The organism is Pseudomonas sp. Marseille-Q5299 (assembly GCF_943737035.1).
Taxonomy (GTDB): domain Bacteria; phylum Pseudomonadota; class Gammaproteobacteria; order Pseudomonadales; family Pseudomonadaceae; genus Aquipseudomonas; species Aquipseudomonas putida_E.
Genome location: NZ_CALSFR010000009.1, coordinates 1 through 115,343 on the forward strand (window position 1 = coordinate 1; position 115,343 = coordinate 115,343).

The window sequence follows — 115,343 nt, forward strand, 5'->3', positions numbered from 1 at the left end:
CGCTCCGGCCTTGCTCCCGGGAGGACCGCGCTGACGGCCCATCCATGGGCCGCAGCGCTTGACGGGCATCCATGCCCGTCACCTCCCTTCGCAAGACCTGCGCTCGGCCTCCTGAAGTCGCAATCTGTGGTGCCTATACTTGCGCGCTAGAAAAGCAAGAGCAACAGCAAGAGCAACAGCAAGAGCAACAGCAACAGCAAGAGCAAGAGCAGGGTTAATTGGAGAGGGGCGTGGGTGGTGCACGCCAACAGTTGACCACCTGCCACCCCCCGCGTAGCCTTGCCGCTTCGAGGTTCTTCGGCCAGGCCGAAGCTAAGACGGGAACGCGGTACAAGCCGCGGCTGCCCCCGCAACTGTAAGCACCGGTAACGGATCGACACAGCCACTGCGCCCAAGCGCGGGAAGGCGTCATCCCGCCAGCCCCGTGATCGAAAGGGCCGCAACGGTGCAAGCCAGGAGACCTGCCTCGCAACGTTTTCGACTATCAACCGGGCGGGGTGATCCGGTGGCGAACGAGCCCGGCCGACCTGGCCGCGGCTTTCGTCCCGCATGCCCGCGCCATCCTGCCAAGGGCAACGCGACATGAAAACACTGGCCAAACTCCCCGTCACCATCGTCACCGGCTTTCTCGGCTCGGGCAAGACCACTTTGCTCCGGCACATGCTCGACAACGCCCAAGGCCGCCGCATCGCAGTCATCGTCAACGAGTTCGGCGAACTCGGCATCGATGGTGAAATCCTCAAGCAGTGCAGCATCGGCTGCACTGAAGAAGAGGCTAGCGGCCGCGTCTACGAACTGGCCAACGGCTGCCTCTGCTGCACCGTGCAAGAAGAATTCTTCCCGGTCATGCGTGAACTGGTGGCGCGCCGTGGCGACCTCGACCACATCCTCATCGAAACCAGCGGCCTCGCACTGCCAAAACCGCTCGTGCAAGCCTTCCAGTGGCCGGAAATCCGCAACGCCTGCACCGTCGACGCGGTTATCACCGTGGTCGACAGCCCAGCTGTCGCCGCCGGTACCTTCGCCGCCTACCCGGACCAGGTCGACGCCCAACGCAAGCTCGACCCCAACCTGGACCATGAGTCGCCACTGCACGAATTGTTCGCCGATCAACTGGCCAGTGCCGATCTGGTGGTACTGAACAAAGCTGACCTGATCGACGCCGAAGGCCTGGCCAAAGTGCGCGCCGAAGTGGCCGAAGAATTGCCGCCTGCGGTCAAGGTGATCGAGGCCAGCAGCGGCCGCCTGCCGCTGAACGTGCTGCTGGGCGTCGGGGCAGAGTCCGAGGCGCACATTGATGGGCGCCGCACTCACCATGATTCGCATCACGACGGTGAAGGCCACGATGATCACGATCACGATGCCTTCGACTCCATCTCCATCGACCTGCCAGAGGCCGACGAAGCGCTGCTGCTCGATGCCCTGACCCAACTGGTGGTGGAGTTCGGCATCCTCCGCGCCAAGGGCTTCGCGGCCATTCCCGGTAAGCCGATGCGCCTGCTGGTGCAGGGTGTAGGCACCCGTTTCGACAAGCACTTCGACCGCGCCTGGCGTGCCGATGAGCCGCGCATCACCCGCCTGGTGCTGATCGGCCAAGACCTTGATGCCGCGCACCTGCAAGCGCGTCTGCGCCAGGCACTGGGCGCCTGACCCATGCACCTGCTGCGGACCCAGCCCGGCGGCTTCGTGCCGGACGACAGCATCGCCGACCTCGGCCAGACACCCGCCGAGCTGGTGATCCTCTGCAGCGGCGACTCGCATTTGGCGTTGCTCGCCGAAACCGCCGAGCAACTGCCGGACGACTACCCCAGCCTGCGCCTGGCCAACCCCATGCAGGTGCAGAACCATGCCTCCGTCGACCTGTATGTCGACGAGGTGCTGCGCCACGCCAAGGTGATCCTGGTGTCGTTGCACGGTGGCGTCGGCTACTGGCGCTATGGGGTGGAACAACTGGTCGAACTGGCTTCACGCGGCGTGCAATTGATCCTGGTGCCCGGTGACGACCGCCCCGATCCGGAACTGACCGGGCTTGGCACCGTCACTGGAGAGCCAGCCGAGCGCCTTTGGCACTACCTGCGTCAGGGCGGCAAGGCCAACGCCGTCAATCTGTTCAAGTACCTGGCCAGCCAGTGGCTGGGCCGCGATTACAGCTGGGATGCACCGCAACCGTTGCCACGCACCTCGGTGTATCACCCGGGTACTCCCAATGCCACGCTCCAGGACTGGTACGCCCAGTGGCACCCGGAGCACCCGGTAGCGCCGCTACTGTTCTACCGCTCGCACCTGCAGGCAGCCAATACCGCGTTCATCGACGTGTTTTGCCAGCGCCTGCAGGCGGCCGGCCTCAATCCGCTGCCGATCGCCGTTGCCAGCCTCAAGGAAAGCGCCTGCCTGGAACAGGTCGAAAACTGGCTGGACGAAGCGGGCGCCGAGGTCCTGATCAATACCACGGGCTTTGCCATGTCCAGTCCGGAGCGTCCCAGCCTGCGGCCGTTTCGCCGGGACATACCGGTGCTGCAGGCCATCTGTGCGCAAGACAACCAACCCGGTTGGGAAGCCAGCGAGCAAGGCCTGGGCGCTCGCGATCTGGCCATGCACATTGCCTTGCCCGAGCTGGACGGGCGCATCATTACCCGGCCGGTGAGCTTCAAGGACATGGCTTGGCGCAGCGAGCGCAGCCAGTCTGACGTGGTGTGCTATCGCGCCCATCCGGAGCGTATGGATTTTGTCGCCGAGCTGGCCAGGCGCTGGGTGGCGCTGGCGCGCCTGCCCAATGGGCAAAAGCGCATTGCGCTGGTGCTGGCCAACTACCCGACCCGGGACGGGCGCATCGGCAATGGTGTTGGGCTCGATACCCCTGCGGCGGCGCTTAACATTCTCAAGGCGCTGCAGGCTGAAGGCTACCCGCTGGGCGAATTGCCGGACAGCGGCACCCAACTGATTCACCAATTGCTCGGCGGCGTCACCAACGATCTCGATCACCTCGACCAGCGCCCCTGCGCCCAGAGCCTGAGCCTGGCAGATTATCAGGCCGCTTTCGAGCGCCTGCCCGAAGCCAACCGCAAGGCTGTGCTGGAACGCTGGGGGGCGCCCGAGCAGGACCCGATGTACCGCAGCGGCCGCCTGATGGTGGCCGGGCTGCGCTATGGCCTGACCTTCGTCGGCATCCAGCCGGCACGCGGTTACCAGGTCGACCCCAGTGCGGTGTACCACGACCCGGATCTGGTTCCGCCGCATGGCTACCTGGCATTCCATTTCTGGCTGCGCCACGCCTTTGCCGCCGATGCGGTCATCCATGTGGGCAAACATGGCAACCTGGAGTGGCTGCCCGGCAAAGGCGTCGGCCTGTCTGACCAGTGCTGGCCGGATGCGCTACTCGGCCCGCTGCCGAACATCTACCCGTTTATCGTCAACGACCCGGGCGAGGGAGCCCAGGCCAAGCGCCGCACGCAGGCAGTGATCATCGACCACCTGATGCCACCGTTGACCCGAGCCGAAACCTACGGCCCGTTGCGCGAGCTTGAACAGCTGGCTGATGAGTTCTATGAAGCGCAGATGCTCGACCCGCGCCGCGCCCGTGAACTGCAGCGCGACATCCTCGAGCTGGTCAAGGCCAACCACATCGACCGCGAGCTGCAACTGGAAGGGCAACTGGACGACGCCGCCGTGTGGCTGCCACGCCTGGATACCTACCTGTGCGATCTCAAAGAGTCACAGATCCGTGATGGCCTGCACGTATTTGGCCAGTCTCCGCAAGCCCGCCTGCGCATCGACACCTTGCTTGCTTTGCTTCGGGTCGAGCGCGGTGATGGTCGGGGTGGTAACGCCAGCTTGTTGCGCACGCTCGCCAAGGCTTTGTTGCTGGGCTTTGACCCTTTGGACTGTGACCTGGGGCAAAACTGGGCGGGGCCGCGTCCGGAGCTACTGCAGGCCGTCAGCGACGCTCCGTGGCGTACCTTTGGCGACAGCCGGGAACGCCTTGAGTTGCTGGCACTGCAGGTGATCGAGCAAGCTTTGAGCGGTACTCTGCAATTGCCCGACGAGATGCAATGGCAGCCGGTACGTCAGGTGGTGCAGGCATTACAGGAACAGGTAGCTCCAGATCTGGACGCCTGCGGGGCGGCCGAGATCAATGGCCTTCTCGCAGCCTTGGCGGGGCGCTTCGTACCAGCCGGCCCCAGCGGGGCACCCAGCCGCGGTCGCCTGGATGTACTGCCCACGGGCCGCAACTTCTATACGGTGGATGTACGCAACCTGCCCACCACGACTGCCTGGCGCCTGGGTTTCGCCTCAGCGAACCTGATCCTTGAACGCCATTTGCAGGACCACGGCGACCATCTGCGCCAGCTTGGCCTTTCGGTGTGGGGCACTGCAACCATGCGCACCGGCGGTGACGATATTGCCCAGGCCATGGCGCTGATGGGCGTGCGCCCGGTATGGGCTACCGGTAGCCAGCGTGTCGACGATTTCGAGATCCTGCCGTTGAGCCTGCTCGATCGCCCACGGGTGGATGTGACCCTGCGTGTCTCGGGCTTTTTCCGCGATGCCTTCGGCAACCTGATCCGCCTGTTCGATGCCGCGGTACAGGCGGTAGCGGCGCTGGACGAACCGGATGACCTCAACCCCCTGGCGGCGCGGGTGCGTGCCGAGCGAGCGGCGCTGCAGGCTGAAGGGGTGGAGGCCGAACAGGCTGCACGCCAGGCCGGTTGGCGGGTATTCGGCGCCAAGCCCGGCGCCTACGGGGCCGGGGTGCAGAATGCAATCGATGGCCGCCTGTGGCATAGCCGGGACGATCTGGCCGAGGTGTACCTCAACCATGGCGGCTACGCTTACGGTGGCAGTGACGAAGGTACCCCGGCGCGTGTTCAGTTCGCCAGGCGGCTGGGCCAGGTCCAGGCGGTGCTGCAGAACCAGGACAATCATGAGCACGACCTGCTCGATTCCAACGACTATTACCAGTTTCAAGGTGGCATGCTGGCGGCGTCCGAAACCTTGTCCGGTGCGGTGGTGGCCAGTTATCACGGCGACCACAGCCAGGTCGATCGGCCGCGTATCCGCACCCTCAAAGAGGAACTGAACAGGGTTATTCGCGCCCGAGCCCTCAACCCCAAATGGATCGACGGGGCCAAGCGGCACGGCTACAAGGGGGCCTTCGAACTGGCGGCGACGGTCGACAACCTGTTCGCTTTCGATGCCACCACACACCTGATCGATGACCATCATTATCAGTCGCTGGCCGATGCCTATGTGCTCGACCCGGCGACCCGCGACTTCATGCGTGAGCATAACCCCGAGGCTTTGCGAGACCTCACCGAGCGATTGCTGGAGGCCCAGCAGCGCGGGCTCTGGGAAGCGCCTGGTGAATACCGCGAAGCCCTTGAGGAGCAGTTGCTCGACGGCGAGGAACAAGCTTGAAATGAGTGAACCCGTGCAATTTCCCCTGGCGGCCGTGGTCGGTGCAGACGACCTGAAGCTGGCGCTGTGCCTGACCGCAATCGACCCGAAAATCGGCGGCGTGCTGATCGAGGGCCCGCGTGGCATGGCCAAAAGTACCTTGGCTCGCGGCTTGGCCGACCTGCTCGGTGAGGGGCCGTTCGTCACCCTGCCGCTGGGCGCCAGTGAGGAACGGCTGGTCGGCACGCTCGACCTCGATGCGGCACTGGGGCAGGGCAAGGCGCAATTTTCGCCAGGGGTGCTGGCCCAGGCTGATGGCGGCGTGCTGTACGTCGATGAGGTCAACCTGCTACCCGACACCTTGGTCGATCTTTTGCTCGATGTGGCTGCCAGCGGCACCAACCGTATAGAGCGTGACGGCATTTCCCACCGCCACAGTGCCCGTTTCGTTCTGATTGGCACCATGAACCCCGAAGAAGGCGAGTTGCGTCCGCAGTTGCTCGACCGCTTCGGTCTGAATGTGGTGCTCGATGGCTTGCCCGCGCCACAGGCGCGCCAGCAGATCATTCGTCGTCGCTTGGCATTCGACACCGACCCCCTGGCGTTCTGTGAACAGTGGGCCGCTGCTCAGGCACAGTTGCGCGAACGCTGTCATGCGGCGCGTCAGGGGCTGGCAGCGATAGCGCTGGACGATCAGGCCTTGGCCTGGATCACCGAGCGCTGTTTCGCCGCTGGGGTCGACGGCCTGCGTGCAGACCTGGTCTGGCTACGTGCCGCCCGCGCCCATTGTGCCTGGCGCGGTGGCGAGGCGATCGAGGAGCTTGATGTCGATGCGGTCGCGGAATTCGCATTGCGCCATCGACGCCGCGTACCGCCAGAGGTGGCACCACCTTCCAATCCCCCCGAGGCAGGCGGTCGCGATGGGCATAGCCAGGGCGGGCAGGGTGATTGGGGCGCGCTGCCTGCGCAGCCTGTGGCCAGCGGTGCCCGGCGTGAGGTGCCGAACTGGGCAAAAAAGCCCTGAGCATCCGCCCGTCAGGCACTAATGTGGCGGATGCCTTGCCCCGGGTCGGTAAGCTGAGCGGTGCCAGCCGTGGCCGCGTGCGTGCAGCGGGGAAGGGCCGCGTGGCCTGGCTGTCTACTTTGCTGAAAGGGCGACCACGCGTGCGCCAGGACCTTTGCTGGCAACAGCGCCAAGGCAGTGCTGCCCAGCTGTGGCTGGTGATCGTCGATGCTTCGGCCTCCACCCGCCGGCACAAGGCACTGGCACAGAGTAAAGGGCTGCTGGCAGAGTTGTTTGATCAGGCTTACCGCCAGCGTGCGCGACTAGCCTTGCTGACCGCCAGCGGCGGTGCACCGCAGTGGCAGCGTCATGGCCTGAAAGCCTCGGCGTCACTGCAACCCTGGTTGAACGCATTGGGTGCTGGCGGCGGTACGCCGCTGATCGCAGCCCTGGAGCAGGGCAGGCGCTGGCTGCAGGCAAGGCAAAAAGCCCACCCACAGGAGCAGCAGCGCTGCCTGGTATTCACCGATGGACGTCTGCAGCGCTCAAATGATCTGCAGCCGATGCCCTGTGCCACACTATTGGTGGACATGGAAATGGCGCCGGTTCGTCTGGGGCGGGCACAGCAACTTGCCGTGCAATTGCAAGCACGCTATCAGCATATCGAGCAATTCAAGCTAAAAGAGTGATGCACTGCGCGAGGGTGGGGCGACACTTTGTCGCAGTTATGCAAGTTGCCTGAGTGGCACTGGAAAGTTGCGCAAGTGCGTGTAGAACACGCACTTGCACGCAAACTCTGATATTACTTGGGCATCGACCAAGGTTGCAGGGCATAGCCTTTCTGGCACAGTTCGGCACGCACTTCTTCGATCAGGCTGGCCCACTGGGCCGGGTCGGAATAGATGCGCGAAGACACTTGCTTGCTGCCGATACGGGTGCTGGTCCGGTCGATCACTGCCAGGCTCAGCTCACCAGTACCGTTGGGTGCATCCCAGGCGACGCACTGGAAGGGTTCGAAGGCGTGGTCGGCGATCAGCAGTGCTTCGTTGACACGGAGCGGGGCATTCATGGTTCGGTCTCTCTATGGTCCCAAACATCGAAATTCAAGTCCGCGTAACTGCTATCGCTTCAGGTTGTCGCGATCCGCAGCGCGGGGTTATTTGTACTGATGCTCCAAGTTAGGGGTGAAGTCACACAGTGGTTGTAAATTTTTTTACGACGCACACATTTTTTGTTTCCTGCGCCGCCTGTGACGCCGTTTATTACGAAAAATTCCCGAATGCCCGAAAACCGTCAGAAATGGGCGGACAGACGGTAGTGGGCAGCGTCAAGTTCGTTGCTACTGTTAAATGGGCGCCGCAACTTACTGTTTTCTCGTAAAAAACCATAATCTGGCGCCAAGGAACGGTCATGCACGAAACCGCATCCCTTCGTCGCTTGCTCATCGTCGACCCCTGCGACGATTGCCACCGCCTGTTGCCAGGCCTTGAAAACGCCGGTTGGGATGTTCACAGCTGTAGCCTTGACCTGGCGCTGGAGCACCGTTGCGATATTGGCCTGCTGCGCTTGCAGGATTCGCATTTGCGACACCCGGATGCAGTCAAGGACATGATCAAGCGCAGCAACACCGAATGGATCGCGGTGCTCAACGCCGAACAACTGCGAATTCAGAATGTGGGTGACTTCGTTTGCGAGTGGTTCTTCGACTTCCATACCTTGCCGTTCGATGTGTCTCGGGTTCTGGTGACCTTGGGGCGCGCGTTTGGCATGGCCCGCTTGCGGGGCAAGGGCACCGTGCCGATCGATGGCCTCAAGGACGAGCTGCTCGGCGACAGCCGGCCGATTCTCGAATTGCGCAAACTGCTGGGCAAGCTGGCCCCAACCGAATCACCGGTGCTGATACGTGGGGAAAGCGGTACAGGCAAGGAACTGGTCGCTCGCACCCTGCATCGGCAGTCGCAGCGCTGCGAAATGCCGTTTATCGCCATCAATTGCGGTGCGATACCCGAGCACCTGATCCAGTCGGAGCTGTTCGGGCATGAGAAGGGCGCTTTTACTGGCGCCCACCAGCGCAAGGTCGGCCGTATCGAAGCAGCCCATGGCGGCACCTTGTTCCTCGACGAAATTGGCGACCTGCCGTTGGAACTACAGGCTAACCTGCTGCGGTTTTTGCAGGAAAAGCACATCGAGCGGGTAGGTGGAAGCCAGCCGATACCGGTCGATGTGCGGGTGCTGGCGGCGACGCACGTGGACCTGGAGCGTGCCATCGAACAAGGCCGCTTTCGCGAAGACCTGTACTACCGGCTCAATGTCTTGCAGGTAGTGACAGCACCTTTGCGAGACCGGCATGGTGACCTGTCGATGCTGGCCAACCATTTTTCCCATTTCTACAGCCTGGAAACAGGCCGCAGGCCGCGCACATTCAGTGACCACGCTTTGGCTGCAATGGGCCGCCATAATTGGCCGGGCAATGTGCGGGAGCTGGCCAACCGCGTGCGTCGGGGGCTGGTGCTGGCAGAAGGGCGACAGATCGAGGCTCAAGACCTTGGCCTGCATGTACTGGAACAGGAAGATCTGCCGTTGGGTACCCTGGAAGACTACAAGCATCGAGCGGAGCGTCAGGCCTTGTGTGATGTGCTCAACAGGCACAGCAACAACCTGAGCTTTGCCGCAAAGGTGCTCGGAATATCACGGCCTACGTTCTATCGGCTGTTGCACAAGCACCAGATTCGCTGATTTTTTTTGTAGCGGCGCCTACCCTGGGAGCCGCCTCCCACAGAGAGCCGATCAGCTCGACTGAGCGATATGCCCGTCCGAACCCTTTTCGGCCGTCTCCTCTTCGCCTGGCAGCGCCGTGATCACACTGAAATCGCTGACTTCGACTTCCCCTGCGCCATACCCCAGCAGGTGGAACGAAAACGCCTTGCGCTGCGTTGGGTTGTCGAAGCCGAACTCCATCTCCAGCGGCTCGGCGGCAGTCACACGAATTTCGTCAGGCAGCCCCAATGGCACATCCTGCTCCAGTTCCTTGGCCTTGAGTTGAATATAGGCGGCATGCTGTGGATCGAGTGCGCGTACCTTGACCCGTACTCGTGTGCGTGACCCCCCAGGCATCTCCAGGTACTGGGCGCCAATCAGGTTATCGGCCCAGTCATCGCGAATTCGCGCTTGCAACTGGATGGGCGAGGGGCCGCCGAACTGATAGCGCAGGTTGAGCGGCGTCTGCAGCAAGGACTGATCCAGCACGCCGGCCAGGGCGCCGAGTTGAGCACCGAGTCGGCTGTCACCAGCGCCGAGGTACTTGGCCTTTTCGGCAATGAAGCCCTCGCTGGCATAGCGGCGGCAGCGCTGCTGGAAGTCGCATTCGGTGAATACACCCCGGCCATCGTGGTAGCGCAACATGCCGTTGGTGTAGGAAATCATCTCGCGACCCGTATCGTAATCGCGGTAAAGCGAGCGGCCGCCCAAGGCGGCAGGTATTGGCAGGGCGAAATAATCGAGCAAGGACGTTGCCAGATCGATATGGCCATAGGTGCCATGTTTGATATGGGGTAGCTGCGCCTGCTCCGGGGCCAAGGTCAGGTTGAAGCCCCAGGAGGAGGCAAGGCGCACGCCGTCGATACCGTGGGACTCGTCGGAGGTTATTACGACCAGCGTATCTTTAAGCACGCCTTGGCGTTCGAGGTTGTCGAGAAATGCACCGATTGCGTCATCCAGATAAGCCACCGCAGCCTGCTTGGCTGTGTCATGCCGCTCCAGGTATTGAGCGGGCGCCGAGTATGGCTGGTGGGTACCCACGGTCAGCAGGGTAAGCATCCAGGGGCGGTCCTGTTGCCTGAGCTGGCCCACGTAGTCCAGCGCGCCCTCGAAGAACGCGCGGTCATCCTTGCCCCAGGGGAATTGCAGGTAGTTCTCGTTGCTGAACCATTCCAGGCCGTGCACCGAGTCGAAACCGATGTGCGGCATGATGCGGTCCTTGGCCATGAAGCGCAGGCCAGCGCCTTGCAGGTAATGCGTGGTGAAGCCGGCCTGACGCAACTGGGCTGGCAGGCAAGCCTGGTTGCGCTGATGCTGGGTGAGCAGTTCCATGCCCTTTGGGGTACCGTTGGCCAGCTTGTCGTAATCACCGCAAAGCATCGCATACAGGCCACGAATGGTCTGGTGGGTATGCAATACGTAGTCTGGCGTGTTCATCCCACGCTCTGCCCAGCGGCTGAGGTTGGGCATCAGGTTTTCATCAAAACGGCTGTGCAGGGCCTGACGATTGGGCCGCACGTAGGCGCCGGGGATGCCTTCGAGGGTGATCACCAGCAGGTTGCGGGCACGCCCGCTTGGCAACTTCTGGCCGTTCAGGTCTGACTGGGTCAGGCCGGCAGTGGGAAGGGGGGTGATCGGTTGCGTTTGCCCGGCCCAGCTCAGTGCCTTGTGCTGCAGCGTACCGACGCCGACGGAAAGGAGCTGATGGGGAAGGTTGTACTGGCGCCACTGATCGGCGTCGGACGGCGCCAGATGCTGAGCGCCCCAGTGCAAACCAAACAACGTCAACGGTATGGCCAGCGCCTTGGGGCCCAGCGGTGCGTCAGGCGTTGTGCGGCTGCGCCAGGCAGAGCGCGCCCAAACCAGCAAGCCAGCGCCCATGACCCACGGCAGCCAGGCATGGGCAAGCCCGCCGTCGGTGGAGTTTTCCATGAATTGTGTATCGAACAGGTAACTCAGGTCGGCACTGGTAGGCAGCCGGCCCACTGCACTGACCAGCTCTGCCGAAGCGACCCACAATGCAGCCCACGCCAGCAGCACGGGCGTGGCCAGCCACCAGGGCCTGCGGTACAACAGCAGCACCAGCAGGCTGCCCAAGGCAAGGTCCGAAAGATAGCCAAGCGGGTTGGACCAACCCAGCAGGGTGCGCGCAGCCAGGGGTATCACTATTACCAGGGTCGCAAGGGCTACGAGCCGGGTATGCGGATGGCCGTGCGGGTTTTTCACGAAAACTTTCCTTGATTGCCGTTAAAACGTCACAAATGTATGGGCAATCATAGCAGGGTGGGGTCATGAAAGCGGCTGACTTAAGGGTTGGTTACCAAAAGCCGGGCCCGCCGGGAGCCCGGTTACAGTGACGTCAGAAGTAGTAAGGGAACTTCAGGCTGAAGGAAAAGTCAGGGGCATCATCGGTCAGGCCGATGGCAAGGTTCGGGACGATGGTCAGGTTGTTGGAGGCCGCGAAGGTCATGCCGATGTTGAAGTTCGCCGCGTTGTAGTCGCTGTTGGTGATTGACTGCCAGTCACCACCGTCGGGTTTGATCTTGCTCTTGCTCGAGAACTGATCGGTGACCGAGAACGACATGCTCATTTTTTCGTTCAAGGCAAACGCAATACCGCCGCCGATCTGCCAAGAGTCGCCGAGTTTCACGTCACCAGGCACCTTGGTGTTGACCGTGGGGCTGATGTCGCTGAACGAGTCCTCCATGTTGTAGGTGTAGGACAGGCTGGCGAACAGCACGGCCGGGTCGAAGGTCTTGACCAGCGAGATGCCGGGCGTGATCGCCCAGACACCGTTGCCGGTCGGCAGGTCCTCAGGGACAGCCAGGTTGTCATTACCGGCGACCGGGATGAGTTTGATGCCATAGGGGTCGTCGCCGGTGGGCGCCTTGATGCGTAATGTGGCGACTGCGTCGGGCCAGTTCTCCGACTCATCCAGGAACTTGTAGGCCACGCCGACGTTGATATCACCGAGGGCGGGGTCGCGGGTAACGGTACCATCGGAGCTGACACCGGCAGCACCCCCCGCACCGCCGGAAGAGTAGGTCGATTCGCGGTAGACAATGGGAACGTTTATGTCGAACTGCCAGCGCTGATCGACGTTGTAGCGTGCCGTCAGGTCCAGCGTCCAGTTGTCTGCCTTGATGCGGTCGATGTTGATGTTGCCGAGGAAGATCGAATCGAGGGCGAGGAAGCCGTTAAGGGTCAAGGCGCGCGTGTCGTAGTGGGTGTAGGTCAGCCCGGTTTCGACACTGAACTTGCCGCCGCCGAAGAAACCGCTGGCTTCGTCGTACAGGTTGGACACACTTTGCGCAGGTTCCGAGTCGTCCTGCAGCGATTGGCCATAGGAACTGCCGGTGGTCCCGGGAGCGCCCGATGCCACGGTCTGCCCACCCTTGACGCCCTCGGCGGGGGACTTTGTCAGGCGTTTGGGCGCTGGCGCTCGCGGCGCCTCCTCCACCTGGCGCAGGCGTTGTTCCAGTACCATCAGTGCATTCTGTTGGGCTTCATAGCGCTCTTTGAGCGCCATCAGTTCCTGTTTGAGAGTTTCGACCTGTGGGTCGGTTGCCGCCTGTAGCAGAGTGGCCGGGGCCAAGGTTGTCAAACAAACGATAGCTCTGAACGTCAACAAACGGTGCATGGGTTAGCCGTCCCTTCTGACTACATACGATGAGACTGAGCGTAGATCAGTATCCGAGATTACGAAGGCCTTTGAGCTGATCAAGGTTTGGGGCCATCGATCCGGCTGTGGGCGCATCACGCAGCACCACATTGAGCGACGTCAGGTTGCTGACGCGGTTGCTGGTGCCGAGCAGGGTAGTGTTCTGCATAAGGCCACCCTGACCCAGGCGCTGCACGGTGTTGCCCTGGTTGTTGCTGGCGATGATGTTCAGCTGCACGCCGCGGCCACTGGAGGTAACGCTCAGCGAGCCTGCGCCATTGGCACCGACCAGCGTGGTACCTGCGGCCAGGGCCTGGCCTTGGGGTTGTGCCGCTGACGCTTCGTTGGCCTTGGTGACATTGATGTCGACATTGTTATGGGCGGTGTTGTAATCGCCGGCAGCACGCACGACCTGGGTTACGCCTTCGGTACTGTTCAGGCCACCGCCGCCGGTGACGGTACCGGTGCCGGCGCTGCCCGATTGCGGCCTGCCTGTACCTTTTTCATTGATCATCGACACATAGAACTGCGGCTTAATGGTCGACTGCTGGATCTGCATCGCGGAGGTTGCACCAATCACTTCACCGTTGGCGTTCTGCCAGGTACTGGTCATGACGATGCCAAAGCTGACGATGCGCCCAGGCATAACGTACCGCCCGCGCAGGTTGGCCAGTTCCTGATCCTTCAGCTCGATCGGTTTGAACGTTTCTGCCTGTGTCGGAAGGCTGGCGGCCAGGCAAATGGCGGCCAGCCAGATTGAAGTCTTCATGGGATGCTCCCGGAGCGTCTTGCCCATTGTCATTAGAAGAAATCGCTTTGGATGAAGCCGAAGTCCATCAGCTCGGCGTCCTGCACCGGGGTGAAGTTGCTGACACGGTTCTTGGCGCTCAGCGGCAGCGGCGGATCGAGCAGGATATTGTTCTTGTCGTACCCTTGGCCGATGACGGCGAAGATGATGCCGTTCCAGCCTTTGACGAAGTCATCGATCTTGAAGCGCTTGTGCCCTAGTACCGGGTCGCCGACGTATACCCAGCCTTTATCGACTTTTTGCATCACCACGAAGTGCTTGTAGCCGCGGATGTCCAGCAGCACGACTACCGGTATGCGGATACTGTGCAAGGTGTCCGGGGCTACCCGGTAGCCGCGGGCACGCATGCCCAGGCTTTCCACGTAGCGCTTCATGTCGAGCATCGAGAAGCCTTGGGTGCGGACCAGATCCTGGTCAGCGTGTGCCAGCATCCCCTCGATCACGTGTTGTTCGTCGACGTCAAGCCAGTAGGCCTGGCGCAGGATGGTTGCCAGAGATGCGGCGCCGCAACTGAAGTCGGTTTTTTGCTGTACCAGGTCAGCGAACTTGCGCTCGCGGATGCTCTGGATGGGTTTGTAGATCACCGCGCCACCCGGTAGCACGGACAATGGCATCTGGGCTGCTTCGCTGACACCGGCCATGCTCAGCAACACTGCCAAGGCGATCATGCGCATGTTCGACGCCCCCTGCTTTTTCTTGTTAGAAAGAGGCCCCCCGAAGGGGGCCTCCAGGCCGCAGTTGTTACATCGAGGTGTTGGAGATGGCCAGCGAGTTGCTTTGCTGGTTGCCCACACCTGCTGCCACGTTGACGCCCAGGTTGCCGCTGCCACCATTGACCGAACCACTCAGGGTCGCGGTGTTGGTCACAGGGTTGGCCCAGCCGGTCGGGGTCAGCACTTGGAACGACACGGTGTTGCTCAGCGCAAACTCGCTAGACTCGCTGAAGCTCTTCGAGATGCTGTCCGAAGATTCCGACGCTTTTTCGCCAGCTTTCTCGTAGGCCGAAGCGCTCGCTTTTTCCCATGCCGAATCGTGTGCCTTCTCGTAGGCGGTATCGCGAGACTTGTCATAGGACGAGTCACGGGTACGGTCATACGAAGAGTCATACGCCTTGTCGAAGGACGAGTTGTAGGACTTGTCGAACGACGAGTTGCTGGCCGAGTCATGCGACTTGTCCACCGAGGCGTCAAGCGATGCGTTGAGCGATGCATCGAAGTCGGAGCTGCGAGAACGCTCGAAGCGGCCAAACGTTTCGGAGGAAGAGGCGCTGCCCTCAATGCTGGCATCGAGCGAGGCGTTCAGCGAAGCGCTAGACGAAGAGCTGTGGTCCCGGCTGGCCGAACCACTGGCATCCCAACCGCTGGAGCCGCTGGCAGCCATGCTGTTGGTGCCACTGGCGCTGCTGCTGTTGGAGCCGCTGGCGCTCATGCTGCTAGAGCCGCTGGAGCTGCTGCTCTTCGAACCGCTGGCGCTGCTGCTGTTGGAGCCAGCCACGCTGAAGCTCGAGCTGGAGCTCTTGTCGACGCTCGCATCGAACGAGCCGCTACGCGAGGACGACCCGCTCTTGCTGGTGGTGAAGGTCAACGTATCGACGGTATAGGTACGGTCGGCGCGGTTGTTGACTTCCAGGCCAGGGCCATTCTGATCGGCCGAAGCGGTGGCGGTCGAGTTACCGATACCGGCACTGTTGTTGGCAATGGCCATGGTATTTTTCTGCTGGTTCAGGTCGCCGCCAGCCACGTTGATACCAATGTTGCCGCTGCTGCCATCGGCCGAGCCGCTCATGACCGCAGAGCTTTGGGTCGACCAGTTGTTGACGGTGTTATTGTTGCTGCGCTGGACAACATCGGCGGTTGCGGTGGCTGTGCCGAAGACGAAGCTGTTGTCGATGTCGGCATTGTCGGACGACGTGTTGGCGATGGCCGCGGCGTTGTCCTGCTGGTTGCCGTTACCGGCTGCCACGTTGACGCCCACGTTGCCACTTGCGCCAGTACCGGAGCTGCTCATCTCGGCTTCGTTGATGGTGCCTTCGTTGCGGATGCTGTTGTTAGTGCTTCTCTGAATGTCGGTCGCTTCAGCAGTGGCACTGGTGTACACGGCTTTTGCCGGTGGTGTGTAGTTGTGGTTGTGGCCGTTGCCACGCCTGTCGTTCTGATCCGCTTGTGCAGCAACAGCCATGACCGCAGCAATTGCGAAAACCAGAGGCTTGATTGCCATCGAGGGTTTCATGGTGTTTCTCCGTCTTTTTAGGTTAAGTGTTGTTCTCACCTGTTTGGGTCAGTTCGCGACCCGTACGCTCAGGGTGTTTGCCGTCTGGTTGCCCACCCCGGCGCTCTGATTCAGCTGGATGACCCCGCGACTACCGGTGAATGCCTGGTCACCGGTAGTGACCTGGCGATAGCCGGGTGAGGTATCAGTTGGATCGGAGCTGTTGATCAGCGCCACGTTCTGCTGCAACAGGACGCTGTCATCGATGCTTTGCGGTTGTGTACTGATGCTGATGCGCAGGGCATTGGCCTGCTGGGTGCTGGCGCCTGCGCTCTGGTTGACGCCAAGAGCGCCGCTGCCATGGCTGAAGGCGTCGCCCTGAATGCTGGCGGTGGCTCCCATGTTGGGGTCGATGATCGACTGCTGGCGTTGGCGAATCTGCGTGGTTGCATCTGCCCCGTGGCCCATCGCAAAAGCCCGGGCATTGGCCTGTTGCTGCCGGTCGCCGGCGGCCTGGTTTACGCTGAAGTTGCCTTGGTATTGCGCGCCGGAGCTGTCGATGGTGGCATTGTTGAGCACAGGAACGGGGGATTGGGCGAGGGCCGATGCACTGAACAACACGGCCATGATAGACAGCGTCTGCCTCATCTCATTTGCCTCCGGTAAGGATCTGCAGAGGGGCGAGGCCACGCTGAACACTTGAGTTGACCATGTTGGAAATACCGTTGCCCGAGCCTGTGCCACGGCCTGCTGCCAGGTTCGGTAGCTGGTTCTGGTTGCTGATGTTGCCGCCCAGGTTGTCGGTCTGCTGGGTGATCAGCGAAGAGATTCCCGTGCCACTGGTGATGTTGGCGAAGTCGCCATCGCTCAATTCGTTGCTCTGTTTGAGCACGTATGCGGATGGGTTGGCGTTGGCGGTAGTGGGGTTGGGGTCAGGCGCCAGTGGCGCACGTATCGCCATCCGAGGTTGTACATCGCGGGTGATGACGATGATGCCGTTGTCGGCCTGGACCGGCAGCGCCATGCTTGCCCCCAGTACGCAACCGACAAGCAAGAGGCGGGTAATGCCTTTATCCAGTGTGCTCACGACGGCGATTCCTTCTTCGAGCGCTGGCCTAGTTCAGCGTTGCGAGGAGGAGAGCAGGAGGCGTGCCGCTTTTGGATAAGGCTTTGAATTCAGTGGCTTGCAGAATCTAGCTGGGAGCGGCTGGAAGTTGTTGTATCAGCGCTGAGACAGATTTGCCGCCGCTCGCCGTTTTGCACGCTATGCACATTGCCTGCAGCGCTCTTTTCAACAATGTCTCACCTGCTTGACACTCCCCCGCAATTGGTGGGGAAGTGCGCAAATACGGGGGTCAACGCCCAGCGTGGTGTATCACCGGTTTAACACTCGGTGGGGCAGTGCGGCGCTGTGCCCAGCAGCAACTGTTGCACGGCACGTAATGCTGAGGCGCTACGCTGGGGCCAGTGGCCATCAATGATTTGCAGCCTTTGCCGATGGCGTTGCAGCCATTGCAGGCTGTCATCGAAGAATGCCTGGCGGTCAGCCAGGTCGGGCTGGCTGCGCTGGCCATCGGCAACCCAGTCAACCCCTTGCGGACTGAGCAGCAGATGCAGGTCGTAGTGGCGTGCAAGCAAGGCCTGTTCAAGCCAGGGTGGGCAATCCTGGAACAGCGCTTGGCTCCAGAGCATATTGCTGAGCAGGTGGGTATCGAGGATCAGCAACGGCGGCGCCATCTCCCGGGCCTGGTCTTCCCAGGCCAACTGGCCGCGGGCGATGGGGGTGATATCGGCGTAGCAGGTGTCGCGGCAGTGCTGGTCGATGAAATGCCGCACGTACTCGCTGACCACCACACCGCCAAAGTGCGCCTGGATTTCGCCGCTAAGCCAGCTTTTGCCGCTGGACTCCGGGCCGCACAGTACCAGGACCTTCATGGTTGCACCTTGCTTGGTTGCAACGCCGGATCACGGCCCCATTCCAGCCAGCCACGCACGGCGATGAGGGTCAGCACGGCAAAGAAGCCCGCCGTGAAATACAGTTGCTGGTGCAGGTACTGGCCAACATAGAACAGGTCGACCACCAACCAAAGTGGCCAGCACTGCAGGCGTTTTTGCGCCATCCACAGTTGCGCGACCAGGCTCAAGCCCGTCAGCGTAGCGTCCAGCCAAGGCAGAGCGGCGTCGGTCCAGTGGGCCATGGCTGCGCCAAGGGCAACGCTGAGCACCAGGCCCGCTGCCAGCCCGGTGAACACAGCCTTCACGGGCAGGCGCGACACTGCGCGTGCGTCCTCTACCCGGTCTGGTCGTTTCCATTGCCACCAGCCGTACAACTGCAAACCGGCGTAGGCCAGTTGCAGCAGCATCCCTGAGTACAGCTTCACCTCAAAGAACAGCCAGCCATAAATGAGCACCATCACCAGGCCGATAGGCCAGCACCAGGCGTTTTGTTTGACGGTGAGCCAGACGGCAGTGACGCCAAGCACGGCGGCGATGAGTTCGAGGCCGGACATCGGCGATCCTTGGAGAGGGTAAGGGGCGCGATTGTAGCGTGTGGGCGCAGGAAGGAGTAGAAGGCCAGCAGCACGTGCTGGCGCATGCCAGTGGGAACCGACGGGCCGGCTCCCACGAGTGTCCTCATACCCGGAACTGGCGCAGCAGTTGCTCCAACTCTTCGCTCAGGCGCCCCAGCGCCACGCCGGCATCACTGGACTGGCGCGCTGCATCGGCGGTCTGTTGCGACAACCCGGCGGTGTCCAGCACATTGCGATTGATCTCCTCAACCACATGCGACTGCTGCAAGGTCGCGCTGGCAATGGTGGCATTGAGCACGGTGAGGTTGTGCAGCGCCTGGCTGATGGCGTCCAGGCTGGAGCCGGCCTCCCGGGCTTGCTCGACTGTCTGGCGCGAAGCTTCGCTGCTGGTGTCGATGGCCTTGACCGCGGCGTCCGATTGACCTTGCAGGTGCTCGATCATGGTGTGTATCTCTGCCGTCGATTGCGCGCTGCGCTGGGCCAGCAGCCGCACCTCATCAGCCACCACCGCGAAGCCACGGCCCTGCTCGCCGGCGCGGGCCGCTTCGATGGCCGCATTGAGGGCCAGCAGGTTGGTCTGTTCGGCGATCGAGCGTATCACCTCCAGCACCCCGCCGATCTTCGTGCTGTGCCCGGCGAGGTCACGGATCACTTGTACCGCCTGCTCGATAGTTGCCGAAAGCCGGTCGATCTGCTGCAGGCTGCCATGGATCGCTTGCTGCCCGTGCTCCACCTGCTGCTGCGCTGCGCGCATTTCGCCTGCAGCCTGCTCCGCGGTCTTGGCCACGTCCTGCACCGCGTAGGTCACCTCGTTGACCGCTGTTGCCACCTGGTCCATCTGCATCGATTGCTGTGCGCTGCGTTGTTGCGCGGCACCGGCATTGTCACCGACATGCCCGGCGGACTGCGCCAACGAGTGCGCCGCGCCCTGCAGTTGGCCGACCACACGCTGCAACTTGCCGTTGAAACGGTTGAAGTGCTCGCCCAAGTGGGTGATTTCGTCACGGCCATGGGTATCCAGGCGTCGGGTCAGGTCGCTTTCGCCGCTGGCGATGTTGCCCATCGCCTGTACCGCTTCCTGCAACGGGCGCGCGATGCTGCGGGCGATGAGCATGACCACCAGAGCCATCAGCAGGGCGATACCCAGGCCCACCAGCGAGGCATGGCGCAACTGGCGGGCGAATTCAGCCTGCACATCATCGATGTACACGCCAGAGCCGATGATCCAGCCCCATGGCTTGAACAGCTGAATATAAGAAGTCTTGGCCACCGGTTCGCTGGCACCAGGCTTGGGCCAGCGGTAATTGACCGGGCCTGCGCCCTGGCTGCGGGCGAGGGCAGCCATTTCGTTGAATACGGCGAAACCGTCAGGATCGCGAATGGCGGAGAGGTCCTGGCCATCGAGCTTGGGGTTGGCCGGGTGCATGATCATTTTCGGCGCCAGGTCGTTGATCCAGAAGTAGTCGTTCTGGTCGTAGCGCAGCGCGCGCACCACCTGCAGGGCTTGTTGCTGGGCCGCATCGCGGCTGAGCGTGCCTGCGGCCTCCAGGCCTTGGTAATACGCCAGCACGCCCGCAGCGGTCTGCACCACATGGCGGGTTTTTTCCGCCTTGGCCTGGTACAGGTCGCCATGGATCTGACGCAGCATCAGCAGGCCGAGCATCACCAGCATTGCCACTGCAACCAGCAGTATCAGCCACAAACGGCGGCTGATCGACATTGACCTCAAGGTCTTCATGAACGGCACTCCCGCATTGTTCTTTTTATGAAGGTGCATCCAAGCATGCTTTGGCGCTTGGCCAAACCCGACTAATGGCTAAGTGCTAGTTAATGGCTGTGATACCGCATGCCGGGCAAGCCTTTGCAAAGCCGCTCTGCTAGGATTTCGGCCGCGCGAGATGAAACCTTTAGGCCACGTGAACTTTTCTACTGGCACGGGTCCCAACTGACGCTGTAAAAAGGCCGCGCCGCATGCGGCAATCACAAGCAAATCAAGAACAAGGGGCCTGCAAGCAGCAGCGCTCCAACCGGGGGAATGATGGATTTTTGGACTGCCTTTCAGGCAATCATCTTGGGCGTGGTCGAAGGACTGACAGAATTTTTGCCGATCTCCAGTACCGGTCACCAGATCATCGTTGCTGACCTGATCGGCTTTGGTGGCGAACGGGCCATGGCCTTCAACATCATCATTCAGTTGGCGGCCATCCTGGCGGTGGTATGGGAGTTTCGGCGCAAGATCCTCGATGTGGTGTTCGGGCTGAAAAGCCAGCCGGCGGCGCGGCGTTTCACCGCCAACCTGCTGCTGGCGTTCATGCCGGCGGTGGTGCTGGGGGTGCTGTTCGCCGACCTGATCCATGAATATCTGTTCAACCCGATCACCGTGGCGACGGCGCTGGTGATCGGCGGTGTGATCATGCTCTGGGCCGAGCGCCGCACCCACAGCGTGGCGGTCGACCACGTCGATGACATGCGCTGGTCGCATGCCTTGAAGATCGGGTTCGTGCAGTGTCTGGCGATGATCCCGGGCACCTCGCGCTCCGGCTCGACCATCATCGGCGGCCTGCTGTTCGGCCTGTCGCGCAAGGCAGCCACCGAGTTCTCGTTTTTCCTGGCAATGCCGACCATGGTCGGTGCGGCAGTGTACTCGGGTTACAAATACCGTGACCTGTTCCAGCCGAGCGATCTGCCAGTGTTCGCGATTGGCTTCGTGACTTCGTTCATCTTCGCCATGATCGCAGTGCGCGGCCTGCTCAAGTTCATCGCCAACCACAGTTATGCGGCCTTCGCCTGGTACCGCATAGCCTTCGGTTTGCTGATCCTGGCCACCTGGCAGTTCGGCTGGGTCGACTGGTCGACGGCGCACGGCTGATATGGCTCGGACACAAACGGCAGAACGGCATGCTGCGCGCAAGGTAGAGGGCGTACGCAATGTACGCCTCAAGCTGCTGATGCTTGGGGTGCTGTGCCTGCTGCCGCTGGCGGGCGCGGCGCAGATGGCCTGGAGCGGGCAGTCATGGCTGCCGTTGGCGATTTATCCCGCTGTAAGCCTGGTTACAGTTCTGCTGTATTGGCAGGATAAGCAGCAGGCCCGTACCCAGGCCTGGCGCACGCCAGAGAAGGTACTGCATGCCAGTGAGCTACTGGGTGGCTGGCCAGGTGCGCTGATCGCCCAGCAGCTTTACCGGCACAAGACCCGCAAGGCTTCATACCAGATAGTGTTCTGGGCGATTGTATTGCTGCACCAGGTGTTCTGGGTTGATCACCTGTTTCTGGGTGGGCATGTACTGTCTCTGGGGTGATGGCCTCTTACTGCCCTTCGCGGGCCCTCACATCAGCAGGCCCACCTGCAAGCGCTTCGCCAGCCGCCGCACCACCAACTGGTGCGAGCGCTGCAGCAGGTCACACAATTCTTCCCGGCCCATGGGGTAGGGCGGCGCCATGCTGATCCACCGCGCCCGTGCCAGATACGGTGCCGGGCGCACGCCTGGCCTGTCGCAGTAGCCCAGAAACAGCTCATCGGCCACCTTGAACGACAAGCCAGCCCCCGCCAGGTCGAGTACTGCGAACATCTTGTTACCGGCAACCGAAAATACCCGGATTCCGCCCCACTTGTAGTCTTCCCGTGCGCCGGGCAGCGCCAGGCAGAACGCCGCCACCTGTTCCTCGGTCATGGTCTGTCTAGACATAACGGTCTCCACACGCTTCGAACGATGCTGCCAGATGATCGATCCATACCCGTACTGCAGGCAGCAACCCACGCCGATGCGGGTAAACCGCCTGCAGATAGCCCCCCGGCAGCGACCAGTCCGGCAGCAGCCGCACCAGCTCGCCGCGTTCGAGTTCATGCTCGCAGAACATGCTCGGCAACGCAGTAAATCCCAGCCCGGCACGTACGGCGGCATTGCGCACCACAAAATCATCGATGGCCAACCGTGGCTCCAGGGCGATTTCCTGTTGGCGACCATTGGGCCCCAGCAGGCGCAAATGCACCAGCCTGTCTGCTTCAGCAGCGCCCAGTACCGGTAAGGAGGCCAGCTCGGACGGCTCACGGACATGATCGGCAAAGCCGGGCGCGGCCACCAGTTGCATCTGCGCCTGGCGCAGCCGGCGCGTGACCAGCGCCGGGTCTTCGTCGCCCAGCTCTCGCACGCGCAGGGCAACGTCGATGCCTTCGGAAATCAGGTCGACACGGCGATTGAGCAACACCATGTCCAGTTGCACCTGGGGGTACAGCTCCAGAAATCGGCTGATGACGTCCGGCAGGAACGCATGGGCCAACGCTACCGGGCAGGACACCCGCAAGCGCCCCCGCGGCTCGCTGCTCATGCTGGCCACCGCCTCGTCAGCGGCCTCGGCTTCCAGCAGCATGGCCTGGCAATGGTGCAGATAGCGTTCACCCACCGCGGTGAGCTTCAGTTGGCGCGTGGTGCGCTGCAGCAACCGCGTGCCCAACCGCTCTTCCAGTTCGGCGATGCGCCGCGACAGACGCGACTTGGGGATGCCCAGCTGGCGCCCGGCGGCGGCGAAGCCACCGGCTTCGACTACGCGAACGAAGTAGAAGAGATCGTTGAGGTCTTGCATGAGGGCTGTCTCACTGTTCTATCTGTGGGACAAACTAACGCATTTTTGCTGGCTTTTCAGCTATTCGACGGTCCGGTAGGATTCTCTCCATCGTGATCGCCCAATGCTGCGGTCTTCATTCACAGGAGAGTCCCATGAAACTGTTGCACATCGATTCGAGCATCCTGGGCGACAATTCCGCCTCGCGCCAACTGAGCCGTGAAGTGGTCCAGGCCTGGAAAGCCGCTGACCCGAGCATCGAAGTGGTCTATCGTGACCTCGCCGCCGACGCCATTGCCCACTTCTCTGCTGCCACCCTGGTTGCAGCCGGCACGCCGGAAGACGTTCGCGATGCAGCCCTTGCCTTCGAAGCCAAGCTCAGCGCCGAAACGCTGGACGAGTTTCTTGCCGCCGACGCCGTGGTGATTGGTGCGCCGATGTACAACTTCACTGTACCGACCCAGCTCAAGGCCTGGATCGACCGCGTTGCAGTGGCCGGCAAGACCTTCCGCTACACCGAGGCAGGCCCTGAAGGCCTGTGCGGTGACAAGAAAGTAGTACTGGTTTCCACCGCTGGCGGCCTGCACGCTGGCCAGCCGACCGGCGCGGGCCACGAAGACTTCCTCAAGGTGTTCCTGGGCTTCATCGGCATCACCGACCTGGAGATCGTTCGCGCCCACGGCCTGGCCTATGGCCCGGAGCACCGCAGCAAAGCCATCGATGCTGCTCAGGCGCAGATTGCCAGTGAGCTGTTCGCCACGGCATGAACAACTTGTATTAAACGAACGGCTGTCGCTTGCGCGGCGGCCGTTTTTCATGGGTAACGCTCAGCCGCGACGGCTGCGCCGCGCCAGCAACAACGTCAGGCCAACCCCAGTGAGGGCCAGCAGGGCCGCGACGCAGAATATCGACGCATAGCCAAGGTGTGCCGCCACTGCGCCCATGACCGGGCCGGCGATGGCCAATGCCATGTCGAAGAACACCGCATAGGCCCCCAGCCCGGCACCCCGGCTGCTGCTGGGCACCTGCTTGATGGCTTCAACGCCCAAGGCTGGGTACACCAGCGACAGGCCGAAACCGGTGAGGCCGGCCCCCACCAGCGCCCAGAGCGGGGAGGGCGCAAGCCACAACAGGCTCAGGCCGAGCACTTCTGTGGCCATGCAGGCAACCGCCACGTTGTAACCGCCAAAGCGGTTGACGGCGTTGACGAACAACAGCCGCGAAATGATGAAACACACACCGAAGGCACTCAGGCACAAAGCGGCGCCTGCCCATCCACGTTCCAGATAGTAAAGTGTGACGAAGGTGGTCAGGGTGCCATAGCCGATCGAAGCCAGGGTCAGCCCAAGGCCGCAAGGCGCCACACGGCTGAACGCAGACCAGAACGGCAGGCGCTCACCGCGCACCACCACCACGTCCGGGCGTTTGCGCAGCACCAGCATTGCCAGGGCGGCGAGCAGTATCAAGGCTGGGCCGAGCACGCTGAAATTCAGGCTATCGACTGCGAGCACGCCAACGGGGGCCCCGATGGCGATGGCACCATATGACGCGATGCCGTTCCAGGATATGACCCTGGCCGTATGTTCAGGCCCCACCTGGCTGATACCCCAGCTCAGGGTGGCAACGCCAATCAGGCCCTGTGCAAGCCCGAGCAGCACGCGCCCGCCAAGCAGCAGCGCCAGGCTCAGCAAGGGCGCATTCAAGGTCCAGGCCGAGGCCAGCGTCAATATTCCACAGGCCGCGATGCCCAGCAAACCGTAGCGGATCGCTTGCTTGCCGCCCAGCGTATCGGCCACACGGCCTGCGAAAGGCCGGCTGAGCAGGGTAGCCAGGTACTGCAGGCCGATGGTTACCCCGGCAATCACCGCACCGAAGCCCAGTTGGTCGTGTACATAGCTGGGCAGCACCGCGATCGGCAGGCCGATGCAGAGGAACGCGATGAAGGTGTAGAAAACGATCGAGAGGATCTGCAGGGTGATGGAGGCGTTGCTGCTGGCGGGGGCGGGCTGTGGCGCGGTCATTGGCTCGTTCGCGGGCGGGCGGTGGGCGGTGGGCGTGGCCCCATCATGGCCGTTGCGCGAAGGAAATGAAAGCAGGCTAACGAGTTATTCAAAGGGAAACCGCTCCACAGTTACTGCGTAGTACCTGTGGAGCGTGGTCGCCATATAAAGAGGCCGGCCTGGTCACCTCAAAGGGCCAGGCCGGCTAGCGACTTCAGACCAGCACACCCTGGCTGCGCAGGTAGTCGTCATAGGTGCCGCTGAAGTCCACCACACCGTCCGGCGACAGTTCGATGATGCGGGTCGCCAACGACGACACGAACTCGCGGTCATGGCTGACGAACAGCAAAGTGCCCGGGTAGTTTTCCAGCGCCAGGTTCAGCGCCTCGATCGACTCCATATCCAGGTGGTTGGTGGGTTCGTCCATCACCAGCACGTTCGGCTTCTGCAGGATCAGCTTGCCGAACAGCATGCGGCCCTGTTCACCACCGGAAATCACCTTGACCGACTTGAGGATCTCGTCGTTGGAGAACAGCATGCGCCCCAAGGTGCCACGGATGACCTGCTCACCCGAGGTCCACTGGCCCATCCAGTCGAACAGGGTCATGTCGTCTTCGAAATCGTGCGCATGGTCCTGAGCGTAGTAGCCCACTTCGGCGCTGTCGGTCCACTTCACCGAGCCTGCATCCGGCGTCATCTCGCCGACCAGGGTGCGCAGCAGGGTGGTCTTGCCGATACCGTTGGGGCCGATGATCGCTACGCGCTCGCCGGCTTCGACAGTGATGTCGAAATTCTTGAACAGCACCTTGTCGTCGAAGGCCTTGGCCATTTTTTCCACGACGACAGCCTGGCGGTGCAGCTTCTTGGTCTGCTCGAAACGGATGAACGGGCTGACCCGGCTCGAAGGCTTGACCTCGGCCAGCTGGATCTTGTCGATCTGCTTGGCACGCGAGGTTGCCTGCTTGGCTTTGGAGGCGTTGGCCGAGAAGCGGCTGACAAAGGTCTGCAGTTCAGCGATCTGGGCTTTTTTCTTGGCGTTGTCCGACAGCAACTGCTCGCGCGACTGGGTGGCCGCGGTCATGTACTCGTCGTAGTTGCCCGGGAACAGGCGCAGCTCACCGTAGTCCAGGTCAGCCATGTGAGTGCACACGCTGTTCAGGAAGTGCCGGTCGTGGGAAATGATGATCATGGTGCTGTTACGCGCCGTCAGAATCGTTTCCAGCCAGCGGATGGTGTTGATGTCCAGGTGGTTGGTCGGTTCGTCGAGCAGCAGCACGTCCGGGTCGGAGAACAGCGCCTGGGCCAGCAGTACGCGCAGTTTCCAGCCCGGGGCCACTTCACTCATCGGGCCAAAGTGCTGTTCCAGCGGAATACCCAGGCCCAGCAGCAGTTCACCGGCGCGCGATTCGGCGGTGTAGCCGTCCATTTCGGCGAATTCGGTTTCCAGCTCGGCGACGGCCATGCCGTCTTCTTCGGTCATTTCCGGCAGCGAGTAGATACGGTCACGCTCGGCCTTGACCTTCCACAGCTGGGCGTGGCCCATGATCACCGTGTCGATAACGGTGAATTCCTCGTAGGCGAACTGGTCCTGACGCAGCTTGCCCAGGCGGGTGTTCGGCTCGAGCATGACCTGACCACCGGAAGGCTCTAGGTCGCCGCCGAGGATCTTCATGAAGGTCGACTTGCCACAACCGTTGGCGCCGATCAGGCCATAGCGGTTGCCGTTGTTGAATTTGACCGAGACGTTTTCGAACAGGGGCTTGGAGCCGAACTGCATGGTGATGTTAGCGGTGGAGATCAAGGAGCTTACCTATCAATAACTTACGTGGCTTCTTCGCAGCTGCGGACCAATTTTGGACCAATCTGGAGCGTTTCCCGCTCCTGCCAGTCGTTGGACGAGTTAATCCAGCGCGCATAAGTCGATGAGAGCATCTGCACGCCATGCCCGAGCTGTTGGGCGATAAATGTGGGGTTGAGACCAGACATTGAGGGTATTGTCGCATAGGTGCGGCGGCATTGGCGCATCGCGGGCGCCGTTTTATTCATCGCGGTCTTCTTTCTGGCCGCGCAGATCGACGCTTGGCTCACAGATAAAGCCGCTTTTGGCGATGTATTCGACGGCATCGTCTTAACGACGCTCGCCGGAGGGGTGTTCTACCTGGCAGGCAGAGGGTGACCCTGGCTGGCTGACTACCCTGCAGACACTTCAGGGCTTGTACTGAATGGTGTACGACGCATCCGTTTGAGGGTCAATGGTAATCGGCATGCCGAACAGCTTCCCTTTACATTCACTGACGACGCAGCGATAAACGGACCCCTGCCTGAGCTGTGCCCACAAGCCTTCGTCATGTATCACGATACACACGACGCGGTTTTCCGGATCCTCTCTGACCTGAGCGACGTGGTGGTCCAGGTCGCAACCGAAATCGGCAGTGGTAAACTCTGGATCGTAGCCGATCAGCACACCATGCCTTTTCAGATCGTCCCTGATACGCTCAATCACGTCGTCTGCTTCTTGTTTTAGCATGATCGTTATCTCACGGTGCTTGAACATATCAAAACTCTAGCTGACCCTGCCGGTCTTCGCTGTTTATCGGTGCAACCAACGATGCACCCTCATTCCTGACATTGCCCACCGCCTTGTCTACTGGAAACCAACGAAAGTCCGCTGCCGGCCTGCAGCCCTGTTCCACGATCGCCGAAGCCCGCTCTGGTGATGTGCTTGGGGCGATCCATTCCCGGGCAAGCTCAGGGGTCAACACCAAGGGCTTTCGGTCGTGGATGTCGATCAGGCCCTCGTCCGCAGTTGCGGTGATGATAACGAACCCATCGCGCTCATCCGGCTCAATGCTCTGATGCACCTCAGCGAGCGCTGCGAAGTAGAGTGGCCCTCCATCAGCGCTGGTAATGTAGTACGGCTGCTTGCGCTTCGGCTCCGCTGGATCGGGTATCCATTCGAACCAGCCTTTGGCCGGCGCCAAGGCTCTCCCCCCCGGCCAAAGTCCTTTGAAAAACGTGCCCGTCACCACTGTCTCGGCTCGACCACCTGCCTTGGAAAACCGATAGGGGTTCGATGCCCGGAACGTCCTGCACTCGCCTTGGACGTTAAGACGTCATGCTAATGGCACAGTGGCACAGTGGCACTGAAGTCGATGGAGCGCCAACTTTCCACTTTCACTGCAAGGCAATCGATAGGAAGGAGTCGATGACTCGACTGCTGCGACGCTCGGCTAAGTAATACAAATAGGTTTCAGTGAAAACTGCGTCGCCAGCGATGCGGATGACTTTCAGGCTCGGGTCGGCAATGTATTCCGCTTCCGACACTGCGCCGATGCCGAGCTTACGAATGACCGCTTCGCGTAATGCTTCGCGGCTGCCGATTTCCATGGCAATTCGTGGGCTGACGTCAGCCTCGGCCAGAGCCTGTTCCAGTGCCAATCGGGTGGTCGATCCTTGCTCGCGACGTAGAAGAGGCTGCCCCTGCAGGGCTTGCAGCGGCACCTCATCATGCCGGGCAAACGGGTGGTCGACATGGGCGAAGAGAATGACCGGATGACGCGCGTAGCGCTGGGCGACGAATGCAGGATCGTCCTGCAGCCCCGCCAGTACACCGATGTCGCTCACGTAGTTTTCCAGATCGGCCAGCACTGAGGCTGAGTTGCCGACACGAATAGAGACATCGATCTGCGGATACTGGGCCTGGTAACGGTCAACCATTTCGATCACATGGAACGGGCCGACCGCGCCGATGCGCAGTTGCCCGCGGTTGAGCTTGCCAGCATCGCGCAGCAGGTTGGCAGCTTCGGCTTCTAGCAGCGCCAGTTGACCGGCGATGGGCAGCAATGCACGGCCCACTGTGGTCAGTTCGATACGCCGTCCGCGCCGGTGGAACAGCTCGACGTTGAATTCGCGTTCCAGGGCCTGAACCTGATTGGTGGCTGTCGGCTGGCTCAGGCCGATGGCTCTCGCTCCAGCGCTGAAGCTGGCATGGCGGGCAACGGCAAGAAACGTACGCAGTCGGGCAGATGACATCTATAGATCCTTTGAATGGAAAGCGCTCGAAAACCATATTGAACTGATGCGTTGACTGTCACATGACAGCCCTAGCTTTGGCCTCACCAAAAACAACCCTGCGGTGACGCCATGATCTCTTTTGCCAGCCTGTGCCGTTCTGCCCGCTTTATCCTGCTGCCTCTGATGTTTACTTCAGCCGTACAGGCCCAGGAGATCCTGACCGTCGGCCTGATACCTTCCGAAGACTCTCAAGCGATGATCAAAAGCAGCCAGTTGGTGCTCGACCAGCTTGAGCAGCGCTTGGGCATGCCGGTCAAACCCTTCGTTGCCACAGACTACAACGGCGTGATCGAAGCCCTGCGTGCGGGCAAATTGGATGTTGCCTACCTGGGGCCGTTCTCTTATGTGCTGGCTAAGCAGATGGCTGATGCCGAGGCGTTTGCCGTGGCCGTGACCCGTAAAACCGGCAGCAGCGCCTATCACAGCCTGATCATCGCCCGTAACGACAGTGGCATCCGCAGCCTGCAAGACCTGCACGGCAAGACATTCGCCTTTGTCGACCCCAGCTCGGCTTCGGGGCACCTGTTTCCCAAGGCGGGCCTGGAGCAGGCTGGCCACGACCCTAAAACGCTTTTCTCACGGGTGATTTTCTCTGGATCCCACGACGCGAGCATCCTCGCGGTGGAAAACCGCAAAGTGGACGCCGCAGCGGTGGCCGATCGCATCCTCGCGAGCGCGGCGCACAACGGACAGGTCAAGCAGCAGGACTTCCACGTGGTGTGGACCTCGCCGGACATTCCCGAGTCGCCGATGGTCTGGCGCAAAGGCCTCGATCCTGAGTTGCAGGCCAAATTGCGCAATGCATTCGCTGCGATCAAGGATGTCCCATGGGGCGACCAGGGCATGCTCGACGGGTTTCAGCCCACCAGCGACGCGGCCTATGACGTGGTTCGTGATACCGCCAAGGTGCTCGACCTCGACTTGCGGAGGCTGAAATGATCCGCATCCAGCAATTGGTCAAGGGCTATGCCGACAATCCGGTATTACGCGGTATCGACCTGCAGGTCGCGGCAGGCGAGTTCGTGGTGATCCTCGGCCAATCCGGTGCCGGCAAGTCCACCTTGTTGCGCTGTATCAACCGTCTGGCTCACGCTGACAGTGGCGTGCTGGAAGTCGGCGGGGTGGACGCCATGCAAGCTTCACAGCAGCGCGAACTGCGCCGGCGCGTAGCGATGATCTTCCAGCACCACAACGTGGTGCCGCGCCTTTCAGTGTTGAAGAACGTGCTGACCGGACGCCTGGCCCACTGCAGCACACTGGCCTCGCTGCTGCAGCTCTTTCGTCGAGAGGACATAGAGCTGGCCCGTGATTGCCTGAGCCGCGTCGAACTGAGCGACAAGGCCGGTGCGCGCGCAGATTCGCTATCAGGCGGGCAACTGCAGCGCGTCGGCATCGCCCGGGCGCTGGCCCAGCGTCCGGAGGTGATCCTGGCTGACGAACCGGTGGCCAGCCTAGACCCAAACACGGCACACCTGGTCATGCGTTATCTGCGCGAGGCAACCCGCACACTTGGCATCACGGTGGTGTGCAATTTGCACCAAGTGGACTTGGCACGGGCATTCGGCGACCGCATCGTGGGCCTGGCCAGTGGCCGTCTGGTATTCGACGGCCCGGCGCAGACCCTGGATGACGCCGCACTGCAGCGCATCTACCACAGTGGCGGGCCTCGTCAGGCAGGCGATTCCCCAGTGGCTGAACATCCTGTCATCGCGGCTGGCACGAGGGCCTGAACATGAATCCACGAACTCACCAATGGCTGGTGCGTACGCCGACGACATCACGCGGGTGGCTGGTCAGCGCTGTATTGCTGGCAGTGGTCCTTTGCGTGCTGCATTGGAGCGCCGAAGGTGCGCAATTGAGCTGGGGCGAGCTGGCCAGCGGCCTGCCGCAGATTGGCGACTTTCTCGGCCGCTCGCTGCCGCCGGACCTGAGTATCCTCCCAAACCTCTGGCGTCCAGCGCTGGAAACCCTGCAGATCGCGCTCTGGGGCACCCTGCTGGGGATTATCGGTGCCATCCCGCTGGGCTTGCTTGCCGCGCGCAACCTTCACGACAAGCGTTGGCTGTATCAGGGCACCCGGCAACTGCTCAACGTGATTCGTAGCATTAACGAACTGATCCTGGCGCTTGTGTTCGTTTCCGCGGTGGGCCTAGGCCCGTTCCCTGGCGTGCTGGCCCTAGCGCTGCACGGTGTGGGCATGCTCGGTAAGTTCTTCGCGGAAAGTATCGAGGAAATCGACCAGGGCCCGATCGAGGCATTGCAGGCAACGGGCGCTCGACCGCTGCAGGTGATTGTCTTCGGTGTATTACCGCAAGTGATTACAGCCTGGATTGCGGTGGTGCTGTACCGCTTCGAGGTCAACCTACGCTCGGCGACGGTGCTGGGCATGGTCGGCGCGGGTGGCGTCGGCTTTGAGCTGGTAAGCAGCCTGAAGCTGTTCAAGTACCAGGAAACCGCCACCTGTATTCTGCTGATTACCTTGATGGTGGTGCTCGCCGACCTGCTTTCCAGCCGCCTGCGCCAAGCCATCCAGGGCTCGGCTCGTCACTGATTTTTCCGCTCCCCACCAACAACAAGGAACTGCCTATGCGTGCCGGTTTCCACAATCCTGTCTCGACCGTATTCGGCGCTGGCACGCATCGCCGAGCTGTGCCCAAGCAAAGTCGCTTTAGTAACGTTTCCGGAAGCCGCGCAGCTAGGGCTGCACCATGTAATCGGTTGAGCCGATAGCGACCTTCAAACAATCGATTTGAGCTATATAACCGTGGCGCTGAATATGACCACACCTTCCAACAACAATAAAACCAAGGAGTCGTCATGACTGCTCGTTTCCACAACCCGGTCGATACGCGCTACGGCTATGGCAGCCTGAAGGAACTGGTTTCCCTCACAGACCATCAAAAAGTCGCGCTGGTCATTTTTCCGGAAGCTCGTAGCCTGGGTCTCTTGGAACGTATTCAGGGTCTGCTGGGCGATCGCTTGGTATACCTCATCGAAGATGTGCAGCCTAACCCAGATGTGGCTCAGTTGCGCGGCACTTATGAGCGCTTCTGGCGCGAGGCTGCAGACTGTGAAACCGTAATCGCCGTTGGTGGGGGTAGCGCCATTGACACTGCGAAAGCGTTGATCGTAGGCACCGAAAGCGGCACCTTTGATGAGTTGCTGCGATTGCTGGCAACAGGTAAGCCTTTCGTGCCTGCTTGGACTAAGGCACTTATCGCAGTACCTACTACCGCGGGAACTGGCAGTGAAGTAACCCCGTGGGCGACGATCTGGGATAACGCGAGCCAGAAGAAGTACTCGCTGCACCTGGACTGCACCTGGCCCAAGGTTGCTATCGTTGACCCAGAATTGATGTTGACCGTGCCGGCTGGCGTTACTGTCTCAACCGGCTTAGACGCGTTGTCTCATGCGCTGGAATCGATTTGGAATGTCAATGCCAATCCAGTCTCGGATAACTTCGCCATTTCCGCCATCCACGACATCCTTGAGTGCTTGCCGCAGCTCTATCGCGATCTCTCCAATAAGGAGTTGCGTTCGCGCATGGCGCTGGCTGCGCTTAAGGCTGGTATGGCTTTCTCTAATACCAAAACGGCACTTGCCCACTCCATTTCTTACGAAATGACCCTGCGTTATGGGCTACCTCATGGCATCGCCTGTTCCTTCACACTGCCGCTGGTCCTGGGCTTGGCCTGGGGCCGGGATGAAGCGCGCGACCGTACCCTGCAACAAGTATTTGGCAGCGACCTCAGTACCGCGCAGTCGCAACTGCGTGCGTTCCTTCACGCTTTGCAGGTAAAGACCGAGTTTACCGACTATGGCGTGTCGGCCAAGGAGGCGGAAGAAATTATCGCGTTTGCCATGCAAGGCGCGCGAGGCAAGAACTTCATCGGCGCTCAAGCCGCCTAGGAACGAATTTCCATTAGCTGCGGCGTTTGTTGCAGCGGTTTCCTGATGCACCAAAAAAGAGTGCCACCCCCGCCTGTTAACGGCTGGTGGGAACGAACAAAAAGGAAAACATCATGAATCGTGCCGACACCCTGTCCGCTCTTGCAGTGCCGACGTCATCCTTCCGCGTGGCTCAATGGCGCATGCTATTGGCTGCTATGTTGTGCTACCTATTCTTCTATACCGGGCGACAAACCTTCGGTTTTGCCATCCCCGGCATTCAGGCTGAGTTTGGTTTTACCAAAGAAACCCTGGGCTGGGCATCGGCCGTCATGCTGTGGGCGTATGCCATCGGTCAGGCCATTAATGGCAATCTCGCCGATAAGTTCGGCGGCCGGCGCATCATGAGTCTGGGCGCGGTACTGTCCTGTGGCGCCAACTGGGTAACCAGTTTCGCCGGCGGCCTCGCCAGCCTGATCCTGCCATGGGGTATCAACGGTTACTTCCAAGCTTTGGGCTGGGCGCCGGGTAGCCGCTTGCTGTCGAACTGGTGGAGCGCCGGCGAACGCGGCAAGGTCTATGGCTTCTATGTATTCGCCGCCGGCTGTGCATCGGTACTGTCGTACATCACCTCGATCGTTGTCCTGGAGGTCTTCCAGCTCGAGTGGCGGTGGATCTTCCGGCTGCCAGTATTGTTGATGCTGGCAGGTGGCATCCTGTTCTACCTGGTCGCTCGTGAACGTCCGCAGGACCTCGGCTTTGAACCACTTGCCGACACCGGTGTGGCCAATGCTGGCGATAAGGACCACGAAGTTGCCGACGGTGAAGTGGAAACTTCGGCGCAGCGTTACAAAGCTGTGCTGAAAAACTTCCGTCTGATTATTGCGGCTGTATCCCTTGGCTTCCAGAACGCCGCCCGCTATGGCTTGATCGTCTGGGTGCCGGTGCACTTCATGGGCGCTGACTGGAAACATGGTGACGGCTTCATCGACCCTAAATGGATCACCGTTGCATTGCCGGTAGGCATGGCAGTCGGTGCACTGAGCAATGGTTGGGTATCCGACAAGCTGTTTGGCTCCAAGCGTTATCTGGCGATCATGCTCTACATGTTCCTCGGCGCTGCAACCAGCCTGTGGATGTGGAGTCTGCCTTCCCACAGCGGTATTGGTCTGGTAGCCCTGTTCCTTTGCGGCTTCTTCGTCTACGGCCCTGCTTCCAGCTTCTGGGCACTGTGCCCTGATCTAGTCGGTGCCAAACGTGCTGGCACAGCCACCGGGATCATGAACTTTTCTTCCTACCTGTTCGCAGGCTTGGCAGAGCCGCTAATTGGTTCAATGCTCGACAGCACCGGTAACACTTCGCTGATCTTTATCGTAGTGACTGCGGCCTGTCTTTCCAGCGCAACCGTAGCCCTGTTCATCCGGCGCTGAAGCTTGCAACTTGTACGCTGACTCGCTTATCTAGGCGCCTCATATGTATCAACACAATGAGTGGTTCCGCTCCTTCCATACCGTGGCAAGTACGGGCAGTTTCGCCCTCGCCGCTGAGTACCTCAGCGTCGGTCGGCCGACTGTAAGCGAACAAGTCGGTGCTCTTGAGGAGAAATTCGCGGTGGAGCTTTTCCACCGCGACGGGCGCTGGTGTTGCGCGTATCACAATCGCGGACCCGGCAGCGGCTCGAAGACTATTGCCAGCAGCACGGTGTAACACTCAACTGCGTGATGCAATTGAACAGTCGTGAGGCGATAACTCACGCGATCATGCAAAACATTGGTATCGGTTTCGTCTCTGTTGTGGAATATATCGCGTTACCCGGAGCATGTCCGGTGAGCTTTATCGATGAGCCGCTACATATTGAGTACTACTTATGCTGTCTGCGCATTTGTCGTCAACGATCACTGATTGAAAACTTTTCAGTGATGCGAGTGCTGAACAGCTATTGCGTTAAAACCTGTATACAGCCCTGTAGCATGGCTAATGATCTTCGGGGTTGATCATTAAAAACTAAGTGGAGTATCAATATGAACTACGAACAACCGAATCAACTTAAAGCTGTCGTTCTGGACTGGGCTGGCACTGTTGTAGATTTCGGCTCTTTCGCGCCGACTCAGATTTTTGTCGAAGCCTTTGGCGAGTTCGGTGTTGCAGTTACTCTTGAAGAAGCCCGTGGCCCAATGGGCATGGGCAAATGGGATCATATCCGTACTCTTTGCGATGTGCCGGAAATTGCCGAACGTTATCGCGCGGCCTTCGGACGTACTCCGACTGACGACGACGTGACCGCCATCTATGAGCGCTTCATGCCGCTGCAGATCGAAAAGATTGCGGTGCACTCGGCATTGATTCCAGGCGCTCTGGATGCCATCGCCACGCTGCGTAGCAAAGGTCTGAAAATCGGTTCGTGCTCCGGTTATCCCGCGGTGGTCATGCAGAAGGTCGTCGATCTGGCCCGTGAGAACGGCTATGTCACTGACCATGTGGTAGCTACCGACGAAGTGCCGAACGGTCGTCCTTATCCCGCACAAGCGCTGGCTAACGTGATCGCCTTAGGTATCGACGACGTCGCGGCCTGCGTGAAGGTTGACGACACCTGGCCAGGTATCCTCGAAGGTCGCAGCGCAGGCATGTGGACGGTGGCGCTGACCTGTTCGGGTAACGCTCTCGGCTTGACCTATGACCAATACAAATCCTTGTCTTTGGAGGTCCTGGCAGAAGAGCGCGCGCGTATTGTCAAGATGTTCGAAGGCTCGCGTCCGCACTACCTGATCGACACCATCGCCGACCTGCCGGCAGTGATCGAAGACATCAACAAGCGTCTGGAACGCGGTGAAATGCCACAATCGAGCTAAGTGTGAATTAGTTCGCAGGGCGCTGCCTGCTTCTGCTCCTGGCAGCAGCAGGCAGCATTTTACAGAAGGACATTCACATGACCAATGCTGTAAGTGTCAATGGAACCAAATATAGCTGGCCAAAGCGACCGATTGTCGTTATTTGCATCGATGGCAGCGATCAGAGTTACTTACAGCGTTGTCTCGGACAGGCCTCGATACCCGGCATTCAAAACTTTATCAAACAAGGCTTTTCCAGGGCGGTTAATGGTTTGATATCTTTATTCACCTGCACAAGCAACATGTCTATCATCACGGGGAGACCTCCGCCCAAACACGGCATTTCCGGTAACTACTATCTGGATATCGAGACGTGGCGACCTGTGGTGAAGGCCGGCCCGGAATTGCTGCGTTGCGACACCGTTCTTGCCGGCTTTGCTCACGCCGGCGCCACTGTGGTGTCCGTCAACGCCGAAGAAAAATGGCGTCGACAGCTGGGCAAAGGCCTAACTGCCGGCCCTGGCCAAATCAGTTTTTCCGCAGAAGCCGCACGCCCCTGCACCTTGCATGAAAAACCGAGTGCCGTGGCAACGCCAGTCCAGAAGCCATCATGGCAAGGATCGGCGCCATCGACGGGGTTGAACCAATCTTGAACAAATCTGGAGGGTTTGCATGGCACCGGTAATGTGCCCAGGGTGGATTGTCCGAAGCCACTTTCCCTGTGATTATCAATCGCCCGCTGAACAATAAAATACCGCATGCGTGCTGCGGCGCGTGTTCTAAATTATTATCACGTGTTTGACCTGGCTGTAGATGTAATGCAGCAACTAACATGCTTGTGAACGCCGAAAATCTTTATTTGCCTTACTCAACCGTTTGTTCGCCGAAACCTGATTGTATGGGCTGCCACCAGCGCACCCGTGTGCTTGGGTGTATTACTCAACGTAGAGATCAAACAATAATGAAAACAAGACCTCATCACTACCTGAAAACCGCAGCGTGCATAACCCTGGTGCCATGTGCATCTAGCGCCTTCGCGGACTTTATCGGTGACAGTAAAGGTTCACTGGAGCTGCGAAATTTTTATTACAGCCGCGACTTTCGCGATGGTGCTCCGAGTCAATCAAAGCGCGAGGAGTGGGCTCAAGGTTTTATCCTGAACCTACAGTCGGGTTTTACCGATGGTACGGTTGGTTTTGGTGTCGACGCGATCGGGATGCTCGGGTTGAAACTTGATTCCAGCCCAGCCCGCACCGGCACAGGTTTGCTGCCGCGTGGGTCCGAGAAACGCGCTGAAGATGATTATTCAAAGCTGGCAGTAACCGCCAAGGCACGCTTTGCGCAATCAGAGTTGCGTATTGGTGGGTTGAATCCGGTACTGCCACTGTTGTCGTCGAACAATAGCCGCTTGTTGCCCCAGGTATTTAATGGTGCCCATCTTGTCTCTAAGGACATTACCGGCCTGAACGTTACGGCGGGACAGGTCGACTCAGTTAAGCAGCGAGATTCATCCAGTTCCGATGATCTCACATTGACCTCCCAGTTTGGAGGTTACGCTGCAGTAACTGGTGACCACTATTCCTATGGTGGCCTGGACTATCAGGTGCTCCCCAACCTGACACTTTCTTATCATCTGAGTGAGCTTGATGATATTGTTCGCCGGGACTATCTGGGGATAAAGTTCCACACGCCGCTAGGCGCAGGTAAAGCCTTTGTCGAAGCCCGCTACTTTGACGCTCGTGAAACCGGACGCAAGCTTGTCGGCGAGGTGGAGAACCGCACATTCAGTAGCAACATGGGCTACACCATTGCTGGGCACACCCTGAGCGGTGGTTATCAAAAGAGCTCTGGCGATACTGCGTTTCCCTATATTTCCGGTACCGATACCTACCTGTTTGCCGAAATGCTAGTGAGCACCTTCTCGTTGGCCAATGAACAGGCTATCTACGCGGGGTACGGGTACGACTTCGCTGCACTGGGTATCCCTGGCCTGACGTTCAACTTGCGTTATGTCAAGGGTGACGGCGTTGACCCGACCAACATCAAGACATCCAAGTCTGCCGCGTTGCGAGCCCTGGATGAAGAGGGGCATGAGTGGGAGCGCAGCACCGATATCATCTACGTTGTTCAATCCGGTCCACTGAAGAATTTTTCGCTTCGGTGGCGAAACGCGACCAATCGTTCAAACTATGCGGACAGTGGCGATGAAAACCGGGTGATCGCCAGTTATGTGATAAATTTCTAAATTATGGGCTGTCGATTCTGCTTTGCATGCATTGGCCGCGTGCTGCTGTAAAACAAACGTTTCCCTCTAGGTCGTCGACCCTTTGCGTGCCAATCCCCCCTCGTAGAAAATACGTGGATGGTCGGCGACCTCTTTTTAATCAGAAAAACGGTCTATGCTATAGGCAAGGACCCTATCATCTGGCCCTTGCGGGTATATGCCTTTTGGATTGACGATCAGATGCTCTAACAAAGAGATTAAACATGTATCAGTATCATAAATGGCTACGTTCGTTTCATGCTGTCGCACGTACAGGAAGTTTTACCCTGGCGTCGGAATACTTGAGCGTGGGCCAATCTACCATCAGTGAGCAAGTCAGCGCACTGGAGAAAAAATTTTCCGTAGAGCTGTTTCACCGGCGCGGCCGATATATCGAGCTAAGTGCTTCCGGACATATGCTATACGATATAACGCAGGGCTTGTTTGGGCAGGAAGATGAAGCGATCCAGTTGTTGCAGAGTTTTCGTCAGCGCAAGCACGGGATGTTGCGGATTGGTGCCGTTTCACCGCCGATTGCCATGAGCCTCACCTATTCGCTGATGCAGAAGCATCCAGACGTAGAATTGGAAACTTCGTTCACAACGGAAACGGGAACGCTTGACCGGCTGTATAACTTTGATATTGATATTGCCATATTGGCGTTGTCCGAGTTTGACCCTCGCCTTAGTACCCAGTTGTATCGGACCTGTCCGATTCTGGCGGTAGTGCGAGATGACCACCCGTGGGCAAGCCAGGACGTAGTAAGTGTAAAAGATATTGTTGGCCAACCTGTAGTACTACGGGAGGAGGGTTCGCGCACAAGGCAATTAGTGGAGGAGGGCTGCGCGGCTCATGACGTAAAACTTAACTGCACGATGCAGCTAAACAGTCGAGAAGCTATTGTTCATGCGGTCGTTCATGGCATCGGGGTGGGATTCGTATCATCAGTGGAGTATGCAGATCGGCCCGGGACCAAGGCGATCGCCTTTGTCGAACAACCTTTTACCATCAGCTATTACCTCTGCTGCCTGCAAACCCGTCGCAACCGGCCGATGATTTCCGAACTGTTTGAGGAGAGCGCCCAGCCACCGGTCCAGTAGCTCGCACCCTTTTGCCGTCGTATCGCTCCAGCCGTTCAAGCCCTTCGAATAATCGATTTGAGCTTGAGCCAACACCTGATAACTCTATAGCGGCACCAACGCGATGGCGGTGGGCCACCCGCTAATCCAGGCGGAAGTTTTACCTGACACGCCCCGTCCCAGGCTCCTCCAGCTAAATACAATAACTAGGAAACAATAATGCGCTACGCACATCCCGGTACTGAAGGTTCCAAGGTTTCCTTCAAGCTTCGCTACGGCAACTTTATCAACGGCGAGTTCGTCGGTCCGATCAACGCTGAATATTTCACTACCACGTCTCCGGTCAATGGCCGGCCGATTGCCGAGTTTCCGCGCTCTGGCGCTGACGATGTCGAAAGCGCTCTGGATGCGGCGCATGCCGCTGCAGATGCTTGGGGGCGTGCGTCGGTTTTGACACGCTCGACCATACTGTTAAAAATTGCCGATCGCATCGAACAGAATCTTGAGCTGCTGGCCATTACTGAAACCTGGGACAATGGCAAGCCGATCCGCGAAACGCTCAACGCCGATATTCCGTTGGCCGCCGACCACTTCCGATACTTCGCCGGTTGCCTACGCGCCCAAGAGGGCAGTGCTGCTGAGATCGACGGTAACACCGTGGCTTACCACATTCACGAGCCGCTCGGAGTAGTCGGACAGATCATCCCGTGGAACTTCCCCATCCTGATGGCTGCCTGGAAACTGGCACCCGCCCTGGCTGCGGGTAACTGCATCGTGCTCAAGCCGGCGGAGCAAACGCCGCTGGGCATCACTGTCCTGCTAGAAGTGATTGGCGACCTACTGCCGCCTGGCGTGCTCAATATCGTGCATGGTTTCGGCCGTGAAGCCGGTGAGGCACTGGCCACCAGCAAGCGCATTGCCAAGATCGCTTTCACCGGTTCTACCCCAGTGGGCTCGCACATCATGAAATGTGCTGCCGAGAACATCATTCCTTCTACGGTAGAGCTGGGCGGCAAGTCGCCGAATATCTTCTTTGAAGACATCATGCAGGCTGAGCCGAGTTTTATTGAAAAAGCCGCCGAAGGCCTGGTGCTGGCATTCTTCAACCAGGGCGAGGTGTGCACCTGCCCATCGCGAGCTTTGGTTCAAGAGTCGATCTACCCGGCGTTCATGGCTGAAGTGTTGAAGAAGATCAACCAGATCAAGCGCGGCGATCCGCTGGACACCGACACCATGGTCGGCGCCCAAGCGTCCGAGCAGCAGTTCGACAAGATCCTTTCCTATTTGGAAATCGCCGAACAGGAAGGCGCTGAACTGCTTGCTGGCGGCACGGTGGAGAAGCTCGAGGGCGGCTTGTCGGCGGGTTATTACATCCAGCCGACCCTGCTCAAGGGCCACAACAAAATGCGTGTGTTCCAAGAGGAGATCTTTGGCCCGGTCGTCGGCGTCACTACCTTTAAGGACGAAGCGGAAGCCCTGGCGATTGCCAACGACACCGAGTTTGGCCTTGGTGCAGGCCTGTGGACCCGCGACATCAACCGCGCCTACCGCATGGGCCGGGGCATCAAAGCGGGCCGCGTATGGACCAACTGCTACCACCTGTACCCGGCTCACGCCGCGTTCGGTGGCTACAAAAAGTCTGGCGTCGGTCGCGAAACCCACAAAATGATGCTCGATCATTATCAGCAAACCAAGAACCTGCTGGTCAGCTACGACATCAATCCGCTCGGCTTCTTCTAATCCCTTGGTAAGCGCTCTCGGCAGCCATTCGCACGCGCTGCCGGGCGCGGGCAATGCGATCAGCCCGCCTCGTTGGAGTTCTTGATGAAGATCCGTTACAAGGTAAGTCTTGTGGCCGCCTGTGTGCTGTTCGTCACCACTGGCCTGTTGTCGCTGCTGCAGATTACTCAAGTGCGCGAACTGTTGCGCGAGCAGGTAGAGGCGAACATCGCGGAAACCAGCAATACCATGGCCAGGCAGATTGAGAACTGGCTCAATGGCAAATTGCTGTTGATTGATCTGGCTGGCCAGGCCATCAATAGCCAGTACAGTCCCGAGGCCACTCAACGCGTTCTCGATTCGCCGGTGCTCAACACAGAATTCAAAATTGTCTTCGGCGCCTACGATTCCACCGGAAAGCCGCTGATTACCAGCGCTTCCTGGAACCCCCAGGCTGATTATGATGGGCGTACGCGGCCATGGTATGGGGTGGGTAAAGCTGCCAATCATGCCGTGTTTACTGAGCCCTACCCCGATTCCACCACCGGCGAGATTCTGATATCTGCGGTGAGCAAGGTCAGTGATGTTGGCCAGACTATCGGCGTGTTCGGCGGGCAGATTCATTTGAAGGCGGTAGCAGACGCTATAAACACCCTAGACTTCGGTGGTGCCGGCTATGCCTTTCTGCTAAGCAAGGACGGCAACATTATTTCGCACCCGCAAACCAAACTGAATGGCAAGTCCTACGGTGAGGTTTTTGCCGGTGATCTTCCGCCTCTTGAGAGCAAGCTGCGCGAGATCAACCACGACGGCAAGACCCTTCTCGTCGCTTTCATTCCCCTTAGCCAACTCAAGGGCATGGACTGGTACATTGGCATCGTTCTGGATGAAGGGGTGGTGATGGCCGCTGCCCGTGTGCTGGGCTGGCGCGCGGTTGTCGGCACCGGCCTTGGCGTGTTGATCAGCCTATTGCTCCTCGGGGTCTGGGTGAAAATGTTGCTGCGTCCACTGGACCGCCTGAAAGACTCGTTGATAGACATCAATGACGGGCAAGGCGACCTAACCCGTGAGCTGCCCGTTACCGGCAACGATGAAATATCGCTGGTTTCGGCACAGTTCAACCGGTTTTTGCAAAATCTCCGGACGCTCATTGGCGATGTGGTGAGCAGTGCCCAGCACGTGCGTGAAAGCACGACGGTGGCCTCGGTGGAGGCCAGCCAGACGGCCGACCGCGTGCAGACGAAACTGCAGGAACTGGAGCAATTGGCCACGGCCATGCAGGAGATGGCTTCCACCGCGGAAGAGGTCGCCGGCAATGCGCAGGCGGCGGTGACCGCTGATGAGCAGACTGTCAACGGCGTTGCCCTTGTTTCGCGCTCGACCAACGCAATTCTGCGTCTGGCAGAGGAAATGGACGCTACCGGCTGTGCCATCAATGAGTTGTCCCTGCTCAGCCAGAACATTGAGTCGATTCTCTCGGTGATTACCAGCATCGCCGATCAAACCAATCTGCTCGCGCTCAACGCCGCCATCGAAGCGGCATGCGCGGGCGAATCCGGGCGCGGCTTTGCCGTGGTTGCCGATGAGGTGTGGTCGCTTGCGTCGAGAACCCAGCACTCCACTCAGGAGATACGCCAGATGATCGACCAGTTGCAGTCGGGCGTTAAACAAGCGCAATCACGTATGCAATTCAGCCGGGACACAGCCAGCAAAACGGCGCAAGACGCGATCGCTGCTAACGGGATGCTTGAACGCATACGGGAAGCGATCAACCGGATAAACGAGATGAACCTGCAGATCGCTGCGGCGGCTGAACAGCAGAGTGCTACGACCGAGGAAATAAACCGGAATACCACAACGATCCGCGATATCAGCGTTGAAGTTTCCGGTAGCGCGGAACAGCAGGCCAACCAGTGCTCGGCCATGGTCGAGCATGTCGGGGAGCAAGATAGGCTGCTGGGGCGATTCAGTATTTGATCGCTTTGCGTGAGCTCGTGTGCAGCTTCAGCTGATCCAACAAAAACAATTTTGACACCGAGGTAACACAGATGAGTGCGGCTCCACTGTATCCCGTTCGTCCCGAGGTTGCGGCCACCACCCTGACCGACGAGGCCACCTACAAGGCCATGTACCAGCAGTCGGTGATCAACCCGGACGGCTTCTGGCGTGAGCAGGCCCAGCGCATCCGCTGGATCAAGCCGTTCACCAAGGTCAAGCAGACCTCCTTCGACGACCATCACGTCGATATCAAATGGTTCGCCGACGGCACTCTGAACGTTTCCTCCAACTGCCTGGACCGCCACCTCGAAGAGCGCGGCGACCAGTTGGCCATCATCTGGGAAGGCGACGACCCTTCCGAGCACCGCAACATCACCTACCGCGAACTGCACGAGCAAGTCTGCAAGTTCGCCAACGCCCTGCGTGGCCAGGATGTGCACCGCGGTGACGTGGTCACCATCTATATGCCGATGATCCCCGAGGCCGTGGTCGCCATGCTCGCCTGTGCCCGTATCGGTGCGATCCATTCGGTAGTGTTCGGCGGTTTTTCACCCGAGGCGCTGGCCGGCCGTATCATCGACTGCAAGTCCAAGATCGTGATCACCGCCGACGAAGGCGTGCGCGGTGGCCGGCGTACCCCGCTCAAGGCCAACGTCGACCTGGCGCTGACCAACCCGGAAACCAGCAGCGTGCAGAAGATCATCGTGTGCAAGCGCACTGGTGGCGACATTGCCTGGCACCAGCACCGCGACATCTGGTACGAAGACCTGATGAAAGTGGCCTCCAGCCACTGTGCGCCGAAGGAAATGGGCGCCGAAGAGCCACTGTTCATCCTCTACACCTCCGGCTCCACCGGCAAGCCCAAGGGTGTGCTGCACACCACCGGCGGCTACCTGGTGTATGCCGCGCTGACCCATGAGCGGGTGTTCGACTACCGCCCGGGCGAAACCTACTGGTGCACCGCCGACGTCGGCTGGGTCACCGGCCACAGCTACATCGTCTACGGCCCGCTGGCCAACGGTGCGACCACCTTACTGTTCGAAGGCGTGCCGAACTACCCGGATATCACCCGGGTGTCGAAGATCGTCGACAAGCACAAGGTCAACATCCTCTACACCGCGCCGACCGCGATCCGCGCCATGATGGCCGAGGGCCAGGCCGCCGTGGCCGGTGCCGACGGTTCGAGCCTGCGCCTGCTGGGCTCGGTGGGCGAGCCGATCAACCCCGAGGCCTGGAACTGGTACTACCAGACTGTCGGCAAGCAGCGTTGCCCGATCGTCGACACCTGGTGGCAGACCGAGACCGGTGGTGTCCTGATCAGCCCGCTGCCCGGCGCCACGGCGCTCAAGCCGGGCTCGGCGACCCGTCCGTTCTTCGGTGTGGTGCCGGCACTGGTGGATAACCTGGGTAACCTGATCGAAGGTGCCGCCGAGGGCAACCTGGTAATCCTCGACTCGTGGCCGGGCCAGTCGCGTTCGCTGTATGGCGACCACGACCGTTTCGTCGACACCTACTTCAAGACCTTCCGTGGCATGTATTTCACCGGTGACGGTGCTCGCCGCGACGAGGACGGTTACTACTGGATCACCGGCCGGGTGGACGACGTGCTCAACGTTTCCGGCCACCGCATGGGTACCGCCGAGATCGAGAGTGCCATGGTCGCGCACCCGAAAGTCGCCGAGGCGGCGGTAGTGGGCGTGCCGCACGACATCAAGGGGCAGGGCATCTACGTGTATGTCACCCTCAACGTTGGCGAGGTGCCGGACGAGGCGCTGCGCCTGGAGCTGAAGAACTGGGTGCGCAAGGAGATCGGCCCGATTGCCTCGCCGGACGTGATCCAGTGGGCGCCAGGGCTGCCCAAGACCCGCTCGGGAAAGATCATGCGGCGAATCCTGCGCAAGATCGCGGCTGCGGAGTATGAGGGGTTAGGAGACATCTCGACGCTTGCCGATCCAGGGGTTGTACTTCGTCTGATTGAAACACACCGAAGTATGGCCACTGCATGAGATAGTTATGCCCGCCCTCGCACCTGCCAGGACACGTTGGAGGCAATATTAATCTGACAAGCGGACGATGAAACCACCTTATCAATAGTCCAATGTGCCAGCAATACACCGAGGTGCTGGCCCAAAACTCCTGGTTAACTTTGTTTTTCGAGCGGTTCGCTGCACCGGGTTGTCTCAGATGATCATCGCAACTACCCACCTTGTGGAAAACCCTCAATAACCGCGGCCCAGGCCATTTCGAACCGTCGCCCTGGCTGCCCGTGCGCTGGACCGAACACCAGTTGAAGGAGTTCGACGCAGCGCCAGTGCTGGGCTACCTGCACCGTCCGATCAAGGTTTCCATGCAGGACGAGCACGGAAAGCGCCTCAAACCCGCATTGCAGGCCAAGGCCTTGCAGGCAGGTTGGCTCAAGGCCCTCGACACGCTGCCCGATGGGCAAAAACCGGTGCGCGTGTTCTACGACACCACTAACAACGCTGAGGCAGAAATCGCCCTGACCAACGCCTTGCACAGCCTCAATACCGACGGCCAAGGCCTGGATGTGAGCAATGTCGACGAGGGCTATGACATCGGTCGACGCCTGGGCAATACCGGCGTCAGCAGCGCGCTGGTGGAAATCAACCTGGCCACCATCGCCAGCTACCACGACGGCGGTGCCAGTGCCGTGGTGTACGCCGGCAGCGACGGCAGCCTCACCGTGCAGATGATCAGCCCGCCAGATGAGGCACGCAAAGCGAAGAACCAGCGCAACCGTGGTGCTGACCCCTTCAAGTATGGCCTCCCAAGTGTCGGGCGACCCAAGCCATGAACCGTCCCATCTGCCTGGGCGACCCCACCAGCAGCGGGGGCAGCGTGCTGTCATGCCAACTGGCTGGCACCCACACCGTCAACGGTAAAACGCCAGCGGTGCTGGGCGACAAGGCCAGTTGCCCGCTTCACAAAGGGGTTTTTGCGTTTATCGAGGGGCATCCAAGCCGACGCATGAACGGTAAGCCGGTGGTGCTGCAAGGCCATCTGCCATTCACTCGGCATCTTCCACATGATCAATATGAGCGAAGCGCTCCACGAGAAAGTCGATAAGGCTGCGCAACCGCGCTGACAGGTGTAGCTGCTGAGGATAAACCGCATAGACATCTGCCCGGGTTGGTGTTTCGTCTTCCAGCACCAGGCGCAACCGGCCGCTGCGTACATAGCGGGCTATATCCCATTCGGCGCGCATCAGTATCCCGTAACCTTCCAACGCCCAGTTCAGGGCCACCTCCCCGTCATTGCAGCCCAGGGCACCGCGGACCTTGATGTTCTGCGTACGGCTGCCAGTGGTGAAACTCCATACGCCATAAGGCGTTTCGTTCTGCCGGATGAAGATGCAGTTGTGCTGTTGCAAATCAGACAGGCGCATCGGCGTGCCGTGCTTTTCCAGATAAAGCGGCGAGGCGCACACCAGTCGGCGATTGGAGGCGATCTTGCGGGCGTGGAATGCGGCATCCGGCAGTGTACCGAAGCGGATCCCGAGGTCAAAACCGTGGGTTGCCAGATCCAAGGGATGGTCGGTGATTTTCAGCTGAATTTCCACCTCCGGATAACGGCTGAAGAACGCTGCCAAGGCCGGCCCGATATGCCGTCGACCAAAGCCGAGGGAGGCGTTCACGCGGATAAGGCCTTTGGGCGTCGCGCGGCTACTGACGACCATCTGCTCTACCTCATTGATTTGCGTGAGGATGCGCGCAGCGTGAGAAAAGTAAAGCTCGCCCTCCGAGGTCAGGCTCATCGAGCGGGTGGTGCGGTTGACCAGGCGAACACCAAACCGTGCCTCCAGCGCTGCCAGGCGTTTGCTCACTGCCGGGGGGGTTACGCCGAGTTCGCGTGCCGTGGCCGCGAGGCTGCCCTGGGTGGCGAGCAGGTGGAAAAACGAAAGGTCAAATGTCTGATTCATGGCTGGCTCGAAGCGACGATGGGCTCGTACAGAATGTGCCCCATGATTGATAACCTCAAGTAACTTTTGAAGTTATTTTGAGTAGCTTATTTCCTTGGGATTTCTGCTTACACTCTGCTCACATCCTGTCGCCTTGGTGTGATCGGCAGGGAAAACAAGAATATCCAAATGAAGGTGTCTACTCATGCATGCGTACAACATTGCAGCTGTCCCAGGCGATGGAATTGGTATTGAGGTTATTGCCGCAGGCGTTGAAGTACTGAAAGCGCTGTCAAGAAAATGTGGGTTCGAAATCTCCTTCAAAGACTTTGATTGGAGCTCGGAGAGCTACCTGAAGAATGGCCATTACATCCCTGAGGGTGGGCTGGAGGAGTTGAAAAGCTTCGACGCTATTTTCTTCGGTGCCGTGGGTGCCCTGAATGTACCGGACCATATTTCCCTATGGGGCCTGCGTCTGCCGATTTGCCAGGGTTTCGACCAGTTCGCCAACGTGCGTCCGGCTCGTGTACTGCCGGGCGTGAAAAGCCCGTTGCATAACGGCGACCAGATCGACTGGGTCGTCGTGCGTGAGAACTCAGAGGGTGAGTACTCCGGTAATGGTGGCCGCGTGCACCGCGGCCTGCCAGAAGAAGTGGCTACCGAGGTATCGGTATTTACCCGTGCCGGTGTCGAGCGCATTCACCGTTTTGCTTTCCAGCTGGCACAGAGTCGCCCACGCAAGCAACTGACCATGGTGACCAAGTCCAACGCTCAGCGTCATGGCATGGTGCTGTGGGACGAGATCTTCTACGAAGTCGCCAAGGACTTCCCGGATGTGAAGATCGACAAGGAACTGGTTGACGCAGTGACCACGCGCATGGTCCTAAAACCGTCCACACTGGACGTGATTGTCGCCACCAACCTGCACGCCGACATATTGTCCGACCTGGCCGCCGCGTTGTCTGGCAGCTTGGGCATCGCACCGACCGCCAACCTCAACCCGTCGCGTCAATTCCCTTCGATGTTCGAACCTATCCATGGTTCTGCCTTCGACATCACCGGCAAAGGCGTAGCCAACCCGATTGCGACCTTCTGGACAGCGGCATTGATGCTCGAGCACCTGGGTGAGGCGGCTGCCGCCAGGCAGTTGATGTCGGCCATCGAAGCAGTCACCGAAAGTGGCCTGCACACCCCTGATCTGGGCGGCACAGCGACTACTCGCCAGATCACCGATGCGGTCATCGCGCTGATTGATCGCTGATTGAACAGAACCGTAATTTAGACAATGCGCCGAGAGACGGGTCGTTGATCTGTCTTCTCGGTATTACCTGACAAGAATAAAAATTCAGGGGTCCTGTCATGAAAAGCATTCTGGGTAAGTTATATGTCCAAGTACTGATCGGGGTGGCCGCCGGTGTATTGCTAGGTGTTTTTTGGCCGGATATCGGCACTGACCTGAAACCGCTTGGCGATGCGTTCATCAAGCTGATCAAGATGGTATTCGCACCCATCATTTTCGCCACGGTGGTGTTGGGCATCGCCAAGATGGAGAACATGAAGGAGCTCGGCCGTGTGGGCGCTCGAGCGCTCATCTACTTTGAAGTGCTTTCTACATTCGCCCTGATCCTGGGCCTGCTGGTTGTCAACTTCGTCAAGCCAGGCGCCGGAATGAACATTGATGCGGCGCACCTCGACGCCTCTAGCATCGCTACTTACACCTCGGCTGCACAGGGTGGCGACGGTATCACTGAGTTCTTGATGAAAATCATCCCGGCCAGTATCACCGATGCGTTTGCACAGAATCAGATTTTACCGATTCTGCTGTTCTCTACCTTGTTCGGTATCGCGTTGGCGCATCTGGGGCCGCGTGGCAAACCCATGGTCGATGTGCTGGAGTCTTTCTCCCACGGCATGTTCTACATTGTCGGCATGATCATGCGGCTTGCACCGCTGGCGGCGTTTGGCGCCATGGCTTTCACCATTGGCAAGTACGGTCTGGGTTCGATCGTATCGCTTGGCAAGTTGGTGGCGACTATGTATGTCACCTGTTTCCTGTTTGTCGTGGTCGTGCTCGGTTTCATCGCTCGCTTGTCCGGCTTCAGCCTGTGGAAGTTTCTCAAGTACCTAAAGGAAGAACTGTTCACTGTCCTGGGTACCAGTTCTTCAGAGTCGGTCGTGCCGCAACTGATGAACAAACTTGAAAAGGCAGGGGTGTCCAAGCCGGTAGTCGGCCTGGTGATTCCGTCCGGGCTGACGTTCAACCCCGATGGTCAGTGCATCTACTACACCATGGCAGCCATCTTCATCGCCCAAGCTACCAACACGCCTCTGACCCTAATGGACCAATTGATCGTGCTGGGCGTGTTGTTGCTGACTTCCAAGGGCTCCGCGGGTGTCACCGGGTCCGGTTTCATCACACTGGCAGCCACCCTGGCGACGATGGACAAGATTCCGGTAGCCGGCATGGTGCTGCTGCTCGGGGTGGATCGTTTCATGTCCGAAGCCCGCGCTATCACCAATACGATCGGAAATGCAGTTGGCACCATGGCGATCGCCAAATGGGTCGGAGCACTCGATAAAAAGCAAATGGACCTGGCCCTGAATACTCAGCCAGCCGCGGCGCCAGACTCGACTGAGCAACAATCAGGTGCATCGAATCGAGCAGTGCAAACACCAATAGCTGGCCTTTTGAGCCCGCACGAATAGCCCAGTGATGCTGTGAGGAGAAAATGATGGATAAAGAGTCAGCTGTACTATCGCTTACCGAGACGATGGCGAAGTTTACCGCCTATATCGGCAAACGCCTGCCAACCGACGTGAAGAAAAAAACCGCGCAATTGCGGGCCGCGGAAACTAACCCGCTCGCCATTGCTGTCTATGACTCAATGGCTGAGAACCAGGACTACGCCGACAAACTCGACCGCCCGAGCTGCCAGGACACCGGCGTGATCCAGTACTTCATCTCGGCAGGCGCGAGCTTCCCCTTGCTCAGCGAGCTTGAGGGCATCCTCGAGAACGCCACCAAGGAAGCCACTATCAAGGGCCCGCTGCGTCACAACGCGGTAGAGACCTTTATCGAAAAGAATACGGGTACCAATACCGGTTCGAAAATTCCATGGCTGGATTGGGAGATCATCCCCAACGCCGATTATGCAATCGTGGACGTGTACATGGCCGGTGGCGGTTGCACGCTGCCTGGTTCGGCCAAAGTGTTGATGCCGGGTCAAGGATATGAAGGCGTCACCGAATTTGTCTTTGATGTGATCACCTCGCGGGGCATCAACGCGTGCCCGCCGTTGCTGGTTGGCGTCGGCGTATCAACATCAGTGGAAACCGCTGCGCGTCTGTCCAAGCGGGCAATCCTGCGCCCGGTGGACTCCAGCCACCCCAATGAAAGTGCGGCCTTGATGGAGCAGTTGCTTGAAGAGGGCCTCAACGAGATTGGTATCGGTCCGCAAGGGTTGACCGGCAATAGCAGCGTCATGGGCGTGAACATCGAATCGTCCGCTCGCCACCCATCAACCATTGGCGTGGCCGTGTCCACTGGTTGCTGGGCACACCGGCGCGGCAAGATCCGTATCAACGCCGACCTGTCTTACGACATTCTGTCCCACGAAGGAGTTGTTCTGTGAAAAAGATCCTCAGCACCCCGATCAAGGACGAAGATCTCGCAGACCTTAACGTTGGTGATGTGATTTACCTGACAGGGCAGTTGGTCACCTGTCGCGACGTGGCACACCGTCGCCTGATCGAGCTCAAGCGTGAACTGCCGGTCGACTTGCGCGGTGGGGCCATATTTCATGCTGGCCCGATCGTGCGCGAGAAAGACGATGGCACCTTCGAGATGGTTTCCATCGGCCCGACCACCAGCATGCGGATGGAAAAGTTCGAGAAGGAATTCATTGAGCAGACTGGCGTAAAGCTGATCGTCGGCAAGGGCGGCATGGGCCCCGAAACCACCACTGGGTGCCTGGAAAACAAGGCTGTGCATGCGGTGTTCCCCGGCGGTTGTGCAGTACTCGCCGCAACCCAGGTGGAAGAGATCGAGCGGGCTGAGTGGCAAGATTTGGGAATGCCCGAAACGCTTTGGGTCAATCGCGTGCGGGAGTTTGGCCCGTTGATTATCTCCATCGATACCAAGGGTAATAACCTGTTCGAGCAAAACAAGCTGCGCTTCAACGAGCGCAAAGGCTCGGTGATCGAAAAAATCAACTCACAGGTTCGCTTTATCAAATGATGGAGAAGGTTGGCCACGGCGCTTAGCTGTGGTCGTTCCTGTCCGTCGCAGCGAACCACCAGAATTTTTCCCTGCAAAGCCCTCGGCGATCATCAAGCTGCCGCGCCCGGCCTGAAGTTGTACAAATCCTTGATTTTGTAACGGTTATTTAACCGGTGGTCCGATTCAGCCCACAGTTGCGCGTGTACCGGTTGTGCGGTCGCACCGCTTCGCTATGGTGGTATTTGGCCATTCCAAATAGACATCAGTCGGAGGAGGCGGCATGCGAATTCGCGGAGAAACTTATTGGCTGTGGGCGGACCCGACCCTGCATCACCGGGAGCACGATGAGGCTCTTTATAACGGCACGGTTATCGATGTTCAGGTGAGGCTGTCGCGCACAGACGCTACGCAGATGTTCATCGGCGTCTATGCGGCCGCTGGTACCGCGCTTCACGAGGAGGCGTTCGACTCGAGGCCCGGCGAGTCGATGACCAGAGCGCTGGCGTGGGGCGTGGGGCGTGCACGCCGAATTGCCACCGAGGGTCTGGCTGCTATGGGTAGGCCCGCAACCTGCTTGAAATAGCAAGGATTGCGCAGGAGTACAGATGTACTCTGACGCGCTGGTCCGGCTTCACTGGGGCAGGTAACTTGACGAGGACAACGGAACGCACGCGTGAACGCACCAGTCGTATTTGCAGCAAAGGTGCAATCAGGGCGCCCCGTTGGAGAAACAGATGAACCTTCAGTCCACCAGTCATGATCTTTATGTGCATTCGTACCTTGGTTACCAGGCATCCATTTACGTTCTGTGGGAGTCGTGCACTGACTCACCGACCGGAATGCTGGTGGAGGTCGGCCGGCCCGGCAGCGTCTCGAGAACGCTGCGAGTGAGTCGGGCATTTTCGTCCTCGACGGAGGCCATACTCGAAGGCAAAGTGATGGCTGAGCAGTATGTGCAGAGCCAGGCGGGCAGAGCATGATGCTCACCGCTCGATGCGAAAGCATTTCTGGCCGGCAATGGTCCGGTTCCAGGGCCTTCGTCTATCACTGTATATAAGGGTTAACCGGATCAGGAGGTTTGAATGAAGCGGCGAGTGCTGGGCGTTGTTCTGATTTCTGTTGCAGGGATGGCCAACGCAGGCATCCCATTGGTGAATGCCACATGCCCGGGCGGAATCGAAGTGCACGCGGATGAAGGCGGCCCTGTCTACATAAATGCCAAGGAGGCAAAACTGAAGAAATTCAGTGACGCGTACTACGAAGCCAAGGGCGATGGGGTTACCGTCTCTATCATGGTCAACCCGGATGAGTCTGTGGGGGTCTCGTATACCGGCAAGGGGCGTGCAAATGGCGTTTGTGAGGTGGCCGAGCAAGATTGAGCGGTGCTAATGGCAAAGCGGCATGGCGTGTTCCCGTCAGCTTGCAAATAGGGTAGGGCGCTGCCACATCCCCTATAGCGAAGAAGAATATTGCTCGGTTATGACTGAGGGTTAATATGGGATTGGCCAAAAAAACGAAAAAGGGCGTTGCTCGTTAGCTATTTTCAAAGGGTTGTTGAAGGGGGCGCCGGAGTGTGTCGCGTGAAGAACTCTAGATCGCTCGCAAGCGCAATACTGATGTCAGCGTTGGCTGCAACTTTTATGACGGGGTGTGCACAGAACCCCGATGTTCGGGATGGGCATGATCATACCTCCGGTATCACCGAGAAGAGCCCGCCGGATTATCTAGGGTGCGTCAAGGAAGAGATGCATGGGAGTGCAACCACCTATGAGGTGGGTAGTGGTGATTCGGTGCGTCTGTTCGTCGACAGTACTGACCCCAACACAGCCAATGGCCTTGTAGAGTTGCGCAGCTACGGCACGCGTCAGCAGTTCATGGCCTATCAGCGCGATGCCTGGTATGACCACGGGCGGCTGCTCGATGCAGCCCTCATGTGTTCGAAGGCCTAGCCAGCCCGCCGCAAACCTGAGAACAAAAGCCCGCGCCCCAGATGCGCGGGCTTTTTGTCATGCAAAACCATGGTTAAAATGCATCCTGTCCACTTGAGTCAAATGCAAATGCCTAACTTTCGCATCTCTTTTTGCTACGCACTGGTCGTCACCCTGGCCGGTTGTGCAAACCCAGGAAAGCCAACAGCCAGCAAGCTGACCCGCAAATCGCCAGAAGTCTATGCCGCCTGTGTATTGCCCAAGTGGCAAGCGTTGGCGCCACTCACGACGCAAAAATCCATTTCCCATGGCTACCGCCTGACCGCACCCAGCGCAGTGACTTCCGATGAAGTCCTGGAAGTGTTGGAGTCCGGTGAGGGCAGCCGGGCGACTTTCTACAAAGGCAGTTTCCTCTCGGGCAACAAGCTGCGGCTGGCGGCCCGGGAATGCCTGGATTGAGGTGATGCCTGCCCCCTGGCAGTCCCATGGCTTCTAGGCTTTCAGATTCATCTGACGGCATTGCACCTGCGCATCTTCTTTGCAGGAGTAACTGGGCTTGAGACGCTCCTTTGCTTGATTGTCGTAGATGTCGTAGCCGCCGCAGACGGTAGCTGCGTAGTAGCGACCAGCGACGCGGAAGGATTCCCTTTCGATAGGCACTGCGGGAACGATAACGAATCTTGGTTGCATTGTTCGTGCCTCCCCAGGCAGAGAGTTAAGTATTAGTACCGCCAGGGGTAACCGGCAAGGCGACTCATGCATAAAAGAGAGTCGTCGCGTGAAACGAACGGCAAGACGTTGGTCAGATTGTGTAAGGGCTTTGTAAAAGGGATCGTTCGGTGTCCGAGGGGTATTGTGTTTTAGGTACTCCAAACCGATGATGGCGCGATGAATATATCTCCGTCACAGCTCGATGCCGAGCGCGGCGCGTTCTCAGGTTTCGAGGCGTGCCGAAACACCCAGAAAGGGCCGGTGGTGATTCTTGCGTCGGGCGCTTCTGCCAAACAGTTCCCCCTGCTTGAATTTTCACACCTCCCTGTGATTGCCATGAATGGTTCGGTTTCCCTCACCGCTGCGTGTGCCGTGAAGCCGTTCTTTTACATCTGCACCGACAAAAGCTTTCGCACACAGCAGCCAGAGCTGTTTGCCTTGGCGTTGCGCGATAGCCAGCGCTTGGCACTGTGGCCAGAGCAGTTCGTCGGCGCTGACATCCCGCCCGACACCGAGTGTTATCCGCTGCATAAAGCCGACAACCCCGGCATGCTCGACGGGTTGCGGGGGCACGGCGCAACCCATGTCTGCAGCAGGGCGTTGTGGAGCAAGCGGGCGCGGTCGATCGCCTTCAGCAAAGACCTCTCAAGCGGCTACTTCGATGCCCGGACAGTGGTTTATGTCGCCCTGCAACTGGCGTATCACCTGGGGTTCGAGCAGGTGTTGCTGGTGGGTGTTGACCTGGACCAGTCATTAGGGCGCTTTTACGAGAACGGTGAGGGGCAGCATTCCCCCTGTGGGCTCGACCAGCACTGGGAGAGCCGCATACTGCCGTCGCTGACGCTGATGGCCGAGCAGGTTGTCAGCGAGCGATTCCGGGTTTACAACCTGTCCGAGGTTTCTCGCATACCTGCGGCGTTGATCCCCAAAATCGACCTGGCCCAAGCCCGCCGCATCGCGAGCTGAGTGATTGCCTGAGCAAGAAAGCGGATGCGCGAGGTGTGGGCCGGCGCTACAGTGCCCGGACCTAGCCCTGCAGTGAGAAACAAGCATGTCCAGCGCCTTCACCCTGATGCAGTCCCCGGTCGGCACCTTGACCCTGGTGGCCCGCGGCGAGCGCCTGGCCGCCGTGCTGTGGGAAGAGGAGCGGGAAAACCGCGTTCGCCTGGGTGAGGTGCATCGGGATGATGAGCAGCCAATACTGCGCGAAGCCGCTCGCCAGTTGGAAGAGTACTTTGCCGGCAAGCGCCAACGGTTCGAGTTGGCACTGGATTTTGCCGGCACCGCCTTTCAGCGCCAGGTGTGGGCGGCGTTGCTCACCATTCCGTTCGGCCAGACCCGAAGCTACAGCGATATCGCCCGGCAGATCGGTAACCCGAGCGCCGTACGCGCGGTCGGTGCGGCCAACGGCCGTAATCCGATCTCGATCATTGCCCCGTGCCACCGGGTGATTGGCGCATCCGGGAGCCTGACCGGCTTTGCCGGGGGGATGCCGGCCAAGCAGTACCTCTTGGCGCTTGAGGGGCAACAAAGCCTGACTTTGGACCTTTAGCCATGCATTGTCCGCAAAGGTCGCGACTGAACCTGAAAACTCAACTGATCCAATACACGACCAGGCACGCCACCACCGCCAGCGTCGAGCCCGCCATCAGCGTGTACTGCCGATGCGCCCGGCGGGCCTGTGGCCTTACTTCGCGCAGGTACTGACCGGGCGGTGGCGCATCCGGGCGATGGCGCAACCCCTCGGCCAGCTCATTCAGCTGGCTGTTGATCAACAGCCCCACCAGATGATAGGTGCTGGCAAAGCTGGCCACTATCAAAAGCAGATACTTCATGCAGGAGGCATGCTCAGCGGTACGCCGATGGCGCTGGAGTTCGCGGTATCCAGCAAGATGATGCCTTCCTGGCGGCCGTCCAGCGCCGCCAGCAGGTTGCCTTGGCTGTCCCAGGCCGCCGAGCCGCCGGCACCCACGAAGTTTTCGGCCGGGCCCACACAGTTGGCCATCAATACCGGGATACCCAAAGTGCGAGCGACTTGCGGGTAGTGCTCATTGCCTTCACGGATGCCCTTCGCCGTCTTCGCCACGCTCACCAGGTACAGCTCTGCGCCCCTGTCGCGGGCTTGTGCTGCATGCGCGAAGAACATCGATTCGTAACAGATGGCGGGTGCTATCTGCAGTTGCCCTGCGGCGAAAACCAAGGGCTGGTCACCGGCCGAGAAAAACGCCAGCTCGTCCTCGTGCAGCCGTTGTTTGGCGTAGGCCAGCCGCGGCTGGCCGGGGCGCAGGATCGGCATTGCGATCTGAATGCCATCTGCGGTGGGCAGTGGCAGGCCCACGGCTACGCAGATTGCCAGGCGGTCGCAGATTCGCTGCAGCGGATCGAGCCGGGCAGAGATGAGCGGCAAGGCCACCTGCCTTGCCAGGGTAGGCTCGTAACCAGTCAGCGACAGCTCGGGGAACACCACCAGTTCGGCGCCCAGGTCTGCGGCCTGCTCTATGCAGTGCAGGTGGCGGTCGAGATTGACTTGTAGTTCGCCTTTGACTGATGCCAGCTGTACGGCACAGAGTTTCATGGGTAATTCCCTTCCCTGGTACAGATCGAAAGGCCGAGCATACTATCGGCAGGATCACCTGTTCCAGTGAAGGGTATTTCAGGAGGCCGCGGGCGTGGCGAAACGTTGTCGAAACCAGTTCGAACTGCGCAGGTGCTGTGCCTTGTGCCATGCTGTTGGTTGATAGGGCCATGAGCACGTCATGCACGAGAGCGGTACCCATCATCCGCTCCCCAACGTGCGGCAACAGAGGAACAATGCAATGAGCCGGTTTCGGCGGGTAGCCGCCAACAGCCACGGGCGTGACCTGGCTGTTGGCGATATTCACGGGCATTTTCGGCGCCTGGAGCAGTGCCTGGAGGCGGTGGGGTTCGACCCTGCGGTGGATCGGCTATTCAGTGTTGGTGACCTGGTCGACCGCGGCCCGCATAGTATCGAGGCGCTGACGTGGCTGACCAAGCCTTGGTTCCATGCCGTGCAGGGCAACCATGAGTCGCTGGCCATCACCTGCCTGTACGGTGGGCGGCTGGATCTGGACATGTATCGGGCAGCGGGCGGTGGCTGGTTTCTCGATCTGCCAAAGGATGAGCAGGCGGTTTTCGTCGAACAGTTCCTGCAGTTGCCGATAGCCATGGAAGTACAGACAGAGGCCGGGTTGATTGGCGTGCTGCATGCCGACAGCCCGTTTGCAGACTGGGCCGAGCTGCGCGCCAGTCTGCTGGAGGATGATGACCCGGGGGTGCGTGAAGTCTGCCAATGGTCGCGCCGGCGGCTCAAAGAAGGGGATACCGGCGCCGTCGAAGGCGTGCGTGCCCTGCTGGTGGGCCATACGCCGGTGCTCCAGGCCAAACGGTTGGGTAACGTCTGGCACCTGGACACCGGTGGCTGGGCAAGTGGCCATTTCAGCCTGATGGACTTGGCCAGCCTGGCGCTGCTCAACCCTGCACCAGGCTGAAAAGCAATGCACCTGCCAGTGCAATCAGCATCATCCCCGAGGCCCGCTCCAGCCAGGGCAGGGCATGAGAAAAGCGCCGTAGCAGGCGCTTGTTGCCGATGGCCGCTGCCACCAGCAAATCCCACAGCAGAACGATGGTGAACATCCAGGCGCCATAGGCCCACTTCCAGGCAGCACCGCTGTTGGCGACCATGCTGGCGAGGCTGGCGTAGAACAGTGCGTTCTTGGGGTTGAGCCCCCCAGATACCAAGCCCATGCCCAGCCCTCGCCACCAGCCGCTCACTGCCCCTAGGGTATCCACCGCAGCCAGGCCGGACTGCCCGGCATGGCGCAGGAACAGCGCGCCTATATAAAGCAGGTAAACCGCGCCGGCCAACTGCAAGGCGATGAACACCGGGCTGCCTTCTTGCAGTACCGCCAGGCCCGCGAAGGCCAGGCTGATGAACAGGCCATTGGCCAGAGCGATGCCCAGGCAGGTGCCACTGGCGACGCGCCAACCGGCGCTGATCGAGGTACGAGCGACCAGAAAGAAGTCCGGGCCTGGGGAAAGCAGGGCCAGGAAGTGGGCGAGGGCGACGATCAGAAACTGCTCCATGGTGCGGGCTATCTCGAGTGATAAAGCCGCAGTGTGGAGGCGGGGCAGGACCAGGTATTGAAGATTATTGCGGGTTGCTTAGGGCCTCTGATCCAGACGCAGCCGATATTGCCCCGGCGTCACGCCCACATGCGCCTTGAATACCCGCTGAAAATGGCTCTGATCGGCAAACCCCAGTCGATAGGCCACCTCGGCCAGCGCCAGCCCGTCGCGCAGCAGCCGCCGGCCCCGGTTGATGCGGGCATTGATCAGGTAGGCATGCGGCGTCAGCCCGGTGGCCGCGCGGAACGCACGGATCAACTGATAACGGCCAAGCCCTGCTTGCCGGGCAAGCACTTCAAGACTCAAGCGGGCCGGGTCTTGAGCTTCGATGCACTCGATCAGGCCACGCAGGGCCGGCATGCCCAATGCTGGCGCTGGCGCAGCCGCCAGGTGAGGATGCTGGGCAAAATCATGATCACCCATGAAGGCGATCAGTGCGGCTTCCTTTTCGCCGCTGCTCGCACCCGAGAACAGCAATTCATTCAACCCGCAGAACGCGCGGTACAACGCAGGCAGCCGGCTGATACGCGCCGGCGCCCCCGGCCCGGCCGCGTCGAGCCCCGACTCCAGGCGCAGCTGCGCAAGCCACTGGGCCTCGACATGCAGCATCTGGTAGCTCCATGCCTGGCCGGGCTCGGGGTTGCAGGCATGCACCCGCTGCGCCGGCACCAACACCAGCGTGCCTGGGGTCAGCCGCTGCTGCCCATCACCTGCGCCAGTGAAGACGCTGCACCCCGCATCCACCGCGCCGATGGAGAATGTCGGGTGGCTATGAGCCTTGTAACAGGCGCGGCTGTGGCAGGCCCGGCGGCTTTCCACCCAGGGCAGGGCCGGATCGCGCCAGAGTGAGGAGCGGGTAGGGTGCATGCTGGAGCCCTCGTTGAGGCTGGCAGCTTAACAGCGCCGAACGCGCTGCCGTACAGTTTTTCCCTGTGGCTGTACCTTGACCGGTACCGCTCAAGCATCGACATTGGCGGCAGATTTCCAGGAGAACGAAATGGACCTGTCGAGCCTGCTGTTATTCATCCCCGCCTGCTTCGCCCTGAACATGGCACCGGGGCCGAACAACCTGTTGTCGTTGCACAATGCCAGCCGCTATGGCCTGCGTACCGCATGCGTGGCAGGTGGCGGGCGCATTCTCGCCTTCAGCGGCATGATTGCCCTGGCGGCGATGGGCCTGGCGGTGGTGCTGCACACCAGTGAGTACCTGTTCCTGGTGATCAAGGTGGTGGGTGCGGCCTACCTGTTCTACATCGCCTGGCAGCTGTGGCGCGCTCCGGTGGGCGAGGCCCTGGTGGCGAGCGAGCAACCGCGTGGCGTTTGGCGCCTGGCGCGGCAGGAGTTCTGGGTGGCCGCAGGCAACCCGAAAGCAATCCTGATTTTTACCGCCTTCCTGCCGCAGTTCGTCTCGGTGGGCAGCCCCACCCCGGTCAGTGAGCAGTTCCTCTGGCTGGGGGTACTGTTCCTGCTCCTGGAGTGGGCGGCGATTGCCATCTATGCCGGCCTTGGCGCCTACCTGCAGCGCTGGTTCAGCCAGCCGGGGCCGCGCCGGCTGTTCAACCGGGTCAGCGCCTGCCTGCTCGGTTGCGCTGGCCTCGGTTTGCTGGCCGCACGCCGTTAACGGCGCTGTTCAGTCGCGGTAGAAGGTCTGCACCAGGTGATAGCCGAACTTGCTCTTTATCGGCCCGTGCACCACACGCAGGGGTTTCTTGAAAATCACCTGGTCGATCGCCCCCACCAGCTGCCCCGGGCGCACTTCGCCCAGGTCGCCGCCACGCTTGCCTGAAGGGCAGGTAGAAAACTTCTTGGCCAGCACGTCGAAGGCCTCGCCATTGGCGATGCGCTGTTTGAGCTTTTCGGCCTCCTCAGCGGTCTTGACCAGGATGTGGCGGGCTTGAGCTTTCATGGGACACCTGTGCTTCTGGGTGAAAAAAGGGCGCCATTATGCCTGAACGTGCAGCTCCGTGCGGTCACGAAAAAACTCAAGTGCTTCCGGGTTGGCCAGCGCGTCGGTATTTTTCACGGGTAACCCGTGCACCACATTACGCACCGCCAGCTCCACCAGCTTGCCGCTGATGGTACGTGGAATATCGCTGACCTGCAGGATCACCGCCGGTACATGGCGCGGCGTGGTGTACTGGCGGATCACCTGGCGAATGCGCTGTTGCAACGGCTCATCTAGCGCCAGGCCATCACGCAGACGCACGAACAGCACGACACGCACATCGCCTTTCCATTGCTGGCCGATGGCGACACTTTCCAGCACCTGCTCGACCTTTTCTACCTGCCGATAGATTTCCGCCGTGCCGATACGCACACCACCGGGGTTGAGCACGGCATCGGAACGCCCATGGATCACCATGCCGCCTGTGGTGAGCTGCTCGGCGTAGTCGCCCTGCGCCCAGACACCGGGAAACTGGCTGAAGTAGGCCTCGCGGTAGCGGCTGCCATCGTTGTCGTTCCAGAACCCCCGGGGCATCGACGGGAAGTGGCGGGTGCACACCAACTCGCCTTTTTCACCGGTCACCGGCTGGCCGTGCTCATTCCACACTTCTACCGCCATGCCCAGGCCCTTGCAGGCAATTTCGCCACGGCGTACCGGCAGCGTCGGGTTGCCCAGCACGAAGCAGGACACGATATCGGTACCACCGGACATGGACGCCAGGCACAGGTCGGCCTTTATCTTGCGGTAAACGTAGTCGTAACTGTGCGGCGACAGCGGTGAGCCGGTGGAGAGGATCAGGCGCAGGCTGGCCAGTCGATGACTGCGTGCCGGCTCCAGGCCTTCCTGTTCAAGTGCGGCCAGGTACTTGGCGCTGGTACCGAAGGCCTGGATGCCTTCGGCGTCGATCAGGTCGAGCAGGCGCTCAGGCCCCGGGTGGAAGGGGGAGCCGTCATACAGCACCAGAGTGGCCCCGACTGCCAGGCCACTGGCCAGCCAGTTCCACATCATCCAGCCGCAGGTTGTGTAGTAGAACAACACGTCATCGGCCTTGAGGTCATTGTGCAGGCCGTGTTCCTTGAGGTGTTGCAGCAGGACACCGCCGGCGCTGTGGACGATGCACTTGGGCACGCCTGTGGTGCCGCTGGAATAGAGGATGTACAGCGGGTGATCGAACGGAAACGGGGTGAAGCCTGGCGCACCTCCTGCCTGGTAGAAGTCGCCCCACAGGCTGACCTTGGCAGGGGTAGTGAATTCGTCGGCCTGGGTGTCCGGCCGCGTGTAGGGCACCACGATCAGTTGCTGCAGCCCGGGCAACTGCGCGCAGACCTGGTTGATCTTGTCGACCTGGTCGATCTGCTTGCCGGCGTACTGGTAACCGGCACAGACGATCAGCAGCTTGGGCTCGATCTGGCCGAAACGGTCGATGATGCCGTGCAGGCCAAACTCCGGCGATGACGTCGACCAGACGGCGCCGAGGCTGGTGCAGGCGAGCATGGCCACGAGGGTTTCCCAGGTGTTGGGCATCACTGCGCCAATGCGGTCACCTGGCTCGATACCGGCATTTTTGAAGGCCTTCTGCAGCCCGGCTACCTCAGCGGCCAGTTGCGCGTGGCTCAGTGAGCGGCGCTCGCCGTCTTCGCGCACGGCCGTCACCGCAGTGTGATCGTCACGCCGGCGTAGCAGGTGTTCGGCGAAGTTGAGGGTGGCCTTGGCGAACCACCGAGCATCGGGCATCTGTGCACCTTCGCTCAGTACCTGGCTGGGTGGGCTATGCCACAACACCTGGAAATAGTCGGCAATGGATTCCCAAAAAGCGGCGCGCTGCTCGATGCTCCAGTTGTGCAGTGCTGCGTAATCATTGAGCTGCAGGTTGTAGCGCAGGTTGATCCAGCGGCGAAAGGCATCCATTCGGCTGGCCTCGATTTGCGCCGCAGCAGGACACCAAAGCACATCATTCATGCCATACCTCCCATTGCCAAGACGCGCTTGATCGCCAGCTTGCCAGCTTGCCAGCTTGCCGGTGATCAAGCACCGCTACGCTTCAATTTACTCCACCTTGGCCTGTTGCACGTCCTGCGATGCCGACCACACGCGGTAACGCACTTGCACGCCATCAGGCACATACACCACGACAGGCAACTTGCTGTTGTAGCGCAGCAGGAAGCCTTCACCGACCACCGGCACGAACGCCTCGGTCTTTTTGCCATCCGGGCAGGCCATCAGGGTACTGGCCGGCCCGCCGACCTTGTCCAGGCGGTAATAGCTGTAACCCCAGCCTTGGAGGGTGTGTTCCTCCAGGCTGCCGGCCAGGCGCTGGCGGTTACAGTCCACCTGCAGCGTTTTGCCAGCCAGAATTTCCAGCTTGTAGGCTTGCTCGTCGGGTTGTGCGGGCAGGTGGATGACCTGCCGGGTAAAGCCTTTTTCAGCCTCGGGGTAAGGCGCGATGTCCTTCAGGCTGGCGGCCATCGCTGGGGCAGTGGCCGCCAGGGTCAGGGCCAGGATCGCGGACAGGGGGGGTGGGCGCATAGGGCCTCCTTGCAGTTGAACGATGGCAAGACCCGCACCAGGCCCAGGCCGCCCATCACTGGGCCAGCCAGCCACCATCGACATTCCAGGCGGCGCCGCGGACCTGGCTTGCGGCCTCGCTGCACAGGAATAGTACCAGCTCGCCCAGGTGTTCAGGAGTGACGAAGGCCAATGAAGGTTGCTTCTCGGCCAGCAAGTCCGCTTGCGCCTGCTGCGGGTCGACACCCTTGGCGGCGCGTTCGTCGATCTGCTTTTGCACCAGCGGGGTCAGCACCCAGCCCGGGCAGATGGCGTTGCAGGTGACATTGCCGGTAGCGGTTTCCAGCCCCACCACCTTGGTCAGGCCGACCACGCCGTGCTTGGCTGCCACATAGGCGGCTTTGCCGGTAGAACCGACCAACCCGTGCACCGAGGCGATATTGACGATACGCCCCCAGTTGCGCTCACGCATGCCCGGCAGCGCCAGCCGCGTGCCATGGAACACCGCCGACAGGTTCAGGGCGATGATCTTGTCCCAGCTTTCCAGCGGAAACTGCTCGACCGGCGCCACATGCTGGATGCCCGCATTATTGACCAGGATGTCGACGCCGCCGAAGGTCTGCTCGGCGAACGCGAACAATGCTTCTATCTGGGCCACCTCGCCAAGGTCGGCCGGATGGTGCGCAGCCTTCACCCCATGCTGCGTAACCTCGGCCAGAGCCGGTGCCGGGTCGCCGAAACCGTTGAGCAGGATGTTGGCGCCAGCGCGGGCCAGCACCTGGGCGATGCCCAGGCCGATGCCGCTGGTGGAACCGGTGACGAGTGCAGTCTTGCCTTTGAGGGTCATGCAAAAGCTCCTTAGACGATGCCGGTGGCGTAGAACGTGGCGATGACCACGAAGACCGCCAGGGTCTTGATCAGGGTAATACCGAAAATGTCCTTGTAGGCCTCGCGGTGGGTCAAGCCGGTGACGGCCAGTAAGGTGATCACCGCACCGTTGTGCGGCAGGGTGTCCATGCCGCCACTGGCCATCGCGGCCACCCGGTGCAGCACCTCGAGCGGGATGTTGGCGGGGTTTGCCGCAGCGATGAAGCTGTCGCCCATGGCCGCCAGGGCAATGCTCATGCCGCCAGAGGCGGACCCGGTGATGCCGGCCAGCAAGGTCACGGTGATCGCTTCATTGACCAGCGGGTTGGGGATGCCGCGCAGGGCGTCGGCCAGTACCAGAAAGCCTGGCAGCGAAGCGATCACAGCACCAAAACCGTACTCGGAGGCCGTGTTCATGGCGGCCAGCAAGGCGCCCCCGACGGCACTTTTGGTGCCTTCGGCCAGGCGCTCACGAATGGCGCCGAAGGCGCACACCAGCACCATCAGGATGCCCACCAGCAGCGCGGCCTGCACTGCCCAGATCGCCGTCAGCTTGGCCACGTCGCTGTTCACCGGCGCACTCATGCCCGGCAGTTGCAGGCTATGGCTGGCCCCATACCACTGCGGGATCCAGTGGGTGAACAGCAGGTTCATCACACCTACCAGTACCAGCGGCGAAAGCGCCAGCCATGGGTTGGGCAAGGTCAGATCGGCGGCGGTTTCCGGTTCGTTGCGCAGGTTGCTGCCATAGCCCTCGCCGGCGCGCTGGGCCTTGTTACGCTGGCGTTGCAGGTAAAGCATGCCGCTGCAGAACACGAACACCGTGCCAATCAGCCCCAACCAGGGCGCGGCCCAGGCGGTGGTGTTGAAGAAGGTGCTGGGGATGATGTTCTGGATCTGCGGGGTGCCGGGCAGGGCGTCCATGGTGAACGAGAAGGCGCCCAAGGCGATGGTTGCCGGGATCAGGCGCTTGGGAATATCACTTTGGCGGAACATTTCGGCGGCGAACGGGTACACCGCGAACACCACCACAAACAGCGATACCCCACCATAAGTGAGCAAAGCGCAAACGAGCACAATCACCAGCATGGCCTGGCGGGTGCCGAGCAGGCGGATGGCTGCGGCGACGATCGAGCGCGAGAAACCGGACAGTTCGATGAGCTTGCCGAACACCGCGCCAAGCAGGAACACCGGAAAGTACAGCTTGATGAAGCCGACCATCTTTTCCATGAACACCCCGGTAAAGGCGGGCGCCACGGCGGCGGGGTCGGTCAGCAGCACCGCGCCGAGGGCGGCGATGGGAGCGAAGAGGATCACGCTGTAACCGCGGTAGGCGGCCAGCATCAGCAGGGCCAAAGCGGCGAGGGCGATGAGCACGGTCATCGGGTAGATCTCCTGGGTAGGTCTTTTTGTTATCGGTGACCGGGAGATAGCGGGAATCGTGCCAATATTTAACCTGTTGATTTATATAGTATTTTTACAAGTTGAAGATTACTGTGTCTCTCATTTGAGATTAGCTGCGGCAGCTATTGCTCCCAACCGCGTTTCAGGGCAGAGCGCCCGCAGTAGTCTCCATTGCGAAACATCAGTCTCTGATGAGAGACTCAGACGCCCAAAGCCACCCGCTTCTTGTAGAACGTCGAACGCCCCAAACCCAATGCTTTGGCTGCTTCCACCACATTGCCGGCGTGTGCGGCCAACGTGTCGGCAATCAGCTTGCGCTCGAATTGCGCACAGGCATCGCGGTAGCTTTGCCGCACGGTAGTGGTGGCGAGCGGCGCCACCGGCCCTAGTGCCTCGCGCAAGTCCAAGGCTGTAAGGCGCGGCTGGTCCGCCAGCAGGGTTGCCCGTTCCAGCACGTTGCGCAGCTCACGGATGTTCCCTGGCCAGGCATGGCGTGCCAGCAATTGCAGCGCATCGGGCTCCAGCTCGAACTGGCTGCCCAGTTCGGCCAGGATCGCCTCGCATAACGCGGGCAGGTCTTCGAGGCGCTCGCGCAGCGGCGGTGCCTGGATTGGCAGTACATTCAGGCGGTAATACAGATCGGCGCGAAACGCCCCGCGGGCCATGGCCGCCTGCAAATCGATTGACGTGGCAGCGATGATGCGCACGTCGCTGCGCAGCATCTGGTTCGAGCCCACCGGTTCGTATTCCTTCTCCTGCAGTACGCGCAGCAGTTTGCTTTGCAGGGCCAGGGGCATGTCGCCGATTTCGTCGAGGAACAAGGTGCCACCCTCGGCCAACTGCAACTTACCGCTGCGCCCCTTACGGTCAGCGCCGGTAAAGGCGCCCGGGGCCGTGCCAAAGAACTCGGCTTCCAGCAGCGCCTCGGGGATCGCTGCACTGTTGATGCTGACAAAGGCTTTGTGCGCACGTGCCGAGGCTGCGTGAATGGCATGGGCCAGCAGCTCCTTGCCGGTACCGGTTTCGCCGAGCAACAACACCGGCGACTCGCTGGCCGCGCCACGCCTGGCACGGCGTTTGGCCTCAAGGCTCGCCGCGCTGCTGCCGACGAACTGGGCAAAACTGTATTTGGCTTGGCGCGCGCGCAGTTGCGAGCGTGTCGTGGCCAGTTCCTGCTGCATGCTCGAATAGCGCTTGAGCAGTGGCGACAGGCTGCGCAATTCGTCGAACAGGGCAAAGCCGATGGCACCGATAAGCGCCCCCTGGGCATCGTGGATCGGCAGGCGCATGACCACCAGTGGCTCCTTGGCGGTGTCGAGCATGTCCAGCAGGATCGGCCGGCCGTTACTCACCACCTCGCGCATCAGGCTGCCCGGGATCACCGTTTCGCATGGCTGGCCGATGGCACTGGCGGCATCGGCCAGGCCAAAACGGCGGGCATAGCGTTCGTTCATCCACACGATTCGCGCCTCGCGGTCGACGATCACCGTGCCCTCGCTGGACTGCTCGATGATTTCGAACAGCGAGCGGATCGCCAGTTGCCGTACCTGAGGATAGTCCTTGAGGGTATTGCTTTCTTGCATGGCAGTTCCCTGAAACCTGTGATGGCAGTACCAGCCTAAACTCTCGGGTCGAAGGCCTCGCGCAAGGCATCCCCGATAAACACCAGCAATGACAGCACCACCGCCAGCGCAAAGAACGCTGTGAAGCCCAGCCAAGGGGCCTCCAGGTGCTGCTTGCCCTGGGTGACCAGCTCACCCAGCGAGGCACTCCCGGCCGGCATGCCAAAGCCCAGAAAGTCCAGCGCGGTCAGTGTAGTGATGGCCCCGGTGAGCATGAACGGCACGTAGGTCAGCGTGGCGTTCATCGCATTGGGCAGGATGTGCCGCAGCATCACCTGGCTGTCAGGCAGGCCCAGCGCGCGGGCGGCCTTCACGTACTCCAGGTTGCGCCCACGCAGGAACTCGGCCCGCACCACATCCACCAGGGTCAACCACGAGAACAGCGCCATGATCCCCAGCAGCCACCAGAAGTCCGGCTCGACGAAACCGCTGAGGATGATCAGCAGGTACAGCACCGGCAACCCCGACCACACCTCCAGCACGCGTTGCCCAAGCAGGTCCACCCAACCACCGTGGTAGCCCTGCAAGGCCCCGGCGATCACGCCGATCAGCACGCTGACCACCGTCAGGGCAAAGGCGAACAGCAGCGATACCCGGGTGCCGTACAACACCCGCGCGAGCACGTCGCGGCCCTGGTCGTCGGTACCCAGCCAGTTGCTGCTGCTCGGTGGGCTTGGGGTGGGTACTTGCAGGTCGTAGTTGGGTGTGTCGGCACTGAACGGAATCGGTGCGAACAGCATCCAGCCGCCCTGGCCCTCGATCAGCTGGCGGACATACGCGCTACGGTAGTCCGGCTGGAACGGCAGTTGGCCGCCGAACTGCTGCTCGCTGTAGCGTTTGAGCGCAGGCATGTACAGCTCGCCCTTGTAGCCAAGCAGCAAGGGTTTGTCGTTGGCGACGAGCTCTGCACCAAGGCTGAGCAGCAGCAGGCCTGCGAACAGCCACAACGACACCCAGCCACGGCGGTTGCGGCGAAAGCGTTGCAGGCGGCGACGCGAAACCGGCGAGAGCATCAGTGCGCCCTCGCGTCAAAGTCGATGCGCGGATCGAGCAAGGTATACGACAAGTCGCCGATCAGGCGGATCAGCAGGCCGGCCAGGGTGAAGATGAACAGTGTGCCGAACACTACCGGGTAGTCACGCGACACCGCTGCCTCGTAGCTCATGCGCCCGAGGCCATCGAGTGAAAAAATCACCTCGATCAGCAGGGATCCTGCGAAGAACACCGTGATCAGCGCCTGCGGCAAGCCTGCCAGCACCACCAGCATGGCATTGCGCAGCACGTGGCCATACAGGACGCGACGCTCGCTCAGGCCCTTGGCGCGGGCCGTGACCACGTACTGACGGGAGATTTCATCGAGGAAGGCGTTCTTGGTCAGCAATGTCAGTGTGGCGAAGCCGCCGACCACCAGTGCCCCCACCGGCAGCACCAGATGCCAGAAGTAGTCGGCGACCTTGCCCAGCAGGCTGAGCTGGTCGAAGTTCTCCGAGACCAGGCCGCGTACCGGGAACCAGTTCAGCGAGGTGCCACCGGCGAACAGCACGATCAGCAGCAAGGCGAACAGGAAGGAGGGCAGAGCGTAACCGATCACGATCAGCGCACTGCTCCAGGCATCGAAGCGGCTGCCGTGGCGCACCGCCTTGCGGATGCCCAGCGGGATCGACACCAGGTAGGTGATCAACGTGGCCCAGAACCCCAGTGAAAGGGTCACCGGCAGCTTGTCCAGAATCAGGTCGGTGACCTTGGCGCCGCGGAAGAAGCTCTGGCCGAAATCCAGCCGTGCATACTGGCAGAGCATCAGCCACAGGCGCTCAGGGGCCGACTTGTCGAAGCCGTACTGGCGCTTGATCTCCTCGATCAGTTTCGGGTCCAGGCCCCGGGTGGCGCGGGATTCGCCATGAACCACGTCGGCCCGGGCGCCCGGTGCCCCGCCGCCGATGCCCTGCAGCCTGGCCACCGCCTGCTCCACCGGGCCACCGGGGGCCGCCTGGACGATGGCGAAGTTGACCAGCAGGATCGCCAGCAGCGTGGGGATGATCAGCAGCAGGCGGCGCAGGATATAGGACGTCATGGCGCAGCCTTCTGGCGCTCGGCCATCTGCGCGCTGGTCAGGGCGTTCGGGCTGATTTCCCACCAGCTGTCCAGCCCTTCGTCATAAGCAGGCTGGACCTTGGGCAGGCCGAAGCGGTTCCACCACACGGTCGAACTGCCTGGCGGGTAGTAGTTGGGGATCCAGTAGTAGTTCCACTGCAGCACACGGTCCAGCGCATGGGCGTGGCGCAGCATGTCAGCCTGGGTGTCGGCGCGCACCAGCCCGTCGATCAGGCTGTCCACCGCAGGGTCCTTGAGCACCATCAGGTTGTTCGAGCCTGGGTCGTTGGCTGCTGCAGACCCGAAGTAATTGTAGAGTTCGGCACCCGGTGAGAGGGTGGCCGGGTAGCCGGTGACGAGCATGTCGTAGTCGCGGGCCATCAGACGATTGACGTACTGGGCCGAGTCGACATTGCGGATGCTCAGGGTAACGCCGATCTGTGCCAGGTTACGCTTCCACGGCAGCAGCAAACGCTCAAGGCCGGCCTGGCCGTTGAGGAAGGTAAATGTCAGCGGCTGGCCCTCGGCGTTGACCAGGTGATCACCCTTAGGGTGCCAACCCGCCTGCTGCAGCAGGGCCAGGGCCTGCAGTTGCTGCGTGCGGATAATCCCCGAACCGTCGGTTGTGGGGGCTGTGAACACCTGGCTGAAGACTTCGCCCGGTACCTTGCCGCGCAGCGGCTCAAGCAGTTTCAGTTCATCGGCATCCGGCAATTCGCGCGCCGCCAGCGGGGTGTTGGAAAAAATACTCTGCTGGCGGATGTACAGGTTGCGCATCATCTGGCGGTTGCTCCACTCGAAGTCCCATAGCATGGCCAGCGCCTGGCGCACGCGGCGGTCCTTGAACTGCGGCCGGTCGAGGTTGAACACGAACCCCTGGGCGGTCTGTGGCTTGGCCGGGCCCAGGTGGGCGCGTTGCAGGCGGCCGTCATCCAGTTGTGCACCGTTGTAACCGAGGGTGAAGGCTGTGGCCGAGAACTCACGGTTGTAGTCGTAGCCACCGCCCTTGAGTACCTGGCGCGCCACCTCGGTATCACCAAAGTACTCGACGCGAATGCGTTCGAAGTTGAAACGGCCGCGGCTGACGGGCAAGTCCTTGGCCCACCAGTGCCGGTCACGCTCGAAGGTGACGCTGCGGCCATTGTCGATCCGCCCGATGCGGTAGGGGCCGCTGCCGACCGGTGTGTCGAAGCCGGCGCCGTTGGCGAAGTCGCGGCTGTTCCAGTCGTGTTCGGGCAGGACCGGCAAACTGGCAAGGTCCAGGGGCAGGGTGCGGCCGTGGGGTTGCTTGAAATCGAAACGCACGCGGTGCGGGCCTTCGACCGTGACACCCGCCACATCGGCGAACTGGGTCCGGTATTTGAGGCTGCCCTCGCTCATCAGCTTGTCGTAACTGAAGCGCACATCCTCGGCACGCACGGGTTTGCCATCGGCAAAGGTGGCCCTGGGGTCGATGTAAAAACGTAGCCAGGCGTCTTGCGGGCCGCGTTCCATGCGCCGGGCGATCAGGCCATAGACGGTGTAGGGCTCATCGAATGAACGCACGGCCAGAGGGGCGTACAGCCAGCCATCGACCTGGCTGACGCCGATACCTTTGTCGATGTACGGCAGGATGTGGTCGAACTGACCGATTTCGGTGGCCGAGCGGCGCAGGATACCGCCCTTGGGGGCATCGGGGTTGACGTAGTCGAAGTGGCGGAACGTTTGGGCGTAGCGCGGGGCTTCACCGTAAACGGTGAGGGCGTGGGTCGGTTCGGCGAGGGCGGTAAAACCCATGCAGGCCAGCACGATCCCCAGAAACATCTGTGGGAGCGGGCTTGCCCGCGAAGAGGCCCGGCCAGGCAACGGCGTTGCCTGCACGGGCGCATTCGCGGGCAAAGCCGCTCCCACAGAGGTGGTCATGGTCAGCGTGGACTTAGTCCTGGCGGCTGGTCACTTCCAGCAGGTGGTAGCCGAACTGGGTCTTGACCGGGCCCTGCACGGTGTTGATCGGGGCGCTGAACACAACGGTATCGAATTCCTTGACCATCTGGCCTGGGCCGAACGAGCCCAGGTCACCGCCCTGGCGGCTGGACGGGCAGGTGGAGTTGGCTTTGGCGATTTCAGCGAAGTCGGCACCGGCTTCGATCTGGGCTTTGAGTTCGTTGCACTTGTCTTCGCTGCTGACGAGGATGTGGCGGGCAGTGGCGCGTGCCATGGGTACTACTCCTTGGGTGAAAAGGGCAAGCCTAGCGCACTTGCTTGGGAAATGTCTCGCAAGGCTTGCTGTACGCTTCCTACATACGCGCTGCGGCCTCACGCAGCAGGGTTTGTGTCGCTTCCCAGCCCAGGCAGCCATCGGTGATCGACACGCCGTACTTCAGCGGGCCCTTGCCCAAGGCCTGGCAACCGTCGAACAGGTGGCCTTCAAGCATCACCCCGACAATCGATGTGTCGCCGGCCAGGCGCTGAGCCAGCACGTCCTCGAACACTGCGGGCTGCCGTGCCGGGTCCTTGCCGCTGTTGGCATGGCTGCAATCGACCATGATCCGCGCCTGCAGGCCCGCCTTGGCCAGCCCTTGGCGGGCTTGGGCAATGCTGGTGCTGTCGTGGTTCGGGCCCTTGTGGCCGCCGCGCAGCACCAGGTGGGTATCCGGGTTGCCCAAGGTCTCGATGATCGCCGGGTAGCCTTGCGCATCCATACCGAAGTGGCGGTGCGCGGCGGCAGCGCTGCGCATCGCGTCGCACGCGATGGCGACACCGCCATCGGTACCGTTCTTGAACCCGACCGGTAACTCCAGGCCGCTGACCATCTCACGGTGAACCTGCGATTCGGTGGTACGCGCGCCAATCGCCGCCCAGCCCAGCAGGTCATCGAAGTAACCGGCGACCATCGGCTGCAGCAGCTCTGTGGCGATCGGCAGGCCGCGTTCGATCATGTTCAGCATCAAGCCACGGGACAGGGCGATGCCGCCATGCATGTCGTCGCTGCCATCGAGGTGCGGATCGTATGCCAGGCCTTTCCAGCCCACCGTGGTGCGCGGTTTCTCCACGTAGGCGCGCATCACCAACAGCAACTTGTCGTCGACTTCGCGGCTCAGGGCCGCCAGGCGGTCGGCATATTCAAGGGCCGAGCGTGGGTCGTGGATCGAGCAGGGGCCGACGACCACCAGCAGGCGCGGATCGCGGCCTTCGAGGATGGCGCGAATGGCCTGGCGCTGGGCCTGGACTTGCTGGGCGTGTTCGATTGAAAGCGGCATCTGCTGCTTGAGCAGGTGCGGGCTGGGCAGGCGACGGCTGACAGTGGTGTTGGCAGCGTTTGGCTGGGTCAGGGGCAGAGCGAGGTTCGAGGCTTGCATGGCGTAGGTTCCCTGGGCGGACGGCGGGTTCTGACCCGCGCAGTCGGCCCCTATCGAGGTGTTCGACTGATCGTTGAATTCAGATTGGCTGCAGCATTGCCACCGTGGACGGACCGGTCGGAGGCGGCAGGCTGGCCCGAGCGGGATTGGCTAAATCGCCAGGCGTAGGTGCTTGCGTAGTAATAGGTGGCGTAGTTCATGAAAGTGTCCTCAGTGTGAATCGGGAATGTTCAAAGGCCTGAAAAGCAAAACCCCCGGTCGGGGAGCCGACCGGGGGTTTGAGTATTCTCATGTTCGGCGGCCCCTCGAAGGTGGGCGCCGTGTAGGTATCAGCGGCGCCTAGTGGCTAAACCAATACCCAAAATAAAAGCAGGCAGCAGCCTTGCAGCCGGCAACGGCCAGCACAGGGCGCAGGTTGCGACCGGTGTGGTTGGCGTGGTTGCGGGTGTGTTTCGGCATGTTGCTCTCCAGTTGATGAGCCCGAGCTTACTTTAGGTGGCAGGCACCGTTCAATGAATAATTTGCCATGCACCTGATCAATTTCTTTTGCCTTGCAGAAAACGGATAGCGCTTTGCACCCAGCGGATATTGCCGCCCGCCGGCACGCCCTAACCTGAGCCGGTCTGAACAATAACAATGGAGACCCTGGCCATGTCCCTGGGATTCGACTACCTCAATGCCATGCTCGAGGACGACCGTGAAAAGGGCATCTACCGCTGCAAGCGCGAGATGTTCACCGACCCACGCCTGTTCGACCTGGAGATGAAACACATCTTCGAGGGCAACTGGATCTACCTGGCCCACGAAAGCCAGATTCCCGAGAAAAACGACTTCCTCACCCTGACCATGGGGCGCCAGCCGATCTTCATCGCGCGCAACAAGGACGGTGAGCTCAATGCCTTCCTCAATGCCTGCAGCCACCGCGGCGCCATGCTCTGCCGGCACAAGCGCGGAAACCGCGCAAGCTATACCTGCCCGTTCCATGGCTGGACCTTCAACAACAGTGGCAAGCTGCTCAAGGTCAAAGATCCGGGCAACGCCGGCTACCCCGACAGTTTCAACTGCGACGGCTCCCATGACCTGACCAAGGTTGCCCGGTTCGAATCCTACCGCGGCTTCCTGTTCGGCAGCCTCAAAGCCGATGTCAAGCCGCTGGCCGAACACCTGGGCGAATCGGCCAAGATCATCGACATGATCGTTGACCAGTCCCCCGAGGGCCTGGAGGTACTGCGCGGGGCCAGTTCGTACATCTACGAAGGCAACTGGAAGCTGACCGCCGAGAACGGCGCCGACGGCTACCATGTCAGCTCCGTGCACTGGAACTACGCGGCCACCCAGAACCAGCGCAAGCAGCGTGAAGCGGGCGAAGAGATCAAGACCATGAGCGCTGGTGCATGGGCCAAGCAGGGGGGTGGTTTCTACTCCTTCGACCACGGCCACCTGCTGCTCTGGACCCGCTGGGCCAACCCCGAAGACCGCCCGGCCTTCGAACGCCGCGAACAACTCGCCGCAGACTTCGGCCAGGCTCGTGCCGACTGGATGATCGAGAACTCGCGCAACCTGTGCCTGTACCCCAACGTCTACCTGATGGACCAGTTCAGCTCGCAGATCCGCATCGCTCGGCCGATATCGGTGAACAAGACCGAGATCACCATCTACTGCATCGCGCCCAAGGGCGAGAGCGCCGAGGCCCGTGCCAGGCGCATTCGTCAGTACGAAGACTTCTTCAACGTCAGTGGCATGGCCACCCCCGACGATCTCGAGGAGTTTCGCTCCTGCCAGACCGGTTACGGCGGTGGTACCGGCTGGAACGACATGTCACGCGGCGCGGCGCACTGGGTCGAGGGGGCCGACGAAGCCGCTCGCGAAATCGAGCTCAGCCCGCTGCTGTCTGGCGTGCGCACTGAGGACGAGGGCCTGTTCGTGCTGCAGCACAAGTACTGGCAGGACACCATGCTCAAGGCTCTGGAAGACGAGCAGCAACTGATCCCCGTGGAGGCCGTGCAATGAGCCTTCATGAGACCGTGCGCGACTTCCTGTACCGCGAAGCGCGCTACCTGGACGATGCACAGTGGGACCAGTGGCTGGAAATGTATGCCAGCGATGCAAGCTTCTGGATGCCCGCGTGGGATGACGACGACTGCCTCACCACCGACCCGCAAAGCGAGATCTCGTTGATCTGGTACGGCAACCGTGGCGGCCTCGAGGACCGGGTGTTCCGCATAAAGACCGAGCGTTCCAGTGCGACCGTGCCCGACACCCGCACCTCGCACAACATCAGCAACATCGAGATCGTCGAGCAGGGCGAAGGCTACTGCCAGGTGCGCTTCAACTGGCACACGCTGAGTTTTCGCTACAAGACCACCGACAGCTACTTCGGTACGAGCTTCTACACCCTGGACCTGCGCGGCGAACAGCCGCTTATCAAGGCCAAGAAGGTGGTGCTGAAGAACGACTACGTGCGCCAGGTCATCGACATCTACCACATCTGAACCGAGGTTACGCGAACGGCCCGGTGTGCCCCATGGCGCGCCGTGGCCAGGTTCGCCCGCGAGGTGCAACATGAGCTTCCAGATCGCGCTTAATTTCGAAGACGGGGTAACCCGCTTCATCGAGGCCAGCGGCCATGAAACCGTCGCCGACGCCGCCTACCGCCAGGGCATCAATATCCCGCTGGACTGCCGCGATGGCGCCTGCGGTACCTGCAAGTGCAAGGCCGAATCCGGCCGTTATGACCTGGGCGACAACTTCATCGAAGACGCCCTCAGTGCAGACGAAATTGCCGAAGGCTATGTACTGACCTGCCAGATGCGCGCCGAAAGCGACTGCGTGGTACGCATCCCGGCGTCTTCGCAACTGTGCAAGACCGAACAAGCGAGCTTCCAGGCCGCCATCAGTGACGTGCGCCAGTTGTCGGCCAGTACCATCGCCCTGTCGATCAAGGGTGAATCGCTCAACAGGCTGGCTTTCTTGCCGGGGCAGTACGTCAACCTCACGGTGCCCGGCAGCGACCAGAGCCGCGCCTACTCCTTCAGTTCGTTGCAGAAGGACGGTGAAGTCAGCTTCCTGATTCGCAACGTGCCGGGCGGGCTGATGAGCAGCTTCCTCACCAGCCTGGCCAAGGCCGGCGACAACATGAGCCTGGCCGGGCCCTTGGGCAGTTTCTACCTGCGCCCGATCCAGCGCCCCTTGCTGCTGCTGGCCGGCGGCACGGGCCTGGCCCCGTTCACGGCGATGCTGGAGAAGGTCGCCGAACAGGGTAGCGAGCACCCCCTGCACCTGATCTATGGGGTGACCAACGACTTCGACCTGGTCGAGCTGGACCGTTTGCACGCCCTGGCTGCGCGCATCCCCAACTTCACCTTCAGCGCCTGTGTGGCCAACCCCGAAAGCCATTACCCGCGAAAGGGTTACGTCACCCAGCACATCGAGCCGTGCCACCTCAATGATGGCGATGTCGACGTGTACCTGTGCGGCCCGCCACCGATGGTCGAGGCGGTCAGCCAGTACATCCGCGAGCAGGGCATCACCCCGGCCAACTTCTACTACGAGAAGTTCGCGGCAGCGGCGGCCTGAGTTTCCTTGGGGCCGCCCCATCGTGCGGGTGAAGGTGGCCTCCTTTTCTTCCAAAGCCGGCAGTTGGGCCTGAGAGCACCGCTGTACCTGTGGGAGCCGGCTTGCCGGCGATGGGGCCAGTGCAGGCCAGGCAAGGTTGTGCCTGATAACAGGATAAGGAAGTAGCAGATGAACAACCGATTCCATAACAAAGTAGCCCTGGTCACCGGCGCCGCTCAAGGCATCGGCCGTGGTGTGTGCTGGCGGCTCAAGGCCGAAGGCGCGCAGGTGGTGGCCGTGGACCGCTCCGAACTGGTCCACGAACTGGCCGGGGAGGGCGTGCTGACGCTGATCGCCGACCTTGAGCAGTACACCGACTGTGCCCGCGTCATGGCCTCGGCGGTAGAAGCGTTCGGGCGCATCGACATTCTGGTCAACAACGTTGGCGGCACCATCTGGGCCAAGCCCTTCGAACACTATGAAGTGGCGCAGATCGAGGCCGAAGTTCGCCGCTCGCTGTTCCCCACCCTGTGGTGCTGCCACGCGGCGCTCCCGTACATGCTCGAACGCGGCAGCGGCGCCATCGTCAACGTCTCCTCGATTGCCACCCGCGGCGTCAACCGCGTGCCCTATGGCGCGGCCAAAGGCGGGGTCAATGCACTGACCGCGTGCCTTGCCTTCGAAACCGCCGGCCGCGGCATCCGGGTCAACGCTACCGCGCCCGGCGGCACCGAGGCACCACCCCGGCGGGTGCCACGCAATGAGGCCGAGCAGAGCGAACAAGACAAACGCTGGTATCAGCAGATCGTCGACCAGACCCTGGACAGCAGCCTGATGCACCGCTACGGCAGCATTGACGAACAGGTTGGCGCGATCCTTTTCCTGGCCAGCGACGAGGCGTCCTACATCACCGGCGTGACCCTGCCGGTGGGGGGCGGCGACCTCGGCTGAGCAGCACCCAAAGGCAGTTTTACTCCACAAAAAAAACAACAGAGACAGATGCCATGCGAACCCTTGACGTTCACCCGATCATCGACAACGCCCGTTTCACCGCCTTCCACTGGATGGTCATGGCCTGGTGCGGCCTGCTGCTGGTCTTTGACGGCTACGACCTGTTCATCTACGGCGTGGTACTGCCGGTGATCATGAAAGAATGGGGCCTGACCCCTTTGCAGGCCGGTGCCCTGGGCAGCTATGCGCTGTTCGGCATGATGTTCGGTGCCCTGGCTTTCGGCAGCCTGGCCGACCGGATCGGGCGCAAGAAAGGGATTGCCATCTGTTTCGCCCTGTTCTCGGGGGCGACCATCCTCAACGGCTTTGCCAGCAGCCCCAGCGAGTTCGGCATCTATCGCTTCATCGCCGGCCTTGGCTGCGGCGGTTTGATGCCCAATGCCGTGGCGCTGATGAACGAATACGCGCCCAAGCGCCTGCGCAGCACGCTGGTGGCAATCATGTTCAGCGGTTATTCGCTGGGCGGCATGCTTTCGGCGGGCGTGGGTATCTTCATGCTGCCACGCTTCGGTTGGGAGTCGATGTTCTTCGCCGCCGCAGTGCCGCTGCTGCTGTTGCCGGTGATCCTGTATTACCTGCCCGAGTCGATCGGCTTTCTGGTGCGCCAGGGCCGTACCGACGAGGCGCGCGCGTTGCTCAAGCGCCTGGACCCGCACTGCGATGTGCAGGCTGACGACCAATTGCAGGCGACTGACCGCAAAGGTAACGGCGGTTCAGTGCTGGACCTGTTCCGCAATGGCCTGGCCACCCGCACCCTGGCCCTGTGGCTGGCGTTCTTCTGCTGCCTGTTGATGGTCTACGCGCTCAGCTCGTGGCTGCCGAAACTGATGGCCAACGCCGGCTACAGCCTGGGCTCGAGCCTGTCCTTCCTGCTGGCACTGAACTTCGGCGGCATGGCCGGGGCAATTCTGGGTGGCTGGCTGGGCGACCGCTACAACCTGGTGAAAGTGAAAGTCGCGTTCTTCCTGGCAGCTGCCGTGTCGATCAGCCTGCTCGGGGTCAACAGCCCGATGCCGGTGCTGTACCTGCTGATCTTCATCGCCGGCGCCACCACCATCGGCACGCAGATCCTGCTGTACGCCGGTGCTGCGCAGCTTTACGGCCTTGCGGTGCGCTCCACCGGCCTGGGCTGGGCCTCGGGCATCGGCCGCAATGGCGCCATCGTCGGGCCGCTGCTAGGCGGTGCGCTGATGGGGATCAACCTGCCGCTGCAACTCAATTTCATCGCCTTCGCCATTCCCGGTGCAATCGCCGCGCTGGCCATGGCCGTGCACCTGGCCAGCAGCCGGCGTCACGCCCTGGCCGCGACGGCCTGACCTTACTACTGACTGAACGGGAGCTTTTCATGACAAGCCCAACCATTGAACGGCTGGAGGCGATCATCGTCGACCTGCCCACCATCCGCCCGCACAAGCTGGCCATGCACACCATGCAGCAGCAAACCCTGGTAGTCCTGCGCCTGCGTTGCAGCGACGGTGTGGAAGGTATCGGCGAGGCCACCACCATCGGCGGCCTGGCTTACGGCTACGAAAGCCCCGAGGGCATCAAGGCCAATATCGACGCGCATCTGGCGCCGGCGCTGGTGGGCATGGCTGCCGACAACATCAATGCCGCCATGCTCAAGCTCGACAAGCTGGCCAAGGGCAACACCTTCGCCAAATCCGGTATCGAGAGCGCCTTGCTCGATGCCCAGGGCAAACGCCTGGGGCTGCCGGTCAGTGAGCTGCTGGGCGGGCGCGTGCGCGACAGCCTTGAGGTGGCCTGGACCCTGGCCAGCGGGGACACGGCATGTGACATCGCCGAGGCCGAGCACATGCTGGAGGTTCGCCGCCACCGGGTGTTCAAGCTGAAGATCGGCGCCAACCCCCTGGCACAGGACCTGAAACATGTGGTGGCGATCAAGCGTGAGCTGGGCGAGCGCGCCAGTGTGCGGGTCGACGTCAACCAGTACTGGGACGAATCCCAGGCCATTCGCGCCTGCCAGGTGCTGGGTGACAACGGTATCGACCTCATCGAACAGCCGATCTCACGCATCAACCGCAGCGGCCAGGTGCGCCTGAACCAGCGCAGCCCTGCGCCGATCATGGCCGACGAGTCCATCGAAAGCGTGGAGGACGCGTTCAGCCTGGCTGCGGACGGTGCCGCCAGCATCTTCGCCCTGAAAATCGCCAAGAACGGCGGCCCGCGTGCGGTGCTGCGCACCGCACAGATTGCCGAAGCGGCCGGCATCGCCCTGTACGGCGGCACCATGCTCGAAGGCTCTATCGGCACCCTGGCTTCGGCACACGCCTTCCTCACGGTACGCCAGTTGACCTGGGGTACCGAGCTGTTCGGGCCGCTGCTGCTGACCGAAGAGATCGTCAACGAGCCGCCGCAGTACCACGACTTCCAGCTGCACGTGCCCCGTACCCCAGGCCTGGGCCTGACCCTCGACGAACACCGCCTGGCGCGGTTCGCCCGCCGCTGACATCAAAGGAGAAACCCCATGCTGTTCCACGTGAAGATGACCGTGAAGCTGCCGGTCGACATGGACCCGGCCAAGGCCAGGCAACTGAAGGCCGACGAGAAGGAACTTGCCCAGCGCCTGCAGCGCGAGGGCACCTGGCGTCACCTGTGGCGCATCGCCGGGCACTACGCCAACTACAGCGTGTTCGACGTGCCCAGCGTCGAGGCGCTGCACGACACGCTGATGTTGCTGCCGCTGTTTCCGTACATGGATATCGAGGTCGACGGCCTGTGCCGTCACCCGTCATCGATCCACGCCGACGACCGCTGAAACACGCCTTTCGCACAAGAACAAGACGAGATAACCATCATGACCGTGAAAATTTCCCACACTGCCGACGCCCAGAAGTTTTTCGAAGAAGCAGCAGGCTTTGGTAACGACAACGGCAGCCCACGCCTTAAACGCATCGTTCAGCGTGTGCTGCAGGACACCGCCCGCCTGATCGAAGACCTGGAAATCAGCGAAGACGAGTTCTGGCTGGCTGTGGACTACCTCAACCGCCTCGGCGGCCGTGGCGAGGCCGGGCTGCTGGTAGCGGGGCTGGGCATCGAGCACTTCCTCGACCTGCTGCAGGATGCCAAGGATGCCGAGGCAGGCCTGAGCGGTGGCACCCCGCGCACCATCGAAGGCCCGCTGTACGTTGCCGGCGCGCCCATCGCCCAAGGCGAGGTGCGCATGGATGACGGCAGCGAGGAGGGCGTGGCCACGGTCATGTTCCTCGAAGGCCAGGTGCTCGACCCCCAGGGCCAGCCGCTTGCCGGCGCCGTTGTCGACCTGTGGCATGCCAACACCCGTGGTACCTACTCGTTCTTCGACTCGAGCCAGTCCGAGTACAACCTGCGCCGACGCATCGTCACCGACGCAGAAGGCCGCTACCGCGCGCGCTCCATCGTGCCCTCGGGCTATGGCTGCGACCCGCAGGGGCCGACCCAGGAATGCCTGGACCTGCTGGGCCGCCACGGCCAGCGCCCGGCGCATGTGCACTTCTTCATCTCGGCGCCGGGGCACCGGCACCTGACCACACAGATCAACCTGTCTGGCGACAAGTACCTGTGGGATGACTTTGCCTATGCCACGCGCGATGGGCTGGTCGGTGAGGTGGTGTTCCGTGAGGGGGCCGACGGGCGCTATGCCGAACTCAAGTTCGACTTCCAGTTGCAGAAGGCGCTGCAAGGCGCGGATGAGCAGCGCAGCGGGCGGCCTCGGGCCTTGCAGGAAGGCTAAGTCTGGATCGCGGGCACGCCGGCGCCTGCAGGAACAGCGCAGGCACTGAACTCAGCGATGTCTGGGGGGCCGGCTAGCCGGCGATCAAGCGCAAAGCCCTTGCAACCCACTACTGCAGCGAGAGGCCCATGAAAAACCTGATCAAGGACTGCTCCCTTTCCGCCATCGTCGCAGGGTGCCTTGCGACGATGATTTCCTACGCCGGCCCGCTGGTGATCATCTTTCACGCCGCCGAAGCCGCCGGCTTGGCCCCGGGCCTGCTGTCTTCCTGGGTTTGGTCCATCTCCATGGGCAGCGCTGTACTCGGCGGTTTGTTGAGCCTGTACTACCGGGTACCCATAGTGATCGCCTGGTCCATCCCGGGCTCGGCACTATTGGTCACGGCCTTGCCCCAACTGGGACTGGAGCAGGCAGTAGGGGCATATCTGGTGGCCAACCTGGTCCTGCTGCTGATCGGCATCAGCGGGGCCTTCGACCGCATCATTGCGCACCTGCCGGGCTCGATCGCCGCCGGCATGCAGGCCGGCATTCTGTTCAGCTTCGGCACCGAGGTGTTCCGGGCATTGCCGGTGCAGCCGGGGCTGGTGCTGGCGATGTTCGTTGCCTATGTGCTGATGCGCAGGCTGCAACCGCGCTACGCCGTGGCCGCGGTGTTGTGTGTGGGTGCCGTTGTCACCTTTGCCAGTGGCGCACTGCGCAGCGAGGCACTGGTGTTGGAACTGGCCTCGGCGCAGTGGATCACCCCGCAGTTCAGCCTTGCGGCGCTGTTCAGCCTGGCACTGCCGATGGTGCTGGTGGCGCTGACCGGGCAATTCATGCCGGGCATGGCGGTGCTGCGCAACGCAGGCTATGCAACGCCCGCCAGCCCGTTGATCAGCGCCAGTGCCATCGGCGGAGCCTTGTTGGCGCCGTTCGGTTGCCATGGCCTGAACCTCGCTGCCGTCACCGCCAGCCTGTGCACGGGCCACGAGGCCCATGACAACCCGCGCCGGCGCTATGTCGCGGCGGTCGCCGGCAGTGCGCTGTACCTGTTGCTGGGCATCGCCGGGGCGACACTGATGTCGCTGTTCGCCGCCTTTCCTGCTGCTTTGATAGCCGCGCTGGCCGGGCTTGCGCTGTATGGCGCGATCAGCGACGCCTTGGCCCGCAGCCTGGCTGAGCCGCAAGAGCGCGACGCCGGCTTGTTCACCTTCCTGGTCACCGCTTCGGGGGTGTCTTTCCTTGGCCTTTCGGCAGCGTTCTGGGGGCTGCTGTTCGGCCTGCTGGCACACGCGCTGCTCAGGCTGCGTCGCCCGCATGCCCGGGAGGCCCTGCGCCGTTCACCTTGAAACTCGTATTACCAACGCTTTACCCATAACAACAAGATCAAGAGAGCTTCGGAATGAACCAAACCCCTTGCGTCGCCATCGGGCTGACCCTGCTCAGCCAACCGTTATCCGCCGCCGAAGGCGGTTTCTTCGAGGATGCCAAAGCCAGCCTCAGCGCCCGCAACTACTACTTCAGCCGTGACTTTTCCGACATCGTCGGCGCCAATCAGCAGTCCAAGGCCCAGGAGTGGGCGCAGGGCTTCATCCTTGACTTCAAGTCTGGCTACACGCCAGGTACCGTAGGCGTTGGGGTCGACGCGCTGGGCGTGCTGGGCATCAAGCTCGACAGCAGCCCTGACCGGGCCAATACAGGGCTGCTGCCAGTGCACGGTGATGGCAGGGCCGCCGACGAATACAGCCGCCTGGCACCTACGTTCAAGGCACGGGTATCCAAAACCGAATTGCGCGTCGGTGAACTGCAGCCCAACCTGCCGGTGCTGACTTTCAGCGATATCCGGCTGTTGCCGCCCACTTACCAGGGCGTGAGCCTCAGCACGTCCGAACTGGACGGCCTGACGGTGCAGGCCGGGCACCTCACCGGCTCGCACCTGCGTAACGAAGGCGGCGACGGCAAGATGAACGCCATGCTCGGCCATGTGCCCCAGCGCCAGGTCGAGAGCGACGCATTCAACTATGTCGGGGGCGACTACGCGTTCAACGGCAACCAGAGCAGCGCCAGCCTCTGGTACGGGCAACTGCAAGACGTTTACGCCCAGGGCTTTGTCGGGTTCAAGCACAGCAAGCCGCTAGGGGACTGGGTGCTCAGTGCCAACCTGGGCTATTTCACCGCCCGCGAGCAAGGTGATGCGTTGCTGGGCACCATCGACAACCAGGCATTCTTTTCGCTGCTCACTGCTAGGCGAGGGGGGCACAGCTTCCACGCGGGGTACCAGGCGATGTACGGCGACAGTCCGTTCCCTCGGGTGTTCGCCAACATTTCGCCGCTGGGCAATGAGGTGCCGACGTATGAGTTTGCCTACACCGATGAGCGCTCCTATCAGCTGCGCTATGACTACAACTTCGCAGCCATGGGCATCCCGGGGCTGACGGCGACGGTGCGCTACCTCACCGGTAACAACGTCGATACCGGCCAAGGGTACGAGGGCAAGGATCGCGAACGTGATATCGATCTGGGTTATGCGGTGCAGAGCGGTGTGCTCAAAGGGCTGGGAATACGGGTGAGGAATGCCATGGCGCGGTCCAATTACCGTAGCGATATCGATGAAAACCGGTTGATCCTGGTGTACACCTGGCAGCTGTTCTAAGCCCGTACCGGCCACGCGTTGTCACACAGCAGCAATTGCATCACCGGGGTTCGCAGGGTTAGGTTTCCTGTATTGCCCACTCAGGAAACCTTCCCTTGGACTCCATTACCCAAGCCGTACTCGGCGCCGCGCTGCAAGGCACAGTGCTTGGCCGTATCCAGGGCCGCCGCTCGTTGATCTACGGCGCCGCACTGGGCACCGTGCCGGACCTGGACGTGGTCATCCGCTACGCCGACCCGGTGTCGCAAATGACCTACCACCGCGGCTTCTCCCACTCGATCTTCGTGCTGACCGGCCTGGCCCTGTTGCTCGCCTGGCTGGTCAACCGGCTGGGCCGCACGCGCTGGCCTGACAAAGGCTACACCTTGCCCAGGCTGTTCCTGGCGTTCTGGCTGGTACTGGTGACCCACCCGATCCTTGATTCATTCACGGTATACGGCACGCAGCTGTTCTGGCCGTTGCAGTTCACCCCGCAAAGCTGGGCCAGCGTGTTCATCATTGACCCGGTCTACACCGTGCCGCTGCTGGCGGCCGTGCTCTACGCCGCTATCAGGGGCGTGAGCGGCAAGGCGTTGCGCCTGATGAGCCTGGCCCTGGTGTTCAGCACGGCTTACCTGGGGTTCGGCCTGGCCGGCCGCATGGCCGCCGAGCAGCGTTTCCAGGCTGCCCTCAAGCAGCAGGGGATTGTCGCAAACGAGGTGCGCGCGGTACCGATCGCGTTCAACAGCCTGGTCTGGCGCGTGCTGGCCAAGACCCCGGATGGCGATTATTACGAAGGCGTCAGTAGTGTTTTCGACCGTGCGCCACCGGAAATGCAGCGCCTGCCGCGTAACCTGCAGCTTGCCACCGCATTGGTCGATGCCCCCCTGCTGCAGCGCCTGCGCTGGTTTACCGATGACTGGTTACGCTATGACGAGGTGGACGGCGCGCTTGTCGTGACCGACCTGCGCATGGGTATTCCCGGCAACTACACCTTCCGCTTCAACATGGCCCATCGCGATGGGCAGGGTCACTGGATTGCCCACACGCCAAGCGTGTGGCGGGGCAGCGGGGTCGGTGGGATGTTCAACCGCCACGATCTGACGCTGATCTGGCGCCGCATCCTCGACCAGCAACCACCGTTGCCATTGGCCGCCTGGACCACCCAATACCTGCATCAGGCCGACGGCCCCGGGCGCTGAGGCGTGCGCTCAGCGGGGTTGGACCTGGTCAAGTGGACGGCCATCGTAACCATGGTTGCCGACCACGTACGTTTCCTCTGGCCGGCTGCCGAGGGGCTGTTCATTGTCGGTCGCCTGGCCTTCCCATTGTTCTGCCTGGCGATCGCAGTGAATGTCGGGCGCAGCACACCGGGCCGGCTGTTTACCCGTGCCAACCTGCGCTACCTGGGCTGGATGCTGGCTTTCATGGTGCTGTCTGAAGGGCCCTATCGTTGGCTGGACCCTGCTACCCAGACCTTCAGCGTGATCCCCACTCTGACCTTGGGGCTGCTGGTGGCCTGGGCTGTGCACCACCCCCCGGCGTCAGCGCGGCTAATCGGCCTTGGCGCCGTGCTGATTGCAACCGGGTGCAGCGCGCAACTGATGTACGGGTTGCCCGGCGTACTGCTGCCTGCGGCCTGGCTGATGGCTCGCAGCCGAGGGGGAGTGGCCTGGCTGCTGCCGTGCCTGTTGGCTGTGGCAGGCAACCTGACCAACAGCTGGTTGTTCGAGCACCTGCTGGCACCGGTCACTTTGCTGACCATGGCCGCTGCGGCCCTGGCCATACCTGTCGGGTGCATGTTGCTGCGCCACGACCACTGGCCTGTGCCTGCGGTGGGGCGCTGGGGGTATCTGTTCTACCCGTTGCACTTGCTGGTCATCAAGGCACTGCAGTGGATGCTGTAACGAGGCCCTTGCAATACTGCAATACGCACCCATTTAAGCGGGTCTTCAGTATCCGCAGGAACCTGACATGGAACCCAACCGCTTCGGCGACATCACCGCTTTCGTCAGTGCGGCGAAGGCGGGCAGTTTTACCGCTGCAGCGGCGAGCCTGGGGCTGACCCGTTCAGCCGTGGGCAAGAGCATCGCGCGCCTGGAGGCGCGTATGGCGGTACGCCTGCTCAACCGTACCACGCGCAAATTGAGCCTGACCGATGAGGGTTTGGTGGCGTATGAGCGCTGGCGGCAGATTCTCGATGACCTGGACGAGGTGGAAAGCACCATGGCCCAGCGGCGTGGCAAGCCCACCGGCACGCTGCGCCTGACCGGCCCGCTGTCGTTGGGCCAGCGGCATGTGTTGCCGGTCCTCGATGCTTACCTCAAGCAATGGCCGGAACTGCGCGCCGACATTCGTTTTACCGACCGTTTCGTCGATCTGGTCGAGGAGGGCGTGGACGTAGCCGTACGGATCGGCGCACCCAAGGAAGACTCACAGTTGCTCACTCGCACTGTGGCCTGGCAGCAGTTCGTTACCTGCGCTTCGCCGGAATATTTGCGCCAGCACGGGGTGCCGCAGGTGCCTGCAGACCTGTACGGGCATGACAAGATTGCCTTCCTGACAGGGGAAAAATCCATGCCCTGGCGCTTTCACACGCCAGAGGGCCTGCACCTGTGCGAGGAGCCCGGGCGGCTCAATATCGACAGCTCCGAAGCCATGCTCGATGGCGCACGGGCAGGGTTCGGGCTGATTCACCTGCCCACCTACATCACCGGGGAGGACCTGCGCGCGGGCACGCTGGTGGAGGTGTTGCACGCCTACAGGCCACCGGCCGACCCTATTCGCGTGGTGTACCCGAGCAAACGCCACCTGTCTCCGCGAGTACGGGGGTTCATCGACCTGCTGGTGGCGAGTTGGGAGCACGGAGTGCCCTGGGAGCAGTGATTGTGAATGTCAGGCCCCTGAAGCCGGGTTCAGCCCTGGCGCGCCTACAGCTTCGAGCCTGTAGGCGCGGGGCCCCTCATGCCATCAAGCCTGTTTCAGGAACGGGTAATCCGTATACCCCTCAGGCCCGTTTGCATAGTCGAACTGTGGCCGATGCTCATTCAGTGGCGCCTGAACCCGCAGGCGTTCCACCAGGTCCGGGTTGGCGATGAAGCTGCGCCCGAACGCCACGGCATCGATCAACCCACGCCCGATCAGGTCTTCGCCTTTCTCTGCGGTATAGGCACCTGCGGCAATGATTACCCCTGGGTAAGCTGCCCGAATAGCCTCACGGAACGTATCGCGCAGCGGCTTGCCACCAGCCCAGTCCGGCTCGGACAGGTGCAGGTAGGCCAGGTTGCGCTTGGCCAGTTCCTTGATCAGGTACAGCCCTGCTGCCTCTTGATCTTCGCCATTGTCCACGCCATTGAAACCGCCCAACGGGAAAATGCGGATACCCACGCGCTCGGCGCTCCAACCGGCAATGGCGGCATCCACCGCTTCGAGCACAATACGGGCGCGGTTCTCGACACTGCCGCCATAACGGTCCTCGCGCTGGTTGGCGCTGGGGGTGAGGAACTGGTGCAACAGATAGCCGTGAGCGGCATGCAATTCGATGAAGTCGAAGTCGGCCTCGCGAGCATTGACCGCTGCCTGGCCGAAATCGGCGACGATGTCGGCGATCTCTTCCTCGCTCAGGGCACGCGGTACGGAGGTCTCAGTGCGCAGCAGGTTGCCTTGCTCGTCACGCAACGTGGTACGGGCATTGGCAGGTAGGGCGCAGGGCGCCACTGGCGCCTGGCCACCAGGCTGCAAGGTCGTGTGCGAAACACGGCCGGTGTGCCAGACCTGCACCGCGCTGTGGCCGCCTGCAGCATGAATGCCTTCGTTTACCAGGCGCCACGCGGCAATCTGCTCGGCGGTGTGAATGCCTGGTGAACCCGAGTAGCCCTTGGCCTGGAAGGAGATTTGCGTAGCCTCGGTAATGATCAGGCCTGCACTGGCACGCTGGGCGTAGTACTCGGCCATCATCGGGGTGGGTACATCCCCAGGCTCCAGGCTGCGCAGGCGGGTGAGGGGCGCCATGAACACGCGGTTGGGCAACGTCAGTGGGCCGATCTGCAAGGGTTGGAAGAGTTTCATTGCCGCTCCGAAGGTGAAAGAACCAATGGCGCGCACGATACCGGGATGATTGGGGAATGGGGGGACCGGCACCCCGGCGGCAGGCTCCCCAATGGCTTTGATCACGCAGGTCAACACACTTTTCTGGGCCGAGGGAGCGGCTGGCACACCTGTGTCATGTCTGCAGCAGCTGTTTCATCGTTGCGCCAGTCCGTGCTGCCTGGCGATTGCCGGCAGTGCAGCGTCGAACCGCTCTGGCATGGCGGTTTGGCAAGCTCATTGTGCCAATGGCACAGCCGTTGCTCTGTGTGTTCCGACGCCTGATGCGGTGTCCATAACAAGAACGGAGAACCGAGCATGAATCGAACAGGCCCGCACCGTCGGCCTCTGCCGCACTTGCTGAGCTGCCTGGCCTTGAGCCTGGCGTGCAGCGCACCTGCCTTCGCCGCCGAAGTCGACGGCCAGCGCATCATCGAGGCCGACAAGGAACCCGGCAACTGGATGAGCCACGGCCGTACCTACGACGAGCAGCGCTACAGCCCGCTCAAGGCGATCAACCAGGGCAACGTCAACCAGCTCGGCCTTGCCTGGAGCTACAAGCTCGACCTTGACCGTGGCGTGGAGGCTACACCGATCGTGGTTGACGGGGTGATGTACACCACCGGGCCGTTTTCGGTGGTGTACGCCCTGGACGCGCGCAATGGCACGCTGCTGTGGAAGTACGATCCGCAGTCTGACCGCCACCGCGCCGGTGAGGCCTGTTGTGACGCGGTCAACCGAGGGGTGGCGGTGTGGCAGGGCAAGGTCTATGTGGGTGTGCTCGATGGGCGCCTGGAGGCGATCGATGCCAAGACTGGCAAGCGCGTGTGGTCGGTGGACACCCGCGATGACGACAAACGCAGCTATACCATCACCGGGGCGCCGCGGGTGGTCAACGGCAAGGTGATCATCGGCAATGGCGGTGCCGAATTCGGTGTGCGCGGCTACGTGACTGCGTATGACGCCGAAACCGGCAAACAGGCCTGGCGCTTCTTCACCGTGCCGGGCGACCCCAAGCTGCCGCCCGAGAACAAAGCCATGGAGATCGCCAGCAAGACCTGGCACGGCGACGCGTATGTCGAGTGGGGTGGCGGCGGTACGGCCTGGGATTCGTTCGCCTACGACCCGGAACTCAACCTGTTGTATATCGGCGTGGGCAATGGCTCGATGTGGGACCCGAAATGGCGCAGCCAGGCCAAGGGCGACAACCTGTTCCTTTCCTCGATCGTCGCGGTCAATGCCGACACCGGCGAATACGCCTGGCACTACCAGACCACGCCAGGCGATGCCTGGGACTTCACCGCCACCCAGCACATGATCCTGGCCGAGCTGCCCATTGACGGCAAACCGCGCAAAGTGCTGATGCAGGCGCCGAAAAACGGCTTCTTCTATGTGCTGGACCGTGCCACCGGCGAGCTGCTGTCGGCGAAGAACATCGTGCCGGTGAACTGGGCCAAAGGCATCGACATGAAGACCGGGCGGCCGATCATCGACGATGAGGCGGCGGCCTACTGGAAGGACGGCAAGCGCAAGCTGGTGACCCCGGCGTTCTGGGGCGCCCATGATTGGCACCCAATGTCCTACAACCCCGACACGGGGCTGGTGTACATCCCGGCGCATATCATGTCGGCCTACTACGAGCACATCCCCGAGGCGCCCAAGCGCAACCCGTTCAAGAGCGTCTACCAGCTGGGGCTGCGCACCGGCATGATGCCTGAAGGCGCCGAAGGCCTGCTGGACATGGCCAAGAGCTGGTCGGGCAAGCTGATCGCCTGGGACCCGGTCAAGCAGGCGCCGGCGTGGGAGGTGCCGTACATCACCATCTTCAACGGCGGCACCCTGAGCACTGGCGGCAACCTGGTGTTCGAAGGCAGCGCCGATGGCCGTGTGATCGCCTATGCCGCCGATTCGGGCAAAAAGCTCTGGGAGTCGCCCGCCGCCAGCGGCGTGATGGCTGCCCCGATCACCTATTCGGTGGACGGCGAGCAGTACGTGACGTTCATGGCCGGCTGGGGCGGGGCGTTTTCCACCTTTGCCGGGGCGCTGTCGCTGCGCGCCGGGGTGCAGCCGTTCGCCCAGGTGCTGACCTACAAGATCGGCGGTACCGCCAAGTTGCGTGAGCCGGCGCCACCGGCCGACGCACCGGAGCCGCCCGCGTTGACCGCCGATGCGCAAACGGTCGCTGCCGGGGCCGCCCTGTATGACGGCAACTGCTCGCAATGCCACGGTATCCACGCCGTCAGTGGTGGTGTGCTGCCCGACCTGCGCAAGCTCACTGCCGAAAAGCACCAGATGTTCCTCGGCATCCTCTATGGCGGCAGGGTACCCGATGGCATGCCTTCGTTCGCCGACAACCTCAAACCCGAGCAGGTCGAGCAGGTGCACCAGTACCTGATCAAGCGCGCCCATGACTTGAAGGCCGAAGGCGATGCGTGGCAGCGGTTCAGCGCCAAGCCCGTCGCCCAGCCGCCCCTGGCCGACAACACACCACAGGAGTGACACGAGCATGACAGACACGACCTACCAGAACTTCATCGACAACGCGTTTGTACCCAGCGAGGCACTGATCGAGGTCTACAACCCGGCCAACGCCCAGTTGCTCGGGCGGGTGCCAGAAACACCGGCCGAACAGGTGGAGCGCGCCATCGCAGCAGCACGCAAGGCGCAAAAGGGCTGGGCGGCGAAGACAGCCATTGAACGGGCAGGCTACTTGCGCCAGATCGCCAGCAAGGTGCGGGCCAATGCCGACCGCCTGGCGCGGATCATTACCCAGGAGGGCGGCAAGGTGCCGGCGCTGGCCCAGGTCGAGGTCAACTTTACCGCTGACTACCTTGACTATATGGCCGAATGGGCGCGCCGCCTGGAGGGCGAGGTACTCAGCAGCGACCGCGCCCACGAACACATCTTCCTGATGCGCAAGCCACTGGGCGTGGTGGCGGGGATTCTGCCGTGGAACTTCCCGTTCTTCCTCATCGCACGCAAGATGGCGCCGGCGCTGCTCACCGGCAATACCATCGTGATCAAGCCCAGTGAGGAAACCCCCATCAATTGCTACGCGTTCGCCCAGTTGGTGGCCGAGACAGACTTGCCCGCAGGCGTGTTCAACGTGGTGGGTGGCAAAGGGGCGAGCGTTGGTCACGGGCTGTCGAGCCATGCTGGTGTCGACCTGGTGAGCTTCACCGGCAGCGTGGCTACCGGCGCGCGGATCATGGCCGCGGCCGCACCGAACATTACCAAGCTCAACCTCGAACTGGGCGGCAAGGCCCCGGCGATCGTGCTGGCTGACGCCGACCTGGACCTTGCGGTGAAAGCCATCGTCGCCTCGCGCGTGATCAACACCGGCCAGGTCTGCAACTGTGCCGAACGGGTGTATGTGGAGCGCAAGGTGGCCGACGCCTTCGTCGACAAGGTAGGCCAGGCCATGGCGGCCATCCGCTATGGCGACCCCTCGCGCCAGGCCGATCTGGACATGGGGCCGCTGATCAACCAGGCCGGCCTCGACAAGGTGGCGCAGATGGTGCGCACGGCCGTAGGGCAGGGCGCCCAGTTGGTGACCGGGGGGCAGGTCGCCGACCTCGGCGCCGGGTTCCATTATCAGCCGACTGTGCTCGCCGGCTGTGCTGCGGACATGGAGATCATGCGCAAGGAGATCTTCGGACCGGTATTGCCGATCCAGGTGGTCGACGATCTGGACGAAGCGATTGCCTTGGCCAATGACAGTGAGTATGGGCTGACCTCATCGCTCTATACCCGCGACCTGAATGCAGCGCTGAAGGCTTGCCGCGAGATCGACTTTGGCGAGACCTACATCAACCGCGAGAACTTCGAAGCCATGCAGGGCTTCCACGCCGGTGCGCGCAAGTCCGGCATCGGCGGGGCGGATGGCAAGCATGGGCTGTATGAGTACACGCGCACCCAGGTGGTGTACATCCAGGGGTAAGTCTTCACCCCAGCGTCCCCGTCTTGCCGGCGATGCAGACGCTGGGGTGCATGGCACCGGCCTGCCGGCGATAGGGGCGCACCGGTCACCCCAACAGGTTTGGCTGCACGATCGCGTACCGCTTCATCTTGCGGTACAGCGTCGAGCGCGAAATGCCCAACGCCTGCGCCGCTGCGCTCATGTTCCAGTGCTCACGCTTCAAGACCTCCAGCAAATGCCGCGCCTGAAGGTCTTCCACCTGTTGCTCGAGCGCTGCAGGCTGGGCAGGCGCTGCACCGTCCAGCAACTCCTGGGGCAAGTCGGCCAGTTCGATCACACCGCCCTCGGCCAGCGCTACCGCCTGGCGCAGGGCGTTGAGCAGTTGGCGCACATTCCCCGGCCACGCATGGCCCAGCAGGCAACGATGCGCCTCGGCGCTCAAACGCAACCCCGACCCGGCCGACAAGCCAGAGAGCAGCGCATCGATCAGCTCGCGGCGGTCGCTGCGCTCACGCAGGGCCGGTAACCTCATGCGCATCCCGCACAGGCGATAGTAAAGGTCTTCGCGAAAACGCTTTTCGCCAATCATGGCCTGCAGGTCCTGGTGCGTCGCCGATATCACCTGGATATCAAGCGCCACTGGCGTTTCTGCACCCAGTGGCACCAGTTCACGTTCGGCCAGCACCCGTAGCAGGCGCGTTTGCAGGTGTGCAGGCATATCACCGATTTCATCGAGAAACAGTGTGCCGCCATTGGCGTGCTCCAGCTTGCCCTTCATGCCTTTGCGGCTGGCACCCGTGAAACTGCCGGCGCGGTAGCCGAACAGTTCGCTTTCGATCAATGACTCGGGTATCGCTGCGCAATTGAGCGCCACGAACGGCTTGGCATGGCGCTGGCTGGCCTGGTGCAGGGCGCGGGCGAAAGCTTCCTTGCCGGTACCGGTTTCGCCGTCGAGGAGGATGGCGATGTCCTTGTCCAGCACCTTGCGCAGCCGACGCACGCTTTGTTGCAGTTGCGCGTCCTGGCCTGCCAATTGTTCGAGGCCGGGGTGGCGAGCCCGTGCGGGCATCGGCGGTACAGCCGGCAGCGGGCGATAGCCGGCGGGGACGCGCAGGCCGACGTCCAGCAAAAGCGCTTGAGCATGGGCGCGCAACTGGGTACCGCGGGCGCCGCCACGGGTGAGGTCGAGCAGTTGGTCGATATCGGCGTGCAGCAGTTGCTCGACAGGCGCCCCCAGCAACTTGCCGCTGTGCGCAAGGAAGGCCGCCCGATTGGCACCGATCACCCGGCCACCTTCATCCAGCGCAAGCAACTGCTCGGCCGCCAGGTCCGAGAACTCGTCACGCGGTTTCAGCGCCAGGGTCAGGCGGTCGCGAAAGCGCTCGCGGAAATGGCTGTTCTCGATCAGCCGTGCGTACAGGGTCACCAACTGCAAGGTCAGGTGCTGTGCTTGCTTGGGACCGTCGTTGTACAGGCAGGTGGCATTCAGGCAACCGAGCAGTTGATTGTGGGCATCGAAGATCGGCGACACCGAGCAGCTCAGGCGGGCGTTGGCTGCCAGGAAGTGCTCCTGACGGTGGATGGTCAGGGCCTGCCGGCTAGCCAGAGCGGTGCCGATGCCGTTGGTGCCGGCCACCGACTCGTCCCAGCGCGCGCCAACGATCAGCCCGGAACGGGTATAGCGTTGCGGGTCGGCCGGCAAGCGGGAATCGAGGGTAATACCCTCGGCGTCACTGAGCAGCACGGCGAAGCCTGCATCCACTACGCGCCGCGCCAGGCCGCTGACACCCTGGCTGGCGATGGCCAGGTAGGCCTCATGCTGGGCCTGGTGCTGGCGGATTTCGGCGGCGCTGAGGATATTGTCGACGTGGCGCAGTTCAGGGTCCAGGTGATGCTGGTTGATGCTGCGGTACCAGGATTCGGCGATCACAGGCTCGGGCATCAGGCCACGTTCGGCGAAATGGCAATCGACGAATGCGGCCAGCTCACTGGCATGGGGTGAGGCGGTGTGCGCGGCCATGGGCGCTCCACGAAATTCTTGTTATTTGAGGTGGAGAAAACCATAGCTGATTTTTGCATGATCGGCAGCCGGCCTGGTGCGGGGTGAATGCGTTCAGCCGATCAACTCAAGCGCCTGAGCCAGGCTCAGTGACCGCTTCATACGCTGCGACAACTGCGCCATGGCATCCGAATAGCCTTTGGCGATCACAGCCTCCACCCGCTCACCTGCACATTGCAAGGCAATGAAATCGCCTTGCTCCGGCGCCCCGACAAACTCGATGCGGTCCCAGCCGCGCGCATGCCCCAGTACTTCATAGGTACGCCCATGCTGATAAGTCCAGAAGAACGGCACGTCTTCATACCGGCGTTGCTCGCCCAGCATGTTGGCGGCAGCTATGACACCGTGTTGCTGGGCCAGGCGCCAGTGCTCGATGCGCACCGGGCGGCCGGTGAGGGGGAAGGTCGCGATATCACCGGCCGCCCACAGCCGGTCGGCGGCCTGCAGCTCGGCGTCGACCGCTATGGAGTGGTCCTCGGCCAATTGCACGCCCTGCACGAAGGCAGTGGCCGGCGTGACGCCGGTGCCGAGCAAGACCAGTGATGTTTCGATCTTATCGCCATTGCTCAGCAGCACGGCTTCGACGTGTTGCGCACCGATGAACCGCTCGACGTCGGTCGGGCCATGGAACATCACGCCCTCGCGCTCATGCAGCGCACGAATCGAGCGGCCAATGCGTTCACCCAACTGCATGCGTAACGGAACCTCGTGGCGGGTCACCACGTGGACCTGTGCGCCGTACGTGTGCAATGCCGATGCAGCCTCCAGGCCGATGAACCCGTCACCGACGATCACCACGGGCTGGCCGGGTTCGGCGGCATCGAGCAGGCGCGCCGCATCTTCGCGCGAGCGCAGCGTCACGATGCCTGCCAGGCTTGCACCGGGCAGGTCAGGGCGTTGCGGCTTGCCGCCAGTGGCCAATAAGGCTGCGTCATAATCGATACGCTGGCCGTCGGCGAGGGTGATCTGGCGCTTTTTGGCATCCAGCAGGCGCACCTTGCCCGAGCGCCGTTCCAGTTGGCCTGTGCGCAACTGGTCAGCGTCAAGCAGCGCTGGCACTTCGTCAGGCGGCATTTCGCCGGCAATCACGAATTTGCTCAGTGCAGTACGGTCATACGCCGGTTGCCGCTCCTGGTCGAGCCACACCAGGCGACCGCCGAACCCATGGGCCAGCAGCGTGGCAACCGCCGCCGAGCCTGCGGCACCGGCGCCGATGACGACGAAGCAGCGCGCATCGCTGTGACGCGGTGGCTCGGGGTGCGGCAGAGGCTGGTCATCGACCCAGATTTCGCCATCCTTGACCCATGCGCGGTAACGGCGCAGGTCTGCCAGGGCCGGCGGCTCGCAAACCACGCCTTCGTCAACGGCGAAAGCGGCCTTGTGCCAGGGGCAGACCAGCAGGCCGTTGCATACCACGCCCTCTTCCAGCGGCGCTCCGGCGTGCGGGCAATTGGCCTGATAGGCGCGGACCTGCCCGGCGCTGCGAATCAGGATCACTTCTTCGCTGCCGGCTTGTACGCGAAGGGGGCGCTTGGGGTCGAGTTGCTCGAGGCGAGCCACGGCGTGCTGAGTCATGAATATTCTCCAAAGGGGGCCTTGGAACCATTTGACGCCTGGGATGACAGGGTGATGCAGTGATCTGACGGCCGGAAGGAGCGCCATGCTTCATGAGGGGCGTGTTCGGCCTTGGTCAGCGATAGAGCCGTGTGCCATGATCGGGCTTCTTGCGCCAAGGTCGCCTGTGCCGCGCCTGCTCGCGACCAAAACCCAATACCCTCAAGGACCACCGAATGTTCGAACTGGACCATGACCTGGCGCAGGATATTGTCGATCGGGCAATGGCCATTCTGCCGTGCAATGTCAATGTCATGGACAGCCAGGGGCTGATCCTGGGCAGTGGTGAGCCAGGGCGCATCAACACCCGCCACGAAGGTGCGCAGCTGGTATTGGCCAATGGCCGGATCGTCGAGCTGGATGCAGACGCCGCCAAGTGCCTCAAAGGCGTGCAGCCGGGGGTCAACCTGCCGCTGATGCTCGATGGGCGGCTGATCGGCGTGCTGGGGCTGACGGGTGACCCGCAGCAACTGCGCACCTACGGCGAACTGGTGCGCATGACCGCTGAAATGCTGCTGGCCCAGCGCCATTTGCAGGTTGAACAGCAATGGCGGCGCCAGCGTTGTGATGACCTGCTGGCGTTGCTGCTCGGTGGTACGGGCGACTCGCCGCGGCTGCTGGACGAAGCGCAGCAACTGGGCCTGAAGCCGCAGTTGCCACGGGTGCCGTGTTTGTTCGAACTGCGTGCCGGCCCGGCGGCCGAGGCCTTGGCTGCCTGGTTGATGAGCCGTTACCCGGACAGTTGGTGCGTGAGCCCGGCACGCGATTCCTTGCTGTGGTGCCGCCCGGCCGGGGTGGCGCTGGATGAGGTGCGCCTGCTCGAGCGCGTGCAGCGCAGCGGCTGGCAGATCCAGCGCATGGCGCTGGGTAGCCCGGCGCAGAGCCTTGAGCAGTTGCGCCGCGGTTACCGGCGGGTTCGTGACCTGCTCGCCTATGGCCGCGAAGTGTTGCCAGGCGAGCAGCTGTTGAGCCTTGCGCGTTACCGTCTGCCGGCGTTGTTGTGGCGCCACCGCAATGAAGATGCGCTGGATGAGCTGCTTGAGCCGCTGCACCGCGTGCGTGCCAAGGATGCCAGCGGGCAGTTGCTCGCCACCCTGCGTGCCTGGTGCGCGCATGATGGCCAGAGCCAGGCCTGCGCCGATGCCCTGGGGATTCACCGCAACAGCCTGCGCTACCGCCTGGAGCGCATTGCCGAGCTGGGCGAGGTCGACCCGTTGCGCCTGGAGGGCATGTTGAGCCTGTATCTGGGGTTGCAGCTGTTGCCAGCGGATTGACCTGGGCAAAAAGGCATTTGCCCAAACAACCTGTCGGCCGGTTTGTGCATCCGACCGAGGCCCCGACGCCGGCCAACTGTCAGCATGCGGCCATCTGGACAGGAGAATCCCCATGAAAATCGTCATCGCCCCCGATTCGTTCAAGGACAGCCTTGATGCTGCCGGTGTCGCCCGTGCCATCGCCGCCGGCCTGGCCGAGGCGCTGCCGACCGCTGAGCTGCTCGAGTGCCCCATGGCCGATGGTGGCGAAGGCACCATGCAGGCGATTGTCGCTGCCAGCCACGGCGAACTGCGCCGGCAGACCGTTCGCGGGCCGCTCGGCCAGTGGGTGCAGGCCGGTTGGGGCTGGCTGGCCGAAAGCCGCACAGCGATCATCGAGATGGCCCAGGCCAGTGGTATCCAACTGGTGCCTAGTGCGCAGCGTGATGCCTGCCGCAGCAGCACCTGGGGCACCGGCGAACTGATCGACGCCGCGCTCAGCGCAGGGGCACAGCGCATCGTTTTGGCAATCGGCGGCAGTGCTACCAACGATGGCGGCAGCGGCATGCTGCGTGCCCTTGGGCTGCGTTTGCTGGACACCGATGGCCAGCCACTGGAAGAGGGCGGCCTGGCCCTGGCCGGGCTGGCACGTATCGATGCCAGCGGCCTTGACCCGCGCCTGGCGCAGGTTCAGGTCGAAGTGGCGGCCGACGTCGACAACCCCCTGTGTGGGCCCAATGGCGCTTCGGCGATCTTCGGGCCACAAAAGGGTGCCAGCCCCGAGCAGGTCCAGGCCCTGGACCAAGCGCTGGGCCACTTTGCCGACCATTGTGCGCAGGTGTTGGGCCAAGATGTTCGGGAACAGCCAGGGTGTGGTGCGGCCGGCGGCATGGGGTTCGCGGCCAAAGCCTTCATGGGGGCGCAGTTCCGCCCGGGCGTGGAAGTGGTGGCGGAGTTGGCCGGCCTCGATGCGTTGGTGAAAGGTGCCGACCTTGTGATTACCGGTGAGGGCCGCTTCGATGCCCAGACCCTGCGGGGCAAGACGCCGATGGGTGTGGCGCGTGTCGCCAAGCGCCATGGGGTGCCGGTGGTGGTGCTGGCGGGCACCTTGGGTGAAGGCTATCAGCAGCTGTATGCGCACGGTATCGATGCGGCATTCGCCCTGGCCAGCGGGCCGATGACCCTGGAGCAGGCCTGCGCCGATGCCGCGCACTTGTTGCGGGCCCGGGCCAGTGATGTTGCGCGGGTATGGCGTTGCGCCCACGGGCGCTGAAGCGTCTGCGGCAAACCCATGGCGATGCGCCGCGTGTGCGGCGCTCGGTCTCAAGGTTGCTGAAAAAAGCCCGTGGCATGCCCCGGAAATACCCAAAACATCTTTGTCTGATATCCCACCGGATCCACGGCGCGAGGAATGAATAGCGCTCGGAAAAATCGCACTTGCTGATCAGGTTTTACCCGCTGAAGTTGCTGAATAATACCTCGTGACTATCACCGGCGGTTTCAAATAAGTATTTTACTTGAGCCGGACGCTCGCCAATTCTCTGCGCTGTTTATTCGAGAGGGCGAGTCGATGTTAGTTCACAGCGACCAGGATTACGGCGTGCTGAAGGCCGCGGAACGCGAGCTTCAGCTGCAGGCGGGGCATGTCCCCGACGCCGCATTTTATGAACGCAAGTTGCAAGCAATTTGGACGCGAGCACAACACAGCGCCCATTACGCAAACATAGGTCCTTACAGTTTCCCGGCCTTCCAGCAGTTGCCTGTAACCGCCAAGGCATTGCTCAAAGGCCAGCCGCTCGAGTTCTGCACGGTGGAACTGGGCGAGGCGGCCAAGTATTACGCCACCACCGGCACGACTGGCGAGCCGACCCCGACCCCGCGTTTGAAAGAAGACATCATCTGGAATGCTGTCAGTGTCGCCAGCCATTGGCGGGCAGTGCTGCGCCCGGGTTCGCGGGTGGCCAACCTGATGCCATCGGACATCGTGCCGGTGGGCGACCTGATCGCCAACGTCTGCGAGTACCTGGACGTTTCCCACGTGCGCCTCTATCCCTTCACCACCGGTATTACCGACTGGGAGCGGGTGTGCAACACCTTCGACACGTATCGGCCTACGGTCCTGTTCATTGCCCCCGGTGTGCTGGTGCAACTGACCCGCTACCTGAAACAGCGCGAATTGCTGCACAGCTTCGCCAAGTCGGTGCGCTCGATCATGCTGCTAGGCGAGGTCAACACCCAGCCGTTGCGTGAACGCCTGGCGCGCTGGTGGCAATGCGATGTTTTCGATGCCAGCTACGGCAGTACCGAAACCGGCACGTTGGCCGCAGTGGGCCAGGACGTGCAGATGCGCCTGGCCACTGCCACCAACTATTTCGAACTGCTGTTGCCCGACGGCAAGCTGGTCACCCCGGCCGAGGGGCTCACGGGCCGCCTCGTCGTTACGCCGCTCAACCTGTATGCACGCCCGCTGTTGCGTCTGGACACCGGTGACAGCGTGACCATCACCTCGTCTTGGCAGCCAGGCCAGGTCAGCCCGGCCTTGCTGATCAACGGGCGTGACAGCGATAGCGTCCGCGTGGCTGGCGTAGGCCTTGAGATCCGCGCAGTCGAGGAGTTGGTGTACGGCAGTTGCGATGCCACAGGTTATGTCATCGAAGTGGACCGCCAGGCCGACAGCGCCGCGCTTATCCTCGAGCGTGACGTCGTCTGGGACAGCAGCCAGGAAGCGCGCCTGCAAGCGCATTTGCTGGAGCGCTGCGAGCAGCACATGGGGCTGCGCTGGAGCCGCGTACTGTTCGTCAACAACCTGTCGGCGCTGAACAAGAGTGGCGGGTCGCAAAAGAGCTGGAAGAAGACCAACCTGCGCTTTGTCGGTGGCCAGCAATGACGCCGCCACGATTCCCTCTGGGGCAGGGCCTGGGCAACGGCCAACCGGACTTGTGGTGCACCTATGCGGCCATACGCAGCCTGGCCTGGGTTGGGCGCCTTGAGCAGGTTGATGTACCGGTATTACAGGCCTACATCCTGTCTCGGCGCAACCGCGATGGCGGCTTTGCCTGGAGCAAGGGGATGCCCTCCGATGCCTGGGCCACGTTTTATTGCACCGAAACCCTGCACGACCTGGGCGTTGGCGTTGAACAGTGCGACGAAACAGCGGCCTGGATCGCTACGCTGTTCGATGGCGACGCCTATGCCATGTGCCCGGGCCAGACGGCGGACGTGTGGGCCAGCCACTATGCGCTGCGCACCTTGATCGAAGTGTGCCATGGCCAGGTGCGGGACACCGAGCCCCTGTATGCCTGGCTCGAGGGGTTGCAGTGTGCCAATGGTGGCCTGAGCTGGTCGGCGGATTTCGCCCGACGCAACCTGGCCGACACCCGTGCCTGCTTCTACGGCGTGATGGCTGCGCGAGCGCTGGCTCGCCAGGGCTTGCCGGCGCCGCAATGGAACCTGCCACGCCTGATCGGCTGGCTGCAGGCACAGCAGATGGATTGCGGTGGCTTCCGCTTCAGCGAAGCGGCGGCTGTGCCGTGCCTGTGGGCGACCTATCGCGCCACCGCAAGCCTTGCGGCATTGCAGGCGCAACCGCTGGGCCGTCAGCGCTGCGCTGAATGGATCGATGCCTTGCGCGGTCCGACCGGTGCCTTCGTGCGCTGGGCCGGTTATGACGGTGAGGACGTCTGGGCGGCATTCTGCGCAGTGGGTTCGCTCAAGGCACTGGGAGAGCCGGTGGCGCATCTGGCCGACGGCGTGGCTGCGTTCATCGCCACGTTATCGATGCCCCAAGGCGGCTATTCCTATCGCCGGGCAGATACCGCCGCCGACGTGCTGACTACTGCGGCCGCGGTGCTGGGCGAATGCCTGGCGCCGCAGCAGCGCGGTGCGGCCCTGCGCTGGATCGAAGGCTGCCAAATGCCCAACGAGCCTGGGATCATGTACATGCCCGGCCGTGGTGCCGAGGTGCGTTGCACCAATTGGGGCCTTGCAGCAGGCGCCTTCGATGGCCAGCCAGGGCCCCGCCAGGCGATCGGCCGATGGCTGGCCTCGCTGCAGAACCCTGACGGCGGCTTCGGTTTCTGGGAGGGGCGCGGCTCTGACATGGTGTCCACCGCATCAGCCGTGTCGATCTTGCGGCAATTGGGCGATGACTGCGGCGTGGACTTGGCGGCCATCGAACGCTACGTCGCCAGCTGCCAGCAAGCTCATGGCTACGCAACGTTCCCCCGTGGCGAAGTGTCACTGCGCGCGGGGTTGCAGGCCCTGGGCTGCCTGGCCCATATCGGCAACGACGTCACTGAGGCTGCCGCCCGGTTACTGGCCGCGCACAAAGTGCGCCAGGGCGGCTTCGCCAACCAGGGGCAGCGCATTCCCGACCTGCTCAGCACCTACCAGGCCGTGGCACTGGCTGCCGACCTGGGCCTGCCTGTGGACCTTGCCCACCTGCGCTTTTTCCTCGACAAGGTGCGCGGCGCTGCCGGCCATGCCTGGTCACCCTTGTTCTTGCAAGGGGTTGATGCGTTGTCCACCTGCCTGGGCCGCCTGCTCGACGCCTTTGCCCAAGGCCAGCGTAAGCAGCTGCCCAGCTTGCAGTTGTCGTAAGGAGCCGCCATGCCCACCCTCACTGTTTGTTGTGCACCGCTGCAAGCGCTGGAGCGCAAGCGCCTGGCGCTGGCCTTTACCCGCCAGCTCAAGCAACTGGGCGCCGACACCGCCCATTGCATGGTGTTCTTTAACCCGTTACCTGAGGCCAGTGTGTTCAGCGCCGGCATGCCGATGCCCGTTGCCGACCGCGACGGCGCACCGGCGCAGTTCCATGTGCGCATCACCCTGTCACAGGCCCGCGACCGGCAGGCTCACCAGGCGCTGGCTGAAGGCCTGCACGGCTGCCTGCGCACGCATTACCCCAATGCCTTCATCTACCTGCACTTCGACCCGATCCTGCCCGAGCACGTGTTCTTCAGTGCCGGAGCGGAATTGACCAACGCTGCCCATCAACAAGGAAAGACCGGCTCGTGAACGACCTCAGCATTGAACAGCGTATCCGCCACACCCTCGGCCAGCTGCTTGGCGAGCACGTCGATGCCATCGACAAACGCGACAGTTTCCGTGACTTTCTCGGCGAACGCTTCGACAGCCTCATGGCTGTGGAAGTGATCACCGCCATCGAGGGCTGCTTCGACATCGAAGTGGACTACCTCAGCGATGATGTGCGCTTCTGGTTCGAAACCCTGGAAAAGATGGAGCAATTCGTCGGGCAAAAACTGGAAGATCAACTGACCCTGCAGGCCACCGAGTGAACGCCGAGCATCTGTTTACCACCTCCGGCTCAACCGGTGCGCCCCGGCAATGGCTGCGTAGCCAGGTGCAGATGGAGCACGAGGCGGCCCTGATTCTCGGCCGTTGGGCGCCCGATGCTCGGGAGATTTTCTCGTTCGCGCCGGTCAGCCACAGCTACGGCATGATCCTTGGCGAGGTCGGGTCGCGGGTTTTGAACGCCCAGTTGCACGCCTGCTCGCTGGAGCAGCAACGCATGCCAACGCTCGACGGGGACGGTCCGTGCGTGATTCTCGCCATTGCCAGTACCTGGCGCGTGCTGCCGGCGCTGCTGGCCCGGCTGAGCGCCCGGCGTGCGGTACTGGTGGTGCACAGCGCCTCGTTGCTGCCGCCGGGGGCTCTGGCCACGGTGCAGCGCCATGCCGGGCCACAGGTGCGTTTCGTCGAACTGCTCGGTTCCACCGAAACCGGGGCCATGGCTTACCGCGAGCTGGACGCTCACAGGGATGCAGAGCAGCCCTGGACCCTGCTGAGCGATGTGACCCTGCTCAGCCCCCCGGGCCAGCCCTGTGCGCTGCACGTGGCCAGCCCGCGCATCGCCCGCCAGCCGTGCCAGGCACACGCAGCAGCCACGCATTGCTGCGATGACCAGGTATTGGTGTTGGACGAACAGCGCTTCCAGTGGCTGGGGCGGGCCAGCAGCCTGATCAAGGTCAATGGGCTGCGCGTCGACCTGGCCCGTTTGGCAAGTGATCTAGCTCAACGCCTGGATTGCCCCAAGCTGGCCTGCGTTGCCGTGGCCGATGCGCTGCGCGGCGAAGCGTTCGAGGTGCTGTACAGCTGCGACACCCTCACCGAGCACGCGGTGTTGGAGGCATTTCGCCAACTACCGCCAGGCCATCCATGGCCGGTTGCGGTACGCCGTGTCACCGACCTGCCTTTGTCCGCCACCGGCAAGCCTCTGCCGTGGGCGGCTTCCACTTCTGTCAAGGAATACACCCCATGAACCACGTTGACACCCAAGATGCCATCGCCCACTACCTCAGCAACTGCGGCGCCGACGCCACCCACGGCCGCGAGCAGCCCGAATACCTCGGTCTGAGCCTGCGCAAACGCCATGAAATACTGCAGCGCAACCCCGCCATGGCCGCAGACTGGGCAGCGCAGTACGCACAATGGTCCGTGCATGCCGACAGCCACTACCGCTGCCTGACCAGCACCCGTGAGGTCGAGGCACCGTGGTACCGCCTGGGGGTGAAGGACACTGTCGACGTGCAAGGCTTGCCGACCCGCCTGGGCTTGCTCAGCTACCGCCACTACCCCCAGCGCAGCGCCGAGGCGCTGACCTTCCTCGACCCGCGCATCGCCCTGACCTGCAAGGTCGCCACTACCGAGCTGAACATTGCCTTTGGCGCCGGGTGCCGTAACCCGCGCTTCCCGAGCATCGATCCGTCTGGTTCCAGTACCGGTTCGGCGGTGTCGGTGGCGGCAGGGCTCTGCGATATCTCGTTGGGCACCGATGTACTCGGCTCGGTGCGCTGGCCGGCCTCGCACTGCGGCATGGTCGGCCTGCGCATGACCCAGAAGGCCGAGAGCCTGGCCGGGGTGTTTCCGCTGTCACCGCGCATGGACGCACTGGGCTGGGTCGCCCGCAGCGCCGATGACCTCGACCTGCTGTTCCCGTTGCTGGGCCTGGAGCCACTGCTCGGCCAGCAACAGCCACTCAAAGAGCGCTATCGGGTCGCCATGCTGGAGCACGCGCTGGACCCGGCGCTGACCAGTGCGGCCATGCTCGACATGCTGGGCCAGGCACGCAGCGCACTGGCAGACCTGGGCATGGCGCCCGCTGAGGTTGCCATGCCGGACCTGTGGGCCTGCCGTGGCGACGCCTGGCAGCTGTGCGCACGGGATGCGTGGCTGGCCTCGGCTGCCTGGGCCCGGCGCTTCGACTGCGAGCTGCATTGGTCGACACTCAGCGCCCTGAAAGTGGGTGAGGGCGTCAGCGACGCTGACTACCGGCGCATCCACCAGCGCATGGACAAGATCCGTTCCGGTATCGAGGCCTGGTTCGACAACGCCCAAGTGGATTTCGTGGTATTCCCCATGGACCCTAACCGGCCATTCGACCGGCGCAACCCGCAGCCAGGGGACTCGACCATCCCTTCGCCCGCAGACGAAGGTTATGAGCAGAAGATCAGCTTCACTCCGCTGGCCAGTTTCAGCGGCCTGCCGGCCATTACCGTGCCGATTTGCCTGAGCGCCGACGGCAAGGCGCCGCTTGCCGTGCAGATCATGGGCCGGCGTGACAGCGAGCGGCAGTTGCTGGATATCGCCAAGCGCCTGCAGGCCCTGACCGGCCTGCTTCCAACCCGTCGTCTTCAGGTGTAAGGAGTACAGCATGTGCGCAATCACAGGCTGGGTGGACTACACCCGCAACCTGACCCAAGCTGGCGAGGTTATCGGCGCCATGACCGATACGCTGGCACTGCGCGGGCCGGATGCCAGTGGCAGCTGGCAGCATCGTAATGCCCTGCTGGGCCACCGGCGGCTGGCGATCATCGACCTCAGCGGTGGCGTACAGCCGATGACCTACCGCTGCGCCAGTGGCGAGGAAGTCGCGCTGATCTACACCGGCGAGGTCTACAACCACGACGCTCTACGTGAGCGCCTGCGCAAGGCGGGCCACCAGTTCCATACCCGCAGCGACACCGAGGTGGTGCTGCACGCTTACCTGGAATGGGGTGAACAATGCTGTGAGCACCTCAGCGGTATGTTCGCCTTCGCTGTGTTCGACGGACGCGACGGCCACTTCCTGCTGGTGCGTGACCGGCTGGGGGTCAAGCCGCTGTACTACGCCCACCACCAGCATGGGCTGCTGTTTGGTTCGGAAATCAAGGCAATCCTGGCGCACCCGGAGTTCGCCAGTGCGCTGGATGTGGTCGGGCTGGTGGACGCGCTGAGCCTTTCTCGCGGCACGGCGCGCACGGCCTTGCGTGGGATCAGCGAACTGCCGCCGGGGCATCGTTTGTCCTGGCGGCCCAACGGGCGCCCCAAACTCAGCCGCTACTGGCAGTTGCAGCGGCGCGAGCACCAGGATGACCTGCCCGACACCGTGGCGCGCACCCGAGCGCTACTCGGCAAAGCGCTGGGCGAGCAGTTGCACGCCGATGTGCCGGTCTGTTCGCTGCTCTCCGGCGGGCTGGACTCGACCATCCTCACGGCCATGGCGCAACAGCGCCTGACGGCGGAGCAGGGGGGCAGGGTCAATTCGTTCTCGGTGGATTTCGTCGGCCAGGCCGAGCAGTTCCAGAGCGACACCTTCCGCCCGGAACGCGATCAGCCCTACGCGCTGGCAGCTGCCGAACACATTGGCAGCCACCACCAGACCATCCTCATCGACAACGGCGAACTGGTGGCCGACCCTGCGCGCAGCGCGGTGTACCGGGCCAACGATTCGGCGGCCACCTTCGGCGATGTGGACACCTCGTTGTACTTGCTGTTCAAGGCCATCGGCCGCCATTCAACAGTGGCCATTTCCGGCGAGGCAGCCGATGAAGTGTTTGGCGGCTACGCCTGGTTCCGCGACCCGCAGGCGCTGGCGGCGCAGCGTTTCCCGTGGCTTTCACGCATGCAGTTGCTGCAGCCCGAGCTGATCAACCCGGACTTTAACAGGCTGTGCGACTTTGCCAGTTACCAGGACGGTTGCTATCACCAGGCGCTGGACAGCGTCGAGCACTTGCCGGGCGACAGCCCGCAAGAGCGGCGCATGCGTGAAATCTGCCACATGCATCTGCAGCGCTGGCTGCCGATTCTGCTCGACCGCAAGGACCGCCTGAGCATGGCCGCCAGCCTGGAAGTGCGCGTGCCGTTCACCGACCATGAGCTGGTCGAGTACGTGTACAACGTGCCGTGGTCGATCAAGGGCAAGGATGGTGTGGAGAAGTGGCTGCTCAAGCAGGCCTGCGCCGATATCCTGCCAGCGGCCGTACTGCAGCGACGCAAGAGCCCTTATCCGACTTCGGCGAACCTTGCCTATGAACGGTTCCTGCGTGAGCGGGCCCGGCACCTGCTGGCGCAGGCGGGCAGCCCGGTGTTCCAGGTGATCGACCGTGTGCGGCTGGGCGCTGAGCTGCGCCAGCCCGAGGGGTATTTCAATTCACAGTTGCGCCGTAACAACCTGGAGACCGCTCTGGCACTGGATGCCTGGCTGCGCGAATACCGCCTAGCGGTGTAGTTCGTGCTTGTCGCTGCCATCCAGAATCAACGGTTGCTGGATGGTATCGACAAACCGCCGTGGCGCCCCCAGGTCGAGCATGGATATGAAACTGCCCAGGGCTGGGGAGGCGTTCTGTATGTTCCAGTTCATGTACAGCCCCATGGTCGGCGTGGGCTGGTCCTTGATCGGCCGCAGAGGGCGAAACTGCACGCGCTCGCGCAGCGTCGAGTAGGCAATCGATTCAGGCACCAGGGCAACGCCGAAACCGCAGGCCACCAGCCCGATCAGGGTATGGATCTGCGCCGCTTCCTGCACCACCTTGGGGTAGAAGCCGGCCGATTCGCACAGCGCAATCAACTGGCTGTGGTAACCGCTGCCAAGCGCTTGCGGGGTGAAGACGAAGTCCTCTTCGGCAAAATCCCGCAGGTCGACCACAGGTTGATGCACCTTGGCGTGGCTGGCGGGCAGCGCCATGACGATCTGCTCGTTGAGCAGCAATCTCGATTCGATGGTGTCTGGGGGCATCGGCAGCTTGCGCATGAAACCGATGTCCGCTTCACCGGCCATCAATGCCTTGGCCTGGGAGGCCGAAGGCATTTCGCGGATGGTCAGCCGCACGTTCGGGTAGATTTCGCGGAATTTCTTCAGGGTATTGAGCAGCGACTCGTAGTAAGCGATGGAAATGGCGGTGATGGTCAGCTTGCCGCAGATGCCCTCGGACACATTGCGGGCGTATTCGATGCCTTGTTCCAGCTCCTTGAGGGTACGGTAGGCGGTCTCCAGGAAGGCCATGCCTGCGGCGGTGAGCTTGACCCCGCGCTTGTTGCGCAGGAACAGGCTGAAGCCCAGTTTCTCTTCGAGTCGGTTGATCGCCTGGCTCAGGGGCGGCTGTGCCATGTGCAGGCGGATGGCTGCCTTGTGAAAGTGCAGCTCCTCGGCCACGGCAATGAACTGCCTGAGCAAACGTGTCTCGATCATTCTACGTTCCTTCATCGAGTCGAACGGGGGCCGGGAAAGCGTTCTCCGGCGGCCGACCCTGCAAGGCGGCCATGATAGTGCGTGGCATCGCGGCGACAAAGCCTCTGCTGTAAACGGCTCATCCGGGCTTGACATTGCCGGTCGGGGTGCATCGGAAGGTGGCGGGTCTCAGGTGATATCCAGAAGATATCAAAGTTGCATGCTTTTAATATTAAGTCATTGATTTTTTTATTGTTATCGTAAAAAAGGAGAATCGGAAGGGCTCTACAATGCCAAGCACAGACCCATTCAAAGATAAAGTCGCCATCGTCACCGGTGCCGCCCAGGGCCTGGGCCTGGATTACGCCATGGCGCTGGCCGCGCGGGGAGCGCGGGTAGTCATCAGCGACCTGGGCACTGACCGCTCGGGCGAAGGTCAGAACCCGGCGGCGGTCAGCGTCGCACTCGAAACCCTGCGGGGCCAGGGTTTCGATGTGGTCGCTCATGTCGGCCACCTGGAAAACGAAGAAGAATGCCGCGAACTGGTGGAGCTGGCCATCGCGCATTTCGGCGCGCTGGATATTCTCATCCACAACGCCGGTTGGGTCGATTACCAAGGCATCGAGACACAGGAACAGGCGTTTCTCGATCGCGCACTGGGCATCAGCGTGCACGCCCCGGTGTGGCTCGCCAAGCATGCCTGGAAGCACCTCAAGCAAGCCGAGGCACCACGCATAGTCCTCACCACCTCGGACCGCGCCATGTATCAACGCTATGCCCAGCCAGGCCTGGTCGCCTACTCGGCGGGCAAGATGGCCCAGGTGGGCATCATGAACGCCTTGAGCATGGAAGGGCTGGAACACGGCATCCTGGTCAATGCGGTCTCGCCGGTGGCCAAAACCCGGATGTGGGGCGTGACCCAGCCGCCGGAAGAGCTCAAGCCGCAATGGGTGACACCGGGCGTTCTGTACCTGGCCAGCCCGCTTTGCCGGGATACCGGGTACATCCTGCGTGCCAGCAATGGCCAGTTCACCGCCACGCGTTTCAGCGAGAACAGCGGGGTGAGCTACCCGCGTGACCTGGCGCGGGTAGAGGCTTCCAGCCTGGGCGAAGTGGCCGAACGCTGGAGCCTCATCAAGGAATGTCACTACGTGCCGACCAAGGTCGCCAACACCCGTGCCGACCTGGGTGAAAGCCCTGTGTGGGATGCGCGCACGGGCGCGTTGTATTTCGTCGATATCACCGGCGGGCGGATTCACCGGCTGCTACCGGATGGCGAGGTCGAGAACCTCTATGAATCCGCTGCACGTATCGGTGCCTTGGCACTGACCGACCAGGGCAACCTGATCTTCACCGAAGATGCCAGCGTTGCCATTCTGGATATGTCGTCTTGCAAGGTGCGCCAGTACTCGGCGCCGGTGCATCACCGCCCGAGTTACCGCTTCAACGACGGTACCTGCGACCCGCAGGGGCGCTTCGTCACCGGGCTGATGGATGAGGGGCCAAGTGGCAAGACCGGTGCGCTGCTGCGTTTCGACGGCGAACTGCACGATGTGGTGATCCATGACGGCATGGCGCTGCCCAATGGCATTGCTTGGTCGGCCGATGGCCAGACCGTGTTCTTCGTCGACTCCGCTGCACGCTCGATCTACCGCGCCGAGTATCTGCCCGAAGGGCGCCTGGAGCAGGTCAGCCTGTTCGCCGAGACGCCTGCCGAACTGGGGCGCCCTGACGGTATCGCGCTGGATCGTGAAGGCGGGTTATGGGTGTGTCAGTTCAATGGCAGCTGCCTGCTGCGCTATGACCGCGACGGCCATTTGACCGAACAGGTGGTGATGCCGGTGCCGCGCCCGACCAGTTGCTGTTTCGGTGGCGATGGTATGAGTACGCTGTACATCACCACGGCACGGGTCGGCATGTCGCCGACTGAACTGCGCCACTACCCGGACGCTGGCGACCTGTATGCGATTCGCCCGGAAGTGGGCGGCATTCCCCGCTATGCGTTCAAGGAATGAGCACTTGCCCCTGGCTGGCCGGTAATACGGCCAGTTCGCCAAAACGCTGAGCCGAGTCGATATAGCGCAACGCCGATTTGGCATCCTTCCAGCCCACGTAACTCATCAGCGACTTCAACTCCCAGCCGTTGGCCGTGGCCCAGGTGGCAAAACCGCGGCGCAGGGAGTGGCCGGTGTACAGCGCCGCCGGCACGCCGGCCCGTTCGAGCATGCGCCGCAACAGGCCGACCAGGCTGTTGCTGTTGAGCGCTGTGTCGCTCAGGTTGCCCCAGCGGTCGAGCTTGCGAAACACCGGGCCGTGGGCAATGCCCGCCACTTCGAGCCACTGCAGGTAGGCTGCGACCGGGCACAGCGCCTTGAGTGCCGGGGTGCGGTGCTGCACGCCGAGCGCTTCACGGTCACCTTTGCTGCGCGGCAGGAACAGGCTGATACCCACGCCGGCTTCGGCCTTGATGTGCTCCACGCGCAGGCGCGCCAGTTCGTCACCGCGAAACCCACGCCAGAAGCCCAGCAGCAACAGTGCTGTGTCACGCCGGGCGCGGCGCAGTGCTGGCAGGTCATGCTGCTCGTGGGCCAGCCTGGCCTCTTCTTCAAAACGCTCGACAGCCGTCTGCAGGTGCTGCAACAGCAGCGGTGCGGCCTGTTTCGGCGTCGTCGGGTGCAAGGTGCGGATACCGCGCAGTACCTGGCGTACCAGCGGTGCCTTGGTCGGGTCGGGGAAGCCTTGGCTGATGTGCCATTGGCTGAGGGCTGCAAGGCGTTGGCGCAGGGTGCTGACCGCATGCTGCCCGGCGTGATCGGCCAGGTAGCGGGCAATGCTGTCGGCAGTGGCGGGGAGAAAACCGCCCCAGTGGGCTTCGAAATGCTCGATGGCAGCCTGGTAACTGCGCCGGGTGTTGTCACGGGTGGCGGCGCGGACGTAGCGCTCGATGTCGGTCATGTGAGGGGGTGTCAGCGTGTGTTGCCGACACAATAAACCCTAATGACTGATCTGTCCTCTGACTCACCGCGGCATCGCGGCATCCATCAACTGGCGCAGCGGCGCGTACTGGGCCTGGCTCACTGGCACCAGCCCACTGGCACCCTGGGCGGTAACGAAGGCCGCCAGGGCTTCGGGGTCATCCAGCATCGCCTTGCGGATTCGGCTTTTCAGGGCCGGGCACAGGCGGGCACTGAACACGTATGGGTCGTAGTAGATCGGCTGCGACCGCCACTGCACCGTGAGCCTGTCTGGTGCCAACCCATGCCGGGCCAGATAGGCATCGGCCCGCTCGCTTGCAACGAACGCGGCATCGACACGGCCCTGCAGCAACGCGTCCAGCGCTTTGTCATGAGTACCGGCATACACCAGCGAGCCAAAGAACTGTTGCAATGGCGCCCCCACCTGGCCTGCAAATTCGACGCTGGGCACCAGGCTGCCTGAGGTGCTGGCCGGGTCGCTGAGGGCCACGCGCTTGCCCCGCAAAGGCTCGATCCCCTCAAGGCTGCCGGCGCGGGTCAGCAGCAGTGCCTGGTAATGGCTGCCTGCAGCGGTGTAAGGCCCGCCACTCAAGGTGAAGGTGGCAAAAGGTTCTATACGTGGGTCGCGGCGTTGGGCAAGCAAATAGGACGCAGGGCCGAGGCGGGCGATGTCGGCACCGCCGGAAACGATGGCATCGACCACGCTTTCGTAGGACGCGGCGATCACCAGTTCCACCGGCACCCCCGCTGCGTGGCTCAGTCGTTGCAGCAACACTTGATGCTCGCGCATCATGTCTTCGCTGCTTTTGATCGGAATGACGGCCAGGCGCAAGCTGTGGGGCGTACAGTCGGCCAGCACGCTGGTTGCCAGCAACTGGGCAAACAACAGGCCGGCGAGGGCCGTCAGAGCACGCATGGCTTTTCCTCCCTGTTGTTGAAGGGTGGGTAGTCGCGCAGTTGGGCCGGCGACAACGGTCGGCTGAAGTGGTAGCCCTGGGCGATATCGCAGCCGGCGAGTTTCAGGCACACCACCTGTTCGCGGGTTTCTACGCCTTCTGCGACAACCTCCAGGCCCAAGCGCTTGGCCAGAATGATGGTTGATGAGACGAACGGGCTGTCGTCGTAGCTGTTGGACAACGGTGCGATCAGCGAGCGGTCTATCTTGAGCTTGCTCAGTGGCAGTGATTGCAGGTGAGCGAAGCCGGCGTAGCCGCGGCCAAAATCGTCAAGGCTGATGCCCAGACCTGCTGCGCGCAAACGGTGCAGGTGACCGACAGCCGTTCCTTCAGGGTCGAGAATGGTGGTCTCGGTTATCTCCAGCTCCAATTGTTGCGGGGCGATGCCGTAGAGCTGCAGCTTGGCCAGCAGGCGGGTACTGAAATCGGCTTGGCGCAACTGCAATGCCGACACATTCACCGCAAGGCGGTTATCGCGACCGTGAGCATCCCAGCGCGCCAGTTCTTCGCAGGCCAGGCGCAATACTTCCCAGCCCAGTTCGATGATGAAGCCACTGCGCTCGGCCAGGTCTATGAAACGGTCCGGGTAGAGCAGGCCGAATTCCGGGTGCTCCCAGCGTACCAAGGCTTCGTACCCCAGCACGCGCTGGGTATCCAGGCGAATCTGCGGCTGGTAGTGCAGCACGAACTGGCGCTCGGTCAAGGCGCAGCCAAAAGCCTGTTCCAGGGCAAAGGCCTGGATGTCGGAGAGGTTCAACGATGGGTCGAAGAAGCGGTACTGGGCGCGCCCGGCCTGCTTGGCCGAATACATGGCCGCATCGGCACAGCGGATCAGGCTGTCGATGTCCTGACCGTCGCGCGGGCAGATGCTGACGCCCACGCTGGGGCTGGTATTGACTTCCTGGCCATCGAGGGCGTAGGTAGCCGACAGTTTCAGCACCAGTTCGCGTACCCAAACATTGATCTGCTCCTCGCTGCGCTCACCGGCCAGCAGCACCACGAATTCGTCTCCCCCGAAGCGCGAGGCCTCATCACCAGGCTCAAGCAGGCGCTGGATGCGCCCGGCCACGGCCTGCAGCAGCAAGTCGCCGATCTTGTGGCCGAGCGAATCGTTGATCGACTTGAAACGGTCCATGTCGATGAACAGGATCGCCATCAGCCGGCGCTTGCCACGTTGGTGGGTCAGTGCAAGGCCTGCTATTTCGACGAACTGGCGGCGGTTATGCAACCCGCTGAGATGGTCGGTGGCGGCTGCATGGCTGCTACGCCGGTGTTCGTCTTCCAGGCGCCCGATCAGTTGCTGGTTGACCTGTTGTGCGTGCTCAAGGGCACTGAAGGCTTCCTGGCGCTTGCGCAGCAGGCGCAAGGTCCAGGCCAGGCTGGCAAGGATCATCAGGGTCATGCTCAGGTTCAGCCAGAACTGGCGCGAATACGCCAGGGCAGAGGCCGCGAGGATTTCGTCGATGCGCTGGCTGACGATGATGCTGAAACCGCGCTCGTCGATACGGCGGTAAAGGCTCTGATACGAGTGGCCTGCGGCAAATTGCACCAGCCGGCCCGTCTCGCTGCCCGGTGCTGGCAGGCCGGGTTCGAAATCGTCGCCGGCCACGACCACACCGCTGGTATCGATACGCAAGCGTTCCTGGCCATCGTCCTGCTGCAGGCGCATCAGCCCGGTATCGCCCAGGTCGATGTGCTGGAACAGCACGGCGAGATAGCCAATGTCGAGCTGCACTACCAGAATGTTGTCGATTTCTCGGCCTGGTACATTGGGCAGCGGCAAGAGGAAGGGCAGGCGCCAGCTCGGCATGGCGGGCGGGGTGAAGCCCGGTTCGACGCGTGGCAGGAAGGGTTTGAAGCCGTAATGCGCGACGTGCAGCTTCAGCTGCTGCAACCACTCTTCCGGCAGGTGGGGAGCTTCATCGGTATGGCTCGCCGACAACAATTGACCGTGGCTGTCATACAGGCTCATCCGTTTGAATACCGGGTCTTCGGCCAGCACCCGGGCCAGGCTCAGGCTGCCTTGGCGCATCATTTTCATGTCGTCCTGAGTGACACGGCCTACGGCCTGGGCACGATCGACCAGTTGGCGCAGGCTTTCAGCGACAATGTTGGCGAGGTTCTGGTGCTCGGCTGCCTTGGCCGTCAGCGCATCCTGGCGTGCGGCGGTCTTCTGGCTGAAGTGCAACCCCCAGAGAAAGGTCAGGGTGGCTGCGCAGAGCATCAGGATCAAAAGGCGCAGAAGGCCTGCTGACGAGAGAAAACGGCGTATCACGACTGGTATTCCCGACCCTGGGTGAAGCCCGAAAATACGACAGTAAAATGACAGGCTAATGACTGGTGGCTATTGGCCTCTATGATTTTCCCTGTTGAGCGTTGGCCTCCAGCCCAGGCGTTTTGCCTCGTGACAATGCCCTTGAAGGTGCGGTATACCTGCTCACCACCAAGGGGAGCCCGGCAACGGGCTGAGAAACCGCTGGCATTGCAGCGCGGTGACCCTTAGAACCTGATCCGGATCATGCCGGCGAAGGGATGGGACTGCCGACCTGCCTTTTTGCCGGCCTCACTGCGAGGCCGCTCCATGCCCCACCGTAACGGCCTCGCTGTCACCCTATGGAGTGCAGCATCATGACCGAACGTTTTTCCCAAACCTTGCGCCGCCAGAACGAGGCGACCTGGTCGGCTGCAGTCGGCCACCGCTTCGTCACTGAACTGTGCAACGGCAGTGTGGCGGACCCGGTCATGGTCCGCTACCTGGTACAGGACCACCGTTTTCTCGACAGCTTCCTGACCTTGCTCGGCGCCGCCATCGCCACTGCCGATACCTTCGAGGCACGCCTGCGTTTCGGCCGTTTTGCCGGGATGATCAGTAGCGATGAAAACACCTATTTCCTGCGTGCCTTCCAGGCGCTGGATGTAAGCCCGCAGCAGCGCGCCGAACCCAAGGACACCGTGCCGACCGCAGGCTTCAAGGCCATCCTGCGCGAAGCCGCAGCGACCCGTTCCTATGCGGCGGCGCTGGCAGTGCTCAACGTTGCCGAAGGCCTGTATCTGGATTGGGCGCTGAAGGCACCAAAACCAATGCCGGACAACTTCGTCCACGCCGAGTGGATCACCCTGCATGACAACGCGGCATTCCAGGACTTCGTCGCCTTCCTCCAGGCCGAACTGGACCGCGTCGGCCCGCAGGAGCCGGCACTGGCCAGTGACTTCTACCAGCGCACCGTGGCGCTTGAGCTGGCCTTCTTCGACGCCATCTACGATCAAAAGGCCTGAGCATGGATATCTTCGAGCGCCTGAAGGCCGCCACTGCGCCCCAGTGGTCGAGCTATGTAGACCACGCCTTCGTTCGGCAGATGGGTGAGGGCACTTTGAGCGAAGACGCGTTCCGGACTTACCTGGTGCAGGACTACCTGTTCCTCATCCAGTTCGCCCGTGCCTGGGCGCTTGCCGCTTATAAAAGCAGGCTGCCGGCCGACATCCGCGCGGCTCAGGCTGGCCTGGCTGCCATCCTCGACGAAACCGAACTGCACCTGCGCCTGTGCGCCCGCTGGGGGTTGTCGCAGGCCGATATCGAGGCCGCGCCGGAGCACCAGGCCACGGTCGCCTACACCCGTTACGTGCTTGATTGCGGCGCCGCCGGTGACCTGCTCGAACTGCATGTGGCGTTGGCGCCCTGCGTGATCGGCTACGCCGAAATCGGCCGCACGCTGGCTGCGCACATCGGTGACCTGAGTGATCACCCTTACCGTGAGTGGATTGGCGAATACGCCGGCGAGGGTTACCAGAGCGTGGCATCCGCAGCACGCAAGCACCTTGATGAACTGGCAGCGCGCAGCATGACCGAGCAACGGTTCGTGGAACTGGCGGCAATTTTTGGCCAGGCTTCGCGGCTGGAGGCCGACTTCTGGCAGATGGGGCTGGATGGGGCTGCCTGAGCCAATTCAGGTTTTGTGCCGGTTCAATCGGGGCCGGCACAATGTGACCGGCAGGTCGTTCAGAGGATGTGCCAGGACGGTCCTGGAATAGGGGCTACTGTTTCGGTCACAGGATAATCACGGGGCCTTCAGCGCGGCCGCCCCGGTTAGTGCGCAGGCATCGCTAGCAATTACAACAACAAAAGCCTGCAGCAAAAACTGAAAAGGGCCCATCGATGGCAACGCAAGAGAACGTTGAAACACCGCCGCTCGGCGTCACCGACCCGTCCAAGACTGCTGAGGCCAGGCAGGACCGCCACCTTGAAGGCAAGCTCGACTGGGCGGTGTTCGGCGTCACCAGCCTGCTGGCGATCGCCTTCATCACCTGGGGTGTTGTCAACCAAGCCAGCCTCGCCGCGAGCGCTACCTCTGCGCAATCCTGGGTCATCGTCAACTTCGGCTGGTTTTTCGTCCTGACCTCTACCGTGTTCGTCATCTTCGTGCTGTGGCTGGCTGCCAGCCGCTACGGCAGAATCCCGCTGGGGCGCGACGGCGAAGCACCGGAATTTCGCACGGTCTCCTGGGTTGCCATGATGTTCAGCGCGGGCATGGGCATCGGCCTGATGTTCTTCGGCGTCGCCGAACCGCTGTCGCACTACGTTTCACCACCGCCCGGCACTGCCGCTGGCCAATCTGACGAGGCACTGCAGGTGGCGATGGCGACCACGCTGTTCCACTGGTCGCTGCACCCTTGGGCGATGTACGCCATCGTCGGCCTGGCAATCGCTTATGGCACGTTCCGCCGTGGCCGCTCGCAGTTGATTTCCACCGCGTTCCGGCCCTTGATCGGCAAGCATGCCAACGGCCCTGTCGGGCGGGTGATCGACATGATGGCCATCTTCGCCACCCTGTTCGGTTCAGCGGCTTCGCTGGGGCTCGGCGCCCTGCAGATTGCGGGTGGGCTGGAATACAACGGCTGGATCGATCACCCGGGCAAGCTGTTCTACATCGCCATCATCACCTTGCTGACCATTGCCTTCGTCGCTTCGGCCGTGTCCGGCATCGGCAAAGGTATTCAGTGGCTGTCCAATACCAACATGGTGCTGGCGTTGGCACTGGCGCTGTTCGTCTTCCTGGTAGGGCCGACGCTGTTGATGCTCAACCTGTTGCCAACATCGATCGGGGTCTACATCAAGTTACTGCCCGAGATGATGGCGCGTACCAGCGCCAGTGGCGGTGATGCGATGGACAGCTGGCTGGCCGGCTGGACCGTGTTCTACTGGGCCTGGTGGATTTCCTGGACGCCCTTTGTCGGCATGTTCATCGCTCGCATCAGCCGCGGGCGCAGCATCCGCCAGTTCGTCAGCGGCGTGTTGCTGGTACCAGGCCTGGTCAGCCTGGTGTGGTTCAGCGTTTTCGGCGGCGCCGGCATCGATGCACTGCGCGAAGGCAGTTTCGCTCTCATCGACGGTGCAGTGAACAGCAACCATGCCCTGTATCAGTTGCTCGACAGCTACCCCTGGGCTTGGGCCACTTCGGTGCTGGTCATGATCCTGGTGGCAATTTTCTTCGTCTCTGGGGCCGATGCAGCATCGCTGGTGATGGGTACCTTGTCCGAGCACGGCACCACGCAACCGTCCCGCGCGACAGTGATTTTCTGGGGGGCACTGACCGGCACCGTCGCGGCCATCATGCTCGCGCTGGGTGACCCAGGTAACCCCGGGGAGGCGCTTACAGGCCTGCA

102 protein-coding genes, 6 pseudogenes and 2 riboswitches (1 of these 110 running past the window's edge) are annotated in these 115,343 nt (G+C 61.9%); of the genes and pseudogenes, 64 read left to right on the forward strand and 44 right to left on the reverse strand.

Going from position 1 to position 115,343, the window contains the following annotated elements; all coding sequences use genetic code 11:
• Positions 1-273 precede the first annotated feature (273 nt).
• Positions 274-483, forward strand: a riboswitch (cobalamin riboswitch).
• Between the two features lie 99 nt (positions 484-582).
• The 4 genes from cobW (at position 583) to NGJ21_RS22550 (ending at position 7,086) form a co-directional block, all read left to right on the forward strand.
• Positions 583-1,650 (forward strand): cobalamin biosynthesis protein CobW, encoded by a 1,068-nt coding sequence (cobW, locus tag NGJ21_RS22535; protein ID WP_046786111.1) that lies wholly within the window; start codon positions 583-585, stop codon positions 1,648-1,650.
• Positions 1,651-1,653: 3 nt separating this feature from the next.
• A complete protein-coding gene (gene cobN, locus NGJ21_RS22540; RefSeq protein WP_251962696.1) occupies positions 1,654-5,415 on the forward strand; it encodes a cobaltochelatase subunit CobN in 3,762 nt (1,253 codons plus the stop codon).
• A gap of 1 nt (position 5,416) precedes the next feature.
• Positions 5,417-6,418: a magnesium chelatase ATPase subunit I gene (locus tag NGJ21_RS22545; protein ID WP_119687080.1), complete on the forward strand. Its 1,002-nt coding sequence runs from the start codon at positions 5,417-5,419 to the stop codon at positions 6,416-6,418.
• A gap of 77 nt (positions 6,419-6,495) precedes the next feature.
• Positions 6,496-7,086, forward strand: coding sequence for a vWA domain-containing protein (locus NGJ21_RS22550; RefSeq protein ID WP_115275539.1), 591 nt, complete (start codon positions 6,496-6,498; stop codon positions 7,084-7,086).
• Between the two features lie 113 nt (positions 7,087-7,199).
• Here the strand turns inward: NGJ21_RS22550 and NGJ21_RS22555 are convergent, their stop codons facing one another.
• Positions 7,200-7,466 (reverse strand): hypothetical protein, encoded by a 267-nt coding sequence (locus NGJ21_RS22555; RefSeq protein WP_012314620.1) that lies wholly within the window; start codon positions 7,464-7,466, stop codon positions 7,200-7,202.
• A gap of 341 nt (positions 7,467-7,807) precedes the next feature.
• Here NGJ21_RS22555 and NGJ21_RS22560 point away from each other — a divergent pair, with 341 nt between their 5' ends.
• Positions 7,808-9,133, forward strand: coding sequence for a sigma-54 dependent transcriptional regulator (locus NGJ21_RS22560; protein ID WP_119687079.1), 1,326 nt, complete (start codon positions 7,808-7,810; stop codon positions 9,131-9,133).
• A gap of 51 nt (positions 9,134-9,184) precedes the next feature.
• On the opposite strand, the gene NGJ21_RS22565 is transcribed toward NGJ21_RS22560, so the two are convergent.
• The 11 genes and pseudogenes from NGJ21_RS22565 to NGJ21_RS26185 form a co-directional block, all read right to left on the reverse strand.
• Entirely contained in the window at positions 9,185-11,380 is a 2,196-nt protein-coding gene (locus NGJ21_RS22565; RefSeq protein ID WP_251962697.1) for an LTA synthase family protein, read from the reverse strand.
• Between the two features lie 133 nt (positions 11,381-11,513).
• On the reverse strand, positions 11,514-12,794 hold the full coding sequence (gene fapF / locus NGJ21_RS22570) for a fibril amyloid transporter FapF (RefSeq protein WP_115274703.1): 1,281 nt from the start codon (positions 12,792-12,794) through the stop codon (positions 11,514-11,516).
• 46 nt (positions 12,795-12,840) lie between these two features.
• Positions 12,841-13,584, reverse strand: a complete 744-nt coding sequence (gene fapE, locus NGJ21_RS22575; protein ID WP_196996373.1) for a fibril amyloid subunit FapE — start codon at positions 13,582-13,584, stop codon at positions 12,841-12,843.
• A 32-nt stretch (positions 13,585-13,616) separates the two neighbouring features.
• A complete protein-coding gene (fapD, locus tag NGJ21_RS22580; protein ID WP_115274704.1) occupies positions 13,617-14,297 on the reverse strand; it encodes a fibril amyloid maturation endopeptidase FapD in 681 nt (226 codons plus the stop codon).
• Positions 14,298-14,364: 67 nt separating this feature from the next.
• On the reverse strand, positions 14,365-15,852 hold the full coding sequence (gene fapC, locus NGJ21_RS22585; RefSeq protein ID WP_115274705.1) for an amyloid-like fimbrin subunit FapC: 1,488 nt from the start codon (positions 15,850-15,852) through the stop codon (positions 14,365-14,367).
• 48 nt (positions 15,853-15,900) lie between these two features.
• A complete protein-coding gene (fapB, locus tag NGJ21_RS22590; RefSeq protein ID WP_174141154.1) occupies positions 15,901-16,479 on the reverse strand; it encodes a fibril amyloid subunit FapB in 579 nt (192 codons plus the stop codon).
• A 1-nt stretch (position 16,480) separates the two neighbouring features.
• Positions 16,481-16,918, reverse strand: coding sequence for a functional amyloid chaperone FapA (fapA, locus tag NGJ21_RS22595; RefSeq protein WP_046786121.1), 438 nt, complete (start codon positions 16,916-16,918; stop codon positions 16,481-16,483).
• Between the two features lie 296 nt (positions 16,919-17,214).
• A complete protein-coding gene (locus NGJ21_RS22600) occupies positions 17,215-17,766 on the reverse strand; it encodes an AAA family ATPase (RefSeq protein WP_251962698.1) in 552 nt (183 codons plus the stop codon).
• Positions 17,763-18,341, reverse strand: a complete 579-nt coding sequence (pnuC, locus tag NGJ21_RS22605; RefSeq protein ID WP_046786123.1) for a nicotinamide riboside transporter PnuC — start codon at positions 18,339-18,341, stop codon at positions 17,763-17,765. The genes NGJ21_RS22600 and pnuC overlap by 4 nt, the downstream gene beginning before the upstream one ends.
• Positions 18,342-18,465: 124 nt before the next feature.
• Positions 18,466-19,206, reverse strand: a complete 741-nt coding sequence (locus tag NGJ21_RS26180; RefSeq protein WP_410003555.1) for a methyl-accepting chemotaxis protein — start codon at positions 19,204-19,206, stop codon at positions 18,466-18,468.
• A 132-nt stretch (positions 19,207-19,338) separates the two neighbouring features.
• Positions 19,339-20,139, reverse strand: a pseudogene (locus NGJ21_RS26185) (cache domain-containing protein); the annotation flags it as partial.
• Between the two features lie 261 nt (positions 20,140-20,400).
• Between NGJ21_RS26185 and NGJ21_RS22615 the strand changes: the two are divergent.
• Both NGJ21_RS22615 and NGJ21_RS22620 read left to right on the forward strand, forming a co-directional pair.
• Entirely contained in the window at positions 20,401-21,231 is an 831-nt protein-coding gene (locus tag NGJ21_RS22615) for an undecaprenyl-diphosphate phosphatase (RefSeq protein WP_012314606.1), read from the forward strand.
• 1 nt (position 21,232) lies between these two features.
• Positions 21,233-21,661, forward strand: coding sequence for a DUF1294 domain-containing protein (locus NGJ21_RS22620; protein ID WP_237858516.1), 429 nt, complete (start codon positions 21,233-21,235; stop codon positions 21,659-21,661).
• Between the two features lie 27 nt (positions 21,662-21,688).
• Here NGJ21_RS22620 and NGJ21_RS22625 read toward each other — a convergent pair whose 3' ends face one another.
• A complete protein-coding gene (locus tag NGJ21_RS22625; RefSeq protein WP_371316860.1) occupies positions 21,689-22,033 on the reverse strand; it encodes an MmcQ/YjbR family DNA-binding protein in 345 nt (114 codons plus the stop codon).
• Positions 22,034-22,040: 7 nt separating this feature from the next.
• Positions 22,041-22,943, reverse strand: coding sequence for a LysR substrate-binding domain-containing protein (locus tag NGJ21_RS22630; protein WP_046786126.1), 903 nt, complete (start codon positions 22,941-22,943; stop codon positions 22,041-22,043).
• A gap of 134 nt (positions 22,944-23,077) precedes the next feature.
• Here NGJ21_RS22630 and NGJ21_RS22635 point away from each other — a divergent pair, with 134 nt between their 5' ends.
• Entirely contained in the window at positions 23,078-23,689 is a 612-nt protein-coding gene (locus tag NGJ21_RS22635) for an FMN-dependent NADH-azoreductase (protein ID WP_115274714.1), read from the forward strand.
• Between the two features lie 60 nt (positions 23,690-23,749).
• On the opposite strand, the gene NGJ21_RS22640 is transcribed toward NGJ21_RS22635, so the two are convergent.
• The 6 genes and pseudogenes from NGJ21_RS22640 to NGJ21_RS22665 form a co-directional block, all read right to left on the reverse strand.
• Positions 23,750-24,943, reverse strand: coding sequence for an MFS transporter (locus NGJ21_RS22640; protein WP_237858514.1), 1,194 nt, complete (start codon positions 24,941-24,943; stop codon positions 23,750-23,752).
• Positions 24,944-25,136: 193 nt separating this feature from the next.
• Positions 25,137-26,723 carry an ABC-F family ATPase gene (locus tag NGJ21_RS22645; RefSeq protein WP_012314600.1) on the reverse strand — a complete coding sequence of 529 codons (1,587 nt, stop codon included), beginning with the start codon at positions 26,721-26,723 and terminating at the stop codon, positions 25,137-25,139.
• Between the two features lie 20 nt (positions 26,724-26,743).
• Positions 26,744-26,938: pseudogene (locus tag NGJ21_RS22650) on the reverse strand (site-specific integrase); the annotation flags it as partial.
• Positions 26,939-27,128: 190 nt separating this feature from the next.
• Positions 27,129-27,476 (reverse strand): hypothetical protein, encoded by a 348-nt coding sequence (locus tag NGJ21_RS22655; protein WP_231386186.1) that lies wholly within the window; start codon positions 27,474-27,476, stop codon positions 27,129-27,131.
• 1 nt (position 27,477) lies between these two features.
• Positions 27,478-27,963, reverse strand: a pseudogene (locus NGJ21_RS22660) (SOS response-associated peptidase family protein); the annotation flags it as partial.
• A gap of 133 nt (positions 27,964-28,096) precedes the next feature.
• Positions 28,097-28,954, reverse strand: coding sequence for a LysR substrate-binding domain-containing protein (locus tag NGJ21_RS22665; RefSeq protein WP_174141158.1), 858 nt, complete (start codon positions 28,952-28,954; stop codon positions 28,097-28,099).
• Positions 28,955-29,119: 165 nt separating this feature from the next.
• On the opposite strand from NGJ21_RS22665, the gene phnD reads away from it, so the two are divergent.
• From phnD to NGJ21_RS22740, 15 genes and pseudogenes are all read left to right on the forward strand, one after another.
• On the forward strand, positions 29,120-29,935 hold the full coding sequence (gene phnD, locus NGJ21_RS22670; protein ID WP_251962699.1) for a phosphonate ABC transporter substrate-binding protein: 816 nt from the start codon (positions 29,120-29,122) through the stop codon (positions 29,933-29,935).
• The gene (gene phnC / locus NGJ21_RS22675; RefSeq protein ID WP_174141159.1) at positions 29,932-30,726 is read left to right on the forward strand and encodes a phosphonate ABC transporter ATP-binding protein; all 795 of its coding nucleotides are present in this window, start codon (positions 29,932-29,934) and stop codon (positions 30,724-30,726) included. Before phnD ends, phnC begins: the two co-directional genes overlap by 4 nt.
• A gap of 2 nt (positions 30,727-30,728) precedes the next feature.
• Positions 30,729-31,547 carry a phosphonate ABC transporter, permease protein PhnE gene (phnE, locus tag NGJ21_RS22680; RefSeq protein WP_174141160.1) on the forward strand — a complete coding sequence of 273 codons (819 nt, stop codon included), beginning with the start codon at positions 30,729-30,731 and terminating at the stop codon, positions 31,545-31,547.
• A gap of 266 nt (positions 31,548-31,813) precedes the next feature.
• Positions 31,814-32,905 (forward strand): iron-containing alcohol dehydrogenase PsrA, encoded by a 1,092-nt coding sequence (gene psrA, locus NGJ21_RS22685; RefSeq protein ID WP_115274721.1) that lies wholly within the window; start codon positions 31,814-31,816, stop codon positions 32,903-32,905.
• 113 nt (positions 32,906-33,018) lie between these two features.
• Complete coding sequence (locus NGJ21_RS22690; protein WP_115274722.1) at positions 33,019-34,314, forward strand: MFS transporter; 1,296 nt, start codon at positions 33,019-33,021, stop codon at positions 34,312-34,314.
• A gap of 43 nt (positions 34,315-34,357) precedes the next feature.
• Positions 34,358-34,878, forward strand: a pseudogene (locus tag NGJ21_RS22695) (LysR family transcriptional regulator).
• A 27-nt stretch (positions 34,879-34,905) separates the two neighbouring features.
• Positions 34,906-35,733 carry a phosphonoacetaldehyde hydrolase gene (gene phnX / locus NGJ21_RS22700; protein ID WP_125924089.1) on the forward strand — a complete coding sequence of 276 codons (828 nt, stop codon included), beginning with the start codon at positions 34,906-34,908 and terminating at the stop codon, positions 35,731-35,733.
• 77 nt (positions 35,734-35,810) lie between these two features.
• Positions 35,811-36,365, forward strand: a complete 555-nt coding sequence (locus NGJ21_RS22705) for an alkaline phosphatase family protein (RefSeq protein ID WP_174141161.1) — start codon at positions 35,811-35,813, stop codon at positions 36,363-36,365.
• A 308-nt stretch (positions 36,366-36,673) separates the two neighbouring features.
• A complete protein-coding gene (locus tag NGJ21_RS22710) occupies positions 36,674-37,957 on the forward strand; it encodes an OprD family porin (protein WP_251962783.1) in 1,284 nt (427 codons plus the stop codon).
• A gap of 242 nt (positions 37,958-38,199) precedes the next feature.
• Positions 38,200-39,075 carry a LysR substrate-binding domain-containing protein gene (locus NGJ21_RS22715; protein ID WP_125924091.1) on the forward strand — a complete coding sequence of 292 codons (876 nt, stop codon included), beginning with the start codon at positions 38,200-38,202 and terminating at the stop codon, positions 39,073-39,075.
• Positions 39,076-39,273: 198 nt separating this feature from the next.
• Positions 39,274-40,794 carry an acetaldehyde dehydrogenase ExaC gene (gene exaC / locus NGJ21_RS22720; RefSeq protein WP_251962700.1) on the forward strand — a complete coding sequence of 507 codons (1,521 nt, stop codon included), beginning with the start codon at positions 39,274-39,276 and terminating at the stop codon, positions 40,792-40,794.
• Between the two features lie 84 nt (positions 40,795-40,878).
• Positions 40,879-42,750 (forward strand): methyl-accepting chemotaxis protein, encoded by a 1,872-nt coding sequence (locus NGJ21_RS22725; RefSeq protein ID WP_251962701.1) that lies wholly within the window; start codon positions 40,879-40,881, stop codon positions 42,748-42,750.
• A 71-nt stretch (positions 42,751-42,821) separates the two neighbouring features.
• Positions 42,822-44,777: an acetate--CoA ligase gene (gene acs, locus NGJ21_RS22730; protein ID WP_115274728.1), complete on the forward strand. Its 1,956-nt coding sequence runs from the start codon at positions 42,822-42,824 to the stop codon at positions 44,775-44,777.
• A gap of 185 nt (positions 44,778-44,962) precedes the next feature.
• A pseudogene (locus tag NGJ21_RS22735) lies at positions 44,963-45,586 on the forward strand (type VI lipase adapter Tla3 domain-containing protein); the annotation flags it as partial.
• On the forward strand, positions 45,583-45,858 hold the full coding sequence (locus NGJ21_RS22740; protein ID WP_231386187.1) for a PAAR domain-containing protein: 276 nt from the start codon (positions 45,583-45,585) through the stop codon (positions 45,856-45,858). The pseudogene NGJ21_RS22735 and the gene NGJ21_RS22740, both read left to right, overlap by 4 nt.
• Here NGJ21_RS22740 and NGJ21_RS22745 read toward each other — a convergent pair.
• Complete coding sequence (locus tag NGJ21_RS22745) at positions 45,800-46,711, reverse strand: LysR family transcriptional regulator (protein WP_251962702.1); 912 nt, start codon at positions 46,709-46,711, stop codon at positions 45,800-45,802. The two genes, NGJ21_RS22740 and NGJ21_RS22745, sit on opposite strands and share 59 nt — an antisense overlap.
• A gap of 184 nt (positions 46,712-46,895) precedes the next feature.
• Here NGJ21_RS22745 and NGJ21_RS22750 point away from each other — a divergent pair, with 184 nt between their 5' ends.
• The 8 genes from NGJ21_RS22750 (at position 46,896) to NGJ21_RS22785 (ending at position 53,296) form a co-directional block, all read left to right on the forward strand.
• A complete protein-coding gene (locus NGJ21_RS22750; protein ID WP_251962703.1) occupies positions 46,896-47,951 on the forward strand; it encodes a tartrate dehydrogenase in 1,056 nt (351 codons plus the stop codon).
• 98 nt (positions 47,952-48,049) lie between these two features.
• Positions 48,050-49,396: a dicarboxylate/amino acid:cation symporter gene (locus tag NGJ21_RS22755; protein ID WP_115274732.1), complete on the forward strand. Its 1,347-nt coding sequence runs from the start codon at positions 48,050-48,052 to the stop codon at positions 49,394-49,396.
• Between the two features lie 26 nt (positions 49,397-49,422).
• Complete coding sequence (gene ttdA / locus NGJ21_RS22760; protein WP_115274733.1) at positions 49,423-50,322, forward strand: L(+)-tartrate dehydratase subunit alpha; 900 nt, start codon at positions 49,423-49,425, stop codon at positions 50,320-50,322.
• Complete coding sequence (gene ttdB / locus NGJ21_RS22765; RefSeq protein WP_115274734.1) at positions 50,319-50,927, forward strand: L(+)-tartrate dehydratase subunit beta; 609 nt, start codon at positions 50,319-50,321, stop codon at positions 50,925-50,927. Before ttdA ends, ttdB begins: the two co-directional genes overlap by 4 nt.
• A 262-nt stretch (positions 50,928-51,189) precedes the next feature.
• The gene (locus NGJ21_RS22770; protein WP_251962704.1) at positions 51,190-51,492 is read left to right on the forward strand and encodes a hypothetical protein; all 303 of its coding nucleotides are present in this window, start codon (positions 51,190-51,192) and stop codon (positions 51,490-51,492) included.
• Positions 51,493-51,991: 499 nt separating this feature from the next.
• Positions 51,992-52,288, forward strand: a complete 297-nt coding sequence (locus NGJ21_RS22775; RefSeq protein WP_115274735.1) for a hypothetical protein — start codon at positions 51,992-51,994, stop codon at positions 52,286-52,288.
• A 237-nt stretch (positions 52,289-52,525) separates the two neighbouring features.
• Positions 52,526-52,858, forward strand: a complete 333-nt coding sequence (locus NGJ21_RS22780; RefSeq protein WP_080952109.1) for a hypothetical protein — start codon at positions 52,526-52,528, stop codon at positions 52,856-52,858.
• 108 nt (positions 52,859-52,966) lie between these two features.
• Positions 52,967-53,296 (forward strand): hypothetical protein, encoded by a 330-nt coding sequence (locus tag NGJ21_RS22785; RefSeq protein WP_371316878.1) that lies wholly within the window; start codon positions 52,967-52,969, stop codon positions 53,294-53,296.
• Positions 53,297-53,329: 33 nt separating this feature from the next.
• Here the strand turns inward: NGJ21_RS22785 and NGJ21_RS22790 are convergent, their stop codons facing one another.
• A complete protein-coding gene (locus NGJ21_RS22790) occupies positions 53,330-53,527 on the reverse strand; it encodes a hypothetical protein (protein ID WP_046786136.1) in 198 nt (65 codons plus the stop codon).
• Between the two features lie 198 nt (positions 53,528-53,725).
• Between NGJ21_RS22790 and NGJ21_RS22795 the strand changes: the two genes are divergently transcribed.
• Positions 53,726-54,514, forward strand: coding sequence for a WaaZ-like lipopolysaccharide core biosynthesis protein (locus tag NGJ21_RS22795; protein WP_046786137.1), 789 nt, complete (start codon positions 53,726-53,728; stop codon positions 54,512-54,514).
• An 85-nt stretch (positions 54,515-54,599) separates the two neighbouring features.
• Complete coding sequence (locus tag NGJ21_RS22800; protein WP_046786138.1) at positions 54,600-55,100, forward strand: methylated-DNA--[protein]-cysteine S-methyltransferase; 501 nt, start codon at positions 54,600-54,602, stop codon at positions 55,098-55,100.
• Between the two features lie 40 nt (positions 55,101-55,140).
• Here NGJ21_RS22800 and NGJ21_RS22805 read toward each other — a convergent pair whose 3' ends face one another.
• Entirely contained in the window at positions 55,141-55,383 is a 243-nt protein-coding gene (locus NGJ21_RS22805) for a hypothetical protein (protein ID WP_161871030.1), read from the reverse strand.
• Positions 55,380-56,123: a carbon-nitrogen hydrolase family protein gene (locus NGJ21_RS22810; RefSeq protein WP_251962705.1), complete on the reverse strand. Its 744-nt coding sequence runs from the start codon at positions 56,121-56,123 to the stop codon at positions 55,380-55,382. The genes NGJ21_RS22805 and NGJ21_RS22810 overlap by 4 nt, the downstream gene beginning before the upstream one ends.
• A 241-nt stretch (positions 56,124-56,364) precedes the next feature.
• Here NGJ21_RS22810 and NGJ21_RS22815 point away from each other — a divergent pair, with 241 nt between their 5' ends.
• On the forward strand, positions 56,365-57,057 hold the full coding sequence (locus NGJ21_RS22815) for a metallophosphoesterase (protein WP_251962706.1): 693 nt from the start codon (positions 56,365-56,367) through the stop codon (positions 57,055-57,057).
• On the opposite strand, the gene NGJ21_RS22820 is transcribed toward NGJ21_RS22815, so the two are convergent.
• Positions 57,038-57,652: a LysE family translocator gene (locus tag NGJ21_RS22820; RefSeq protein WP_046786142.1), complete on the reverse strand. Its 615-nt coding sequence runs from the start codon at positions 57,650-57,652 to the stop codon at positions 57,038-57,040. The genes NGJ21_RS22815 and NGJ21_RS22820 overlap by 20 nt on opposite strands.
• Positions 57,653-57,730: 78 nt before the next feature.
• Complete coding sequence (locus tag NGJ21_RS22825) at positions 57,731-58,561, reverse strand: AraC family transcriptional regulator (RefSeq protein ID WP_115274739.1); 831 nt, start codon at positions 58,559-58,561, stop codon at positions 57,731-57,733.
• 130 nt (positions 58,562-58,691) lie between these two features.
• On the opposite strand from NGJ21_RS22825, the gene NGJ21_RS22830 reads away from it, so the two are divergent.
• Positions 58,692-59,315 carry a LysE family translocator gene (locus tag NGJ21_RS22830; RefSeq protein ID WP_046786144.1) on the forward strand — a complete coding sequence of 208 codons (624 nt, stop codon included), beginning with the start codon at positions 58,692-58,694 and terminating at the stop codon, positions 59,313-59,315.
• 9 nt (positions 59,316-59,324) lie between these two features.
• On the opposite strand, the gene NGJ21_RS22835 is transcribed toward NGJ21_RS22830, so the two are convergent.
• From NGJ21_RS22835 to NGJ21_RS22885, 11 genes are all read right to left on the reverse strand, one after another.
• A complete protein-coding gene (locus tag NGJ21_RS22835) occupies positions 59,325-59,600 on the reverse strand; it encodes a peptidylprolyl isomerase (protein WP_046786145.1) in 276 nt (91 codons plus the stop codon).
• A 36-nt stretch (positions 59,601-59,636) separates the two neighbouring features.
• Positions 59,637-61,598 (reverse strand): acetoacetate--CoA ligase, encoded by a 1,962-nt coding sequence (locus NGJ21_RS22840; protein ID WP_251962707.1) that lies wholly within the window; start codon positions 61,596-61,598, stop codon positions 59,637-59,639.
• A gap of 87 nt (positions 61,599-61,685) precedes the next feature.
• Positions 61,686-62,165 (reverse strand): serine protease inhibitor ecotin, encoded by a 480-nt coding sequence (eco, locus tag NGJ21_RS22845; RefSeq protein WP_251962708.1) that lies wholly within the window; start codon positions 62,163-62,165, stop codon positions 61,686-61,688.
• A gap of 55 nt (positions 62,166-62,220) precedes the next feature.
• Positions 62,221-62,991 carry a 3-hydroxybutyrate dehydrogenase gene (gene hbdH / locus NGJ21_RS22850; protein WP_161872722.1) on the reverse strand — a complete coding sequence of 257 codons (771 nt, stop codon included), beginning with the start codon at positions 62,989-62,991 and terminating at the stop codon, positions 62,221-62,223.
• An 11-nt stretch (positions 62,992-63,002) separates the two neighbouring features.
• Entirely contained in the window at positions 63,003-64,394 is a 1,392-nt protein-coding gene (locus NGJ21_RS22855) for a GntP family permease (protein ID WP_251962709.1), read from the reverse strand.
• Positions 64,395-64,615: 221 nt separating this feature from the next.
• Entirely contained in the window at positions 64,616-65,998 is a 1,383-nt protein-coding gene (locus NGJ21_RS22860) for a sigma-54 interaction domain-containing protein (protein WP_251962710.1), read from the reverse strand.
• Between the two features lie 35 nt (positions 65,999-66,033).
• On the reverse strand, positions 66,034-67,050 hold the full coding sequence (locus NGJ21_RS22865) for an ABC transporter permease (protein ID WP_046786151.1): 1,017 nt from the start codon (positions 67,048-67,050) through the stop codon (positions 66,034-66,036).
• The gene (locus tag NGJ21_RS22870; RefSeq protein ID WP_251962711.1) at positions 67,050-68,108 is read right to left on the reverse strand and encodes a microcin C ABC transporter permease YejB; all 1,059 of its coding nucleotides are present in this window, start codon (positions 68,106-68,108) and stop codon (positions 67,050-67,052) included. Before NGJ21_RS22870 ends, NGJ21_RS22865 begins: the two co-directional genes overlap by 1 nt.
• Positions 68,105-70,030 carry an extracellular solute-binding protein gene (locus tag NGJ21_RS22875; RefSeq protein WP_115274744.1) on the reverse strand — a complete coding sequence of 642 codons (1,926 nt, stop codon included), beginning with the start codon at positions 70,028-70,030 and terminating at the stop codon, positions 68,105-68,107. The genes NGJ21_RS22870 and NGJ21_RS22875 overlap by 4 nt, the downstream gene beginning before the upstream one ends.
• Positions 70,031-70,043: 13 nt before the next feature.
• A complete protein-coding gene (locus NGJ21_RS22880; protein ID WP_039602126.1) occupies positions 70,044-70,325 on the reverse strand; it encodes a peptidylprolyl isomerase in 282 nt (93 codons plus the stop codon).
• 79 nt (positions 70,326-70,404) lie between these two features.
• Positions 70,405-71,466, reverse strand: a complete 1,062-nt coding sequence (locus tag NGJ21_RS22885; protein WP_046786152.1) for a 3-deoxy-7-phosphoheptulonate synthase — start codon at positions 71,464-71,466, stop codon at positions 70,405-70,407.
• Between the two features lie 651 nt (positions 71,467-72,117).
• On the opposite strand from NGJ21_RS22885, the gene benA reads away from it, so the two are divergent.
• From benA to NGJ21_RS22950, 13 genes are all read left to right on the forward strand, one after another.
• On the forward strand, positions 72,118-73,476 hold the full coding sequence (gene benA / locus NGJ21_RS22890) for a benzoate 1,2-dioxygenase large subunit (RefSeq protein WP_237858483.1): 1,359 nt from the start codon (positions 72,118-72,120) through the stop codon (positions 73,474-73,476).
• A complete protein-coding gene (benB, locus tag NGJ21_RS22895; protein WP_174141167.1) occupies positions 73,473-73,958 on the forward strand; it encodes a benzoate 1,2-dioxygenase small subunit in 486 nt (161 codons plus the stop codon). The genes benA and benB overlap by 4 nt, the downstream gene beginning before the upstream one ends.
• A gap of 70 nt (positions 73,959-74,028) precedes the next feature.
• Entirely contained in the window at positions 74,029-75,042 is a 1,014-nt protein-coding gene (gene benC, locus NGJ21_RS22900; RefSeq protein WP_251962712.1) for a benzoate 1,2-dioxygenase electron transfer component BenC, read from the forward strand.
• A 168-nt stretch (positions 75,043-75,210) separates the two neighbouring features.
• Complete coding sequence (locus NGJ21_RS22905; RefSeq protein WP_115274748.1) at positions 75,211-75,972, forward strand: 1,6-dihydroxycyclohexa-2,4-diene-1-carboxylate dehydrogenase; 762 nt, start codon at positions 75,211-75,213, stop codon at positions 75,970-75,972.
• 53 nt (positions 75,973-76,025) lie between these two features.
• Entirely contained in the window at positions 76,026-77,348 is a 1,323-nt protein-coding gene (locus tag NGJ21_RS22910; RefSeq protein ID WP_251962713.1) for an MFS transporter, read from the forward strand.
• 29 nt (positions 77,349-77,377) lie between these two features.
• On the forward strand, positions 77,378-78,499 hold the full coding sequence (locus NGJ21_RS22915) for a muconate cycloisomerase family protein (RefSeq protein ID WP_046786157.1): 1,122 nt from the start codon (positions 77,378-77,380) through the stop codon (positions 78,497-78,499).
• A gap of 18 nt (positions 78,500-78,517) precedes the next feature.
• Complete coding sequence (catC, locus tag NGJ21_RS22920; RefSeq protein WP_046786158.1) at positions 78,518-78,808, forward strand: muconolactone Delta-isomerase; 291 nt, start codon at positions 78,518-78,520, stop codon at positions 78,806-78,808.
• Positions 78,809-78,847: 39 nt separating this feature from the next.
• Positions 78,848-79,762: a catechol 1,2-dioxygenase gene (catA, locus tag NGJ21_RS22925; RefSeq protein WP_115274751.1), complete on the forward strand. Its 915-nt coding sequence runs from the start codon at positions 78,848-78,850 to the stop codon at positions 79,760-79,762.
• A gap of 128 nt (positions 79,763-79,890) precedes the next feature.
• Positions 79,891-81,090, forward strand: a complete 1,200-nt coding sequence (locus NGJ21_RS22930) for a benzoate/H(+) symporter BenE family transporter (protein ID WP_251962714.1) — start codon at positions 79,891-79,893, stop codon at positions 81,088-81,090.
• Positions 81,091-81,143: 53 nt separating this feature from the next.
• A complete protein-coding gene (locus NGJ21_RS22935) occupies positions 81,144-82,394 on the forward strand; it encodes an OprD family porin (protein ID WP_204918005.1) in 1,251 nt (416 codons plus the stop codon).
• A 95-nt stretch (positions 82,395-82,489) separates the two neighbouring features.
• Positions 82,490-83,575 (forward strand): metal-dependent hydrolase, encoded by a 1,086-nt coding sequence (locus tag NGJ21_RS22940; protein ID WP_251962715.1) that lies wholly within the window; start codon positions 82,490-82,492, stop codon positions 83,573-83,575.
• A 3-nt stretch (positions 83,576-83,578) separates the two neighbouring features.
• The gene (locus tag NGJ21_RS22945; RefSeq protein ID WP_046786163.1) at positions 83,579-84,280 is read left to right on the forward strand and encodes a TraX family protein; all 702 of its coding nucleotides are present in this window, start codon (positions 83,579-83,581) and stop codon (positions 84,278-84,280) included.
• Between the two features lie 67 nt (positions 84,281-84,347).
• Positions 84,348-85,259 (forward strand): LysR family transcriptional regulator, encoded by a 912-nt coding sequence (locus NGJ21_RS22950; protein ID WP_174141173.1) that lies wholly within the window; start codon positions 84,348-84,350, stop codon positions 85,257-85,259.
• A gap of 84 nt (positions 85,260-85,343) precedes the next feature.
• Here NGJ21_RS22950 and NGJ21_RS22955 read toward each other — a convergent pair whose 3' ends face one another.
• Positions 85,344-86,441 (reverse strand): alkene reductase, encoded by a 1,098-nt coding sequence (locus NGJ21_RS22955; protein WP_251962716.1) that lies wholly within the window; start codon positions 86,439-86,441, stop codon positions 85,344-85,346.
• Positions 86,442-86,777: 336 nt separating this feature from the next.
• Between NGJ21_RS22955 and NGJ21_RS22960 the strand changes: the two genes are divergently transcribed.
• Together NGJ21_RS22960 and aldA are read left to right on the forward strand one after the other, a co-directional pair.
• The gene (locus NGJ21_RS22960; protein WP_251962717.1) at positions 86,778-88,958 is read left to right on the forward strand and encodes a PQQ-dependent dehydrogenase, methanol/ethanol family; all 2,181 of its coding nucleotides are present in this window, start codon (positions 86,778-86,780) and stop codon (positions 88,956-88,958) included.
• A gap of 7 nt (positions 88,959-88,965) precedes the next feature.
• Positions 88,966-90,399: an aldehyde dehydrogenase gene (gene aldA / locus NGJ21_RS22965; RefSeq protein WP_174141175.1), complete on the forward strand. Its 1,434-nt coding sequence runs from the start codon at positions 88,966-88,968 to the stop codon at positions 90,397-90,399.
• A gap of 85 nt (positions 90,400-90,484) precedes the next feature.
• On the opposite strand, the gene NGJ21_RS22970 is transcribed toward aldA, so the two are convergent.
• Both NGJ21_RS22970 and NGJ21_RS22975 read right to left on the reverse strand, forming a co-directional pair.
• Complete coding sequence (locus tag NGJ21_RS22970) at positions 90,485-92,398, reverse strand: sigma-54-dependent Fis family transcriptional regulator (protein ID WP_046786168.1); 1,914 nt, start codon at positions 92,396-92,398, stop codon at positions 90,485-90,487.
• A 93-nt stretch (positions 92,399-92,491) separates the two neighbouring features.
• On the reverse strand, positions 92,492-94,012 hold the full coding sequence (locus tag NGJ21_RS22975; RefSeq protein ID WP_237858478.1) for an FAD-dependent oxidoreductase: 1,521 nt from the start codon (positions 94,010-94,012) through the stop codon (positions 92,492-92,494).
• A gap of 215 nt (positions 94,013-94,227) precedes the next feature.
• Between NGJ21_RS22975 and NGJ21_RS22980 the strand changes: the two genes are divergently transcribed.
• From NGJ21_RS22980 to asnB, 9 genes are all read left to right on the forward strand, one after another.
• Entirely contained in the window at positions 94,228-95,325 is a 1,098-nt protein-coding gene (locus tag NGJ21_RS22980; RefSeq protein ID WP_115274760.1) for a sugar diacid recognition domain-containing protein, read from the forward strand.
• A 112-nt stretch (positions 95,326-95,437) separates the two neighbouring features.
• Complete coding sequence (locus tag NGJ21_RS22985; protein WP_174141179.1) at positions 95,438-96,577, forward strand: glycerate kinase; 1,140 nt, start codon at positions 95,438-95,440, stop codon at positions 96,575-96,577.
• Positions 96,578-96,874: 297 nt separating this feature from the next.
• Positions 96,875-98,191 (forward strand): AMP-binding protein, encoded by a 1,317-nt coding sequence (locus tag NGJ21_RS22990; protein WP_251962718.1) that lies wholly within the window; start codon positions 96,875-96,877, stop codon positions 98,189-98,191.
• Positions 98,188-99,903 (forward strand): prenyltransferase/squalene oxidase repeat-containing protein, encoded by a 1,716-nt coding sequence (locus NGJ21_RS22995; RefSeq protein WP_251962719.1) that lies wholly within the window; start codon positions 98,188-98,190, stop codon positions 99,901-99,903. Before NGJ21_RS22990 ends, NGJ21_RS22995 begins: the two co-directional genes overlap by 4 nt.
• 9 nt (positions 99,904-99,912) lie before the next feature.
• Complete coding sequence (locus NGJ21_RS23000; RefSeq protein ID WP_046786173.1) at positions 99,913-100,320, forward strand: hypothetical protein; 408 nt, start codon at positions 99,913-99,915, stop codon at positions 100,318-100,320.
• On the forward strand, positions 100,317-100,601 hold the full coding sequence (locus NGJ21_RS23005) for an acyl carrier protein (protein ID WP_251962720.1): 285 nt from the start codon (positions 100,317-100,319) through the stop codon (positions 100,599-100,601). Before NGJ21_RS23000 ends, NGJ21_RS23005 begins: the two co-directional genes overlap by 4 nt.
• Positions 100,598-101,584 carry an AMP-binding protein gene (locus NGJ21_RS23010; protein ID WP_251962721.1) on the forward strand — a complete coding sequence of 329 codons (987 nt, stop codon included), beginning with the start codon at positions 100,598-100,600 and terminating at the stop codon, positions 101,582-101,584. Before NGJ21_RS23005 ends, NGJ21_RS23010 begins: the two co-directional genes overlap by 4 nt.
• Entirely contained in the window at positions 101,581-102,966 is a 1,386-nt protein-coding gene (locus NGJ21_RS23015; RefSeq protein WP_251962722.1) for an amidase family protein, read from the forward strand. Before NGJ21_RS23010 ends, NGJ21_RS23015 begins: the two co-directional genes overlap by 4 nt.
• Positions 102,967-102,976: 10 nt before the next feature.
• Complete coding sequence (gene asnB / locus NGJ21_RS23020) at positions 102,977-104,812, forward strand: asparagine synthase (glutamine-hydrolyzing) (RefSeq protein ID WP_115274767.1); 1,836 nt, start codon at positions 102,977-102,979, stop codon at positions 104,810-104,812.
• On the opposite strand, the gene NGJ21_RS23025 is transcribed toward asnB, so the two are convergent.
• On the reverse strand, positions 104,801-105,772 hold the full coding sequence (locus NGJ21_RS23025; protein WP_046786177.1) for a LysR family transcriptional regulator: 972 nt from the start codon (positions 105,770-105,772) through the stop codon (positions 104,801-104,803). The genes asnB and NGJ21_RS23025 overlap by 12 nt on opposite strands.
• A gap of 269 nt (positions 105,773-106,041) precedes the next feature.
• On the opposite strand from NGJ21_RS23025, the pseudogene NGJ21_RS23030 reads away from it, so the two are divergent.
• Both NGJ21_RS23030 and NGJ21_RS23035 read left to right on the forward strand, forming a co-directional pair.
• Positions 106,042-106,677 (forward strand): annotated as a pseudogene (locus tag NGJ21_RS23030) (SDR family NAD(P)-dependent oxidoreductase); the annotation flags it as partial.
• Positions 106,657-107,766, forward strand: coding sequence for an SMP-30/gluconolactonase/LRE family protein (locus NGJ21_RS23035; protein ID WP_371316877.1), 1,110 nt, complete (start codon positions 106,657-106,659; stop codon positions 107,764-107,766). The pseudogene NGJ21_RS23030 and the gene NGJ21_RS23035, both read left to right, overlap by 21 nt.
• On the opposite strand, the gene NGJ21_RS23040 is transcribed toward NGJ21_RS23035, so the two are convergent.
• The 3 genes from NGJ21_RS23040 to NGJ21_RS23050 form a co-directional block, all read right to left on the reverse strand.
• Entirely contained in the window at positions 107,756-108,706 is a 951-nt protein-coding gene (locus NGJ21_RS23040) for a site-specific integrase (protein WP_251962723.1), read from the reverse strand. The two genes, NGJ21_RS23035 and NGJ21_RS23040, sit on opposite strands and share 11 nt — an antisense overlap.
• 63 nt (positions 108,707-108,769) lie before the next feature.
• Positions 108,770-109,642, reverse strand: coding sequence for a phosphate/phosphite/phosphonate ABC transporter substrate-binding protein (locus NGJ21_RS23045; RefSeq protein WP_251962724.1), 873 nt, complete (start codon positions 109,640-109,642; stop codon positions 108,770-108,772).
• A complete protein-coding gene (locus tag NGJ21_RS23050; protein WP_237858459.1) occupies positions 109,630-111,957 on the reverse strand; it encodes a bifunctional diguanylate cyclase/phosphodiesterase in 2,328 nt (775 codons plus the stop codon). The genes NGJ21_RS23045 and NGJ21_RS23050 overlap by 13 nt, the downstream gene beginning before the upstream one ends.
• 161 nt (positions 111,958-112,118) lie before the next feature.
• Positions 112,119-112,232, forward strand: a riboswitch (TPP riboswitch).
• Between the two features lie 78 nt (positions 112,233-112,310).
• Here NGJ21_RS23050 and NGJ21_RS23055 point away from each other — a divergent pair.
• From NGJ21_RS23055 to NGJ21_RS23065, 3 genes are all read left to right on the forward strand, one after another.
• Positions 112,311-112,958: a TenA family protein gene (locus NGJ21_RS23055; RefSeq protein ID WP_196996336.1), complete on the forward strand. Its 648-nt coding sequence runs from the start codon at positions 112,311-112,313 to the stop codon at positions 112,956-112,958.
• A gap of 2 nt (positions 112,959-112,960) precedes the next feature.
• Positions 112,961-113,620, forward strand: coding sequence for a thiaminase II (gene tenA / locus NGJ21_RS23060; RefSeq protein WP_046786182.1), 660 nt, complete (start codon positions 112,961-112,963; stop codon positions 113,618-113,620).
• 215 nt (positions 113,621-113,835) lie between these two features.
• Positions 113,836-115,343 carry the 5' portion of a BCCT family transporter gene (locus NGJ21_RS23065; protein ID WP_115274773.1) on the forward strand. The gene runs 241 nt beyond the window's last position, so only the first 1,508 of its 1,749 coding nucleotides appear in the window; it begins with the start codon at positions 113,836-113,838; its stop codon lies beyond the right edge, outside the window.

Coding starts and splice junctions, on each gene's coding strand:
- cobW (WP_046786111.1), top strand. CDS start 583: ATGAAAACACTGGCCAAACTCCCCGTCACCATCGTCACCGGCTTTCTC.
- cobN (WP_251962696.1), top strand. CDS start 1,654: ATGCACCTGCTGCGGACCCAGCCCGGCGGCTTCGTGCCGGACGACAGC.
- NGJ21_RS22545 (WP_119687080.1), top strand. CDS start 5,417: ATGAGTGAACCCGTGCAATTTCCCCTGGCGGCCGTGGTCGGTGCAGAC.
- NGJ21_RS22555 (WP_012314620.1), bottom strand. CDS start 7,466: ATGAATGCCCCGCTCCGTGTCAACGAAGCACTGCTGATCGCCGACCAC.
- NGJ21_RS22560 (WP_119687079.1), top strand. CDS start 7,808: ATGCACGAAACCGCATCCCTTCGTCGCTTGCTCATCGTCGACCCCTGC.
- fapF (WP_115274703.1), bottom strand. CDS start 12,794: ATGCACCGTTTGTTGACGTTCAGAGCTATCGTTTGTTTGACAACCTTG.
- fapE (WP_196996373.1), bottom strand. CDS start 13,584: ATGAAGACTTCAATCTGGCTGGCCGCCATTTGCCTGGCCGCCAGCCTT.
- fapD (WP_115274704.1), bottom strand. CDS start 14,297: ATGCGCATGATCGCCTTGGCAGTGTTGCTGAGCATGGCCGGTGTCAGC.
- fapC (WP_115274705.1), bottom strand. CDS start 15,852: ATGAAACCCTCGATGGCAATCAAGCCTCTGGTTTTCGCAATTGCTGCG.
- fapB (WP_174141154.1), bottom strand. CDS start 16,479: ATGAGGCAGACGCTGTCTATCATGGCCGTGTTGTTCAGTGCATCGGCC.
- NGJ21_RS22600 (WP_251962698.1), bottom strand. CDS start 17,766: ATGAAGGTCCTGGTACTGTGCGGCCCGGAGTCCAGCGGCAAAAGCTGG.
- pnuC (WP_046786123.1), bottom strand. CDS start 18,341: ATGTCCGGCCTCGAACTCATCGCCGCCGTGCTTGGCGTCACTGCCGTC.
- NGJ21_RS26180 (WP_410003555.1), bottom strand. CDS start 19,206: ATGCAGATGGACCAGGTGGCAACAGCGGTCAACGAGGTGACCTACGCG.
- NGJ21_RS22615 (WP_012314606.1), top strand. CDS start 20,401: ATGGATTTTTGGACTGCCTTTCAGGCAATCATCTTGGGCGTGGTCGAA.
- NGJ21_RS22620 (WP_237858516.1), top strand. CDS start 21,233: ATGGCTCGGACACAAACGGCAGAACGGCATGCTGCGCGCAAGGTAGAG.
- NGJ21_RS22625 (WP_371316860.1), bottom strand. CDS start 22,033: ATGACCGAGGAACAGGTGGCGGCGTTCTGCCTGGCGCTGCCCGGCGCA.
- NGJ21_RS22630 (WP_046786126.1), bottom strand. CDS start 22,943: ATGCAAGACCTCAACGATCTCTTCTACTTCGTTCGCGTAGTCGAAGCC.
- NGJ21_RS22635 (WP_115274714.1), top strand. CDS start 23,078: ATGAAACTGTTGCACATCGATTCGAGCATCCTGGGCGACAATTCCGCC.
- NGJ21_RS22640 (WP_237858514.1), bottom strand. CDS start 24,943: ATGACCGCGCCACAGCCCGCCCCCGCCAGCAGCAACGCCTCCATCACC.
- NGJ21_RS22655 (WP_231386186.1), bottom strand. CDS start 27,476: ATGTTCAAGCACCGTGAGATAACGATCATGCTAAAACAAGAAGCAGAC.
- NGJ21_RS22665 (WP_174141158.1), bottom strand. CDS start 28,954: ATGTCATCTGCCCGACTGCGTACGTTTCTTGCCGTTGCCCGCCATGCC.
- phnD (WP_251962699.1), top strand. CDS start 29,120: ATGTTTACTTCAGCCGTACAGGCCCAGGAGATCCTGACCGTCGGCCTG.
- phnC (WP_174141159.1), top strand. CDS start 29,932: ATGATCCGCATCCAGCAATTGGTCAAGGGCTATGCCGACAATCCGGTA.
- phnE (WP_174141160.1), top strand. CDS start 30,729: ATGAATCCACGAACTCACCAATGGCTGGTGCGTACGCCGACGACATCA.
- psrA (WP_115274721.1), top strand. CDS start 31,814: ATGACTGCTCGTTTCCACAACCCGGTCGATACGCGCTACGGCTATGGC.
- NGJ21_RS22690 (WP_115274722.1), top strand. CDS start 33,019: ATGAATCGTGCCGACACCCTGTCCGCTCTTGCAGTGCCGACGTCATCC.
- phnX (WP_125924089.1), top strand. CDS start 34,906: ATGAACTACGAACAACCGAATCAACTTAAAGCTGTCGTTCTGGACTGG.
- NGJ21_RS22705 (WP_174141161.1), top strand. CDS start 35,811: ATGACCAATGCTGTAAGTGTCAATGGAACCAAATATAGCTGGCCAAAG.
- NGJ21_RS22710 (WP_251962783.1), top strand. CDS start 36,674: ATGAAAACAAGACCTCATCACTACCTGAAAACCGCAGCGTGCATAACC.
- NGJ21_RS22715 (WP_125924091.1), top strand. CDS start 38,200: ATGTATCAGTATCATAAATGGCTACGTTCGTTTCATGCTGTCGCACGT.
- exaC (WP_251962700.1), top strand. CDS start 39,274: ATGCGCTACGCACATCCCGGTACTGAAGGTTCCAAGGTTTCCTTCAAG.
- NGJ21_RS22725 (WP_251962701.1), top strand. CDS start 40,879: ATGAAGATCCGTTACAAGGTAAGTCTTGTGGCCGCCTGTGTGCTGTTC.
- acs (WP_115274728.1), top strand. CDS start 42,822: ATGAGTGCGGCTCCACTGTATCCCGTTCGTCCCGAGGTTGCGGCCACC.
- NGJ21_RS22740 (WP_231386187.1), top strand. CDS start 45,583: ATGAACCGTCCCATCTGCCTGGGCGACCCCACCAGCAGCGGGGGCAGC.
- NGJ21_RS22745 (WP_251962702.1), bottom strand. CDS start 46,711: ATGAATCAGACATTTGACCTTTCGTTTTTCCACCTGCTCGCCACCCAG.
- NGJ21_RS22750 (WP_251962703.1), top strand. CDS start 46,896: ATGCATGCGTACAACATTGCAGCTGTCCCAGGCGATGGAATTGGTATT.
- NGJ21_RS22755 (WP_115274732.1), top strand. CDS start 48,050: ATGAAAAGCATTCTGGGTAAGTTATATGTCCAAGTACTGATCGGGGTG.
- ttdA (WP_115274733.1), top strand. CDS start 49,423: ATGGATAAAGAGTCAGCTGTACTATCGCTTACCGAGACGATGGCGAAG.
- NGJ21_RS22770 (WP_251962704.1), top strand. CDS start 51,190: ATGCGAATTCGCGGAGAAACTTATTGGCTGTGGGCGGACCCGACCCTG.
- NGJ21_RS22775 (WP_115274735.1), top strand. CDS start 51,992: ATGAAGCGGCGAGTGCTGGGCGTTGTTCTGATTTCTGTTGCAGGGATG.
- NGJ21_RS22780 (WP_080952109.1), top strand. CDS start 52,526: ATGTCAGCGTTGGCTGCAACTTTTATGACGGGGTGTGCACAGAACCCC.
- NGJ21_RS22785 (WP_371316878.1), top strand. CDS start 52,967: ATGCCTAACTTTCGCATCTCTTTTTGCTACGCACTGGTCGTCACCCTG.
- NGJ21_RS22790 (WP_046786136.1), bottom strand. CDS start 53,527: ATGCAACCAAGATTCGTTATCGTTCCCGCAGTGCCTATCGAAAGGGAA.
- NGJ21_RS22795 (WP_046786137.1), top strand. CDS start 53,726: ATGAATATATCTCCGTCACAGCTCGATGCCGAGCGCGGCGCGTTCTCA.
- NGJ21_RS22800 (WP_046786138.1), top strand. CDS start 54,600: ATGTCCAGCGCCTTCACCCTGATGCAGTCCCCGGTCGGCACCTTGACC.
- NGJ21_RS22805 (WP_161871030.1), bottom strand. CDS start 55,383: ATGAAGTATCTGCTTTTGATAGTGGCCAGCTTTGCCAGCACCTATCAT.
- NGJ21_RS22810 (WP_251962705.1), bottom strand. CDS start 56,123: ATGAAACTCTGTGCCGTACAGCTGGCATCAGTCAAAGGCGAACTACAA.
- NGJ21_RS22815 (WP_251962706.1), top strand. CDS start 56,365: ATGAGCCGGTTTCGGCGGGTAGCCGCCAACAGCCACGGGCGTGACCTG.
- NGJ21_RS22820 (WP_046786142.1), bottom strand. CDS start 57,652: ATGGAGCAGTTTCTGATCGTCGCCCTCGCCCACTTCCTGGCCCTGCTT.
- NGJ21_RS22825 (WP_115274739.1), bottom strand. CDS start 58,561: ATGCACCCTACCCGCTCCTCACTCTGGCGCGATCCGGCCCTGCCCTGG.
- NGJ21_RS22830 (WP_046786144.1), top strand. CDS start 58,692: ATGGACCTGTCGAGCCTGCTGTTATTCATCCCCGCCTGCTTCGCCCTG.
- NGJ21_RS22835 (WP_046786145.1), bottom strand. CDS start 59,600: ATGAAAGCTCAAGCCCGCCACATCCTGGTCAAGACCGCTGAGGAGGCC.
- NGJ21_RS22840 (WP_251962707.1), bottom strand. CDS start 61,598: ATGAATGATGTGCTTTGGTGTCCTGCTGCGGCGCAAATCGAGGCCAGC.
- eco (WP_251962708.1), bottom strand. CDS start 62,165: ATGCGCCCACCCCCCCTGTCCGCGATCCTGGCCCTGACCCTGGCGGCC.
- hbdH (WP_161872722.1), bottom strand. CDS start 62,991: ATGACCCTCAAAGGCAAGACTGCACTCGTCACCGGTTCCACCAGCGGC.
- NGJ21_RS22855 (WP_251962709.1), bottom strand. CDS start 64,394: ATGACCGTGCTCATCGCCCTCGCCGCTTTGGCCCTGCTGATGCTGGCC.
- NGJ21_RS22860 (WP_251962710.1), bottom strand. CDS start 65,998: ATGCAAGAAAGCAATACCCTCAAGGACTATCCTCAGGTACGGCAACTG.
- NGJ21_RS22865 (WP_046786151.1), bottom strand. CDS start 67,050: ATGCTCTCGCCGGTTTCGCGTCGCCGCCTGCAACGCTTTCGCCGCAAC.
- NGJ21_RS22870 (WP_251962711.1), bottom strand. CDS start 68,108: ATGACGTCCTATATCCTGCGCCGCCTGCTGCTGATCATCCCCACGCTG.
- NGJ21_RS22875 (WP_115274744.1), bottom strand. CDS start 70,030: ATGACCACCTCTGTGGGAGCGGCTTTGCCCGCGAATGCGCCCGTGCAG.
- NGJ21_RS22880 (WP_039602126.1), bottom strand. CDS start 70,325: ATGGCACGCGCCACTGCCCGCCACATCCTCGTCAGCAGCGAAGACAAG.
- NGJ21_RS22885 (WP_046786152.1), bottom strand. CDS start 71,466: ATGCAAGCCTCGAACCTCGCTCTGCCCCTGACCCAGCCAAACGCTGCC.
- benA (WP_237858483.1), top strand. CDS start 72,118: ATGTCCCTGGGATTCGACTACCTCAATGCCATGCTCGAGGACGACCGT.
- benB (WP_174141167.1), top strand. CDS start 73,473: ATGAGCCTTCATGAGACCGTGCGCGACTTCCTGTACCGCGAAGCGCGC.
- benC (WP_251962712.1), top strand. CDS start 74,029: ATGAGCTTCCAGATCGCGCTTAATTTCGAAGACGGGGTAACCCGCTTC.
- NGJ21_RS22905 (WP_115274748.1), top strand. CDS start 75,211: ATGAACAACCGATTCCATAACAAAGTAGCCCTGGTCACCGGCGCCGCT.
- NGJ21_RS22910 (WP_251962713.1), top strand. CDS start 76,026: ATGCGAACCCTTGACGTTCACCCGATCATCGACAACGCCCGTTTCACC.
- NGJ21_RS22915 (WP_046786157.1), top strand. CDS start 77,378: ATGACAAGCCCAACCATTGAACGGCTGGAGGCGATCATCGTCGACCTG.
- catC (WP_046786158.1), top strand. CDS start 78,518: ATGCTGTTCCACGTGAAGATGACCGTGAAGCTGCCGGTCGACATGGAC.
- catA (WP_115274751.1), top strand. CDS start 78,848: ATGACCGTGAAAATTTCCCACACTGCCGACGCCCAGAAGTTTTTCGAA.
- NGJ21_RS22930 (WP_251962714.1), top strand. CDS start 79,891: ATGAAAAACCTGATCAAGGACTGCTCCCTTTCCGCCATCGTCGCAGGG.
- NGJ21_RS22935 (WP_204918005.1), top strand. CDS start 81,144: ATGAACCAAACCCCTTGCGTCGCCATCGGGCTGACCCTGCTCAGCCAA.
- NGJ21_RS22950 (WP_174141173.1), top strand. CDS start 84,348: ATGGAACCCAACCGCTTCGGCGACATCACCGCTTTCGTCAGTGCGGCG.
- NGJ21_RS22955 (WP_251962716.1), bottom strand. CDS start 86,441: ATGAAACTCTTCCAACCCTTGCAGATCGGCCCACTGACGTTGCCCAAC.
- NGJ21_RS22960 (WP_251962717.1), top strand. CDS start 86,778: ATGAATCGAACAGGCCCGCACCGTCGGCCTCTGCCGCACTTGCTGAGC.
- aldA (WP_174141175.1), top strand. CDS start 88,966: ATGACAGACACGACCTACCAGAACTTCATCGACAACGCGTTTGTACCC.
- NGJ21_RS22970 (WP_046786168.1), bottom strand. CDS start 92,398: ATGGCCGCGCACACCGCCTCACCCCATGCCAGTGAGCTGGCCGCATTC.
- NGJ21_RS22975 (WP_237858478.1), bottom strand. CDS start 94,012: ATGACTCAGCACGCCGTGGCTCGCCTCGAGCAACTCGACCCCAAGCGC.
- NGJ21_RS22980 (WP_115274760.1), top strand. CDS start 94,228: ATGTTCGAACTGGACCATGACCTGGCGCAGGATATTGTCGATCGGGCA.
- NGJ21_RS22985 (WP_174141179.1), top strand. CDS start 95,438: ATGAAAATCGTCATCGCCCCCGATTCGTTCAAGGACAGCCTTGATGCT.
- NGJ21_RS22990 (WP_251962718.1), top strand. CDS start 96,875: ATGTTAGTTCACAGCGACCAGGATTACGGCGTGCTGAAGGCCGCGGAA.
- NGJ21_RS22995 (WP_251962719.1), top strand. CDS start 98,188: ATGACGCCGCCACGATTCCCTCTGGGGCAGGGCCTGGGCAACGGCCAA.
- NGJ21_RS23000 (WP_046786173.1), top strand. CDS start 99,913: ATGCCCACCCTCACTGTTTGTTGTGCACCGCTGCAAGCGCTGGAGCGC.
- NGJ21_RS23015 (WP_251962722.1), top strand. CDS start 101,581: ATGAACCACGTTGACACCCAAGATGCCATCGCCCACTACCTCAGCAAC.
- asnB (WP_115274767.1), top strand. CDS start 102,977: ATGTGCGCAATCACAGGCTGGGTGGACTACACCCGCAACCTGACCCAA.
- NGJ21_RS23025 (WP_046786177.1), bottom strand. CDS start 105,772: ATGATCGAGACACGTTTGCTCAGGCAGTTCATTGCCGTGGCCGAGGAG.
- NGJ21_RS23035 (WP_371316877.1), top strand. CDS start 106,657: ATGTGGGGCGTGACCCAGCCGCCGGAAGAGCTCAAGCCGCAATGGGTG.
- NGJ21_RS23040 (WP_251962723.1), bottom strand. CDS start 108,706: ATGACCGACATCGAGCGCTACGTCCGCGCCGCCACCCGTGACAACACC.
- NGJ21_RS23045 (WP_251962724.1), bottom strand. CDS start 109,642: ATGCGTGCTCTGACGGCCCTCGCCGGCCTGTTGTTTGCCCAGTTGCTG.
- NGJ21_RS23055 (WP_196996336.1), top strand. CDS start 112,311: ATGACCGAACGTTTTTCCCAAACCTTGCGCCGCCAGAACGAGGCGACC.
- tenA (WP_046786182.1), top strand. CDS start 112,961: ATGGATATCTTCGAGCGCCTGAAGGCCGCCACTGCGCCCCAGTGGTCG.